Genomic DNA, 114,937 nt, shown 5'->3' with positions numbered 1-114,937 from the left:
AATTAAACATGGCAAAGACCTGGTCACCCTGCTTAAGCTTCATATCATCAAGGGCGCCGGTGCTTATCGTCGCAGTTACGGCCTGGTCGCCGACATCCATTATCACTTCACTGACCACCGGCCCGCTTTTGATCTCCATCACGCTTGCCACCAGCTTATTGGGAGCACTGATACGCAAAACAGTTCCTCCTTTTTTATTTATAGCTTGCGCGTTCGAAGAGTAAATATGTAAAAAATAAAGTCTCTAAGATCTTCCGGACCGATGCGGCGTGCAGGTTATAATTTGGGCGTGAAGAAGACGGTAAATATGAGGCTTAACTGCCGGGCCGTCTCCTCGAAAGTAAGGTTATTTTCCAGAATAAAGTCAGGGTTAAGGACATTTTGGATGACTGCCGTTAGCGCTGCCGCCAGTATCCGGGGATCAATATCCTGCAATAAAGATGGATTGGCTGCCATAAGCCGGTTCAAGACCGAGCGCAGCTGGTTTAAGCGAAAAGCATCGATCCTGTTCCAGAGCTGGGGATAGTACAGGCGCAGGTCGCTCAGGGCAGCAGGATTAATTATAAACTTACCCTGAGTGAAAAGATAATTGAGAAAGTAATTGAAAAAAATTATCGGGTTTTGTTCTCCTAGCAGCATTTGCTCAACCTTTGCTGCCGCGCCCTGCATAAAATCGTCCAGAGTGGCTTCGATAACAGCCTCCTTGCTGTCAAAATAACGGTATATGGTACGCTTGCTTACTCCCGCCTTTACAGCCAGAGCATCCATAGTAAACCGGTGCAAGCCCTGGTCCAAGGCCAGAGCCCGGCAAGCATTTATAATTCGTTCCCTGATATCCATGAGCCAATCCCTTCTATTAATTAATATTCTTCCTGAATTTCAGCACACTGATGCTCAGAACCAGTACTGAAAACACCAGGAGCGATGCCACCTGCCCCAGCAGATAATGGAACCCGATTCCCTTAAGTACAATACCACGGATGATGTCCAGGTAATAGGTAAGGGGAATCAGATAACTGAGGAAAAAGATTATTTTAGGCATGGCTGCCCGGGGGAAAAGAAATCCCGACAATAAAATGCTGGGCAGCATTACAAAAAAGGACATCTGAAAAGCCTGCATCTGGGTTTGGGCCAGGTTGGAAATCATCAGCCCCAGTCCCAGGGAGGCGGTTATAAAAAACAGGGTAAGAAGATAAAGCTGCAGCAGGCTGCCCCGTATGGGGACCTGAAAGACCAGAACCGCCACCAGCAAAGCTACGGTTATCTGCAGGTAGCCCAGAACAATATAGGGTACGATTTTGCCTATCATCAGTTCCAGGGGTTTAACCGGAGTAACCAGCAGCTGTTCCAGGGTGCCCTGTTCCCTTTCCCGTACTATGGCTACCGAGGTGATTATAACCATGGTCATGGTGACGATTATCCCCAGGATGGCAGGAACCATATAGTAAGCGGTAATGCCGTCCGGGTTATACCAGGGCCGAACCCGGATATCATAAGGAGGCCCGCCGGCCAGGGTTTTCTGGAAAAGCACCTGTTGGGATTTGAGCAGACCTATGGAGTTGGCGGTAGCAATGGCTTGGTTGGATACCATGCTGTCACTGGCATCCACGATTACCTGTACCGCTGCCGGGACGCCCCGTTTGACCTGGCGGGCGAAATCCGGCGGGAAAATAATCCCTACCCGGGCCTCTCCGCTGTCAATCCGGCGGGTCACATCGTCATAGCTGCCGGCGGCACAAGTGATATCAAAATAGCCGGAAGCGCTGAAGGCTTCCAGCATATCACGGCTGGAGCCGGACAGGGACTGGTCAAATACCACGGTGGGAATATGCTTTACCTCGGTTTGAATGGCGTAACCGAACAGCAGTAATTGCACCAGGGGGATCATAAAAATCAGAGCCAGAGTCAGGCGGTCCCTTTTCATCTGCAGAAATTCTTTTTTTATAATAGATATGGTTCTATTCATGGCAACTCCCGCCTCTCACTGTCCTGCTGGTGCAGCAGATTAATAAAGATATCCTCCAGATTGGGTACCAGCCGCACTGGTTTAACCCCGGTAATCCTTGCCAAATCACCCATACAGTCGCTACTGGTGACCAGCAGGCGGAGAGAAGGGCCATGAAAGCTGCATTCCTTAACAAAAGGAAGCGCTTCCAGAACCGGTATTTGTTTAAAGGGGTCCGGCAGATCCAGCTTTACCAGGCATCCTGGGAGGTCTTGGGCCAACTGGTCAGGACTGTCCAGAGCAAGCAGGCGGCCTTGATTGAAAAACGCTATTTTATCACAACGCTCGGCCTCGTCCATAAAATGGGTGGAGACAATGATGGTGGCTCCCCCGGCAGCCAGTTCCTGAATGATATTGAAAAACTGCCGCCGGGCAGTGGGACTTACGCCGCTGGTGGGCTCATCCAGAAATATCAGAGCCGGGCGGGCCAGGATAGCACAACCCAGGGCCAGGCGCTGTTTAAAACCCGGGCTCAAGGAGGCCGCCAGCATCTTTTCTTCATCCTTTATACCCGCCAGGGAAATCATTGCTTCAATTCGCTTGCTCCTTTCCCGGACCGGGATACCGTAGACACCGGCATAAAAATCCAGGTTTTCTCTAACCGTCAAGTCATTGTAGAGGCTAAACTTCTGCGACATATATCCAATCCGGGCCTTTATTTTCTCACTCTCCTGCTCCACATCAAACCCCAGAACCTCGGCTTTTCCTGAACTGGGCTTAAGGATTCCGCAGAGCATCCGTATGGCAGTTGATTTTCCCGCTCCGTTAGGGCCCAGAAAACCGCATACTTCCCCTGTGCCAACCTTGAGGTTAAGCTTATCCACGGCAGTAAAACCGCCGAATTTTCGACTTAGATGGAATGTTTCTACGGCATAAGTCATGCTTTAGCTCCCTGCCCGGCAAAAGCGGTTTCGGTCAGATAAACAAACAGGTCTTCCATGGATGGCTCTGCTTCTTTTAGCGAATAGTTTCCACTACCGGATGGTTGAAGAAATTTATTAATCAGGTTGCTGCTCGCTGTTGTATCCTCGACGATGAGGCGATGTTTGTAGCCGTAAAATGAACTGTAAAGCACCCCGGGAAGGCCATCAAAGAGATAGGGGTCTCTGGTTCCGCTTCTAACCTCCAGCACCTGGTGCAAAAGCCTTTCTTTCAAATGGCTTGGCGTGTCTACTGCCAGCAGCCGCCCCTGATTGATAAAGGCCAGCCGGTGGCAGAGTTCTGCTTCATCCATATAAGGGGTGGAGAGCAAAATGGTCATACCTTCATGGTTTAGCTGGTAAAGAATCTTCCAAAACTCTTTGCGCGAATCGGGGTCCACCCCGTAGGTGGGTTCATCCAGCACCAGAATAGCCGGCCGGGTAAGCAAAGCGCAGCTTAAGGCCAGTTTCTGCTTCATACCCCCGGAGAGCTGGTCCGCCAGTCTGCTTTTAAAGGGGCTAAGCCCGGTTATAGACAGAATTTCATCGGCCCGTTTAAGGATGAGGTCACGGGCAAGTCCGTATAGAGAACCCCAAAAGCAGATATTCTCCATCACGCTAAGATCCTGGTATAGACTGAAGCGCTGGGGCATATACCCTAGCTGCCCCTTACCCAGTTTATCGACGGTTACCCCATCCAGTAATACCTGCCCGCAGTCGGCTCGAATCAGGCCGCAGATTAAACGAAAAAGGGTAGTCTTGCCGGCGCCATCAGGGCCAATCAGCCCGAATATGCTTTGACCTTGTACCGCAAAGGTTACCCGGTTTAGAGCAACCTTGCCGGCAAAAGTTTTAGTCAGGCCAGTAACATCTATCATAGCGTTGGGCTCCCGGTAAAGACCACATCGGCGGGCATACCCGGCTTAAGCATATGGCTCCGGTTTTGGACCGTTACCTTAACCGCGAAAACCACGTTGGCACGTTCTTTTTTAGTTTGTATGGTTTTGGGAGTAAACTCTCCCCGGGAGGCGATGTAGCTGACCCGACCGGAAAAAATCTGAGGATTGCCGCTTACGGTAACCTTCACCGCTTGGTTTAGTTTAACCCGGGGAAGGTCGTCGGCAGGGATATAAACCTTGATCCAGAGACGGCTTAGGTCGCTTATGCTGAGCAGTGATGCCCCTAGGGGGACATACTCGCCAGTTTCATAATTTTTACTGGTAATGGTGCCATTCAGGGGGGCAACCAGCGCAAGGTCTGCCAGCATAGCCTCAGTGGTTTTAAGGACTGCTTTGCTCCGCTGCAGTTCTGCAGCCGCACCAGAGACTATTTCGGGGCGATTCCCGGATGCCAACAGTTTCAGCCGGGATTGGGCTATCTCCACCTGTTTTTCCCGGGTGGTTCTGTTTAGCTGGGCCGCTTCCAATTTATCCCGGGAAAGCGCTCCTTCGTCAAATAACTGCTGCGACCGTTTCAGATCCACATCTGCCTGTTCCCGGTTAGCCTCGGCCAGACTTAAATTAGATGAAGCTTCCTCTACCTCCTCGGCCCGGAATCCCGATGCCAGGTCATTATAGCGGGCTTCAGCCACCAGCACCCCCAGGGCATCCCTTTCCCTTTGAGCCAGCAGGTCAGTGCGGGATAATTCAGCTACCAGTTGCCCTTTTTGCACCTGGCTGCCCTCATTAACCGGCAGGTTTTGAATAGTCCCATTCAGACGGGCGCATACTTCAACCGTGGTGGCTTCGATAGTACCGCTGGCCTGCAGCAGTTGGCCGCTATTCTGGTAATAGCGGGAGTAGAGATAATATGATGCGGAACCCAGCAGTATAAGTACCAGAGCAGCACTGAGTACCTTTTTTCGATTCATGCCCAAATCACTCCTCTTAAGCCCTGCCAAGTAAACTCATATTACTAATTTAGTTTACTTAGTATCGATTTTATACTAGCACAGGGGAAATTTTTTTACCAGTACTATTTTTTCAATGCAAAAAAAGACACCACAGTCACCTGCGGTGTCGCTGCCAAACTCGGGCTATTTATGGCTGGGGTGATAGTGGGTGTGTAAAAGTTCGTGGGATTTATGCCCCAGCGGTTCTTTGAGGAAATCGGCATAGAGCAGTTTAACTTCAGGGTTGTCGTGCGATTTACGCAGTGGCAGGCTCGCATCCTCTTCGTAAATGGCCCCGATCCTTTCTTTTTTCTTGGCAACGGTGGAAGGGATGGGCTGCCCGCCGCCGCCGATGCAGCCGCCGGGACAGCACATGACTTCAATAAAATGATAGGGCGAGGTACCGGCCTTGATTTCGTCCATTATCTTGCGGGCGCAGCCCAGTGAGTTGGCCACGGCTACCTTAACCCTGGTGCCGTCCAAGTCCACTTCGGCTTCTTTCATACCCTCGAACCCACGAACCATGGTAAGATTAATGTCAGCCAGGGCCCTGCCGGTAACTACTTCATAGACGGTCCTCAAGGCTGCTTCCATAACCCCGCCGGAAGCTCCAAAGATAACGCCGGCGCCAGTATAGGCCCCCATCAATGAATCAAAGGGAGTCGGTTCGAGTTTATCCCAATTAGCCCCGCCGATACGGAAAAGCTTACCTATTTCCCTGGTGGTCAGTACCAGGTCAACGTCCCGGTAACTGCTGGAGTTCATTTCCGGGCGGGCCGCTTCGAACTTTTTAGCGGTACAGGGCATAATGGAAACCGAATATACTTTGGCTGGATCTATACCCATTTTTTCCGCCCAGTAGGTCTTTACCAGAGCTCCAAACATCTGCTGGGGAGATTTGCAGGTGGATAGGTGGTCTAGCTGGTCAGGATAGAAAGTCTCAATAAAGTTTATCCAGCCCGGACTGCAGGAGGTAAGCATGGGCAGGGTACCGCCTTCTTCAAGTCTCTGCAGCAGTTCATGGCCTTCTTCCAGTATAGTCAGGTCAGCGGTAAAATTGGTATGGAATACATAGTCGAAGCCCAGTTGCCTTAAACCAGCAGCAAACTTAAGCATATCCAGTGAACCGGTAGGCAGACCCAGTTCTTCGGCTACAGCCACACGAACGGCAGGTGCAATCTGGGTTACAACCACCTTGTCCGGGTCAGCAACTGCGGCCAGGAATTTATCCATCTCTTCCTTTTCAGTAATAGCCCCCACCGGGCAAACCAGGGCACACTGCCCGCACATGACGCATTTGGTCTCAATTAAAGGTTTGCCATCCACTGTCTGGGGGATTCCGTCCTTGATTTCGAGTGCACCAACCGTCTGGATGTCGTTGCACATTTCCACACAGCGCCCGCACAGGGTGCATTTGGAAGGGTCGCGTACCAGAGAGGGGGTGGAAGTATCGCGGGATAGATTAAAGGGCTTTACTTCAACTTCGCGATTGATAAGCAGAGCGGCCAGAGTCTGCAGTTCACAGCTCTGGTTGCGGGGACAATTAAGGCAATCCTGAGGATGAACCTTAAGGATTTTTTTAAGGCTCGCCCGTTTGGCCTCAATTACCTGCGGGGTAAAGGTCTTTACCACCATACCCGGGGCGGCGGCTTCGGAACAGGCTGTTTTTAGCTCCCCGTTGATATCAACCATGCAGACCTGGCAGTTGTCTTTAACCTTCAGGTCAGGATGGCTGCACAGGGAAGGTATAGTAAAACCTGCGGCGGCAGCAGCCTGCATGACGGTGGAACCGTCGGGAACCTGAGCTTCAATTCCGTTAATAAACAGGCTAATCATAATCCTTCTCCTCTCCCTATCTTTTTAGATTGGGCTTGTTATAAATCCATTTTATGGACTGGGCTCATTGGTTGTCAATCAGAGAATGGAGCCCGGCTTTAAGGCGTTTAGCGGGCATGTGATTCCTTAATTTGGTAAGTGCGATCAACCCCCGGCGTTAGTTTTTTGCAGAAATTCGGATGAGCAAGCTACAAGTCCGCTATAATGTAGGAAGTGAACCGGGACAGTGATGATTAAGCGGCCCGTTATACCGCTGGGCAAGTAACCCGGCAGGGATAAGAGGAGAAGCAGTATAATGCAGGTACATATATTGGCCAGTGGGAGTACTGGCAATGTAGCTTATTTTAAGTTCGGGAATACCAGATTACTGGTTGACGCCGGCATCAGCGCCCGCAGAATTGAAACTAAGCTGGCTTTAATAGGAGTAAAGGCAGGGGATATTGACGGGGTTCTGATAACCCATGAGCATGTAGACCATATAAAAGGCCTTGACGTATTTATTCGCCGTTATCATTTGCCTGTTTTTGCCCGGGCGGCAACTTGGGAGGCCATACCCTGCCGCCATAAATTGCCGCCGGAATGCTGTATTACCATAGAAGACCAATTCCAGATCGGGGGAGTGGAGGCGGAGGCCCATAATATTTCCCATGATGCTGTCGATCCGGTAGGTTTTTCTTTTCATTACCGGCGGAAGAAGTGGGTGATAGCTACCGATATGGGCATTATCACCGAAAACGTTTTAAAAGCCCTGGCGGGGGCCGACCTGGTTGTGCTGGAGTCCAACCACGACCGGGATATGCTAAAGAACGGCCCTTATCCCCGTTTTCTCAAGCAACGCATCGCGGGCCGGTACGGTCACCTATCCAATCATGATGCTGCTGCGGTTCTGGCCCGTATTTCCCGTAAAGAACAGATGCAGGTATTCCTGGCTCATCTGAGTCAGGAAAATAATCATCCTGATCTGGCCTTGAAAACGGTCAGCGATTCCCTCCTGAAACAGGGGTGCCAGCCCGGGGAAGACATAAAACTGCACCTCACCTATCCTGATACTACCATGAGCTTTACCGGATAGATAAGGTGCCTTGGCTTAATCGTCATATACTTTCCAGAACGGTTTTTCCTCTTGCCAGCCGCGGGATTCGAAGAACCCGGCTGGAGGTTTTATAACCGTGGCTTGACATTCGGCAGTGACCGTACCATCAGCCAGGCGAATCTCACCTGCAACCCGGGCCCTTCCATTACCGCCTTTAACTATCCAGCCCACCGCGGTTATCGGCTGGTTGGTGGGAGTAGGGCGGCGGTATTTAAGCTCTAGACGGGCGGTGACCATCAGCATATCGTCATCTCCCAGGAGTAAGGCTCGACCTGAGGTTTCATCCAGAATGGCGGCTACTACACCCCCGTGAACCACTCCGGGATAGCTGTTGAACTGCTCCGGTACCACCAGCTCGGACCAAACTTTTTGGGCTTTTATATCGTTATACCAGCTCATCTTTAAGCCGATGCTATTTGCCCGTCCGCATAAAAAACAACTCCGGGAGTTTGGCTGTTTACTGCTTTTTTCTAGCATTTTTCCTCCCCACCTCCAGCAATTTTCAAGCCTTTTCCACCTCAGGATAATCTATACCAAAGGTTTCCGCGCTGACCTTTTTCATCCTCTGTACCTGCTTGGGTTTATCGCTAAAATTACGCGGGGTGCTGACTATACTGTCAACTGCCTCCATGCCCGCAACAACCTTCCCGAAAGCAGCATATTCTCCGTCTAGGTGAGGAGCTTTGGCTACCATGATAAAAAATTGGGAACCAGCCGAATTGGGCCGGGCGCTCCTGGCCATGGAAAGCACCCCCCGGTCGTGTTGGAGCGGGTTGGTATAATTATTGCCGGCAAACTCGCCCTTAATACTGTACCCGGGCCCCCCAATGCCTGAGCCCTCCGGGCATCCCCCTTGAATCATAAAGCCTGGTATTACCCGGTGGAATATCAGACCATCGTAAAAGCCCTCTTTTATAAGGGAAATAAAGTTGCTGACTGTATTGGGAGCCGCTTCGGGATAGAGTTCAGCCTTGATAATATCCCCGTTTTCCATCTCTATAGTCACTTCGGGATTTTTACTCATAGTACCGCCCCTTCTTAAATTAATATGCCTATTATAGCAGAAGATGGGCCGAAGATAAAAATGTCGGGGCAAATCACAAAGGGAGCAAGGGAAGATGAGGCTGTCAGGGGGACGGGGCTGGTCCCAACTTTCTAAAGAAAAGTTGGGACCAGCCCCGTCCCCCTGACAGCGGTTGCAAACTGATGCTCACGCGCTGTTCGCCATAATGGTGCTGCTCCTCGCGCTTGGCCTGCTATTTAAGGCAGCAATCCGGTCATATAACCTGGACCCTATTGCTCATCTCGCGGGTAGCCTGCAATGCCTCTTTTGGGATTGACACCCCGGTTGGGGAAGGATTTTCATACCATAGCCGGTCGGCCACCTTGCCCCATTGCTGAGCAATCTGCTCGGTACGGCCGGTAAGTTCATCGACATCTTCCCGGTCAATCGGCTGGGTCGAATGAGCTTCGGAAATATGCACCATATCTCTTAATTTGTGGGGATTATCCAACAGCGGACAGGGGCGCAGCAGGTTGCCGTTAAAAGGCTGGTTCTGCCGGTACTGCATGAAAAGCGGTGATTGCAAAGCTTCTACCAGGCTGACATCCTTTATATTAACATTGGAATAATGGATAAAGGCACAGGGCTCCACATCTCCATTGGCATTGATATGCAGATACTTGCGTCCGCCGGCTATGCATCCCCCGGCAAAGTCCCCATCGTTCCAGAAATCCATAATGAAAATAGGTTTGGTATTACGGAACTCCCTGACCTGGTGATACATATACTCCCGTTGCTCCGGGCTGGCCATAAGATCCAGCTGGGCATCTTTACCTACCGGCATGTAGGTAAAATACCAGCCAAAGATACACCCTTTTTCTATCATATGATCGATATACTGTTCAGAACCCACGCTGTCAACATTCCGGCTGTGATAGCAGGTGGAAAAACCGAAGGGAACCCCGTGTTGGTGCAATATATCCATAGCCTGGATAACCTTTTTATAGGTACCGTGACCGCGGCGCATATCGGTCTCCTCCTCAAAACCCTCAACGCTAAGGGCCAGAGCGAAGTTTCCTGCCTCGCCCATCTCTGCAGCCAGCTCATCGTCTGCCAGGGTGCCGTTGGTAAAGGCGAGGAACATGCAGTCATTGTGTTTACGAGCCAGTTTGACCAGATCTTTTTTACGAACCAGGGGTTCTCCCCCGGAATAAATGTACATATATATCCCGAGGGCCTTACCCTCCCGGATTATCCGATCCAAGAGCTTATAATCCATGGAATCGGTCTTTTTATATTCCGCCGCCCAGCAACCGGTGCATTTCAGGTTACAGGCAGCGGTGGGATCCATTAATATGGCCCAGGGAACATTGCAGTTATATTTCCGGGCCATCTTCTCATTGGTGGGAATGCCCAGGATGCTGGCATTAACCAGGAAGTTGGTGAGCAGTTTCTTGCGCACATTGGCATCAAATTCCGTAAACAGACGATGCATATATATATTCCAGTTGCTTTCCGGCTGCTCCAGTATCTCATGGATTGAGCGGGCATAGTCCTTGTGATTATCCTTAATCAGGATTTTTTCACCCCAGTTTAAAAGCTTTCCCATATTCTCCAGGGGATTTTTTTCTACATATTTGATTCCTTCATTTAGTACGGCAGTGCTTACCAGTTGCTTAACATTCATGTTATTCTCCCTCCTTGCACTTTTGCAGTATGGTTAGCGGACTAAGTGCCGTAGTAAGAGAACGGTGGAGAATTGAGCCTAGGGTGAAAATAAACTTGTTAATAATGTCAGGTAAGATCTATATCAGTAATGCCTAGAAGTCGGCGGCGGTACTGCCGTAGTGCTTCCAAGTCCTTGATGCATTGTTCTATCTTATCGAGTTCCTTATTAAGGATTTCGTTGAGTAAAGGATATTTATGCAGCATATGCTGATTAATATGGTAGTATACCCACTGGGCACGCTTTTCGTGGGTAATTAGATCTGTACTTTTCAGCCGATTAAGGTGTCGTGATACATTGGACTGAGTTATACCCAGAATCTGCTCCAGTTCTCCTACGTTTAAATGCCCCTTCCTCAGAAGATTAAGGATTCTTAAGCGGTTTTCATCTCCCAACGCTCTCATTACTTGCACTAACTCCAAACGGGCACCTCCTTATATGATTATATTCGTTTATACTCATATACTATTACTGACAAAACGCAATGTCAATGAAGAAAGCTATGCATAGTGTCTTTTATTGCCTTAATTAGCCGTGGCCCCAGGTCGTACTTTAAAAAGGCATTGCCCTGCAGGCACAACAAACAGGCAGACGGCGCAACACGAAAACAAGGGCAGAGGCAGGCTGAGCAAGGAATATTCTTACCCCTGCTATAATAATAAACAAGAAATCAATGTAATCTATGGTTGTTTTCTTATTATCCGGGTAGGAGAACCGGCCATAATATAGAAGATATAAAGTAAAAGGTTGGCTGCAAAGGAGCAATATATGGAATCAAAGCAGATAGTTTTCAGCGGATTAGCTGCTACTGCACTGTTTACGGCGATAGCCCTGAGCGGTTGGGCAGCAGATATAGTCATGGCCTTTTTTATACTGTCGGCAGGTATTTTACTAACCTACTATATTGCTCTGAACCAAAAGCGAATTCAACAATCCGGTCACCTGTGGGATCTGATTAAAGCCTGCCAGGAGATAGGGCAGCAAAACAATATCAGGGAATCTATGGAGCAGCTGGCTGGGTGGAGTGGGCGCCTGCTGAATATCAAGCGCACTATGGTCTGGGTACCCGGAGAGGACGGCTTTAAGGCCGGAGACGCCAGCCTTTATCCGCTGGCGGAGCTTTTCCCTCAAGTAGTCAAGGAAGGTAGTTCTTTAACCGAGCTTCATAAGGGTGAAAGCGATGATCCGGCTTGGCCCCAGGGGGTTAACTGGTTGGCAGTCTATCCTCTTCCGGCAGCAAGCGGGCAGGATGAGGAGTACAGGGCGGTCTTGCTTCTGGCAGATGCCACGCCCTGTGAACCTGGCCGGCAAGCCCGAGAGGTGCTGGAGATTTTGGGGCGGCAAAGTGCTGTCCTGCTCAGCCGCTGGCAGGTTGAACAAAGCAGTCGCCATGACGAAGAGATGCTTTTCAGATCATTACTGGCGGGAATGGAGGCCGGGGACCCCGTATTTTTAGGACATAGTGAACGGGTCTATTCGATTTCCCGCTTGATAGCCGGCAAACTGGGCTTGGACAGGGAGGAAATGAAGGCCCTGGAATACTCGGCTTGGCTGCATGATATTGGCAAAATTGCTGAAGCGGCGCTAAGCAAGCACCAGCCGGATGAAGATGCAGCCCTCAGCGACCATGCCAGCCTGGGAGCAGACTTAATTCCGGCCACCGGCATTTTTAAACTGGTGAGAGAAGCGGTCAGACATCACCATGAGCGCTATGACGGCGGTGGTTATCCGCTGGGCCTGAGTCGAACCGAAATACCCTTTTTAGCTCGCATCATCGCAGTTGCTGATATCTATGATGCCTTGACCCGCTTATGCAGCGAAGAAGATAAAATTAGTCACCACATTGCCATCGGAATTATAAAAAAAGGCACCGGCACCCTTTTTGATCCCCTGGTGGTTGTGGCACTGGAAGAGGTAGAGTTACAGGTTGCCCTGCTTGCTGATGCCGACAGCGGCGACTGTAAGAGTGATCAGCAGACAGGTACGGATAACTCCAATCTGTAAGGACTTTAAGGAAAATCAAAGACAATCTGGGTTAGTCCCAGGCCGGTCTTGGTCGCCGTGTTCTTAAAAAAGCGATTTTATTTGCTTCATAAATCAAGACAGGGGAGCAGAAATACAGTATAATGCTGTAAGATATTTGATACAGGTGAGGATTGTGAGCAAGTACAGATTTTATTTGGTTGCTATAGTTATAGGCGTCTTTTGTGCCGCCTATTTTATTTATGCCGAACAAAAAGGGGACACCCTGGCGGTATCTTCCAATCTGGAAAGAGCAGGCATATTTCCCCAACCCGAGCTTACTAACTATAATATGGGTTTATATCTGGATATTAATAACCGCATCCTGCACGGAACTACCGTGATTGATACCATCAATACTTCTGGAAAAACTCTGAAGGAATTATGGTTTACGGCCTATCCCAATGCTTTCCATAGCCCGAGCCGGACTCCGGCGCCGGTCGATGCCTACTACAGCGGATTTAATGAAGGCTGGTTGAAAATTGACAGTTTTAAGGTTAATGGAACCCCGGTTGAGTACCAGGAAGAAGATATTTCGGTTCGGGCAGTTTTGCCGGCCCCGCTTCTGCCCGAAAAGGACCTGAAAATCGAGATGACCTGGAGGGGCAAGATTCCCAAACTGGCCTATCGCTATGGCTGCCAAAAAGGGGTCTATATGCTGGGCAACTTTTATCCCACTTTAAACGTGCTCAGCGGCCAGGACTGGCACAATTCTTATAATTCCGCATTTGGCGACCCCTTTTGTTTTCAGGTGGCAGACTATCAGGTCACGGTTAATCTGCCGGAAACCTATAATATGGTTTCTACCGGCAATGTCACCAATATTCTGGCCGAAGATAACGGCCGCACCGTATACTGGGTTCAGGCTGACCGGGTCAGGGATTTTTGCCTGCTGGTAATGTATGATTATCAGGAATTAAGTCAGGAAATCAAGGGACGGAATATAAAATGTTATGCTCCGAGCAATAATAGTTGTATAGTAAACAGGATAGTGGAACAAAGCGGAGAAATACTGGATTATTACTCTTCCGCTATAGGCTCCTATCCCTATCCTGATTTTAAGGTTGCCTTTGTTCCCATGAAGGGCTTTCATGGCATGGAGTATTCAGGACTGATATTTTTAAGGGAGGAGTTTCTGAACCCGGGATATGATGAGAATAAGAGACAGTTTATACTGGCTCATGAAATAGCCCATCAGTGGTGGTATGGAATGGTCGGAAATGACCAGTTTCGCGAGCCCTGGCTGGACGAAGGCCTGGCCAACTGGTCGGCTTACAAGTATCTGGAAAAATATCAGGGACAAAGTACCCCGGCCGGCTGCCGACCAGGCATCAAACTAACCAAGCAGCTTGGAGAAATGCGCTCCACCCGGGATTATTACAATACCGCCTATGACGGAGGGGAGGCCTTCTGGTTCGGATTGGAGCAAGAACTGGGTGAAGAAACGGTAATTAAGGTATTACGCAGCTACCTGGCCGATAATAAATTTAAGATTGCTACCAGCGAGGATTTGCTGGCAGCAATTAAAAAAGAAGCCGGCCAGGATATGGAGTATTATTTTAATAAATGGCTCTGAGCCTAAACCGAAGCCCCGTACTGCCTGAGCATATCAACCGCCTGAGGGTAGGTGCTTTCGTCGCAAACCAGGGTAATTACGATGGATGAGCTGGTTGATGTGTAGTCGGCTGACATACCGCTGGCGGCAGGGTGGGCAGCTATAAGGGGGCCATAGGATAGATTTTCTCCACTATTATTCATGGTCAGTGAAGAAAGGCTGGTTTTAGAACGGCGATTTACAGAAGAAGAGGCATATGGTGAAAGCCGATCTATCCGGATTTCACTGTACCCGGTCTGCTTTAGCGCATCGGCTGCCGCCCGGGCAGCGTCATCATCTGCAAAATAGGCAAAGACTGCACGTTCGCCTGGTTGAAGTTGCATTTATTATACCTCCCTGTAATAATTAGTACGGGGAATTACATAGCCCCGATTTTTATCAGTTTTACCCCCGAGGGAAGAGAATATTTATAAAAATAGTTTTTAGGAGGGCATTCATGAATCCGGTTCAGGAACTGCAAACCTTTTTGCAAAAGGTAATAGTAGATGCGGTGGAGGCTTCGCGGAAGCAAGGCTTGATTGATTACCAGTCACTGCCTGATTTCGTTATAGAAGTCCCGCGGGAAAAAGGCCACGGTGATTTTGCCTGCAATATAGCCATGCTGCTGGCCCGGGAGGCTCGCATGGCCCCCCGTAAAATCGCTGATCTTGTTGTGGACATGATTGATACGAACAATATCGAGCGTTTGGAGAAAGTTGAGGTGGCTGGGCCGGGTTTTATAAATATTTTCCTCAATAATAGCTGGCTTTATGCCATTCCCTCCCTGGTTTACACCCTGGAGGACCAATATGGCTACAATGACCGTTGCGGGCAGCGTGTGCAGGTGGAATTTGTCAGTGCCAATCCCACCGGCAACCTTCACATGGGCAATGCCCGGGGAGGCGCCATCGGGGACACTCTGGCCAACATCCTGGACCGGGCTGGTTATGAAGTGGAAAGAGAGTTTTACATAAATGATGCCGGCAATCAGATTGAAATCTTTACCGATTCCCTGGAAACCCGCTACCTGCAATTGAACGGACAGGACATACCTTTCCCGGAAAACGGCTACGCGGGGCAGGATGTAGTTGATACGGTTAAACGGATCATGACTCATTACGGCGCCAGCCTGCTGAAGCTTCCCGCCCGGGAAAGACGCCGGATCCTGGTTGATTACGCCCTGCAGGAAAAGGTTGCCTATATGCGCCGGACTCTGGAGAATTTCGGGGTTGACTATGATGTCTGGTTTAGTGAAAAGAGCCTGCATGAAGGTAAAATTGAGCAGGTAATTGATTACCTTAAAGAAAAGGGCTATATATATGAAGAGGATGATGCCCTTTGGTTCAAGTCCACCCTTTTCGGTGATGAGAAAGATGAAGTCATTATGCGGGCCAATGGCTTGCCCACCTATTTTGCGGCTGATATCGCTTACCACCAGAATAAATTCGAACGGGGCTTTGACTGGGTGATAAACATCTGGGGGGCTGACCATCATGGACATATAGCCCGCATGAAAGGAGCTATGCAGGCTCTCGGGTATGACCCGGATAAACTGGATATACTTTTAATGCAACTGGTAAGGCTCTATCGAGGGGGCAATATTGTACGCATGTCCAAACGTACCGGCACTACTGTTTCCCTGGACGAACTGGTAGAGGAAGTCGGCCGGGATGCAGCGCGGTTCTTCTTTGTCATGCGCAGTCCCGACAGCCACCTCGATTTTGATTTGGAACTGGCCAAGCAGCAGAGCCAGGAAAATCCGGTTTATTATGTCCAGTATGCCCATGCCCGTATTTGCAGTATTTTTCGCCAGGCCGAGGCGGTTGGGGTTAAGATGGCAGATATGGAAAGCATAGAGCCGTCTTTATTAAAGGAAGAAGAGGAATTGGCTATCTTGAGGAAAATTGCTGATTTTCCGGAGGAGATTTGCATAGCCGCCCGGACCATGGCTCCCCACCGCATAGCTCGTTATGTGCTGGATCTGGCCGGTCTTTTTCATAGTTGTTACAATCACCATCGGGTTTTACACCAGGATCAGGCCTTGCAGAATGCCCGCCTGCTCCTGATGCATATCACCCGCACCACTATCAAAAACTCACTTGATGTTTTGGGAGTAAGTGCACCAGAACGAATGTAGGAGGGATATACTTGATACCGAGAAAGAAAAGTGAAGCAGATTGGGCGGTAGAGATACTGGCGGAAAAGCAGGAGGCCGTTTATTATTTCGATTTAATTGAAACTATTGCCCATAAAATGGGAAAAAAGAATGATCCGGACAACCTGACTTCTATTTACACCCGCCTGAATATGGACAATCGCCTGGTTTACCAGGGTGATGGCTATTGGTATTATGACGCCAGCCGATTGAAGAGGGAGAGATAGAAGGTGATAATCAGATGGCTGGGGCATGCGTCCTTCTTATTGGAAAGCTCCGGGGTTAAGTTACTGACCGACCCTTTTAATGACCGGATCGGCTATCAACCCTGCAGTGAGAAAGTGGATATAGCTACAGTGAGTCACGAACACTGGGATCATAATGCTGTCGATATGCTCGCCGGTTCTCCCCGGGTAATTAGAGCCCCCGGTGTTTCTGAGATATCAGGCTATACCGTTCGGGGAATCCAGTCTTTTCATGACAAGAAACAGGGACAGGAGCGGGGCGTTAACACCATGTTTAAAATTACGGCCGAGGGTTTGGATATTCTTCACCTCGGTGACTTGGGCCAGGTATTGACTGCTCAGCAGATCAAGGAGATAGGGAAAGTCGACATTTTATTGGTGCCGGTTGGGGGCTGTTACACCCTGGACGCCGCCGATGCCCATAAAGTAGTAGAACAGCTGCAGCCGGGGATAATCATCCCCATGCACTTCCTGACTCCTCATGTCAGTATCCGGGAACTGGCCCCGGTAGAAGCATTTACAGCAAAATTTTCCCGGGTGGTAAAAAAACCCTGCCTGGAAATAAGCCAGACAGATATGGCAGCAGAAAGCCGGGTAATAGTTCTGGACTACCCGTACTAGTTGATTTTAAGCAGCAAAGAGGGTAAAATTCTTAAGGTTTGGTATAACACACGGGAAAGAGAGGGGCTAAGTTTTGACCAGGTATATATTCATAACCGGGGGGGTTGTTTCTTCACTGGGTAAAGGTATAACTGCTGCGTCTCTGGGCCGGCTGCTTAAGAGCCGGGGACTGAAAGTGTGCCTGCAGAAGTTCGACCCCTATATAAATGTTGACCCGGGTACCATGAGCCCATATCAGCATGGGGAAGTATACGTAACCGAAGATGGCGCCGAGACTGATTTGGATGTGGGACATTATGAACGCTTTGTGGATGAAAAGCTCAGTCGCCATGCCAATTGCACTACCGGAAGGATATACCAGTCGGTGCTGGATAAAGAAAGAAGAGGAGATTACCTGGGCCAGACGGTACAGGTAATACCGCATATAACCAATGAAATCAAGGACCGGGTAACCATGATAGAAAAAGAGGCCCACCCCGATGTGGTAATTTCGGAGATAGGCGGAACCGTAGGTGATATAGAGTCTTTGCCTTTCCTGGAAGCCATCCGCCAGTTAAAGTTTGAGGTGGGACGGGAGCGGGTTCTCTATATCCACGTTACTCTGGTACCCTACATAAGAGCTGCCGGAGAGCTTAAAACCAAACCTACCCAGCATAGTGTAAAAGAACTGCGCAGTATAGGGATACAGCCGGATATCCTGGTTTGCCGTACGGAAAAGGATCTCTCCGAAGACCTGAAGGCCAAATTGGCTCTATTCTGTGATGTGGACCGGGAAGCAGTGGTGCAATTAAAAGATGCCGATTCTATCTATGAGGTTCCCCTGATGCTGGCCCGTGAACGTTTGGACAAGGAAGTTATCCGGCGGCTGGGGTTGCAGTGCCGGGAAGCCGATCTGGCTGAATGGGAGGAACTGGTGAGCCGGGTGCATAACCTGGATAAGCAGGTTACGGTCGGACTGGTGGGCAAATATGTGGAATTGCCGGATGCTTATTTAAGTATTGCGGAATCATTGAAGCATGCCGGGTTTAAGTATAATTGCGAGATAAACATTAAATGGATTTATGCGGAACAGATAGAGAAAGAAGGCTGTGAACAGCTTTTGCAGGGCGTTGATGCCATCCTGGTCCCCGGAGGTTTTGGGGATCGGGGTATCGAAGGCAAGATCGCCACGGCTCGCTATGCCAGAGAAAACCGCATTCCTTACCTGGGTATTTGCCTGGGTATGCAGTGTGCAGTAATCGAGTTTGCCCGCAATGTTTGTGGACTAAAGGGCGCCAATAGCGTCGAATTCGACCCTGATACCGAATACCCGGTGGTTCATCTCATGCCTGACCAGGAACAGGTGGAAAACAAGGGCGGGACTATGCGATTGGGTGTTTATCCCTGTGAGTTGGTGGAGGGAACCAAAGCTGCTTTGGTTTACGGTGCCAAAAGTATAGGCGAAAGACACCGCCATCGTTATGAAATCAATAATGATTTTCGTAATTTGCTCGCGAGTAAAGGCTTGAATATAAGCGGATTATCCCCTGACAGAAGACTGGTAGAAATAGTGGAGTTAAACGACCATCCCTGGTTTGTGTCCTGCCAGTTTCACCCCGAATTTAAATCGCGGCCTAACCGGCCTCATCCCCTTTTTGTGGGGCTTATTCACAACGCTATTGAATACCGCAGGAGGAAATAGAATATAAAAAAGCCCCCGCCACCGGGGGCTTTTTTGCGCTTAAAAAGGAATACGGTTGGTTTTTGACCAGATCTTCATTTCTTTCGCTTCTTTAATCAATTCATCCCGGAAGTCGGGGTGGGCAATGCTGATAACGGCTTCCGCCTTACCCCAGATGGAGAGCGCTTTCAGGTTTACTGCACCATACTCGGTTACCAGGTATTGAACCACAGTACGGGGTACAGTTACGGCAGCGCCGGGAGTCAGCAGGGGGCGAATGCGGGAATGGATTTTGCCTTCTTTATCCTGGTAGGTGGAAGAGAACGCCAGGAACGCCTTGCCGCCTTGGGAATGGAAAGCACCGATTACGAAGTCTAATTGCCCGCCGGTTCCCGAAATCTGTCTCAGCCCGGAACTCTCGGAGCAAACCTGGGTTAGAAGGTCAACCTCCAGGATATTGTTGATGGAAATAAAGTTGTCGTGCATGGAGATTGCATTGGGGTTATTAGTGTAGTTGACTGTGCAGGAAGCACATAGCGGGTTATCATCCAGGAAATCATAAGTCTCCTGAGTACCCAGGCAGAAGGAATAAGTACTCTTATTAATATCGTAGGCCTTTTTGGCATTGGTTATTTTGCCCTTTTCATACATCTTTACATAGGCATCGCAGAACATCTCGCTCTGTACACCCAGGTCCTTGAGGTCGGAATCAGCCAGCATGGTGCCAAGCAGATTTGGCATAGCCCCAATCCCTAACTGGATACAGGCCCCATTGGGAATCTGCTCCATGATAAAACCGGCGATTTTGGTTTCTTCGGGGGTGGGGGCGGCAGAAGGTGGAGTGGCGAATATCGGGGTATTGGTTCCTTCAACTATGTAGTCAATCTCGCTGATATGAACATACTCATCATTACCTCCCAGACAACGAGGCATTTTTTCATTTACTTCGACAATTGCCAGACGCTTGCTTCCTAGAGCAACCCCGCGGTTATGGGAGTTCCCCAGGCCAAAGTTGAAACAGCCATGTTTATCCATCGGTGTTACTTGGGCTACCCAGACATCGGGCCAGAGATCATAAAAATCACGATTATAGGCCAGTATAGTCGCTTCGTGGTAATTAAAGGGATTATGGCAGGCCAGACCGAAGTCGCAAGCCTTGCGGTCAATAGCGGTGAAGAACCAATTGAAATACTGGAAAGACTTTTGTTCCGTATCGCCCTGAATAACCTGAGGAACAGGCAATACCGAACCGGTACCGCGGATGGACACATTTTCCAGACCCGGCTCCCCAGCCCTTTTGGAAAGAGCTACATCGAAATCGACTGGTTTGGTGGCAAACATACCATATTCAATGATGTCATTGGATTGGATCAGCTTTGCTGCTTGTTCAACCGTAATTAATTTTCGTTTGTACTCCTCTAAAAATGTGCTCAAGATATAAACCCCCCTATAAATTTTTATAACTCTACAACAACACTACCAGATATGCCCCTTCCACCCTAGGCAATTTTTACATTCCTAGTATATATTAGAATATTCGCACAAAAACTTGGTTTTCCTTTTTTGGAAAAATAAAATCTAAAAATTTTGACAGTTATTTCAGCCAGCAGTAACAAAACCAGCAATTAGTTTTTCACCCCATGATTTTATTCTCCATGGGTGCGGTAAAATAGTAATATTAATATAGTAAAATAAGTTGGGTTTAATAATTCTTGCTTGAAGGAGATTCTTAATGTTTACTACCAGAATTATCGATATAAAAGAGAAGGCTCGATTTAATGACTTTATCGCCGCGCATGCCAAAGGGCACTTTTCTCAGCTCTGGGAATGGGGTGAAGTCAAAAGAGGGATGGGTTGGGAACCTCTTCCCCTGGTATTGGAAGAAGACGGAGAAATCAGGGCGGCTTTGCTTATATTAAAGCGGCACCTGCCGCTGCCGCTATTAAAGAAGTCTATATTCTATGCCCCCCGGGGGCCGGTAGCCGATGTGGAGAGTGAAGAAATATGCCGGGCTCTGTTTGAGGGAGCCAGCCGGGTGGCGCAAAAGCATAAAGCCATCTTCCTGAAAATTGACCCGGATGTACCGGTAAAAAACCGGGTTTTTGCTGATATTTTGCATAAATGTTCCTTTAGAAAGAATGAAACCGGGTTGGATTTTGAAGGAGTTCAGCCGGCATTTGTGTTCCGGCTGGACATTTCGCCATCGGAACTAAACCTTCTGCAGAATATGCATTCCAAATGGAGATATAATATAAAATTAGCCGGCCGCAAAGGGGTCGCGATAAGAGAGGCCGAAAACAAAGAAGACTTAAGGGTTTTTTACCGCGTTTTGAAGGAAACCGCCGCCCGGGATAAGTTTCTCATCCGGGGTTATGAATACTACGAATGGATATGGGACTATATGGTAGAGCCGGGCTATGCTCAGATTTTCCTGGCCGAATACCAGGGACAGGTTATATCCGCCACCCTGGCTATGATACTGGGAGACAAGGCCTGGTACCTATATGGTGCTTCCAGCAATGAATACCGCAATGTTATGCCCAACTATCTTATTCAATGGGAAATGATCCGCTGGGCTCGTCAGAAGAAGTGTACCTTGTATGACTTCCGGGGTGTATCGGGAGATTTGAATGAGAGTAATCCCCTTTACGGACTTTACCGTTTTAAAAAAGGCTTCAATGGTGAATTCACTGAGTTTGTGGGGGAATGGGACCGGGTCTATTCACCGGTATTTTACTGGCTCTGGACCAGGGTTTTGCCTTTATATCTCAAGCTGACCAGGCCTCGGATTCAAAGCTGAGAAAAGCAGGAGGATAGCCAGTGCAAAATATTACCGGCGACCGGTGGCTGGAAATAGACATCGATGCCATCAGACATAACCTGGAACAAGTTAAAGCCCGGCTGGATGAATCAGTGCGGCTGATTGCCGTAATAAAGGCGGACGCCTATGGCCATGGCGCGGTGGAGACCGCGCGGATACTATATCAGAGCGGGGTCGATTTTTTCGCCGTAACCTTTCTGGATGAAGCCCTGGCTCTGCGTAAGGCAAGTATAAGGGCAAGCATTATGCTGTTAAGCCCGTTGACCAGTGAAGAACAGCTGGCTGCTGCTCTGGACAAACATATAACCGTTTCCGTAACCTCTCTTTATGAGGGGCAGCTCCTGGATCAAGTCAGCCGACGCATGAATGTGAAAGCCACAGTACATCTCAAGGCTGATACTGGCTTGGGGCGTTTTGGCATGAATCGGGAGGAATTGCTGGAAGTCTGCTCAACATTAAAAGATAATCCCTGCATATACATAGAAGGTATATATACTCATATGGCAGAAGCTGCTTCCGGGAATGCTTCCTATACCTGTAAACAATTCCGGCATTTTACCGCTATGATTGATGAAATCAACCAAGCCGGCTTAAAAATACCGGTCTGCCACTGTGCCAATAGCGCCGTTTTTTTGAAATATCCCCAGATGCATTTGGATGCAGTCCGTATAGGAACCCTGCTTTCGGGAGAAATTCCGGCGGGCAAGTTTAATGCCCCAATAGACTTGATTGACCCTTTTAAATTTAAAACCCGGGTTATTTCCTTAAGGACCCTACCTGCAGGCAGCTATCTGGGCTATGCCCGCACCGCCCGTCTGCGCCGGGAGACCAAGGTCGCAGTTATTCCGGTAGGGTTCAATCACGGATTGGCGCTGCAAGTGGCTAATCGTCCCACCAGCCTGCTGGATTTGGTTAAAATTGTGGCTAAAAAATGTCTGGCTTATTTTAATCTCCCCCGTTTTGCCCTGCAGGCCAAAATTAACGGGTATTCCTGCCCGATAAGAGGAAAGGTCTTTATGCAGATGGCCCTGGTGGAGATTCCCCTGCAGGCTACAGTTAAGATTGGGGATGAAGTAGAGGTTCCTGTGCATAAAACATTGCTGGCAAGAAGCCCGAACCGCGTATATGTGAAAGATGGAGAAGCCTGTAAAATTGAAGACGACGAGCGTACAGCGTACATAGTGGAGGGGGATAGCTGATATGGTCTGGCAGCAGGCTTAAGATATGCACTGTATGGATATAAGCTGGTTTTCGCCTGCATTTTTGGTTGTAGTCAGTATAATACCATTCCGGAAGTGTTGTGATAAATTCTGGTGGTTGGGGATGCTATGTATACCAGCCTGTTTGACCTACAGGCACAATCCCTGGCGTGGGGACAATGAAGCACCCTTCACGCGCTATTGGGGTTGCAAAGAACCGTTAATACCGAGCTGACCGCTCCCGAACCGCCTTTCCCGCTACACTTGGCATTGAACACAGATTCACCCCCGGTATCTGAGGTTTTTTATCAGCACTTCTGGTACCTGTGAAGAACCCTTGAGAAAGAGGGCAAAAATTCCGATTGCATAGAGGATATTTATAACAGGTGTAGAAATAAATGGTAGATAATTGCCGGGGAGGTAGAAACCATGAAGAAGATTTTAATCGTAGATGATCAAAAGGGAGTACGGCGCTTGTTGGAGGAGCTTTTTAAGAAGGATAATTGGGAGGTTCAGGTAGCGACTGACGGGAGGGAGGCGGTGGAAAAAGTGGATGAGTTCTTGCCTGACATAATTCTGATGGATATGAAAATGCCTAATATGAATGGCCTGGAGGCTTCCCGCCTGATCCTTGACCGGTATGGTGAGCTTGACATTATTATGATGACTGCTTATGGTGAAATGGATGTGGTCAAAGAAGCCCTGGATGTTGGGGTCAAAAGATGTATAACCAAACCTTTTGATATAATGAATCTGCGTGATGTGGTTAACCAGATGGCCAAAGAAAAGGTTTCATGAACAAATTACAAGAGGTGATATATAAATGGCATTGGTTTCAGTTAACGAACTCTTGCTTAAAGCTGAGCAAGGGGGCTATGCGGTAGGCGCTTTTAACGCCAATAATATGGAAATTGTACAGGCGATTGTACAGGCTGCGGAAAAGGAAAATTCTCCGGTCATCATGCAAGCCAGTCAGGGTGCGATTGCCTATGCCGGCCTTAATTTTATTACGGAAATGGTAAGGCTGGCAGCTGTTTCAGCATCGGTTCCGGTGGCATTGCACCTGGATCACGGGACGGATTTTGACCAGGTGGTAAAATGCATTCGCAGTGGATTTACCTCCGTAATGTATGATGGTTCCAAGCTGCCGCTGGAAGAAAATATTGCTATGACCAAAAAGGTTTTGGATATGTCGCGGCCGATTGGAGTATCGGTGGAAGCCGAACTGGGTAAAATCGGCGGTACCGAAGATAATGTCCAGGTCAGTGAAAAGGAGGCCCTGTATACTGATCCCGAAGAAGCCAGGTACTTTGCGGAACAGACCGGAGTAGACAGCTTAGCTATTGCCATCGGTACTGCCCATGGTCAGTATAAGGGAGAACCTAAACTGGATTTTGAACGCCTGCGTAAGATTAAAGCGCTGGTCAGAATTCCCATTGTTTTGCATGGTTCTTCCGGCGTTCCTGATCAATCGATACGCCGGGCTATAGAATTAGGCATTCGCAAGGTAAATATCGATACCAATATTCGGGAGGCTTTTGTAGGGGAAATGCGCCGGGTTATGGCCGAAAAGCCCGACGAGATAGATCCCCGCAAAATTCTGGGGCCCGCCCGGGAAGCGGCAGTTGCAATAATCAGGGAAAAAATAAGGATTTTTGGCAGCGCCGGCAAGGCATAATAACCTTAGAATCGACTAAAGTTTAGGGATGCAGGGGCAACAAGGAGGAAGAAGTATTGCGTATTTTTATTGATTCGGCTAATATTAACGAGATAAGAGAAATCCATGCCTTGGGGTTTCTCTCCGGGGTTACTACTAATCCTAGTCTGGTTGCCAAAGAAAAGCGCGATTACAAAGAGGTCGTCCAAGAAATATGTTCTATAGTTGACGGCCCTGTAAGTGCTGAAGTTATTGGATTGGATTACGACTCCATGCTCCGGGAAGGTGAGGAATTGGCTGCCATTCACCCTAATGTGGTGATAAAAATACCTCTTACCAGTGACGGGTTAAAGGCCATCAGCACTTTTTTCCAAAGAGGTATAGCCACTAATGCCACCCTGGTATTTTCGGCCAACCAGGCTTTACTGGCGGCCCGGGCCGGAGCCAGTTATGTCAGCCCTTTTGTTGGTAGGGTAGATGATACGGGCAATGATGGCATGACGGTTTTAAATGATATCATTACTATTTTTGACCAGTATCTGCTCGATACCGAGATTATTGCTGCCAGTATAAGACACCCTGTGCATGTAGTTGAATCCGCCAAAATGGGCTCCCATATCGCTACCATTCCTTATACAATCATTAAGCAGATGGTTAAACATCCTCTTACCGATGCAGGAATAGAGAAGTTTCTACACGATTGGAAGCAGGCGTTTTAGGAGAATTAATAGGAGGGTTTGGTCGTGGAGAGAGAATTAGCTCTTGAATTTGCAAGAGTAACTGAGGCTGCTGCTCTTGCTGCTGCCAGCTGGGTAGGAAGAGGAGACAAAATTGCTGCCGATGATGCTGCCGTAACTGCTATGAGGGTTATGTTTGATACGGTTTCGGTAGATGGGGTGGTAGTTATTGGAGAAGGGGAGATGGATGAAGCTCCCATGCTCTATATCGGGGAGAAGGTAGGTATCGGGGTTCCTCCCGAGGTGGATATTGCGGTTGATCCCTTGGAAGGAACCAATATCGTAGCCAAAGGTCTTACCGGGGCTATTGCCGTTCTGGCTGCCGCTCCCCGGGGCAGTCTGCTGCATGCTCCCGATATGTATATGGAGAAAATCGCGGTTGGTCCGGAGTGCAAGGGGAGGGTTTATCTGGAAGCCAGTGTGAAGGAGAACCTGCGCGAGGTAGCCCGGGCTCTAAATAAACTTATGAGTGAAGTAACCGTAGTTATTCTGGACCGTCCCCGTCATCAGGAAATTATCGGCCAGGTCAGAAGTGCCGGGGCCCGGATTAAACTGATAACCGACGGTGATGTTTCACCTGCGGTTGCTGCTGCTTATGATAATTCGGGGGTTGATATTCTGATGGGTATAGGCGGAGCTCCGGAAGGGGTTATTACCGCAGCTGCGCTCAAATGTTTGGGCGGGGATTTCCAGGCCCGTCTTTACCCGGAGGGAAAGGAAGCTCCGGATGAGATTCGGCGCTGCCACCAAATGGGCATCAGCGATGTTAACAAGATATTTACGATTGATGAACTGGCCAGGTCTGATGATGTTATCTTTGCTGCTACCGGTATAACTGATTCGTTTTTACTTAGAGGGGTAAGGTATCATAAAAGACGGGCTATCACCCAAACCTTGATTATGAGAAGCAAATCAGGGACGGTAAGGCATATCGAAGCCACGCATAACCTGGATAAAAAACCGCTTTTTAAAGATGAACGGATAAAATTTACCCTGGATTAAATTAAATAAGGGATTAAACAGCTTTTTTTGCTGGTATAATAAGTTATAGAAGTGTAATTATATAGTAGGAGAACTGCTTCGTTTTCCTGCCATAAAGCCTTCGTATGGCAAAATGCCTGCCTGCAGTTTAATTCATTTCCGGTCAAATCAATAATAGGTTTTTCTGCTAGCCTAAAATTCATGCCTGGAATTAGGAATCTATGTTTCTTTAGGAAGCATTATTTATACATTTAGAAAGGAGGAAGTTCTTGAACATATCGGAATTAGACAATAAAACCATGCTGGAGCTTTACCAGCTTGCCCGGGATCTTAATCTGAGCGGCTATTCCAAATTACGCAAAAAAGAGCTGGTTTTTGAAATAACCAAGGCTCTGACCCAATCGGACGAACTGCTGGAGGCTCAGGGGGTGCTGGAGATTATGCCGGATGGCTACGGTTTTTTGCGACCCTTTGCCTATCTTCCCAGTCAGGACGATATCTATGTTTCTCCTTCCCAGATCAGAAAGTTCGAATTGCGTACCGGAGACCGGGTAGGGGGGCAAGTGAGATCCCCCAAGGATAATGAGCGGTTTTTTGCCCTGTTAAAGGTGCAGAGTGTTAATGGTTTCCCGCCTGAGGATTCGGTTAAGAGGATTCATTTTGACGCCCTTACTCCCCTTTATCCGCGGGAGCGCTTGACCTTGGAGACATCTTCCCAGGAACTGTCAACCCGGATAATAGATTTGGTTGCTCCTATAGGCAAGGGTCAGCGCGGGCTCATTGTTGCGCCCCCAAAAGCGGGCAAAACCATCCTCCTGCAAAAGATCGCCCAGGGCATTACGGCCAACCACCCGGAAATGGATGTTATCATTCTATTGGTTGATGAAAGACCGGAGGAAGTAACCGATATGCAGAGATCCACCCGGGCGGAAGTGGTAGCGTCAACCTTTGACGAACCGCCGGAGAATCACGTAAAGGTTACTGATATGGTTCTGGAAAGGGCCAAACGCCTGGTGGAACACAAGAAGGACGTAGTAATACTTATGGATAGCGTTACCCGTATGGCTCGGGCCCATAACCTGGTGGTGCCCCCTAGTGGCAGAACCCTTTCCGGTGGTATTGACCCGGCTTCGCTGGATAAGCCCAAAAGATTTTTCGGAGCAGCCCGCAATATTGAAGAGGGCGGGAGCCTTACTATTATAGCTACCGCACTGGTGGAAACCGGTTCCCGGATGGATGAAGTAATATTTGAAGAGTTTAAGGGACGCGGTAATATGGAACTGGTTTTGGATCGCAAACTGGCTGAGAGACGAATCTTTCCCGCCATTGATTTGAAACGTTCCGGCACCCGTAAAGAAGAGTTGCTCCTTAATCGGGAAGAGATGGAATTAACCTGGAACTTGCGCAATACCTTCAGTGATTATACTCCGGTGGAAACCATGCAGATGATGGTTGATACCATGAAAAAGAGCAAATCCAACAAGGATCTCTTGCGCGCCGCCCCCCTGGTTTTCGGCAAGAAAGAATATGCCCGCAATGCTTATTAGACCATAAACCTGAATAAACACCTCTTTTCTGGTCAAGAATATAGAAGCAGCGAGGGTACTCGCGAAAAGAGGTGAAATAAGTGAATAAAAAGTGGATAGATTCACTGGTTTTATGTACCTTTCTGTGGTGTATGGCTTGTAGTCCGGTAATTGCCGCTTTAAGCTCGGCCAGTTTCATTCCCTGTAAAGCAGGGATAGGACAGGCTGCAGGCGGCCTATATCAGAGCTACTGCGTACGCGCGGGTGATAACCTGTGGAACATATCCCGATCCTACCATGTTGACCTGCAAACTTTGATGCTGTGCAACAATTTGGATAGCAAGAGCGTATTGAGAGTGGGACAAACACTTAAACTGCCATCCGGACAGGGACGAGTTCATACTATACGTCGAGGCGAAACTCTCTGGGATATTGCTCGCCATTACCATATTAGCCTGAACCAGCTGCAGCAATTAAATCCTGATAAGAAGGCCAGTAACCTTACGATAGGGGATCAGATCAATTTGCCCCGGGGTACGTCGCGTTTAGCGGTTGCTACCAGTTCGGTTCAGCCTTCCCGTAGCATAGCGGCACGCTTTGCCTGGCCCATCAGAGGCAGCATAACTTCCACCTATGGCTGGCGCAGTTCGGGATTCCACCACGGTTTGGACGTTGCCGGGGATTTGGGTGACCCGGTCAGAGCTTCCGCCGGCGGAGTAGTATCGTTTACGGGTAATATGGGGCTCTATGGCAACACGGTGATAATTGACCATACCGGTGGCATGCAGACTCTATACGCGCACCTGCAAACCATAAAAATAAAATCAGGCGACCGGGTCAGGGGAGGAGAGGTCATAGCCTCGGTGGGGAACACGGGACGCAGTACCGGCCCCCACCTGCATTTTGAAATCAGGCGGGACAGTGAGCGTTATGACCCGCTGGCTTACCTGCGCTAAGGCTGCCTAAAAGCTCCTTGAAAATCAGGGGGCTTTTTTTATGTCCGGAATTGAGATAGTCTATAATAATAGGAACCAAGCATTGATATGAATAGGCAGGATGTTGATTTTCCCGTAAAGGACGGTTTTAGATTTGTTTCTAACGCTTTTTGCCAATAAGCAGGGAGAGGTACTGGAGTATCCGGGTATAGGGCTCTTGGGCCGGAGCGGCTCGGGTTGGGTGGTGCCGGAGAACAATGAAATGATACCTCTGCCCCGGGGAGCTTCGCTGGTCAGCGTTCCCGGCTGTATACCGGTGGGGCTTGATGCCGGCGAGCAACTGACCTCTTTTGAATGGGCTCCGGGCAGCGAAGGTAAAATACAGGCGGTAGCTGCTTTATTGCCCCAGGGATTTACCCGCACTCTAATGCCCGCCTGTGTCAACCGAGAGCAGGATACTGCTCTCCCCCTGTTGGGATATGCTGCGGTCGGGCTCAAGGAGGATAAAATCTATGTGGCGGCAGTACAAAGCGATGCCCATCGTAAATGGCATCCGGCAAACTACAACACCGAGGGATTGCCGGGCAAAATCGAGCGCATGTTAAAAAAATACCCGGAAAACAGAATCTTGAGGCAGCTGGCCCGCTGCTCCCTGGAATATGGCTGCTTCACTGCCCAGAATATCTTTTATCGGCGCTGGGAGGGTGGAATACCAACTATGCCCCGGTGCAATGCCAACTGTATAGGCTGTATATCGGAGAGCCATCTTAAAACCGCCTCTCCCCAGCAGCGGCTGAATTTTATTCCTGAGGTCAACGAGATAGCCGCAATTGGCATCGAACACCTCACTCATGCCCGAGAAGCCATAATAAGTTTCGGCCAGGGATGCGAAGGCGAGCCATCCCTTAATGCCAAAAACCTGTCGCAGGCGATCAGGATGATGCGTCAGGCTACTCCCGCAGGAACTATAAACATAAACACCAATGCCGGTTACAGTGAAGGCATCAAACAGATGTGCAGCGCCGGTCTGGAGGCTATGCGGGTGACCATGTTCTCCTGCCATGAACCGAACTATATAGCTTATCACCGTCCCTTGAGCTATCTTTTTAAAGACGTGGAGAATTCCATTCGTTATGCTAAAGATAAAGGGGTAAAGGTCTCCCTTAACCTCTTGGTCTTTCCCGGTTTTACCGACCGGGAAGAAGAAATTGAAAGCCTGCTTTATTTTCTGGAGGGAAACGGCATAGATATGGTGCAGCTGCGTAACCTGAATATTGATCCGGATTATTTGGAAAGCAAATTTCCCGGAGAACCGGGGATAGGTATCGTTGGTTTTATCAATCTGCTGCAGAAAGAGTTACCTGGTTTAAAGATTGGGTCATACAGTCACCCCTTGCGTTAGCCGGGTGGTGCTTATTAATATAAAGGAGTCGAGGAGAGTTTTGGATAAAAAGGGACCTTTCACAATCAAGGAATTAAAAAATCTTTCTACCGGCACCCAGTTCTGGGGCAAGTTTTTAATAGTGGAAAAAACCCAGCGCAAAATAAAAGACGGCCGTGACATCATCAACCTCAAGCTGGGTGACGCTTCGGGAGAGGTTGACGCGGTGGTATGGGATAACTGCAAGGTTACCGGTGAGATTGAAAGCGGGGTAGTGATTGGGCTGCTGGCGGATGTGGGCTTATACAACAACCGTTTACAGGTTACCGCCCGGCGCATAAAAATATTGGAAGACGACCCTTTCGATTATGTAAAAAGGCCGGAAATCGATGCCGGGACAATGACGGCCAATTTTACCGGTACTCTGAATTCGGTCACCGACCCTCATTTGCAGGGGCTCCTCCGGCGCATTTTTAATCCGCAGGTGCAAAATACCTTTTTTAAGGCCCCGGCGGCCAAGAAAATCCACCACAATTATTGCGGCGGCCTGTTGGAGCATACCTTGGCGGTGGCACAGCTCTGCGCCGGAATCGCGGAAAACTACCCGGAACTGAATCGGGATCTGCTGGTTACCGGAGCCCTTCTGCATGATATCGGTAAGCTGAAAGAGTATGAGATGAAGGTGGTACCCGAATACTCCACTGAAGGGAGGCTTCTGGGGCATATTGTCATGGGCAGTGAACTTATTACCTCCCAGATCAAGGACATGCGTGCAGACGGATTGCTTTTTCCCGACAAATTGGAATGGATGTTAAAGCATATGATTTTAAGCCACCACGGCAGTCTGGAATTTGGTTCGCCGGTACTTCCCCTGTTCCCGGAGGCATTCGTTCTTTATATGATGGATAATCTGGATGCCAAGCTGTTTGTTTTTAAAAACAAAATAAATGAAAATAGCGGTGATGATGAGTTTTTTACCAATTATGACAGCTTCTTCGGCCAGAACTTTTTCACCTACCGCTATCAGGGCGACAAAGAAGGAGAATAGTGCATGCCGGTCATAAATGTGAAAATGGCCGTCGGCCGAAGTCAGGAAACCAAGCAGGAGCTGGCTGCCGCTTTAACCAGAGAAGCGGCCAGAATTCTGGAGGTTGAAGCGGAGTGGGTGACAATTATAATTGACGAATACCCCCGGGATAACTGGGCCAGCGGAGGGGAACTGCATGCGATAAAATTCGGCCCGGGTTTTGGACGGCAGGGAACCAGGGAGAAATAACGGCCCCTTTATATGCATACGCAGCTGTTATATTAGAGGGAATATAATGAAAAAATTAGACTTAAAGCAATTCATCGTGGGTATTATAGTCTTGCTGCTGGTGATAGCAGTTTATCAGAAGCTGTTTCCCAATCAGGTTGGTTTCCTGCCATCTTTAGGGCCGATTGATGCTGGTCCCGCCTGCGAAGTGCCACTCTTAATCAGTGACCAGGATCAGAACAATAATAAGATTCCTGATGCTCTGGACCTTGTAAACGGGGCCCGGCAGGAAGTGGAGCAGGGGACCCGTTATGATGCGTCTTTCTATGCAGAAGGCTACCCGCCCGAAGGGAAGGGGGCCTGTACCGATGTAATCTGGCGGGCCTTTAAGACGGCGGGCTATGATTTCAAGGCCATGCTGGACGAAGACATCAGGAACAATCCTGAAGCTTATGGTGCTACCGGCAAAAAACCTGATCCCCAGATAGATTTTCGCCGGGTAAAAAACCAGCAGATATTTTTTAAGCTTTATGGTCAGGAGCTTACCGTCGAGGTAGTGGAAAGAGACGTGAAAAACCTTAAACAATGGCAGCCGGGAGATATAGTTATCTTTGCTCCGCCTTATGAACATATCGGTATTATTTCCGATCAGCGTCTTAAAAGCGGAGTGCCGCTGGTAATACACAACGGCGGCCCCCGGGCCAGTGAAGCCAATGTTCTGCAAAACTGGCCCAGCCCAATAGCGGGCCATTACCGCTATGCCAGATAGCGTGGAAGCCGCGATTCCGTGCGCTTGGCCGGGACCCGGGATCATCCCGGGCGTTATAGATCACGAGGCTTCAGGGCAAGGACGGTTAACATGAATTTTCTGTCAATGGTCAGGGAAAATGTCACCCCTTTACCTAGATAACTCAGCAGCAGAAATGTCATCCCTGCTGCGGCTCTTAGAATAGAAGATTTCACTATATGCGAACCAAGGTGATTTGTTCTTTGGCTTGATTTTGGGCTGAGCCGGCAGGCTATTCAAGGAATTGTCCTGCTGAGGTATTTGTACTATACTTTCCTTGGGCTGAGTTTTGAGCAATTCGGGTTTAATAACGAGGCCTTTGTAAAGGACCTGCATTCCGATATGCTTACTGGTTGCTACAGTAATCGTATCATGAGGGGATGCAGGGACTTTTATATTTTCCACCTTGGCAGGCAGACGGTATTTATGGTTCTCAAAGGAAAAGGAAAGCCCTGAATCGATTTTTCTTGTTACATGCTTGGCAAAAATCAACTGCAATGCAGACATATCTTGCTTAGGCAAATAGGCCTTTTCCGGGCTGGCAGCCTGGACGGCGAATTTACGGTTGTAGTAGGGAATATAATGCTTTAGGAAATCATTAGCCTGTTCGATAGAAGAAATTCCTTTACGCTGCATATCTTTCGCCAAACGGTCCTGTAAAGTCTCCCAGAGCCTTTCAATACCACCTTTAGCCTGAGCAGACCGGGCAATGATTAACAGGATGTTGAGTTCTTTAAGGGCTCTGGCAAAGTTAGTCTGCTTTTCCACTTTGCCGGCCAATTCTTCTTCAAGGGTTAATTCCTTTTTCTTTTTGCTGTTATAAACAAAAACGGTTCTGCCATCAGTGTAGATTTCTCTTGGCAGGTGCCCATTCTGATTCATCTGAAACATCAGTTCACAATAACCTTCAAAGGTTTCTTCCTTTTCGAAATGAAGAGCCAGGATACGACCAGTGGCATCGTCAACCGCACCGTGCAGGTGCAAGTAGGAACCATTGCCAAGCCAATCAAAGCTGGAAGCATCCATCTGAATCATTTCACCCTCGCGCTCCCGGGCATTTCTGGAACGATGTTTCTTGGGTCTGCGCTTGGCCTTTGGAGAGCGAATACCACTGGCCCTAAGATACCTTGAGACAGTGCTTACCGAAACAAAAATATCTTTATCTTCAGCAAGCACATCGGTAGCATGACAAAAATTATATCCGGACAACTCCGTTTGATAAATTCGGCAGATTTTTTCAGCAACTTCAGGATCCAATGCATTAGCCGGTTTCCGTCCTCTATTCTTATGCAAAATACTTATAACCCCATTTGCGGATGCCTCCGCTTTCATCCGCTGTACTTGTCTTACACTGAGGTCTAAAAGCTCTGCAGCCTGCTTATTTGTAAACCGGCCTGCCAACAGTTCTTCGATGATAGTTATTTTTCTTGCTTCTTGTTTGCTCATTTCTAATTTCATCCTCCCATTATATCTTTTCTGGGGGATGACATTTTCCCTGAAGAGTTATACCATGACATTATCACTGATTAACGACAGGTTAACATGAATTTTCTTGTGTTTTATCATTTTTATTGATATAATCTTCTTTGCAGTTTTTAATGGGCTATCTGTAAATCTATCAGTTATCTAACCATGATAAGTGAGGTGAAAACAGCAAGTGAAGGAAAAAATACATCCCCAGTATCGTATGACCACAGCCAGGTGTGCCTGTGGCAACGAGTTCGAGGTTGGGTCTACCAAGGAGAATATAAAAGTAGAGATTTGCTCCAAGTGTCATCCCTTCTATACAGGAAACAAGAGCAGATTAGTCGATACCACCGGGAGAGTCGACAAGTTCAAGAAAAAATACGGGTTGAAGTAAGTGATAGCAGGGCATTGACTCTGCTATTTTTTTAAGCGAGGCTTTAATAATCTGTGGTTTAAAGACTTGATTTTTGTGGTATTAAATTTGCATTAAGGTGGTATAAATGAGCGATAAGGTCCAATATGGCGGTATGGCTGTCATAGAAGGCGTAATGATGCGGGGGCCGGAAAAGATAGCGGTGGCGGTTCGCAAGGCTGATGGCAGTATCGAGCTGGAGGAAGAAGTAGTATCTGACCTACCTGCACGCTACCCATTTTTAAAATGGCCTTTCCTGCGGGGGACTTATGTATTGATTGACTCAATGGTAGTCGGCATTCGCATTCTTAATAAGTCGGCTAACATGTCTCTGGATGAGGACGAAGAGGAACTTTCCGGCGGTGAAATGCTGGTTACGGGACTGCTGGCCTTTGCCCTGGCGATATTGCTGTTTGTAGTTTTACCTACTGCCATTGTACATTTTAGCAGCCGTTTTCTGGGCGGCGTTCTTACCCAGAATATTATTGAGGGTATTATAAGGATTATTTTTTTTCTGGCTTATGTATGGGTTATTGGCCGCATGCAGGAAATCGACCGGGTATTCATGTTCCATGGCGCCGAGCATAAGTCAATCTTTACTTATGAAGCCGGTGGGGAGCTTACGGTAGAAAACGCCCGCAAACATTCCACCCTGCATCCGCGCTGCGGTACCAGTTTTATTCTCATTGTTCTGGTGATTTCCATACTGGTTTTTGCTCTACTGGGTGAAGGCAGTCTTTTTTATCGGGTGTGGTCGAGGATAGCAGTTTTACCCGTGGTGGCAGGTTTGGGTTATGAGTTTCTGAAATTCAGCGGAAAATATTATCAAAACCGTTGGGCGCGGATTTTGATTGCTCCGGGGCTCTTCTTGCAGAAGCTGACCACCCGGGAGCCTGACGACAGTCAATTGGAAGTAGCCCTTATGGCTTTAAGGGCAGTTATCCCCGGGGATAAGGATGAAGGTTCCGGCGAACAGGATTTAAGCCTGACCGGCGCCAATTAGTGGAGGAGGTATGACGGATGCTGCACAAGCTGGCAAGCCTTGAAGAAAAATATGACGAATTAACCGAACAATTAAGCAAGCCAGAAGTAATATCTGATCAGAGCAAATTTCAAAAATATGCCAAAGCTCATTCGGACCTCAGTGAAATTGTATCCCTATACCGGGAATATAAATCCTTGGTTGAGCAGATTAATGACGCTCAGGAAATGCTGCGGGAAGACCATGAAGCCGATTTTGAAGAGATGCTCCAAGAGGAAATGGAGTCTCTGCAAACCAGGAAAGAGCGTGCCGAACATGAATTAAGAGTTTTGCTGCTGCCTCGCGACCCTAATGATGAAAAGAGCGTTATTATGGAAATCAGGGCCGGCACCGGTGGGGAGGAAGCGGCCCTTTTCGCCGGCGACCTGTTTCGTATGTATACCCGTTATGCTGAACTGCAGGGCTGGAAAATAGATATCATGGATTCTCACTATACTGATATTGGCGGCATCAAGGAGATTATATTCGTGGTGGACGGGCACGGTGCGTACAGCAAACTGAAATACGAGTCCGGTGTTCATCGGGTACAAAGGGTTCCCAGCACCGAATCAGGCGGCAGGATTCACACCTCGGCAGCAACGGTGGCGGTACTGCCGGAGGCCGAAGAGGTGGAGGTGGAAATAGACCCCAATGAAATCAGGGTAGATGTCTATTGCTCCAGCGGCCCTGGTGGACAGTCGGTTAATACCACCCAGTCGGCCGTACGTATTACCCATATTCCTACCGGCCTGGTGGTAACCTGCCAGGATGAAAAATCCCAGCATAAAAACAAAGCCAAAGCCCTGAGGGTACTGAGAGCCCGGCTAAAAGAAATTATGGAAGCTGAGCTCAGCGCCGAGATGGCAGGTACCCGTAAAAATCAGGTAGGCAGCGGTGACCGCAGCGAACGCATCCGCACCTACAATTTCCCCCAGGGTCGGGTCAGTGACCACCGCATCAACCTTACTCTGCACAAGCTGGACTTAATTCTTGAAGGGCAACTGCATGAAATCATTGACGCTTTGGTAGCCAATGATCAGGCGGAGCGTTTAAAACAGGTGGATTAAGGGTGCAGAATTGGACTATAAAAGAATTGCTTAAGTGGACTACGGATTACTTTAGAGACAAGGATATAAAGGATGCCCGCCTGGAGGCGGAAATACTACTGGCCCGGGTTCTGGGGAAAAGCCGGGTCTATTTGTATACCAATTATGATGCTCCGGTAAACCAGGAAGAGAGGAGCCTTTTCAAGGAATTTATAAAAAGAAGAAGCAAGAATGAACCGTCAGCTTATATTACCGGAAGCAGAGAGTTCATGTCCCTGGAATTCATGGTTAATCCGGCCGTTCTGATCCCCCGACCGGAAAGTGAATTGATAGTGGAGCGGGCCATAGGGCTGTTTCAGGGCAAAACCTGTTCAATTTGCGATATAGGCACAGGTTCGGGGGCCATAGCTGTAAGTTTGGCTTATTACTTGCCCCGGGCAAGGGTATATGCCGTTGATATATCGTCGGCGGCACTGGAAACGGCACGGGCTAATGCTGTCCGGCTGGAAGTGGAGGTTGAATTTCGGGAGGGAGATCTGCTCTCTCCCTTTTTAGATAAAGGCAACTATTTTGACCTTGTTGTCGCCAATCTGCCTTATATTACGGCAGAGGAATACCAGAGCCTGGAGCCGGGCGTAAAGGACTATGAACCTGTTCTGGCGCTGCTGGCTTCGGGCGATGGTTTGGATATTTATCGCCGTCTTCTGGCTCAGGCTCCTTTAATTATGAAAGAGGGGGCCTATATCATCTTTGAAATCGGCTGTAAACAGGGGCGGCAGGCTTTGCAGATGGTGCAGGGTATGGAAGAAGCACAGCTGATTCCTGACCTGGCCGGGCGTGACCGGCTTATCCAGGCCAGAAAGGGGCGGATATAAAGTGAATACCGCATATTGGAGAGTAAATCCCCAAAACCCTGATCCGGAAGTTATTAAAAAAGCCGCCGAGCTGTTAAGGGAGCAGAAACTGGTAGCGTTTCCTACCGAAACCGTTTATGGGCTGGGAGCACTGGCTAACTCCAGCCAGGCGGTTGCCGGCATCTTTACGGCCAAAGGCAGGCCGGCTCGGAATCCTCTGCTGGTGCATATAAGCAAAATTGCCCAACTGGAGGGTCTGGTGGAAGCAATACCGGATACCGCGCGTTTGCTGATGGACAAATTCTGGCCCGGACCGTTATCCATAATTCTGCCGGCTCGGAATAAGGTACCTGACATAGTCCGGGGAGGGAGAAATACCGTGGGGTTACGCATGCCGGCTCATCCGGTGGCCCTGGCTCTTATTGATGAGGCCGGGCCGGTGGCAGCTCCCAGTGCCAATCTCTCGGGCCGTCCCAGTCCTCTTAGCGCTGAGCATGTTAAAGCTGATTTGGACGGCAAAATAGCGGCAGTTCTGGATGCCGGCAGCACCGGAATCGGTCTGGAGTCGACCCTGCTTGATCTGAGTACGGAAAGGTATAAGGTATTGCGCCTGGGAGGGCTTCCTCTGGAAGACTTGCAGCAGTTGCTGGGGGACAGGCTGGAAACGACCGGGAATGACAGCGATAGGCTTCCCCATTATCAGACGACTTACGAGATACTCATCTGTGATGACCACGAAGATTTTATTAAGCGGCAGGAATACTGCCGGCAGCATAAAAAGAAATTTGCCATTGTTTCAAGTCACACCGGACACCAGCATATAATTAACAAGTCCGTTGCAGTTTACCAGTTAAGCCTGAACCAGAACAGCAGCAACCTCTATGCTATTCTACGCCAAGCCGAACAGGCAGGAATCGAGATTCTGTTGTTCTCTCCCTTGCCGGAGGATTTACATCAGGTAAACCCGACCCTGTTCGATCGGATCAGACGGGCAAGCGGGAAACAGTTTTGACTTCGTAAATTCTTTTTATATCGTCGTTAACTGGTCTGCGTCTGCTGCTCATATTATTTGCAGTTGAATTTATAATGTTACGGGGAGCATAAAGATGGAACAGTTTGTAACCATAGCCTTGGTGGCGGTGGTGCTTGGTTTGGATGCTTTTTCCCTTTCCCTGGGTTTGGGCCTTAGGGGACTATCCCGCAGTTATGGGCTGAAATTTGCCCTAACGGTAGGAATTCTACATATCCTGATGCCCTTGCTGGGACTTAGTCTTGGCCTGGCAGCCGGTAAATTTCTGGGGATATGGGCTTCCCGCCTGGGGGCAGTAATTCTGGCTTACATAGGCCTTGATTTTATAATCAAAGGCTATCGTGAGGCCAGGCCCCGGAGATATACCCTTAAGGAAGGCAAAGAGTTATTAAAGCAGGAAAAAGAGCCCTCCCGGGAAGATTGGGGCAGTATACTGCTGATGGGAATATCAGTAAGCATAGACGCCTTGACAGTAGGATTCAGTTTGGGTACCTTTAAAATGCCGGTGGCGGTAACGGCGATTATTATGGGCAGCGTTGCCGCCACCATGACTCTCATGGGATTCTGGGGCGGGCGCGCTTTCAGCCGTCTGGCAGGCAGTTATGCTCAGGCGGCGGGTGGTATAATTCTTTTGCTGCTTGCTGTAAAACTACTGTTTTAAGGAGGATGCGCTGTGAAAAGGCTGGTTTTTGTCTGTACCGGTAATACCTGTCGTAGTCCTATGGCGCAGGCTATTTTCACCGGACTCCTTGCTGAACGCAATATAAAAGATATAGAAGTGTCAAGTGCCGGATTGGCTGCGGTTAATGGGTTGCCGGCCAGCCCGGAGGCAATAAAGGCCATGACCGACGAAGGATTTGACCTTTCCCGGCATCAGTCCCGGCAGCTAAGCCCGGATTTAATAACTCCCGCCGATTATATACTTACCATGACTGTTGCCCAACGCGATCACCTGCGGGACAAGCACCCCGATAAGGCCCTGGCCGTCTCTGCCATCAATGATTTTGCGGGAAAGGGAAATCAGGATATAGTTGACCCTTTTGGCCGGGGAATCGCCGCTTACAAGGAATGTGCCGAACAACTAAAGAAATTGCTGCCCCAGGTGCTGGATAGGATGTCAGAATTGGAAAAACTAAAGACCGGAGACAACAAGGTAGCTATCGGCAGTGACCACGCCGGTTTTGACCTTAAGAGCGTCATTATTAAAACCTTGTCCGATGCAAACTATGAGGTTCTGGACTGTGGTACTTTTTCGGATGAATCAGTTGACTACCCCGATATTGCCGAGAATGTAGCCGCTGCAGTCCTGACCCATAAAATAAAGGGTATTATCATCTGCGGCACTGGTGTAGGCATTTCTATTGCGGCTAATAAAATACCGGGGATACGGGCTGCCCTTTGCTATAATCGAGATTGTGCCCGCCTTGCCCGGCAGCATAACGATGCCAACATTGTTGCCGTGGGGGCCCGTATGCTGGAACAGGATTTGGCAGTTGCCATAGTTAAAACCTTTCTGGCGACTGGATTTGAAGCTGGCAGGCACCAGCGCCGGATTGAAAAAATAATGGAACTTGAGAAAAAATGTTTGGGAAGGAGCAACCAGGGTGGATTATATTGAGAAGTATGTAAAACCAGTAGACCCGGAGGTGGCTAAAGCCATACGAGATGAAGAGTTACGCCAGAACCGTAAGCTGGAGCTTATTGCCTCCGAAAACTTTGTTTCCCGGGCAGTAATGGCTGCCCAGGGTGGCGTAATGACCAATAAATATGCCGAAGGCTACCCCGGCAAAAGATATTACGGCGGTTGTGAAAATGTGGATGTAGTCGAAGAACTGGCCCGGGAACGGGCGAAAAAACTCTTTGGCTGCGATCATGTAAATGTTCAACCCCATTCAGGGGCTCAGGCCAACACGGCGGTCTATTTTGCCGCGGTACAGCCGGGAGACAGCATACTGGGGATGAACCTGAGCCACGGGGGACATTTAACCCATGGAAGCCGGGTTAATATATCGGGTAAATATTTCAATTTTGCTGAATATGGAGTTAGCCCCGAAACCGAGACTATCGATTATGGAGAGGTAAGGAAAACTGCTCTTAGGGTAAAACCGAAGCTGATCGTAGCTGGCGCCAGTGCCTACCCTCGGATTATCGACTTTAAAAAATTCCGGGAGATCGCAGACGAAGCAGGTGCCTTGCTGTTTGTAGATATGGCGCACATAGCCGGGCTGGTAGCAGCCGGGTTACATCCCAGCCCGGTTCCCTATGCCGATTTTGTTACTACCACCACCCATAAAACCCTGCGGGGACCAAGGGGCGGTATGATTTTATGCAAAGAAGAATGGGCTAAAAAGATTGACAGCGCCGTATTCCCCGGTATCCAAGGAGGCCCATTGATGCACGTTATAGCGGCCAAAGCCGTCTGTCTGGGGGAAGCCCTGCAGGAGGGGTTCACTGCCTACCAGCAACAGGTAGTGCTTAATGCCCGGATCCTGGCCTCCAGTCTGGTCGAAAACGGATTGCGTCTGGTTTCCGGTGGTACCGACAACCACCTCATGCTGGTTGATGTCAGAACCAAAAACCTCAGCGGGAAAGATGCCGAGGCCATACTGGAGTCGATCAATATCACCGTTAATAAAAATGGCATTCCCTTTGACCCGGAAAAGCCTACCGTAACCAGTGGTATAAGAATTGGGACGCCGGCCCTGACCAGCCGTGGAATGAACGGTGACGACATGCGGGAGATAGGCAATGTCGTTGCCCTGGCCCTGAGCAACCCTGATAACGACAGAGTTCTGGAGGAAGCCCGGAGCAGGGTGGCAAAACTTTGTGATAAATATCCGCTTTATGAGGTATAAGAGGCAATGACCTTACTATGAAAAGCCTGGTTTGGTAAGGCAAAGGACAGGGGAAAAATCAGACAGCGCAAGGAGAACCGGAGGTATAAAAGTATTGCTTGGGGAGATTGAAATGAAGACTAAAACATTGTCATTGCCCAGACTCAACCAGCTTAACCCCACTTTGGAGTCAACCGCGCTTAAACTTATGGAAGAGGCCGGGGAACTGGCTCAGGCAATTGGGAAATTTAGAGGGCTGAGCGGGGAGAAGGTTCAGATGGATGAAAGTACAGTCGTCCAGGAAATAGCCCGGGAGCTGCTTGACGTAGCCCAGACTGCCGTAACTATGATGTTTGTAATGGAGGAACAGTTCCAGATTGATATAGAAAACCTCCTGCAGGAGCATTGCCATAAATTGGAACGGAAAGGCTATTTAGCTCCATAACGAACTATTAAACGACAAAACATGCTAATAAAAGACGCAATTCTCTAAAGGACTTTGCTTTGCCGTACTAGAAATAAATCTACTTATTGAGTAAGCTGTGCTCTGTCAGAAACCCTCAAAATGGAAACTGCAAAAGCAGGGTTGAAGGTTAAATTTTTAATGAAAATTAAAAAAGGATTTTGCCCGTTTATGACGAATAACGAAGAGGGGGGTTAAGTCGCTGCTTAGACGGGCAAGGTGTATGAAATGACGCAAAGTCAAAAAAAACACTGGGCGCGCGCTTTGAGCGACGCCATTAATATGGTCACTACCACTGCTGCCGCTATAGGCCTGTGTGGCTATGGCGGGTACTGGTTGGACAACAAACTGGGTACAGACCGCTGGTTAACGGTAATCGGGGTCTTGCTCGGAGTAGCTACCGGTATCAAGGTTATGTGGGACAAAATGTCGACCAGTCAAACCACGATTTCCAACAACAAAAGTCAGGACAAGGACAAGAGCTAATCCAGGAAATCACCCGGAGCCGGGTGGCCTGCCGGCTCTGGTTGAAGTTTTTGTGTCAGTCCCGGAAAAACTGACAAAAAACGAAAATTTAATTAGGAGGGGGGGAGAAAGATAATGATCTTTGGTATGTTTGATGGCACCCTGTTTTATTTGGGCCCAATACCGGTAGACCACCTGGTCGTTACCGAATGGGTTCTTATTGCATTAATAGGCACTATTGGCTATTTTGCCACGAGAGATATGCAGCTGGTTCCCCGCGGCCTGCAAAATGCTTTTGAAGCAATCATCCTCTGGACCTATGACTTTTTCACCCAATTGATGGACAAGGAGCATGTTGCTAAAAAGTGGGCTCCCCTGCTAACTGCATTTTTCCTGTTTATTTTATGCAGTAACTACAGCGGCCTGGTACCTGGTGCAGCAAATATTCCGGGTTATCAGCCTCCAACCAGTAACTGGAACGTGACTATGACATTGGCGCTAATCACGTTCTTTTCTGTTCACATCGCAGGCTTAAGTGAACATGGAGGTCACTACTTCAAGCATTTCGTAAGTCCTAGCCCGGCCATGTTACCGTTAAACCTGGTCGAAGAGGTGGCGCATCCGCTGTCCCTCACCGTCCGTCTATTCGGTAACATCTTTGGCGAAGAAATGGTTATAGCATTCCTGCTATTCCTGGCACCGTTTATTATCCCATCAGCCATAATGGGTCTTAGCTTGCTGCTGGGTGCTATCCAGGCCATAGTGTTTACTATCCTGTCAGCCAGTTATATAGCTGCGGCTGCAGGAGAAGGACACTGAGTATAAACTTATACATTATTTTAGGCTCAATGTATAAACCATAGAGCATGAAAGGAGGGAAAAAGATGGGCGCAGCATTAGGCGCAGGTATCGCTGTATCTATCGCTGGTATTGGTGGCGGTATAGGTATGGGTATTGCCGGCGGTAAGGCTTTCGAAGCAATCGCCAGACAGCCTGAGGTTGGAGGAGACGTCAGAACTCTTCTCTTCATTACCCTAGCATTTATTGAAACTCTGACCATTTACGGTCTGCTTATTGCATTCATGCTGGTTAGCAAAGCTTAATCCTTAATAAGGTATACACATCACTTAAGATTTGGGCGATAGAGCAAGATTGATTTTCTAAAAAAGAATATAGCTCTATCGCCCCAAATACTATTTGCTCTTAGATTGGAGGTAGCACATCCGTGAGAAGGAACAGAAGATTTTATACAGCGGTGCTCCTTTTGACCATGGTAATGGTTCTGGGATTTGCAACCTTCTGCATGGCATCCGAGGGAGGCAATATGCCAATTCCGCAACCGGCAGGACACACACCGGCATTTGGGAACTGGTTTGTAATCGGATGGACAGCAGTCAACTTCTTTGTTCTGCTGGCCCTTTTATACAAATTTGCCTACAATCCCATCAATGCGATGTTGGAGCAGCGCTCCAGCACTATTGAGAGCTCTCTGAAACATGCAGAGGAAGTAAAGATCGAAGTGGAACAGATGAGAAAAGAAACCCAGAGCAACCTGGCCGAGTCTCGTAAAGAAGCTCAGGAGATTGTAGCCCGTGCAACCAAGGCGGCTGATGATGCCAAAAATGAAATAATCAGCAAAGCCAAGGAAGATGCTACAAATATGAAGAATAAAGCCACCGCTGAAATACAGGCTGCTACTGAGCAGGCTAAGATTGAGCTCAAGGATACGGCTGCAGCTTTAGCCCTTCTGGCAGCAGAGAAGGTTCTGAACCGAGCTATTACAGATGACGATCATAAGAAAATGGTAAAACAATTTGTTAACGAGGCGGGCGATTTATTATGTTAAATAAGAGCGTTGCCAGGCGCTATGCCGAAGCGTTTTTTACCATTGCCCGGGAGAATAACAAAATAGACGAATTTCAGCAGGAACTGGAAAAGATAGTCGCAACTATTAAAGAAGTAGAGAACCTGGAGGACTACTTCGCCCACCTTCTAATCCCTGCCAAAGCCAAGAAGGAAGTTGCGGCCCAGATATTTGCCGGTCAGGTTTCTCAACTGACGCTTAATTTCCTGTTCATGATTATCGACAAACGTCGGGAAGCATACATCGGCTTTATTACTGAAGAATATAAGGAAATGGCGGATGAATCGAGAAACATCACCAAGGCAGAGCTTACCGCTGCCCGGGAAGTACCGGAGGATGAGGTTAAATCTCTTGCTGAGAAACTATCAACCTCTACGGGCAAAACCGTACAGCTCGATGTGAAGGTTGACCCCGCTCTGATAGGCGGTATCAAGATACGAGTAGGAGACCAGATCATAGACGGTACGGTGGCAAAAAGACTTGAAATGCTGAAAGAACAACTCAAACAAGTGAAGATAAGTTAAGCGATAGGGGTGAGCACATAAATGAGTATTAGACCGGAAGAGATCAGCGCTATACTCAAAGAGCAAATAGAGCGCTACCAGTCCGAGGTCGAAGTCAGCAACGTGGGCTCAGTTATCTATGTTGGTGACGGTATTGCCCGTGTATACGGACTACAGGGCGCCATGGCCGGTGAGCTGCTGGAGTTTACCGGCGGGACCTACGGAATGGTTCTCAACCTCGAAGAAGATAACGTTGGTGCGGTTTTATTGGGCGAATACAGCCACATCAAAGAAGGCGACGTGGTAAAGGCGACCGGAAGAATCATGGAGGTTCCTACCGGGAGAGCTATGCTGGGCCGGGTAGTCAATGCCCTGGGTCAGCCCATCGACGGCAAAGGACCGATTAACACCGATACCTTCCGCCCGATTGAGAAAGTGGCTCATGGCGTTGTTACCCGTGCGCCGGTTAACACACCGATGCAGACCGGACTTAAATGCATCGACTCCATGGTGCCCATCGGCCGGGGCCAGCGCGAGTTAATCATCGGCGACCGTCAGGTTGGCAAGACCGCTATTGCCCTCGATGCCATTATTAATCAGAGAGAAAAGAAAGACATGATCTGCATCTATGTCGCCATCGGACAGAAGCAGTCCTCCATAGCAGGCATAGCGGCCAAGTTCGAGGAAATGGGGGCCATGGATTATACCATCATAGTTGCGGCTACCGCTTCCGAGCCTGCACCATTGCTGTATATAGCACCCTATGCCGGTGTTGCTATGGCTGAAGAGTTTATGGAAGGGGAAAGTCTTGATGTGTTAATCATCTATGATGACCTTTCCAAACATGCGGTAGCTTACCGTGAAATGTCACTGTTGCTCCGCCGTCCTCCCGGACGTGAAGCTTATCCCGGAGACGTTTTCTATCTCCACTCCCGTCTGCTGGAAAGAGCATGCAAGCTCAATGACAACTATGGCGGGGGTTCCATAACCGCCCTGCCTATTATTGAAACCCAGGCGGGTGACGTTTCCGCTTACATTCCCACTAACGTTATATCCATAACCGATGGTCAGATCTACCTGGAAACCGACCTCTTCTATGCGGGGCAGCGTCCGGCTATAAACGCCGGTCTGTCAGTCAGCCGCGTTGGTGGTTCGGCTCAAACCAAGGCTATGAAATCCGTCGCCGGCCAGTTGCGCCTTGACCTGGCCCAGTATCGTGAGCTGGCAGCCTTTGCCCAGTTCGGTTCCGACTTGGATAAAGCCACCCTGGCCCGCCTGACTCGTGGTGAAAGGGTTACCGAAGTTTTGAAACAGGGTCAGTACCAGCCCATGAAGATGGAAGAGCAGGTTGTGGTAATATACAGCGGAGTTAACGGATACCTGGACGACCTGCCCCGGGACAGAGTTCAGGCTTTTGAGATTGACTTCCTTAAATTCATGCGCAGTGCTAATGCTGATGTACTAAACGCAATCAGAGATACGGGAAAAATAGATGATGCGACGGAAGAGAAGCTGGTCAAGGCCATCAATGAATTTAAATCCACGTTTGCGGTTTAGGTGGTGAATTAGATGGCAGGAGCAGGTGTAAGAGAATTTAAACGCAGGATCCGCAGCGTAAAAAATACGCAGCAGATTACTAAAGCCATGAAAATGGTAGCCGCGGCTAAACTGCGCAGAGCTCAGGAGGGGGCTGAAGCCTCCAGACCGTATACCGAAACTCTGCAAGGTACACTGGCCAGGCTGGCGGCCGTTTCTTACGATGTCAGACACCCTCTCCTGGATAAAAGAGAGGATGTACGCAAGGTTGGCTATGTTGTAGTTACCGCTGACCGTGGATTATGCGGAGCCTATAATACCAATATTATCCGGGCAGCCAGTCAGGCTATTGAGGATGATGAAAGAAATACTGCTGCCGGTGTAATAGCGGTAGGCAGAAAGGCTCGGGATTTTTACCGTAAGCGGGGCGGGCTTGATGCCGAATTCATAAATCTGGGCGATAATGTAAGTTATGCCGATGCCCGGGAAATTGCCCAGTATGTTATGAATGCCTATGAAAATGGCGAGTTGGATGAGGTTTATCTGGTATATGCCCGGTTTGTCAATATCATAAGGCAGATACCGACCGTAACTAAATTGCTGCCGTTGGAAACCCCGGAAGAAGAAGTGACCGAATCCACCCGAGTGATAGACTATCTCTATGAACCGAGTGCGGAGGAGATTCTTCTGACTCTGTTGCCCAAATATGTAGGGAGCCAGATTTATCACGCCATGCTGGAAGGCAAAGCCAGCGAACACGGGGCCAGAATGACAGCTATGGGCAATGCTACGGAAAACGCCGGCGAGATTATAGGAAATCTCGAATTGGCCATGAACAAAGCCAGGCAGGCGGCAATTACGGACGAGATTCTGGACATTGTCGGTGGTGCCGAAGCTCTCAATAAAGCCAAATAAGATCAGGGGCACTTACTGATAAAGCCAAAGCTCTCAATAAAGGAGGAAAGTAGAGGATGGCGAATGTAACATACGGAGAGGTAGTCCAGGTTATCGGCGCAGTTGTTGATATACGCTTTAAGCCTGGTGAACTGCCCGACCTAATGAACGCTATTACTATAAAATCAGAGGATCAGGATGCCAAAATTGTAGCTGATATTGATGTTACCCTGGAAGCGATGCAGTTATTGGGGAATGATATCGTGCGCTGTGTTGCTCTGCAGCCTACGGACGGCATCTTCCGCGGCATGAAAGCAGTCAATACGGCAGCTTCCATTAAAGTCCCCGTGGGTGAGGGATGTCTGGGTCGCATATTAAACGTACTGGGACAACCGGTTGACGAGGGCGGAGCAGTTAGTGCCTCCGACTACTGGGAAATCCATCGCAAGCCGCCCGCACTGGTAGACCAGTTGCCGGCAACTGAAATCCTGGAGACCGGTATCAAGGTGGCCGACTTGATTTGCCCTTATGCCAAGGGCGGGAAGATCGGTCTGTTCGGTGGAGCCGGAGTTGGCAAGACCGTTATTATCCAGGAACTTATCAGAAACATCGCCTATGAGCATGGCGGCTATTCAGTGTTCACCGGTGTGGGCGAGCGTACCCGTGAGGGTAACGACCTCTGGGGTGAAATGACTGAATCCGGCGTTATTGAAAAATGCGCCTTGATATTCGGTCAGATGAATGAGCCCCCGGGAGCCAGATTGAGAGTTGGTCTCACCGGATTGACCGTGGCTGAATACTTCCGCGATTTTTCCGGACTGGACGTGCTGATATTCATAGACAATATATTCCGTTTTGCTCAGGCCGGTAACGAAGTGTCGGCTCTGCTGGGCCGCATGCCGTCCGCCGTTGGTTATCAGCCTACTCTGGCAACTGACATGGGTCTCTTGCAGGAACGTATTACCTCCACGCGCAAGGGCTCAATAACTTCGGCCCAGGCGGTCTACGTCCCGGCTGACGACCTGACTGACCCGGCGCCGGCAACTACTTTTGCCCACTTGGATGCGACCACGGTTTTGTCCCGCGCCATTTCCGAGAAAGGAATATACCCGGCGGTTGACCCCCTGGATTCCACTTCTCGAATCCTGGATCCTCAACTGGTAGGTGAAAAGCATTATACAATCGCCCGCGGCGTGCAGCAGATATTGCAGAGATACAAGGAACTGCAGGACATCATCGCCATACTGGGTATGGACGAATTATCTGACGAGGATAAACTTATCGTAGCCCGGGCCAGAAAGATTGAAAGATTCCTGTCCCAGCCCTTCCACGTTGCGGAACAATTCACCGGTCAGCCGGGAATATTCGTTCCCGTCAGCGAGACGGTAGATTCCTTTGCCGAAGTTCTGGCGGGCAAACATGATGGCCTGCCGGAGGCAGCCTTCCTCATGGCAGGCAATATCGAGACTGTAGTTGCCAGAGCGAAGAGACTGGAGGCGTAGTTTTATGGCAGAAAGCACCTTCATGCTAGAAATAGTAACCCCTGAACAGATCCTCTTTCGGGATGAAGTTCAGTTTATGGTTGCTCCCGGTGCCGAAGGTGAATTGGGTATCATGAAAAACCATGCGCCGCTAGTCGCAGCTTTAAATATAGGCGTACTGCGTTACAAAAATGCTAGTGGCACCCAGAAAAAAATGGCCTTGAGTGGCGGGTTTGTAGAAGTCATAGATAATGTTGCCCGGGTTCTGGCTGAGACTGCCGAGGACGGTGAACATATTGACGTACTTCGGGCCAAGGCAGCCAAGGAAAGAGCGGAGAGGAGATTGCAAGCCCGGGAGGACAATTTGAACCTGGCTAGGGCCGAGATGGCCCTGAAGCGAGCCATTGCAAGGCTAAAGGCAGCGGAAGCAATGTAACCCTATAGAGAAGTTAATACCTGGCCGGAAGGACATAGTTCTTCCGGCCTTGGAATTACAATTAATTTACGTTAGAAACAAAATTTGTAATATGCTATATTGGTAGTAGCTAATTTATGATGGGGGAATTATGGAAAAACCAGATGGATGATTTATTAAAATATCTGATCATTATCACTCTGGCATATTATTTGGTGAAGGGTTTGCTCTACCTGCTGATGTGGCAGATGACCTTTAAGGTTCAGGAAAAAGCTTTGGCCGCCAAAAAGAAAGAGAAAGAACGCAGGCAAGCAGAGAATGAAATCTGGACGAGTAAAACTGACGATGACTCTGATTAGTTGGCGGCGGTTAATCGGCTGTAAACAGGGGGGATGATGTGCAAAAATTGTACTTCATTTTAATAGTTTCGGTTTTCATATTGAGCCTGCTTTTTGGAGTATTGATATGGCGCCAGACTATTAAGTTTGAAAAAAAGGCTCTGGCCGCCAAGCGGGCAAAAGAGGAATTTTTGAACCAATTAAAGCTTGAACGTGAGGAAGAAGAAAGAAAAATAGCGGAAGAACAACAGCGGCAAGAAGAAGAGCAACTCGAAGAACAGAACCCTGCAGACATTGTAAATCCTAACCCGGAAGATAATCTCGGCACTGATTTTGAGGATAAGCAATAAAAAAGGTAATTTTTAAAAACCTGACATAGTCAGGTTTTTTTATGCCTTTTACCAGCATAATCAGCAGTCCGGCTGGCAAGAATCTTTATAGCCTATTACTGACTGACGGGGAGGGATCATTGTTTGAAGAAAAGCCTTATTTACATATTAACATTTATATTATTATGCTCAACCAGCAATTATAGTATTGATTATGTTTTAGGTAAGCAAATTGAAAAGCAATCGCCATATTACCTATCTTTTGCATCAATCGGTGCAATTTATCTGGAATCACGTCTGGATTGCTGGGCTAAAATAAGAACAAGCTCATCCCAGCAAGAACTGCAAGATTATTTATGTCATATTCTGCAAAGCTTGGATCTTGCCCTGGATCAAAAGTGTTTAAGCCTGAACAGGACAGAATATGCGACTATCCTTAATTACAGACAGGCAAGGCCCAAGCAGGCCTTATTCGTTACTATCAAGTCTGATAACAGGCTAAATGAGAGTTACTTCTTGCTGAGTATTGTTTCCCAAGATAAAAAGTGTATCATGTCCGATTATGAACCCCGACTTAACCGGAATATAGGCTTGAAATGGCAATACTACTACCTGTACCAGGGCGAGATTCCCTATCTTATTGCCGAAAAGTCCAAACCGGAATTAATTTCAGTTGTTCTCAAAAACATGCAGGCCAGAAAAGTTGAAGGTTATGAATATAATGGCATGGCCAGCCTGACTGCGTATAGTCCCGCCCTGGAGAAAACCGTTCCGGCATTAAGTATAAACGGTAAAAAATATAATTTACAGGTAGCTATCAGCAATAACAATGATAAAGCTAAAACTGACATATACATAGGTTCCCCATTGATTCTAGGTGATATTTAAAACAGCATGCCTGCTTACAGGAGGTGATCCTAGCAAATTGGAACTATTCGTTAATAACAGAACTCGTTTGACAGGGGAAGTTACCGTCAGTTCTTCCAAAAATGCCATATTACCGATTTTAGCGGCATCGTTGCTAACGGATGAGGAGGTTCAAATAGATAGAGTGCCTTCGATTAAAGATGTTATTATCATTACAGAGCTTATTCATAATTTGGGGTCCGGTATTGAAAAGAAGGAAAATAAAATTATATTTCGAGCTGCCCAAGTTGGAACCAGCCCGGACTACGAATTGGTGAGACAGATAAGGGCCTCATTTCTGGTAGCAGGACCACTTTTGGCCCGGCATGGTGCAATAAAAATTGCCCTTCCAGGGGGATGTGCCATAGGTACCCGGCCGATCGACCTGCACTTAAAGGGATTCAGGGCTTTAGGCGCCGGTATTGGATTAAGCGGTGGAAACGTAATCGCCAGCAGTTCGGGCTTAAAAGGCAATCATATTTATCTTGATTTTCCCAGCGTTGGGGCGACCGAAAATATAATGATGGCGGCAGCCCTGGCGAAAGGTACAACTTATATTGAGAATGCTGCGCTGGAGCCGGAAGTGGTAGACCTGGCGAACTTTATCAACACCATGGGGGGAAGAATCTCCGGTGCCGGCAGAAACGTAATTAGGATTGAAGGAGTGAAGAGACTGCATGGAAGCCACTATACTGCTATAGCGGACCGCATCGAAGCCGGTACTTATATGGTGGCGGCAGCCGCTACCGGTGGGGATATAACGATAAAAAATGTTATTCCCGAACATGTAAAAGCTGTAACTGCCAAATTAATTGAAAGCGGTGCCCAGGTGGCAGAAGGTCGGGATAAAATACGGGTTAAACGCGATGGCGCCATTAAACCCTTATATTTGAAAACCCTTCCTTATCCGGGCTTCCCCACTGACATGCAGGCCCAGTTCATGGCTTATCTAAGCTGTGCGGATGGGAGCAGCGTGATAACCGAATCAGTTTTTGAAAATCGTTTTATGCATGTTCCTGAACTTAGCCGAATGGGGGCCAAAATAAAAGCGGAAAGCAGAACCGCAATCATTAAAGGAGTAAAGGAGTTAAGCGGCACCAGAGTAAAGGCTACTGATTTAAGAGCCGGAGCCGCGCTATTGATAGGTGCATTGATGGCAAAAGGAACCAGCATAATAAGCAATAGCGAGCATATTGACCGCGGCTATGAAAACATAGTCGATAAGTTAAACGGTCTGGGAGCGGATATTTACCGGCAGGAAGAAGAAAGCAGGCATTAAGGACGGTCGTTTATCATATAAATGCCATATGAAAAAGAAAAAAATAAGATTAATTAGCATAGCCTTAACGGTATTATTAATACCGGTTTTTTTTATGGTTAAACATTATAATATACAGCCCTCCCCCATCTATAAAGAACCTGATGTCAAATTATATCGCAGCGATTGCAAAAAGGTAACGGTCCTGCCCCTGGAAGACTATATTACCGGCACGGTAGCCGCGGAAATGCCGGCCTCGTTCAACAGTGAGGCCCTTAAGGCTCAAGCTGTTTGCGCCAGGACTTACGCTTTCAGAAAGCTTTTGGAGCACAAGCCTTATCCAGAACAGGCAGACTTATCTGACGACATCAATTCCTGCCAGGCCTTTATATCAGAAGAGGAATTTTACCAGCGGCAAGGTTCCAGGGCACTTTACCAAAAGGTGCAAAAGGCGGTAAAAGCAACCCGGGGAGAAATCATGCTATATCAGGGAGAGCCGATCGATGCCTTGTACCATTCCACCTGCGGGGGCAAAACGGAAAGCGCCGCTTATCTATGGGGGAAAGACGTACCTTACCTGCGTTCGGTTAAATGCCGCTATTGCAGCCAATCGCGCCATTACACCAGTGTACAGGTATTTTCCATACAGGAATTAAACCGCTCCCTGGATACGACCGGCAGCAGCCCCACTTTCAAAATAACGGATAATACGCCTAGCGGGCGTATTAAAAAGGTGCTGATAAACGGTGAGGAATTATCGGGAGAAAAACTGCGCCAGCTCCTGAGATTGCCTTCAACCTGGTGCGGCTTTAAAGTGAATGCTTCCCGGGTGGAAATTCACAGCCGCGGCTATGGTCATGGCCTGGGATTATGCCAATACGGTGCCAATGGCATGGCTGAGGAAGGTAAAGACTACCATCAGATTTTAAAGAAATATTACCATGGGGTGGAATTCGATATACTGAACTATTAGTTTTTAGAACATAACCCTCCTCCAGACCTAAAATAGTTTTAAACCGCCCTCCAGTTGAATATAAATTATTAATTGACGCGGGGGAGGGTGCAGATTGCAGAATTATATAAGAAAAAGGGCAGTGAAAATTGCTCAGCATATATTGCGTACATCCGATACGGTAAGGCAGACGGCTGAGGTTTTTGGGATCAGCAAAAGCACGGTACATAAAGATGTAGCAGAAAGACTGCCCAGAATCGACGAGCAGCTAGCCGAGGAGGTCAAGCTCATACTGGAAAAAAATAAAGCGGAGAGGCATATAAGAGGAGGAGAAGCTACCCGGCAGAAATATGCTTCCTGCCACCAGGCCCAAATTTAAAAGACCGGTCAAGTTCCGCCATGTTATCCTCAAAGGGCCTAAGCCGGGCTACAAATCTCTTTAATAAAAAATAGCCACTTCCTTCGAGCTTAAGGTATAATTAATAGCATGGAAAAAGGTAAAATTAGGTTGCAGCACAATATTGTTAGGGGGCACTACAGAGTATGTGTTTCGGTTTTGGGGAAGATATAGGCATAGATCTGGGAACAGCCAGCGTAATAGTATTTAAAAAAGGCAGCGGAATTGTATTACACGAACCATCAGTAGTGGCAATAGACAAGAATTCTGACAAGGTAATTGCCGTAGGTGAAGAAGCCCGACAGATGCTGGGCCGGACGCCCGGGCACATAGTAGCCATTCGTCCTTTGAAAGAAGGAGTTATTGCTGATTATGATACCACGGAAAAAATGCTTACCTACTTCATCCGCAAGATTATGGGAAATAAGCTCTTTTTTAAACCCCGCGTGATTGTCTGTATTCCTACCGGCGCAACCGACGTTGAGGAACGGGCCGTACGCCAGGCCACTTTATCTTCAGGTGCCAGACAGGCTTTTATCATTGAAGAGCCGCTGGCTGCGGCTCTGGGAGCGGGAATCAATATCTCGGAAGCCACCGGTAATATGGTTGTGGATATCGGTGGGGGAACTTCCGATATTGCAGTACTGTCCCTGGGAGGACTGGTATGCAATGATTCGTTAAGGATCGGCGGGGACAAGTTTGATGAAGCCATAATAAGGTATATCAGACGGGAATACAATCTTATGATAGGTGATCGCACCGCAGAAGAAGTTAAGATGCAGGTAGGAACCGCTTATGTTACCGAGGAAAATCGCTACCGTTCCATGGAGGTGCGGGGCCGTGACCTGGTGACCGGTTTGCCTAAAACCATTTCCATATCTTCGGCGGAATCATGGGAAGCATTACAGGAACCAGTGGAAGCGGTGATTGAGGGAGTTAAAAAAGTGCTGGAAATCACTCCTCCGGAACTGGCCGCTGATATTGTGAACAACGGTATAGTCATGACCGGCGGGGGCTCACTGCTGGATGGTCTGGATATACTCTTGTCCAAGCAAACCAATTTGCCGGTTCATATTGCCGAGGAGGCTATCTGCTCTGTAGCTATGGGAACAGGTAAAGCCTTGAATGAAATGTCGGTTATAAGCCGTACCCGGGTCAAAGGCCCCCGCAGGGTATTGTAAAGCGTTAAAGGATTATCTAAATAAATTCGATATAGATTATGGATTTTAAATAAAGATTTATAGGTCAAGGTTGATGTCATATTATACTTGGTTGGGGGCATTGATTTGATTAAAGGGTTATATACCGCTGGTGCAGGCATGATGCTGCAAATGGCCAAACAGGATGCAGTAGCCAATAACCTGGCCAATGTAAATACCAGCGGTTACAAAAAACAGATAGCAGTAGCGCGGGCTTTCCCGGAAATGCTTATGAGTCGGCTGGGAGAAATAGAAAAAAACAGCCAGGGAGAGTACGAGCCCGCACCGGTGGAAGTAATAGGAGGATTGGGAACCGGTGCAGCTATTGACAAGATCTACAGCGACCTTTCCCTGGGGAATATCAGAAAGACTGACAGCTATACTGATCTGGCCCTGAACAGCAACGGCTATTTTGCCGTGCAGACCGACCAGGGAGAACGATATACCCGCAATGGACAGTTCAAGATTAATAATGAAGGGGAATTAACTACCGATCAGGGTTATCCGGTACTGGATACCAGCAGCCAGCCCATTACCATAGAAGGTGAATTCCTGGTTGATGATGAAGGAAATATCACCGTGAGTGGCGAGACTATAGCACAGCTAAAAGTGGTAAGTTTTGAAAACCCACAATATCTGGTGCGGGAGGGGGATAACCTCCTGGCATCTGGGCAGCCGGGAAACAACCTGCCCCGGCCGGGTTTGCTCCAGGGGTATGTGGAGGATTCAAATGTCAATGCGGTTAAGGAAATGGTTGAACTGATCACTGTGACCAGAGCCTATGAATCCCTGCAAAAAATAGTTCAGGCCGAAGACGAAACTACCCAGGCCGCCATCGACCAGGTAGGTAGCGTAGGGTAACCGATAAAACCCGCCGCCAGGCGGGATTTTTTTTTGGCTGTCGGCAGGGTGTGAAGGAGGAAAAACCGGCTGATCAGGGGAATAAATAGAAACGGGTAAGGCTAATCCTAGGTAAAAGGAGATTTACTATTTACAATGGATTTTGAAGATATGGCAACGGTAAATATTTTAGGTTGTAAAGTACACCTGGTGGATATGCCGGCAGCCCTGGAGGTGATAACCCAAATGGTTAATCAGGAGGCCCAAGGCTGCAAACAGGTGGTTACCCTTAATGCCGAGATTATTTATCAGGCTGGCCGGCAAAAGGAACTGCGCCGGATAATTAACCAGGCTGGTCTGGTGACGGCGGATGGCATAGGAACCGTATGGGCAGCCCGGACTCTGGGTTACCCGCAAAAGGAAAGAGTAAGCGGCATTGATTTGCTGATAAATATTTGCTCCCGGGCTGCCGCCCAGGGATGGAAAATATATTTGCTGGGGGCAGCTCCGGGTGTAGCTCTAAAGGCTGGGCGGAATCTTCAACAGCTCTATCCGGGACTGACGGTATGCGGCTGTCGGGACGGCTATTTCTCGTCCCACGATGAACCCGGCATTATTGCCGACATCAATGCGCAATCACCCCATATCCTGGTTGCGGCTCTGGGAGCCCCCAAGCAGGAATACTGGCTGAACAGGAACCGGGAACTTCTAAAAGTGCCGGTGTGCATGGGGGTGGGAGGCAGTTTTGATGTCATTGCCGGTGTCAAACAGCGAGCACCACAGCTTTTTATTAAATTAAACCTGGAGTGGTTCTATCGTTTACTTACCGAACCGGCACGCTTTAGGAGGCAGTTAGCCTTGCCCGCCTTTGCCCTTAAGGTTTTAAGGCAAAAACATAGTCTGCGTCGCCCTGGCCCGGAGCAGGGATAAGGTTGTAAGGTGAGAGGGGGATTACCATGGATAAAACCCGGGTTTTTGCTTTAGATATCGGAACCAGAAAAATCATTGGTTTGGTTATGGAGAAGCTCGACCACCACTATAAGGTTGTTGATGCAGAAATGCTGGAGCATAGTACCCGAGCCATGATGGATGGGCAGATCCACGATGTGGAGGCTGTAGCCGCCACTATAAAACAGATTAAGGACACTCTGGAAGCGCGTTTGCAGATTAAACTGGAATCGGCGGCGGTAGCTGCGGCAGGGCAGGCATTAAAGACTTCCCCGGGGCAATGCCGTAAGAGCCGCTCGATTTTGACCGAGATAAGCAACGAAGAAGTAAGGGCCCTGGAGATCGAGGCGGTTCATAAAGCCCAGTATAAGCTGGCCCAAGAAGAACAGGGGGCTAGGGGCCGAAATAGTTATTTTTGTGTGGGATACAGCGTGATGGAGTATTCGCTGGAAGGCCAGGCTATCAGTAAACTGCAGGGGCAGGTGGGAAACGAAATAGCAGTTGAGGTGATTGCCACTTTTCTGCCCCGGGTGGTGGTGGACAGCCTGTTTTCCTCCCTCAAAAGGGCGGGACTTAAAATCGAAAGCCTTACTTTAGAGCCGATTGCAGCTTTAGCAGTGGCGATACCGCCTGCGATGCGCCTGTTAAATCTGGCTTTGGTGGATATCGGCGCCGGTACCTCGGACATCGCTTTGGTTAAAGAAGGCAAGGTATTTGCTTATGCCATGGTACCTACCGCTGGCGATGAATTGACCGAATACCTGGCCGCCCGCTATCTGCTTGATTTTGATACTGCCGAGAGCACCAAACGGTGCCTGACGGTGCAAGATCAGGTTGAAATAGCTGATATCCTCAATAACCGGCAGCTTATGCCCAGTCAGGAATTGTGCCGGGAACTGCAACCGCTGGTAGACGAAATGACCAGTGAGATAGCCCATGTCATTACCGGCCTTAATCAAAAGGTACCTGATGCGGTAGTCTGCGTGGGGGGAGGAAGCCTCACTCCTTCCCTGACCACCAGCTTGGCAAATAAACTCGGTATCCCTGCCAACCGGGTGGGTATAAGGACGGTACAGAATCTGGATTATATCCATACCGACAAAGGCTTTCTGAGTGGCCCCCAGGGTATCACCCCTCTTGGTATAGCTTACAACTACTTTACTATTCCCCCCATACCCTTCATCAAGGTATCGGTAAACGGAAGGGAAACCGCCCTCTGGAACATGGGTGAACTCAACGTAGCCGCAGCTCTTTTGAGCTCAGGCATATCCCTTAATAACCTCTATGGTAAGCCTGGCATGGGCAAAACCATCGAAATCAATGGCTTTGTCAAGGTAATAAAGGGAAGCATGGGAACTGCTCCCCTGATCAGGGTAAATGGCGAATCCGGTTCATTGGAAACCAGGCTCCAGGATGGGGACAGCATTGAGTTCACGCCGGGCCGGGATGGTGAAGGAGCCCGTTTGACCGGAAGAGACCTGGTACCAGGCATCAAAGGTCAGGTAAAGGTTAACGGTGAACTATATGAGCTGGAACCGGTAATAACCGTGAACGGAGAACCCTTTGATCCTGATGCTCCCATACCGGATCGGGCCAGGATTGAATTTGCCAACGTAAACAGTGTTTATAATATCCTGCGCCTGAGCGGACTAGACGACTACTGGCTGCGGGAGCAAACCTACCGCTATTATCTGGACGACCGGGAAATCACGGTTACCTGGATGCCGGTTGAGGTTCAGGTCAACGGCTTAAAGGCCGGGGTCAAGCAACAGGTGGAGCCCGGCGCCGATATAACTTACAGCCGCAAACCGCTGCGCCCCTCTATTAAAGACCTGCTGGACGGTACAGACTATTGGGGCATCAATGTTAATGTCAATGGTGAGGAAGTAAGGCTTCCCGGCAAAGGCGCCGGTATAGAAATCGATGGTCAGACAGCTGCAATCCATGATGAAATCCGTGACGGTGCCCGCATAACCTTAAACCGGGATAAAGGCGGGGCTATCTTAAGCGATATATTCAAGGTCATAGAAGTCAAACCGGCCGTCAATGCTAAACTGCTCATAAAAGTAGACGGGGAAGCGGCTGGTTTTACCACTCCTATACGAGAAGGAAGTAAAATCGAGCTTGGTTGGGAATGACCTGTTAAGACAACAGGCCCCTGGCGCTAAACCTTATAGCCAGGGGCCTGTCTTATATTCTGGTCATATTAATCTGCATATCTGGCTAAAATATATAAGGGCCTTTTAGTTAAATTTAGTCAAGGATGTTTAAACATAGCTATTTACATTTTAAAAATCAGTAGTAAAATTAAAACATATAGTCAATTAAAGTCAAAGAGGGGACGAGGTAATGAAAAAAAGCCTGGCCGACCGAATTGAACAATACCTTAAAGTATTGATTGAGCGCAGTGATGACAAACAGATTGAGATTCAAAGATCAGAGCTGGCGGAGACCTTTGGTTGCGTTCCTTCCCAGGTAACCTATGTTATCAGCACCAGATTCACCGAATTTGAGGGCTACCTTACGGAGAGCCGCCGTGGCGGCAAAGGTTTTGTCCGTATCACCAGGTATCAGCTGGAAGATGAAGAAAATGCCGGCAAAGATGAATTGATGACATTGATAGATGAACTGCTGCAGGAAAAAGCAATTACGGCGAGCCAGGGGGAAATACTTCAGCATCTTATCGCCTGTGCTTTTAAAGATATGTCACCCGAATATAGAAAGCATTTATTTAAGCAGCTTAGAGTTGTGCTGGCCGATTATACCGATACCAACTGAGTTCAGAAACAGCAAATAAAAAGTTATGAGTATAAACAAATTCGTTACTTCAAAGGAGGAATGGGCATGTATTGCGAAGAGTGCAAACAAAGACCGGCAACGGTTCATCTTACTCAGATGTATAACGGCAAAAAAGTGGAGACTCATTTATGCGAAGCATGTGCAGCCCAGAAAGGGGCTTTTATGTTTGATGTGGCCAATAATTTCTCTATACCCAATTTGTTGGGCAGTCTGTTTGGAAGCAATTTTAATCTTCCCGATGTAAAGGCGCAATTACCGGTAGGGATTTGTCCCAATTGCGGTATGAGCTTAAATGATATCAGGAATACCGGCAGGTTAGGTTGTTCCGAATGCTACACCGCTTTTGAAAAGGAGCTGGATCCTACTCTGCGCAGGGTTCATGGTAATAGTGAGCATGTTGGCAAAGTACCCGCTCGGGGAGGAGAAAAGGTCATGGTGAAGAAAAAAATTGAAACCCTGAAGCAACAACTGCAACAGGCGGTTGCGGCTGAGGATTATGAAAAGGCAGCAGAAATCAGGGATACAATCAAAGATATAGAGAAAAAGCTAGGTTAGGGGGAAGGACAATGAAAGCCGATAATTTACTGAACAGCAGTTTTGTCCGTTGGATGGCTGCTGATGAAGGTCCGGAGTCTGACATAGTAATAAGCAGCCGGGTGCGTTTAGCCAGGAATCTTGACTTGATCCCTTTTCCGCAGATACTTGACCGGGAGAGCGGGAAAAAGAGCCTGCAGACCATAGAGAATGCCTGGAAAAAAAGCACCATCCCCAATCTTAGGGAAATGGAATTGCTTACCTTTAACCAGCTTACCGCTCTGGAGCGGAAAATGCTGGTGGAAAAGCATCTGATCAGCCCCGGGCATGCAGAATCGGATGAATCGTATCGGGGTGTACTGACTAATCAGGACGGCTCTCTGGTAATAATGATAAACGAGGAAGATCACCTGCGTATCCAGTGCTTTCTGCCCGGTTTGCAACTGCAGGAGTGTTACCGCCAGGCTCAACAGATAGATGATGACCTGGAACAGCACCTGAATTTTGCCTTTGACGAAAGAAGGGGATACCTTACTTCCTGCCCCACTAATGTTGGAACCGGAATGCGGGCTTCAGTTATGCTCCACCTGCCGGCTATAGCCATCAGCGGGCAGACCAGCCAGATCTTTCACAATATCGCTCAGCTGGGTATGACCGTACGAGGCATATATGGGGAAGGGACCGAAGTTATAGGGAATTTTTTCCAGCTCTCCAATCAGGTAACCCTAGGCCAGACCGAGGAAGATATCATTAATAATCTAACGGGCATAACCGAACGGATTACCGAGCAGGAAAGATTGTTGAGAGAAAGGCTCAAGGAAGATATGCAATACCAGCTTGAGGACCGTGTAGGCAGGGCTTATGGAATACTGAGCAGTGCCCGGGTAATTAATTCCAATGAAGCGATGGCCCTCCTATCCGATGTAAGGCTGGGAGTTGACCTGGGGATACTGGCCAGAATAAAACCCTTCGCCCTCAATGAACTGGTGATTGCCATCCGCCCTGCCCACCTGCAGAAGAAGGCGGGCAAGGAAATGGATGCCTTCCATCGCGATATAAAACGCGCCGAGGTCATAAAGGAAAGACTCGCCGCCACCAGGGAGCATTGAACAAGAAGTAACCAGGCGCAGATTAGCACTGAGGCTGCATGTCTGCCGGTCATGCCTTTGGGGTACGAAATTGCGGCCGTGGTGCGTTCATCAGAATTAACCGGACGAAAAACCTTTAAAAAAATCGGTGATAATCTGTATAATCAATGGTTGGCATAAAACCGTTCGATAAACGAAAGGAGGAGTTATATATGTTTAGAAGATTTACCCAGAGGGCAAGAAATGCCGTTATTCATGCTCAGGAAGAAGCCCGGCAGCTTAATCACCCGGCTATCGGCACCGAACATATACTGCTGGGACTGCTCCGGGAAGGTGAAGGAGTAGGCGCCCGGGCGCTTTTAAATATGGGACTGGACTTGGAAAAGGTGCGTCAGGAAATCACCCGCCTGATCGGCGAAGATAATGCCAATGCGGAAAGAGCGGCCGGTGATCTGCCCATCACCCCCCGGGCCAAGAAGGTGTTTAACCTGGCTTTTGACGAGGCCCGCTTGCAGGGGGTCAATTATGTGGGCACCGAACATCTGCTGCTGGCTTTAATCCGGGAAGAGGAAGGGGTGTCAGGCCAGGTCTTGATATCCATGGGAGTAAGGCTGGAGCAGGTCAGGGAGCAGGTCATGCTGCTTTTAGGCGGAGAAGCCTCGGCCGGTTACAACAGCAATCCCTATCAGGAATCCCAGGTAAACCCAGCCGCTTCCCTCCAGGCTAAAAAGAAAAGCCGGAGCAAAACCCCGACTCTGGACTCCTTTAGCCGCGACCTAACTCAGGATGCAGGGGAGGGACGGCTGGACCCGGTGATCGGCCGGGAAAAGGAGATAGAACGGGTAGTACAGATACTTTCGCGCCGAACCAAGAACAATCCGGTTTTAATCGGTGATCCGGGCGTAGGCAAGACGGCTATTGTAGAAGGGTTGGCGCAGCGGATAAATGAAAACCATGTTCCGGAAATTCTGAGCAATAAAAGGGTAGTAGCCCTGGATATTTCCACTATGATAGCCGGAACCAAATACCGGGGGGAATTTGAGGATCGCTTAACCAAGATAGTTAATGAAATAAAATCCGCCGGAGATGTAATCATATTCATTGATGAACTGCACACCATAGTAGGAGCCGGTGCGGCCGAAGGGGCAATAGATGCGGCCAATATTCTCAAACCCTCTCTGGCCCGGGGGGAATTCCAATGTGTGGGCGCCACTACCTTAAACGAATACCGCAAGCATATTGAAAAAGATGCGGCCCTGGAAAGGCGCTTCCAGCCCATCGTGGTGGACGAACCCGGTGAGGAAGAGAGCGTAGAGATATTGAAAGGCCTGCGCGACCGTTATGAGGCTCATCATGGAGTTAAGATAAAAGACGAAGCCATCACTGCAGCCGTTAAGCTGTCGACTCGCTACATCAGTGACCGTTATCTGCCCGACAAGGCCATTGATCTTATTGATGAAGCTTCCTCCCGGGTAAGGTTGGCCAACTATGTTCTGCCCGAGGATTTGAAAGAAAAACAAAAACAAATGGAAGAAATCAGTAAAGAAAAGGAAGAAGCCATCAATGCCCAGGAATACGAAAAAGCCGCCAAATTCAGGGACGAAGAGCAGAGGCTGCGTGATGAGATAGAGAATGAGCGCAAGGAATGGGTTAATAAGCGCAGCCTGCAGGTAGGTTCAGTGGGCGAGGAAGAAATAGCTGCCATAGTATCGAGCTGGACCGGAGTACCGGTCAGCAAACTGGCTGCCGCGGAGAGCGAGCGGCTGGTACACCTGGAAGATGTTCTGCATAAGCGGGTAATAGGCCAGGAAGAGGCGGTTCAGGCGGTAGCTCGGGCTGTAAGGAGAGCCCGGGCGGGGTTGAAGAATCCGCAGCGCCCTATAGGTTCCTTCGTATTCTTGGGACCGACCGGGGTTGGAAAGACTGAGCTGGCCAGGGCCCTGGCCGAAGCCATGTTTGGCAGCGAAGAGGCCGTAATCCGGCTGGACATGTCCGAATATATGGAAAAACATGCGGTTTCCCGCATGATCGGTTCTCCGCCGGGTTATGTGGGCTATGATGAGGGAGGACAACTGACTGAAAAAATCAGGCGGAAACCCTATTCGGTTATTCTGCTGGATGAGATTGAGAAAGCCCATCCGGATGTATTCAATATCCTGCTGCAGATTCTGGAGGATGGCCGCCTGACTGACGGTCAGGGGCGTACCGTGGATTTTCGCAATAGCATAGTGATTATGACCTCCAATGTCGGGGCTGAAGCTATAAAGAATACCAAAAAAGTAGGCTTCACCAGTGCCGTTGATGAAGCCGAGAACTATAGCCGGATGAAAGAGCGGGTAATGGAGCAGCTCAAGCATACCTTCCGACCGGAGTTGATGAACCGTATTGATGAAATAATAGTTTTCTCCAACTTGAATGAAGCGGAACTGCAGCAGATTATCGACCTGCTGTTGCGGGATCTGGGCAAAAGGGTGGAGGAAAATGGATACAGTATGGAGATTAATTCTGCTGCCCGGGAAGTGATTTTAAAAGAGGGTTATGAACCTGCTTATGGCGCCCGCCCTTTAAAGCGGTCTATACAAAAACTGGTTGAAGACCGGGTTTCGGAGGAGATACTGAAAAAAACGGTAGAGCCAGGCGACAGGATAGTGGTTGATGCCCAGGATGGTGCTATTGTAATACGAAAAGGATAATTATATCAAACAGAAAGGGGGCTTTATCAGCCTCCTTTTTTATTACCATGCGTAAAGGGAAAAAATGCCTTATTAAATGAAATTAACTGGTAAAGATAACGGTATTTTATTTATAATATTTTTAAAGGAGAATACTATGGGAAAAAGTATAAGTAGGTTTTCCTGCAATAAATGTGGTTATGAAAGCAGTAAATGGCTGGGTAAATGTCCCGGCTGTGATGCCTGGAATACCATGGTGGAAGAGCCTCTGGAAAAAAAGACTGCTCCAGGCCGCAGACGGACTACAGAAGCGGTGCCCCTGAACGCTATTTCCGACCAGGATATCCGGAGATTGAGAACCGGCAGAGGGGAGCTGGATCGGGTACTGGGCGGAGGAATGGTGCCGGGTTCGGTAATATTGCTGGGGGGAGACCCTGGCATAGGCAAATCAACTTTATTACTGCAGGTGGCTGATGCGGTAGCCCGGGGCGGAAAAACTGTAATTTACCTCTCCGGCGAGGAATCATTGAAACAGGTAAGACTGCGTTCTTTACGATTAGATATAAATAATCCTGCTATTTATCTGCTCAATGAGCAAGATATAGATTTGCTGGATGGCTATATTAAAGAAATAGATCCCGAGCTGGTTATCGTGGACTCCATCCAAACCGTCTATTCCCCCGATATATCGTCTATTCCCGGAAGTGTTTCCCAGTTACGGGAGTGTACCGCCCGGATAATCAACATAGCCAAAAATAGTGACAAGGCCTTTTTTTTGGTGGGCCATGTAACCAAAGACGGTGCCTTGGCCGGGCCCCGGGTATTGGAGCACATGGTGGATGTAGTAATCTATTTTGAGGGGGAAAAAAATTACTCCTTTCGCCTGTTGCGGGGAATCAAGAACCGTTTTGGATCAACCGATGAAATAGGTTTGATGGAGATGAGCGGCCGGGGGCTGGTAGAGGTGGTAGACCCTTCCTATGTTTTTCTCAGTCCGGCACTGCCGGACAGTAATGGAACTGCTGTTACCGCCAGTTTTGAAGGCAGCCGCCCGCTGCTGATAGAGGTGCAGACCCTGGTTTCGGCCTCCGGAGCGGGATATCCCCGGCGTATGGCATCGGGCATTGACCAGAACCGCTTGGCCTTGATAATAGCGGTGCTGGAGAAGAAGACAGGGTATAACCTGGCGGCCAACGATGTTTATCTCAAGGTTACCGGGGGGGTATTTTTAAAAGACCCCTCGGTTGATTTGGGAATTGCAGCCGCAATTATATCGAGTTACCGGGAGCGGCCTTTGCCTTCGGATACGGTTTTCATAGGTGAGTTAAGCCTGACCGGGCAAATCAGGTCGGTACCATTTTTGGACCTTCGGCTCAAGGAAGTGCAAAAAATGGGCTATAAAAGAGCAGTTGTACCAGGCAGTGCCTCTAAAAACCGGGTATACCGCTCCGATCTGGAGGTACTTGAGGTAAACACCATAGAAGAATTTATAGATTTAATCATGGAGGGATGAGCGGGTGGAAGATACCTATCAGGAGCAGTTCAGAAAATCTTTGCAAATGCTCGCACCGGGCACTTTATTTCGGGTGGGTATAGAGAACATACTACTAGCCAATACCGGCGGGCTGATAGTCGTGGGAGATTCTCCGGAACTAATGGCGATTGTCAGTGGCGGTTTTCAAATTAATACCGAGTTTACCCCGGCGCGGCTCTACGAACTGGCTAAAATGGATGGGGCCATTATTACCAGTCATGATACCGGCAAGATTTTAATTGCCAACGCGCAACTGGATCCTGACCCCCATATACGCTCCAATGAAACCGGAATTCGTCATCGCACGGCCGAACGGGTAGCCCGGCAGACGGGTGAACTGGTGGTTGCCATATCCCAGCGGCGTAAAGTTATCACCCTGTATCAGGGCAATATCGTTTTCCGCCTGCGTGACCTGGCCTCTATTCTGGTTAAGGCCAACCAGGCTCTGCAGACCCTGGAAAAATACCGCAATGTAATGTTAAGGGAACTGCAACACCTGGGAGGACTGGAATTTGAAGACATGGTGACCGTATCCGAAGTATGCGAGGTGCTTAAGCGCAGCATCAAGGTTTTGCGGATAGCCAATGAAATAGAACATTATATTGCCGAGCTGGGCAGTGAAGGCCGGCTGGTAAGGATGCAGCTGGATGAGATGATTGCCAATGTGGAAGAGGAGGCATTGCTGATTATTCAGGATTATTCCAATACTACTGAAAAAAATCCGCATGAATTATTGGCTGCGATGATGCGCTCCTTTGAGGAAGACATATCTGATTTAGTGTTTATTGCCCGTTTGCTCTCTCTGGGTACGGCAACCAGCCACCTGGATCAGATGGTTTCACCTCGCGGATACCGCATGCTGCAGAAGTTGCCCCGCATTCCCACCTCTATCATCGATAATCTGGTGGAACGGTTTGGCCTGCTTACTCACATCTTGCGGGCCAGTATTGAAGAATTGGATGAAGTAGAAGGCATAGGAGAGGTAAGAGCCCGATCCATTAAGAATGGGCTTAAGCGTATGCAGGAACAACAGCTGCTGGAATATATGGTCTAAAACAGAAAAGCAAAAACCGCTTCCGTAAAAAGAAGCGGTTTTAATATTAAAAATCAAGTCAAATTAAAAATCCCCAGGGTGGATGCCTTTTTGTACTCTTTAATAAAAACATCATAAAGGCTGATATCCAGTGTGTTGCAGAGAGCGGCAGCGTAGAAGAGGAGTTTTCCCAGTTCATTGTTGATTACTTCTTCACAATTAGGGCAGATATGTCCTTTAAGATGGCTGTCCAAATACTGTTTTAACTCTTCAAAGGAATCAATTTGATCCGGCAGTTGCAGCTTATTGGCCTCAATTGACAAGCAACCGCAATCAGTTACGGATTTGGCTACTGCCCGGTTGACCCGGCAACTGGACTCGGAAAGCTTGGAAAGGATATCCAGTATGCTGCGGTGCCTTATCAGGAGATCGCCCACAACATTTTGGAACTCATCACAAATCAAGTCCTTCAAAAGGCTTGCCCCCTTAATATAAGACTTTTCTAAATTATAGCTTTTGCTTCCGGGCATTGTCAATTATACGCCACCCTTCCGGGCGTCTACAAAATTTCCTAAAATCCTTTACTACCAGCCCAATCCCGTCTTTACCTCTTTTAATCCCCCGGTGCCCACCTTCCCGGAAGGACAGCACAACCCGATTAGACCACATTACCAGTTTTTTTACAATAGTTGGTATAATTATGCAGCTCCTAAACAAAAATAGTAAATATGGAGGTGTATAATGTGCGTAGCGAAATCAGTTTTTCCGGTAGATTATTTCTCTTAGCACTTATTTTCGGTATCTGGGCGGCATATACCGTTCAGCAACTGTTGCCATTGAAACCTTTATGGAATCTGGGTTTGGGCATAATAGCCGCAGTCTTGTTTTATCTGGGCTTTGCCTTGTTAGTCCGACTGGCTCGAAAGGCTGTTGCTTACATGAATCGAACCCTGGATAGTGTGCCGAGTGATATACTGCTGGGCGGCATGGCCGGACTTTTTATGGGTATTTTGGTGGGGGTCTTGAGCACCTTTCCTCTCTCCCTGCTGGATGGAGTCGGCGACTTTTTAACCCTGGGGGTTTTCTGTCTGAGTGGTTTTCTGGGCGCAACCATAGGTGCGCGTCGAGCTCCGGATTTTATTAAACTATTCCCCCACTCCACCATCACCGAAGAAGCAAGTGAAGCTCTAATCTCTCCCAAGGTGCTTGATACCAGTGCTATAATTGACGGACGTATCTATGATGTATGTTTAAGCCATTTTCTGGAGGGGCAGCTGATTGTACCTACTTTTGTCATTGAAGAGCTGCAGCATATTGCCGATTCATCTGACAATATAAGGCGCAATAAGGGCAGGCGGGGACTGGAGCTGCTGTCGAAAATGCAGAAACACACCGGCATAAAAATTGATATAATTGAAGCAAATATACCTGAAGAAAAAGACGTGGATAATAAGCTGTTGCGTCTTTGCAAACAGATTAACGCCTGCATCATAACCAATGATTACAATCTTAATAAAGTAGCCGAACTGCAGGGTATCAAGGTTCTTAATATAAACGAACTGACCAATGCGGTGAAAGTAATTGTCTATCCGGGAGAGACCATGCACATTTCGATTATAAAAGAGGGCAAGGAAGCCGGACAGGGTGTAGGTTACCTGGAGGATGGAACCATGGTAGTGGTTGAGGATGCTCACCATGAAATCGGCAATGAGTTGGAAGTAATGGTTACCAGTGTATTTCAGACCGCAGCCGGGCGCATGATTTTCACCCGCAAGGTGCGTGAGGAAAATAGCAGCAGCGTCAATCATGTTTTTCAGGAAGTACAAGAGGTGAAATTATATGGCTAACAACCTGCGGGTTGTTATCGCGGCGGCAGGAACCGGAAGCAGAATGAAGAGCAGAATCAATAAACAGTACATGCTTCTGAAAGAAAGGCCCATCCTGAGATATTCCCTGGATGTATTCGAGCAATACGACGCGGTGGATGAAATAATCGTCGTGGCCCATCCCCGGGAAACCGAATACTGTGAAAAGGAGATTGTAAAAAGATTCGGCTATCGGAAGGTCAAAAAAGTCATCCCCGGGGGTGAACAACGCCAGGACTCAGTATGGGCTGGACTGACAGAACTTGGTGAAGATACGGACTATGTGGCTGTGCACGATGGTGCCCGGCCACTTTTAACGTTCAGCCTCTTGAGCGAACTGCTGCAGGCTGCTCAGGAATGGGGCGCCGCTATTCCCGGCATCTGTGCCCGGGATACCTTAAAGATGATTGACCGGGATGGTTTTGTGGGCAATACCCTGGATCGTTCCAGTGTGGTGTTTATCCAGACTCCTCAGATTTTTCGCTACAGTGAACTGTACCAGGCCTATGAAATGGCCTGTGAAGAAGATTTTCGGAGTACGGATGATGCCGCCCTGTTTGAAAAATACATCGGCCGGGTCAAAGTGGTTCCGGGTAATTATAATAATCTCAAGATAACCACCCCGGAAGACCTGGTCATAGCTCAGGCATTATTGAACATGTAAGGTGACGGTCTGGATGCATCCCAACAGAGCTGTTGTACTTTCAATCGCCCGGTTATGTTTTTTGACGCGGAGTTCAGGGAAATTCTTTTATTAATGAATCGGCGGTTCATCCGCGTCTATTTTCTTATTTAGGGAGGAGAAGTTTTGCGTATTGGCAACGGTTATGACGTCCATCGTTTACAGGAAGGACGAAAATTGATTTTAGGCGGAGTGGAAATCGACTATCCCCGAGGTTTGGAGGGGCATTCCGATGCCGATGTCTTGCTCCATGCCGTCTGTGACGCCCTGCTGGGAGCAGCAGGACTGGGGGACATTGGCCGGCATTTTCCCGACAGCGACCTGCGTTATAAGGATATCAGCAGTCTTTTCCTGCTGCAGGAAGTAAGGAATAAGCTTCATCAGGCAGGTTTTAAAGTGATTAATATCGACAGCACCATCATAGCTCAGCAACCGAGATTGGCGCCTTACGCAACGGCGATGGGTCGGAATATAGCCCGGGTGATGCAGATAAAAGCGGAACAGGTTAATGTAAAGGCTACCACCACCGAAGGCTTGGGATTTGAAGGCCGGGAAGAAGGCATAGCGGCGCTGGCTGTAGCTATGATAGATTAGGGGACCCTGGAAGTTCAACATGACGCTTATGGGGCTGTGCCTGTGGTATTGTTGCCGGGTTGACCATAATGGTATAATTACCAGGTATGCAAGGAGGGAACGGTATGAATAAATTAAAAGTCCGGTTTGCGCCTAGTCCTACGGGACCATTACATATAGGCGGAGCTCGTTCGGCTCTGTTCAACTATCTTTTTGCCCGGCATAACCATGGGGATTTGGTTTTAAGAAGTGAAGACACGGATTTGGAGCGTTCGCGCCCGGAGTATGAGGAGGAAATAATTGAGTCCCTGCACTGGCTGGGAATCGACTGGGATGAGGGATTGGAAGTCGGCGGGGAAAATGGCCCCTACCGGCAGACCGAGCGTTTGGATTTATATAATGAATATACCGCGCGTCTGCTGGAGTCGGATCAGGCCTATTACTGTTTTTGCAGTGAAGAAGAACTGGAGGAAGAACGCCGACAGGCCATGGCCAGCGGGCAAATGCCGGGATATTCCGGTAAATGCCGTTATCTGACGGCAGAAGAGGTTAAGGCCAGGCTGGCGCAGGGGCAAAAACCGGCGATTCGGTTCAAAGTACCATCAAACCGGTTCTATGTGGTTGATGACCTGGTAAGAGGCCGGGTCAGCTTTGACAGCAATAACATCGGGGATTTTATTATTGTCAAATCAGATGGGATACCCACCTATAATTTTGCCGTGGTGATAGATGATGTGCTGATGGGGATAAGTCATGTTATCCGGGCCGAGGAGCACTTGTCCAACACTCCCCGGCAACTGATGATTTATGATGCCCTGAATCTGAAACGGCCGGAATTTGCCCACATTTCCCTTATTCTGGGCAGCGACCGGCAGAAGATGAGCAAGCGCCACGGCGCCACTTCGCTGGTACAGTACCGGGAAATGGGCTATCTGCCTGAAGCCCTGTTTAACTTCCTGGCCTTATTGGGCTGGTCACCGGAAGGAGAAGAGCAGATTCTTTCCCCGGATGAAATAATCTCGGCCTTTACCCTGGAGCGGGTGGCTAAAAATCCGGCTGTGTTTGACCTGGATAAGCTAAACTGGATAAACCAGCAGTATATCAAACAAAAAGACCATGAAGAGTTAAAAGCACTTATTCTGCCTTACCTGCAGGAGTCTTCTTTTTCTCAAAATGTGGCTCAGCTGGATGAAGTGCAGCTGGAATTGCTGGTGGAAGTACTGCGTGACCGGATCGTTTGCCTGGCCGATATTGCCAAAGAGCTGGAAGAGTTTTTTGCTCTTCCCGAATATGATGCCGAGACTATGGAGGTTCTGCAGGCGGATGGGGCTAAACAGGTTTTAGAAGCCTTTATCGGCGGGCTGCCTGATTATAAAGAAGCAGCCGAAATTCAGCAGTTTATCAAGGCAATTACAAAAAGCTTAAAACTAAAACCTAAAAATGTGTTTATGCCCCTGCGTTGTGCCTTAAGCGGCAAAACCCATGGGCCTGACCTGCCCTATCTAGTATTCCTCTGGGGCCGGGAAGAATCACTCTACCGCGTCCGCCAGGTCCTGGAGATGATTAAGTAGTCGCCCGGGGTTGACTTTCACGATTGGTATGCATATAATTTTAGTAATTCCATATATAAATGCTGCGAATGGGAGAAGTAGGGCTGCGATCGCTGCCAGAGAAAAGAGGTCACCGGCTGAGAGCCTCTTTACAGTATGAAGCTTTTCCGAAATTGCGCCCGGGAGCAGGCATGTTGAGAATATACAGTAGGCATGCCCGGTAAATACCGTTAAACGTTATGAGTGAAATACTGCTGCGGCAGTATTTAATAAGAGTGGAACCGCGGAAAATGGCCTTTCGCCTCTTGAGGAGACGAAAGGCCTTTTATATTTTTAATAACTTTTAAGGAGGATAAAAATGTTTACCAGGCTTAAACAGGAGATTCAGGTGGTATTTGAGAGAGACCCGGCAGCCCGCAGCTTTTGGGAGGTAATTTTCTGTTACCCTGGATTTCATGCTATTATTAATCATCGGATAGCCCATTTTTTCTATGTCAGGAAATGTTTCTTCCTGGCGCGTCTGATTTCTCATATAAGCCGCTGGCTTACCGGGATTGAAATCCATCCTGGAGCTAAAGTGGGCAATGGAGTATTCATTGACCATGGCAGCGGTATAGTTATTGGCGAGACTACAGAAATAGGAGATAATGTTACCATGTACCAGGGCGTTACCTTGGGAGGAACCGGCAAGCAGAAGGGCAAGCGCCATCCCACTATCGGCAACAATGTGGTTATAAGTACGGGAGCGAAGGTGCTGGGAGCCATAACGATAGGTGACAATGCCAAAATCGGCGGCGGTTCGGTAGTATTGAAAAGTGTTCCTCCTTCATGTACAGTTGTTGGTGTTCCGGGAAGAATCGTAGTTCGTAACGGCGCCCGGGTAACCGACGGAAAAATTGAGGTTGACCTGGAGCATCATCTTTTACCCGACCCCATAGCCGACACCCTTGCCGCTATGCAGGCCCGGATTGAAGAATTGGAAAAACGCCTGCAATCTTATGAAGAGAAGGTGACCGACCATGCGAGTTTACAATACCCTCAGTGGCAAAAAAGAAGAGCTGGAAACTCTTGAACCGAATAAGATAAAAATGTACGTTTGCGGGCCCACGACCTATAATTACATTCATCTGGGCAATGCCCGGCCCCTGGTAGTCTTTGATACCCTGCGCCGTTACCTGGCCTATCGTGGCTATGAGGTGACTTATGTCCAGAATTTTACCGATGTAGATGACAAAATAATCAGGCGCGGCCGGGAGGAAGGGGAAAACGCCCTGGAACTGGCGGAGCGCTATATAAATGAGTACTTTAAGGATGCCGATGCCCTTAATATTTTGCGGGCCGGCGTACACCCGCAGGTCAGCCGGCATATAGGTGACATAGTCAACGCCATAAGTATTCTCATAGCCAAAGGTTTTGCCTATGCGGTTGATGGTGATGTTTATTACCGGGTGAAGGCCTTTAAGGATTATGGCAAGCTTTCCGGCCGCAGCCTGGAGGATATGCTGGCCGGAGCCCGGGTGGAGGTGGACGAGCGCAAAGAGGAAGCGGCTGACTTTGCCCTGTGGAAAGCGGCCAAACCGGGCGAGCCTTCCTGGGACAGCCCCTGGGGGCAGGGAAGACCGGGCTGGCATATTGAATGTTCCGTAATGGCGAACAAATACCTGGGGGATACTATAGATATTCACGGTGGCGGAAATGATTTAATTTTCCCCCATCATGAGAATGAAATAGCTCAGGCGGAAGCCCTGACCGGCAAACCGTTTGTCCGCTACTGGATGCACAATGGCTTTATCACCGTAAATAGCGAGAAGATGTCCAAATCACTGGGCAACTTTTTCCTGCTGCGCGATGTACTGGATAAGTATCCGGCGGATGTGGTGCGTTTTTATCTGATTGCTACCCATTATCGCAGTCCCCTGGACTTTGACGATGGAAAACTGGAGGAAGCCCGTAAAGCCCTGGGACGTTTGAAGACTACGCTGATACTGGTTAACGAGTTTCAGCGGGAGAACTGTCATTTAGATGAAAAAATCGAAGGTGAAGCTCTCAAACTAAGTCAAGCCGTGACCGACCTGCAGCAGGAATTTATAGCTGCCCTGGATGACGATTTCAATACTGCCCGGGCCTTGGGCTCACTTTTTGAAATATCGCACCGGATTAACAATTACCTGGCTTCGGCTCAGCCTGACAATGCCCGGGATCAGGCTGTAATTGCTAAAACAGCCTCCATCTTTAAAGAACTGGGAGAAGTGCTGGGTATTTTTATGGACCCGAGGCAGGATGAAAGCGCCGGGGTTGAGAAGATATTGAACATAATAGCCGAATTGCGCCAGTCCGCCCGTCAGGAGAAGGACTACCAACTGGCCGATGATATCCGTGATTTCTTGGGCGCAATGGGTATTGCCAGCGAAGATACACCCGACGGAACCCGTTTCCGTTACGAATCACCCCCGGGGCTGAACTTGCTCATGGAGGAGCTTATCGCCTTGAGGTCAAGTTTTAAATCCAAAAAACAATATGCCAAAGCGGATTATATCAGGGATAGTTTGCAAAAGGCCGGTATTGTGCTGGAAGATACCGGGAAAGGAGCCAGGTGGAAGATTGCTGAGGCTTGAAACAGTAGATGAGGGCATGTTGCGGGAGTACCCGGCGGTAGTCCTGGCCTATATTGGTGACGCGGTGTTCGAACTGCTGGTAAGAAGGCATATAGTCACCGCCGGCCGGCGCAAGGTCAGTGAAATTCATCATGATACGGTGGAGCTGGTCAAGGCCCAAAGCCAGGCAAGTTTGACCCGGCAGCTGTACCATGAGCTGAGTGAAGAGGAGCAGGATATAATAAAAAGGGGCCGCAATGCCAAAAGCACCCCCCCCCGCCACGCCGACCCGGGCGATTATAAATTAAGTACCGGCTTCGAGGCCCTGCTGGGCTATCTCTATCTCAAAGGTGATGAAGAACGCCTCTTGTACCTGGTCAACCAGGCGTTGGACAATAATGAGATGTAAATACCGGAGTACAATAAAGGCAGTAATAACACAGTATAAATCCTGTATAAATCCGCGTGATCCGCGTTAATTTTAAAAAAACGAGGAGGATGGGATGATGATTATTCAGCAGCCCCGGGTGCTGGTTCCCGGCAAGACCCTGGGAAAAGATATTCTCTTGCGCCTGGAACGTTATGCCCGGGTTTGTTATAAGTCGGAAGACAAAATGACTGGCGAAGGCAATCCCGATTTTTTAAAAAGCAAACTCAAGCTGGGGCATGAATCAATCATAGAACATGAAAAAGCCACAGTAATGTTTATTGTTGACCGGGGGATATCGCATGAAATAGTCCGGCACCGAATAGCTGCTTACAGTCAGGAGTCCACCCGCTACTGCCGCTATAGTCAGGATAAATTCGGCAACGAAATTGCGGTTATCGAACCGTATTTTTTCCTTGATGACGAGGCCGCCTACCAACAGTGGAAAGATGCCTGCCAGGCAGCTGAAAATGGCTACATGGCATTGCTGCAAGCCGGACGCTCAGCCCAGGAAGCTCGTTCAGTGCTGCCCAATTCGTTAAAAACGGAGATAGTGGTTACATACAACATGAGGGAATGGCGGCACTTTTTCCGCCTGCGCTGCGACCCTGCTGCCCATCCCCAGATGAGGCAGGTGGCCATACCCCTCCTGCTCTATTTTCGGGAACAAATGCCCAGCCTTTACGATGACATAGAATATGACCGTTCCTTCCCGGAAGAACATTATGCCGGGATAGTCATAACCGACGATTTATTCAACCCGTAGCCGGGAAGACCCCAGCACCTTGGGTGAAAAAGCGAGGTTACGGGATAAACCAGTGAAATTTGTGATTCATTGATAATAATCAAAAGGAGAATAGCTGCCTGCATGAAGGAAAAACTTGCCGGGGTCAATAGTGTTATGGAGGCCTTAAAAGGTCGGCGCAAGATAGACAAGATATATATGCTCAATAGCCGCCAGAATAAAAGAACCGAAGAACTGGTTCGCCTGGCTGGGAAAAAAGGTGTTTATGTTCAATATGTGGATAAACCTCAGCTGGATCGCCTGAGTGGTCTGGTTAATCACCAGGGTGTACTGGCTTTGGTGGAGAGTTATGAATATGCCGACTTGGATCAAGTATTCCAGCTGGCTGCAAAACGGGGGGAGGATCCCTTTATTCTTATCCTGGATGGTCTGGAGGATCCCCAAAATCTGGGTTCAATCATCCGTACCGCGGAATGTGCCGGGGTTCATGGTATAATCGTCCCTCGTCATGGTTCAGCCGAGATTAATCAGGGTGTGGCCCGGGCCTCTGCTGGCGCAGTTGAGCATGTCCTGCTGGTACAGGAGACTAACCTGGTAAATACCATTAAAAACCTGAAGCAGAAGGGGCTGTGGATTGCCGGGGCTGATATGGCGGCTGAAAGTGATTGCTTTTCAATATCCTTTCCCGCACCTCTGGCCCTGGTCATTGGCTCTGAGGGCAAGGGTATCCGCAGGCTGGTAAAAGAAAACTGTGATCTTCTGGTCAGGATACCCATGTGGGGCAAACTGCAATCGCTTAATGCATCAGTTTCAGCCGCCCTGTTAATCTATGAAGTATTGCGTCAGAGGGGAAAAAGTCAGATCTTGTAAAAACAATAGGATTAGCTGCGTTAATCTACCGGTATTGAAAGCAGAAATGGTCTCAGGCTTAATTGGCATAATTGTCCTGATTTGCCCTAAGGCGCTATACTATTGGCTTGACGTAGCTCAGCATGGTAGCTATAATAAATTTGGGTACACTTCAGCATATCCATTTTATACCTATAAATAACAATTATTATGGAGGCGATTGAATGCCTAATTCTATCGCTGCTGCTCAAAAAATATTTCTTGCGTATACTGAAATGACTGATGAAGAAATAGTGGATCTGGCCCAACAGGGGGATCAATTTGCGGTTGAGTTTCTGGTGGATAAATATAAAAATTTTGTCAGGGCCAAGGCAAGGTCGTACTTCCTCATAGGAGCGGATAAGGAAGACATTATCCAGGAAGGCATGATAGGCCTGTTTAAAGCTATCCGCGACTATAAGCTGGACAAGCTTACCTCATTCCGCGCCTTTGCTGAATTATGCATAACCCGGCAAATTATTACTGCGATCAAAACCGCGACCCGGCAAAAACACATTCCCCTCAATTCCTATGTTTCACTTAACAAGCCGATTTACGATGAAGAGTCAGATCGAACCCTCATAGATATACTTTCTACTACCAGGATTACCAATCCCGAAGATATAATCATCAGCCGGGAAGAATTTATATTTATTGAGAAGAAAATGGGTGAAATACTTAGCTCTCTGGAATGGAAAGTTCTTATGGCTTATCTGGAGGGAAAATCCTACCAGGAAATTGCGGCCGATCTGAAAAGGCACGTAAAATCTATCGACAATGCCCTGCAGAGGGTAAAACGCAAGCTGGAAAAATATCTGGAAGATAGAAACGATCTGTAGCGACCTGCCAAGACAGGTTTGCCTGCTCCCGGCAACATGAGCAAAGCTTTAGGCCTTACTAATCTTAAACCTGCCAGTATATTTTACAAATTAAAACCTTTGAGCAGCTATGTCAATGGTCAGGGAAAATGTCACCCCTTTACCTAGATAACTCAGCAGCAGAAATGTCATCCCTGCTGCGGCTCTTAGAATAGAAGATTTCACTATATGCGAACCAAGGTGATTTGTTCTTTGGCTTGATTTTGGGCTGAGCCGGCAGGCTATTCAAGGAATTGTCCTGCTGAGGTATTTGTACTATACTTTCCTTGGGCTGAGTTTTGAGCAATTCGGGTTTAATAACGAGGCCTTTGTAAAGGACCTGCATTCCGATATGCTTACTGGTTGCTACAGTAATCGTATCATGAGGGGATGCAGGGACTTTTATATTTTCCACCTTGGCAGGCAGACGGTATTTATGGTTCTCAAAGGAAAAGGAAAGCCCTGAATCGATTTTTCTTGTTACATGCTTGGCAAAAATCAACTGCAATGCAGACATATCTTGCTTAGGCAAATAGGCCTTTTCCGGGCTGGCAGCCTGGACGGCGAATTTACGGTTGTAGTAGGGAATATAATGCTTTAGGAAATCATTAGCCTGTTCGATAGAAGAAATTCCTTTACGCTGCATATCTTTCGCCAAACGGTCCTGTAAAGTCTCCCAGAGCCTTTCAATACCACCTTTAGCCTGAGCAGACCGGGCAATGATTAACAGGATGTTGAGTTCTTTAAGGGCTCTGGCAAAGTTAGTCTGCTTTTCCACTTTGCCGGCCAATTCTTCTTCAAGGGTTAATTCCTTTTTCTTTTTGCTGTTATAAACAAAAACGGTTCTGCCATCAGTGTAGATTTCTCTTGGCAGGTGCCCATTCTGATTCATCTGAAACATCAGTTCACAATAACCTTCAAAGGTTTCTTCCTTTTCGAAATGAAGAGCCAGGATACGACCAGTGGCATCGTCAACCGCACCGTGCAGGTGCAAGTAGGAACCATTGCCAAGCCAATCAAAGCTGGAAGCATCCATCTGAATCATTTCACCCTCGCGCTCCCGGGCATTTCTGGAACGATGTTTCTTGGGTCTGCGCTTGGCCTTTGGAGAGCGAATACCACTGGCCCTAAGATACCTTGAGACAGTGCTTACCGAAACAAAAATATCTTTATCTTCAGCAAGCACATCGGTAGCATGACAAAAATTATATCCGGACAACTCCGTTTGATAAATTCGGCAGATTTTTTCAGCAACTTCAGGATCCAATGCATTAGCCGGTTTCCGTCCTCTATTCTTATGCAAAATACTTATAACCCCATTTGCGGATGCCTCCGCTTTCATCCGCTGTACTTGTCTTACACTGAGGTCTAAAAGCTCTGCAGCCTGCTTATTTGTAAACCGGCCTGCCAACAGTTCTTCGATGATAGTTATTTTTCTTGCTTCTTGTTTGCTCATTTCTAATTTCATCCTCCCATTATATCTTTTCTGGGGGATGACATTTTCCCTGAAGAGTTATACCATGACATTATCACTGATTAACGACAAAACCTTTGAGCAGCTATTGACTTTGATTTCCGCAGAGTATACAATATTACTTGCTGAGCCGAGCTAGCTCAATCGGTAGAGCAGCTGATTTGTAATCAGCAGGTTGCGGGTTCAAGTCCTGTGCTCGGCTCCAGGTGAACGACTATGGAGGGATACCCAAGCGGCCAAAGGGGGCAGACTGTAAATCTGTTGGCGACGCCTTCGAAGGTTCGAATCCTTCTCCCTCCACCACTGATATCGCGGGATGGAGCAGTTGGTAGCTCGTCGGGCTCATAACCCGAAGGTTGCCGGTTCAAGTCCGGCTCCCGCAACCAAAAATAAAATATTCCCGCAGGGAATTGAAATAAGTGGTCCCCGACTGGGGGCAACCAAAAAACCAACGCCCTTATAGCTCAGTCGGCAGAGCGCATCCTTGGTAAGGATGAGGTCACCGGTTCAAGTCCGGTTAAGGGCTCCATCTGGCGGCGTAGCTCAGCTGGCTAGAGCATACGGTTCATACCCGTAGTGTCAGGGGTTCAAATCCCTTCGCCGCTACCATATTGACAATAAAGGAGTGGGAAATGTTCTCACTTCTTTTAATTTATTTTCGTTTTGGCTAAAATATTAATTGCAGCAAAATAAATGCTTGACGGGAAGTCCCCCCAAGGCTAGTTATTGACACCGGAACTCCAGTGTGATAGAGTATTTTAGGATTTCTGTGCACAGGATGGAGGTGTATTCAGAGTGAGAGTTGGTATAACACTGGCATGTACCGAATGCAAGCAACGCAATTATACGACTACCAAAGATAAGAAAAAACAGGCCGACAAGGTGGAACTAAAGAAATATTGCAAGTTCTGCAATTCGCACACGCTGCACAGAGAGATTAAGTAAAGTCAGGGATGTGAATAATAGTGACCAAGAGTGTTCCCGCTAAAAAAGAGTCCGATGGTTTCAAGCTGCGCTGGAACAATACCAAACAGTATTTTGTCAGCGTTTATAACGAGCTGAAAAAAGTCCACTGGCCCAATCGGCAGCAACTGGTGGCGTATACCGGGGTAGTGCTGGTTTCGGTTACCATTGTCGCTTTGATTATATGGTTATTTGATTCCGGTTTATCCTTACTGCTGGAAGCACTATTCAAGGCCTTTGCTTAAACATGGAGGAGGTGGTTCCAATCAGTAATACCGAATTGGAACAGGACATAAAGAGCGAAAATCAGAATATGGACGATACAACCGTGGAAAGCAAAGCGCAGGGTGAATGGTATGTGGTGCATACTTATTCAGGCTATGAGAATAAGATAAAAGTTGACCTGTCCAAGCGGGTAGAATCCATGAATATGCAGGACAAAATTTTCGAGGTTATCATACCCGAAGCCCAGGAAGTCGAATATAAGGGTGGGAAAAGGAAAGTTACCAGCCGCCGGGTTTTTCCGGGTTACGTTATAGTTAATATGATAATGGATGAAGACTCCTGGTATGTAGTGCGCCATACCCCTGGAGTAACTGGATTTGTTGGCAGCGGAAACAAGCCCGTGGCCCTGCAGGATGATGAGATTCAGAAAATACTCCAACAGATGGGTCTGGTTGAGAGCAAACCCCAGATTATTGATATCGAAATAGGTGAAAACGTCAGGGTAAAAACCGGGCCGTTTGCCAATTTCGAAGGCGTAGTCCGAGAGTTGTTGCCTGATCGCGGTAAAATAAGGGTTAATATATCTATGTTTGGCAGGGAAACACCTGTAGAACTGGATTATGAACAAATAGAGAAAGTGTAAGGAGGTGGAAATATGGCCAAAAGAGTGATTGGAAAAGTATCATTGCAAATAGCTGCAGGTAAAGCTACGCCAGCACCACCAGTAGGACCTGCTCTGGGTCAGTACAGTGTAAACATAATGGGATTTTGCAAGGAGTATAATGCCAAGACCGCTAACCAGACAGGTTCCATTGTTCCAGTGGAAATAACCGTTTACGAGGATCGGTCTTTCACCTTTATACTTAAGTCTCCGCCCGCTTCGGATTTGCTTAAAAAAGCCGCCAGCGTAGATAAAGGTTCCGGTGAGCCCAATAAGAAAAAGGTGGGCAAAGTTACCCGGGCCAAACTGGTAGAGATTGCCGAGATCAAAAAAGACGACCTCAATGCTGCCGATGTAGATGCGGCAGTAAAAATGATAGAAGGTACAGCCCGCAGTATGGGGCTGGAAGTTATTGATTAGTTACCCGGTTAACAAAGTGGGAGGATAAAAATCCGAAAAACCACAGGGAGGTTATATTAATATGAAAAAAAGCAAGGCTTATCAAGAAGCTTTAAAAAAACTGGATCGTAATCATTTATATGATCCGGCCGAGGCTCTGCAGCTGGTCAAAGATATGTCCAGCGCCCGTTTCGACGAAACCGTAGAAATTCATATCAAACTGGGGGTCGATCCCCGCCACGCCGACCAGCAGGTAAGAGGAACCGTCAGCCTGCCTCATGGAACTGGCAAGACCCGTAAAGTACTGGTATTCGCCAAGGGAGAAAAACAAAAAGAGGCTCAAAATGCCGGAGCCGACTATGTGGGAGCAGAAGAACTGGCTGAAAAAATTCAGGGAGGCTGGTTTGATTTTGATGTAGCCGTAGCTACCCCGGATATGATGGCGGTAGTCGGTAAATTGGGTAAAATACTGGGCCCCCGTGGTCTTATGCCGAACCCGAAAGCGGGTACTGTTACCTTCGATATTGAGCGCACCATAAATGAACTTAAAGCTGGACGTATTGAATATCGGGTAGACAAGACGGCGATAATTCATGTCCCTATCGGAAGGGTATCATTCGAGGCGGAGAAGCTTTTAGACAACCTGAATGTTTTTGCCGAAGCCTTGATAAAAGCCCGGCCTGCAGCCGCTAAAGGCCAGTATATGCGTTCAGTTAGCGTTTGCTCTACTATGGGACCCGGAGTTAAGATTAATCCGCTTGTATTAATGGCAGCCAACCGGTAAAATAAAAATATTGACAAACGAATATCCAAACTGTAGACAGTCGGTGGCCGGTGCCTTAAAGAACCAAGCGTTCGCCTGCCGAGGTTTTAAGATAGCTAACTGATTAATCAGTTTAAACCTCTGCCATCCTGTCTGCAGAGGTTTTTTAAATTGTGCAATTTATTAATAAAAGGGGGTGAAAACTACATGCCCAATTTGGAACAAAAAGAACAGATAGTCAAAGATATAGAAAAAAAGCTACAGGATGCTACTCTGGTGGTCTTTACCGACTATAGGGGACTAAATGTTGAAGAGATGACCAGCCTTAGAGAAAAACTCAGAGTCCCCGGTGTGGAATACAAAGTACTTAAAAACACCATGGTAGAGTTTGCTTTAAAAAACACCGGTCACGAGGATATCATTCCTCATACCTTTGGCCCCAACGCAGTCCTTTTCAGCAATGAAGACCCCGTTGGTCCCGTAAAGAGCATTTACGAGTTCATCAAGCAGTATAAGAAACTGGAAGTCAAGGCCGGAATCCTTGAGGGTCAGGCCATAGCCCCGGAAAAAATCAAGTCGCTGGCTGACCTGCCGCCAAGGGAGGTACTGCTGGCACAGGTCGTGGGCACCATGCAGGCGCCTATTACCAGTCTGGCCTATGTGCTTAATGCCAACCTCTCTGGTTTCGCTCGGGTAATTGACCAGATTCGGGAGCAAAAACAGGCCAGCTAATAACAATAAGCTGGGAAATGAACTCCCTCATTTTAAAAAGAAATTAAATTTAGCGCTCAGCGCTTGAGGAGGTAATTTTTAGTGAGTAAAGTACAGGAAGTTATTGACATTGTTAAAGGATTAACCGTTCTGGAGCTTTCGGAACTGGTAAAAGCTTTGGAAGAAGAATTTGGCGTTAGCGCCGCTGCCCCCATGGCAGTAGCGGCAGCCCCGGCAGCAGGTGGGGCTGCTCCCGAAGCCGCAGAAGAACAGTATGAATTTGACGTAATTCTTACTTCTGCCGGTGAAAAGAAGATTAACGTAATCAAGGTAGTCAGAGAAATAACCGGTCTGGGTCTGAAAGAAGCCAAGGCTCTGGTTGATGAAGCCCCCAATCCGGTCAAAGAAAAGGTTTCCAAGGACGAGGCCAACGAAATCAAGGCCAAGCTCGAAGAAGCCGGAGCCGGCGTAGAAGTAAAATAAATCCGTAACGCTACACATTAGAGGGCAGTTTACCTATTATAAGTAAACTGCCCTTTTTTAATTTCAGCTTTTATTTCCATCAAATCTTTCTTATTGAAATAAATGTTTTTCTGTTATAATCTAAATTTAGGGTTTAATTTCAAAACAGAAGGGAAATGATGTATATGAAGAAATATTTCCCAGTAGTCCTTCTCGTTCTGGGTTTCCTAATAGTCGGTTACTCTCCGGCACAAGCAACCGGTCAGGCAGCCTGGAATATTAAATGGAACAGTAACGGCAGTTTAGATGAAACAGTAACTATCCGGAATCACAACATTATTATACAAGATAACGAATGGCAAACCTCCCGTTCTGACCAGGGGCTGATTCTAACCCGCCACATCAATAATTGGCAGGAATACAGCAAGCTTGGCGACGGATTACCTCTTGAGCTAAGCCAGAAAGACTTCTGGCTTATTAAATCAAGTACCCTGACCATGAAGAAGCAAGCCAGGCCAGGTTCTCTTTATGAGCAGTTAACGGATTTCGGCGGGGCCCGCTTAAGCATCGAGGTACCCGGCATCATAAGAGAAAGCACAGCCCAGGAAAAGATTGACTCGACTGCGGTCTGGACCTTAGGCACTGCGGATGCCGTTACCCTTAATGCCGTAGTATTTGATGGAATAGTGCTGGGTATAGCATTTTTTGCCCTTTGTGCAATTATAATCTTAATCATCTTTTTAAGCCGCATACGCAGGGTAAACCGGTTAATAGCCCAGGAATATTCTCTGGAACGGGCAGCCGAGGAATTTGCCCGGGGAGATATGGAAGAGCAGGAAAACCAATAAAAATAAATGCTGCCTGCCCTTGACGGCAAATAATACATATGCTAACATTAATAATTGCCATTAATACTGTAGCTGGGCAAGCTATGACTTGGGGGTTACCCCATAAAAGGCTTTAACTTATGAGAGCGAGGTTTATACTTAGGCCTTGCTTTTCACTCTTTTAGGAATTAAAAAAAGGGGTGAATTATTAATGCCTCATATTGAGGAATATGGTAAAGTACAACGGCTAAGTTATTCACGGATTAAGCAACCCATCGAGTTACCCAACCTCATTCAAGTACAGCTGAGCTCTTACGACTGGTTCCTTAAGCAGGGTTTAAGGGAGGCCTTGCAGGAAGTTTTCCCCATCTCTGATTTCACCGGCAATCTGGAACTTGATTTTCTGGATTACAGCTTGGGAGAACCTAAATATCAGGTGCACGAATGTAAAGAGCGGGATGTCAGCTACCAGGCGCCGCTCAAGCTCAAGGTAAGACTTACGGATAAGGAAACCGGCGAACTCAAGGAATCAGATGTCTACATGGGGGATCTCCCTCTGATGACTGAAAAGGGAACTTTTATCATCAACGGTGCAGAGAGAGTTGTAGTCAGCCAGTTGGTCAAGTCACCCGGCGTCTACTTCAATGACCGGGTAGATGTGTCTGGCAAAACCTTGTATGGAGCTACCATTATTCCTAACCGGGGCGCTTGGTTCGAATTGGAAATGGACAGCGCCGGAGTAATATACACCCGTATAGATAAAACCAGGAAAATTCCAGTAACCGTGCTCTTGCGTTCTCTGGGCTACGAGAGTAATGAGGCTATTCTGGAACTGTATGGTGATGATGAGTCCGTCAACAAGACCCTGGAAAAGGATAGCAGTACCAACAAAAAAGAAGCCTTGATCGAATTTTACCGCCGCTTGAGACCGGGAGAAATGGCGACCGAGGATGCGGCTGAGCAACTGTTAAACAACCTCTTTTTCGATCCCCGGCGTTATGACCTGGCTGTGGTCGGGCGTTACAAAATCAATAAAAAATTGGGGCTTGATAGCCCGATTGAGGTAAGACACCTAACTCATGAAGATATAACCACAACTATTGCCTATCTCCTTAAACTTATCAAGGGCGAAGGCAAAACCGACGTAATTGACCATCTGGGCAACAGGAGATTGCGCTCCATTGGGGAACTTCTGCAGAATCAATTCCGAACCGGATTGGTGCGTATGGAAAGGGTAGTAAGGGAAAGGATGAGTATCCATGATGTTGAAACCCTTACTCCCCAGGTTTTGATTAACATACGCCCCATAACTGCTGCCGTAAAAGAATTTTTCGGCAGTTCCCAGTTGTCTCAGTTCATGGATCAGACCAATCCGCTGGCTGAACTTACCCACAAGAGGCGCCTGAGCGCTCTGGGACCGGGAGGCTTGACCAGGGAAAGAGCCGGATTCCAGGTGCGGGACGTACACCATTCCCATTATGGGCGTATCTGCCCCATAGAAACCCCGGAAGGACCCAATATCGGGTTAATAGGTTCATTGGCTACCTTTGGCCGGGTAAACGATTTTGGATTTATTGAGACCCCTTACCGCAAAGTAGACAAGGAATCGGGGCGGGTCTTAAACCAGATTGACTATCTGTCAGCCGACGAAGAAGATGAATATATGGTAGCCCAGGCCAATGCCCCCCTGGATGAAAACGGTTACTTCATTGATGACCGGGTTGAAGCCAGATATTTTGAAGAAATATTGGAGATTCCCATAAACAAGGTTGATTATATGGACGTCTCCCCTAAACAGGTGTTCAGTGTAGCGACATCGCTGATACCTTTTCTGGAGAATGATGACGCCAACCGGGCCTTGATGGGAGCCAATATGCAGAGGCAGGCGGTACCGCTCTTAAAGACAGATGCGCCTATTATCGGAACCGGCCTGGAATACAAAGCGGCCAAGGATTCCGGTTCGGTGGTAGTATGCAAAAAATCTGGAATCGTCAAAAGAGTCGGAGCTGGCCGGATAGTAATCAGTAACGATGAGGGAGGCACCGACACTTATACCCTCCTGAAATTCATTCGCTCCAACCAGGGTACCTGTTATAATCAGAGACCTATAGCCAGTGCGGGAGAAAGGGTTGAAGCCGGTGACGTTATTGCCGACGGCCCCAGTACCTCTATGGGGGAACTGGCGCTGGGACGTAATGTACTGGTAGCCTTTATGCCATGGGAAGGCTACAACTACGAAGATGCCATACTCATATCAGAAAAATTGGTAAAGGAAGATGTGTTTACTTCCATTCATATAGAAGAATACGAATGTGAAGCCCGGGATACCAAACTGGGCCCGGAGGAAATCACCCGGGATATACCCAATGTTTCCGAAGATATGCTGAAAAACCTGGATGACCAGGGGGTTATCAGGGTGGGCGCCGATGTTCGTCCCGATGACATTCTGGTAGGTAAGGTCACCCCCAAGGGGGAAACCGAACTGACTCCGGAAGAAAGGCTATTAAGAGCCATTTTTGGGGAGAAAGCCCGTGAGGTTAGGGATTCTTCCCTGCGGGTACCCCATGGCGAAGCCGGTAAAATCGTGGCGGTAAAGCGTTTTACCCGGGAAAAAGGCGATGAACTGCCCCCTGGGGTTAACCAGCTGGTTCGGGTATACATTGCCCAAAAACGAAAAATCTCAGAAGGCGACAAGATGGCCGGCCGCCATGGGAACAAGGGGGTTATATCCCGTATCCTGCCGGAAGAGGATATGCCTTTTCTGGAAGATGGCACCCCGGTGGAAATCGTTTTAAATCCCCTGGGGGTTCCCTCCCGCATGAATATTGGACAAATCCTGGAATGCCATCTGGGTTGGGCCGCCAAGACCCTGGGAGTTAATATCGCTACCCCGGTTTTTGATGGGGCCAACGAGGAAGACATATTCAACAAGCTGAGAGAAGCGGGTCTACCGGATAGCGGCAAAACCGTACTTTATGACGGCCGTACCGGCGAACCTTTTGACCATGAAATAACCGTGGGTTACGTTTACATGCTTAAACTGGCTCATTTGGTTGACGATAAGATTCATGCCCGTTCCATCGGGCCCTACTCTTTGGTAACCCAGCAGCCATTGGGTGGAAAAGCCCAATTCGGAGGACAGAGGTTTGGAGAAATGGAGGTATGGGCTCTGGAAGCTTATGGAGCCGCTTATACCCTCCAGGAAATTATAACGGTCAAGTCGGATGACGTGGTAGGCCGGCTGAAGACCTACGAGTCCATTGTTAAAGGTGATAACATACCCGAGCCCGGTGTACCGGAAGGCTTTAAAGTTCTGATAAAAGAGCTGCAGAGTCTGGCCCTGGATATTCGCATACTCTCCGGCAATGACCAGGAGATTCAGATCAAGGATATTGATTATGAGTTGAATGAGAAAGAAAAAGCCCGGGAACTGGGGGTGGAGATACCGGAGACTGTGGTAGGCGGTCCGGATGGTATTGAAAGGCTGGATGATGACGATGATGCTATTGATTTGGAAGAAGATATTGATTTAAACGTTGATGGACTGGACGACGACCTTAGTATCATGGAGGACGAATAATGGCAGGGCTAACTGTATAGTCGGCAACAGGACGTAGTTTCCTTAAGATATATTGACTGCCGGAAGCGGCTCTAATCATCTGGAAGGGAGAGACCTGTTTGTTAGATGTAAATAATTTCGACAGGATTAAAATTGCCCTGGCTTCCCCGGAACAAATCCGTTCATGGAGCAGCGGGGAAGTCAAGAAACCTGAAACCATTAATTACCGTACGTTAAGGCCGGAAAAAGAAGGGCTCTTTTGCGAAAAGATATTCGGGCCCGTAAAAGACTGGGAATGTCACTGCGGCAAATACAAACGGGTTCGGCATAAGGGAATCGTTTGCGATCGCTGCGGAGTGGAAGTAACCACCTCCAAGGTCAGAAGGGAAAGAATGGGGCATATAGAGTTGGCGGCCCCCGTCTGCCACATCTGGTATCTGAAAGGGATACCCAGCCGGATGGGATTGCTGCTGGATATGTCACCCAAAGTACTGGAAAAAGTCATATATTTCGTAAACTATATAGTCATTCACCCGGGTGATACCCCGTTGTTGAAGAAACAATTGCTGAATGAAAGAGAATACCGGGAAGCCAAAGACCGGTACGGTGATTCCTTCCAGGCGGGAATTGGCGCCGAAGCCGTAAAAATATTGCTGGCCGAAATTGACCTGGATAAGATGTCCCAGGAATTAAAAGAAGAGATCGCTACAACCACCGGCCAGAGAAAAGGCCGGGCCATTAAAAGGTTGGAAGTGGTGGAATCTTTCCGCCTCTCAACCAATGACCCTATATGGATGATACTGGACGTATTGCCGGTTATTCCGCCCGAGCTGAGGCCGATGGTGCAGTTGGATGGCGGACGCTTTGCTACCTCCGACCTTAATGACCTCTATCGCCGGGTAATCAACCGCAATAACCGTCTGAAAAGGCTCTTGGATTTAGGGGCTCCGGACATCATTGTCCGCAATGAAAAAAGGATGCTGCAGGAGGCGGTGGATGCGCTGGTGGATAACGGCAGGAGGGGCCGTCCGGTAACCGGCCCCGGCAACCGTCCTCTAAAATCCCTGAGTGATATGTTAAAGGGCAAGCAGGGACGTTTCCGTCAGAACTTGCTGGGCAAACGGGTAGACTATTCCGGACGTTCGGTTATCGTAGTGGGACCTAATCTGCATATGCATCAGTGCGGGTTGCCCAAGGAAATGGCCCTGGAACTTTTTAAGCCCTTCGTCATGAAGAAACTGGTCGACCGGAGTATTGCCTCCAATATCAAAAGTGCCAAAAAAATGGTGGAAAGAGGCCGGGAAGAGGTATGGGACATCCTGGACGATGTTATAAAAGAACATCCCGTGCTTCTAAACCGTGCCCCTACCCTGCACCGGCTGGGAATTCAAGCTTTCGAACCGGTACTGGTGGAAGGCAGGGCCCTGCAGCTCCATCCTCTGGTTTGCACCGCCTATAATGCCGACTTTGACGGTGACCAGATGGCAGTACACGTTCCCTTGTCAGCCGAGGCTCAAACTGAGGCCCGGTTGCTGATGCTGGCCAGCAACAATATCCTTAACCCCAAGGATGGCAAACCGGTAGTAACGCCGACCCAGGATATGGTTATCGGACTTTATTACCTGACCTATATGAGCCAGGAAGACTGGAACCAAGAAAAACCGAAGGCATTTCGTGACCCTGATGAAGCTCGCATGGCCTATTATATGGGGGTTATTAACCTGCATGAGAAAATCCGGGTCAAGATGCCGTTGCCCGTTATGACCGGAAAAGAACTGCTGAAGAGCCACGGGGAACAGAAATTCAAGGAAGAGATGGTGGAAACCTCGGTAGGCCGCCTGATATTTAATGATATTATTCCAAAAAGCCTGGGATTCTACAACCAGGTAATTGACAAGAAAAAACTCGGTGAACTGGTATATGAATGCTATCGCTTGGAGGGCAACGCCAAGACTGCTGCCATGCTTGACGGCATCAAACGCTTGGGTTACCAGTTTGGTACCCGGGCCGGCATCAGTGTAGGCGTTACCGATTTTGAGACCCCCAAGGCCAAAGCGGATATTCTGGCCGAGGCCGACAAAGCGGTGGATGCTATTGAAGAGGACTACCTGGTGGGGCTGATTACCGATAATGAGAGACACGCCCAGGTGGTTGAGATATGGAACCAGGCTACTGATGATGTAACGGAAGCCCTAAAACAATCATTAACCGAAGACAACCCGGTTTATATGATGGCCATCTCCGGCGCTCGCGGGAACTTCCAGCAGATACGACAGCTGGCCGGAATGCGTGGACTTATGGCTGACCCCTCCGGAAAAATAATCGACCTTCCCATTAAGGCTAATTTCCGCGAAGGTTTGACCGTATTGGAATACTTCATATCCACTCACGGAGCGCGCAAAGGCTTGGCCGATACCGCTTTGCGTACGGCTGACTCCGGTTATTTGACCCGCCGCCTGGTAGATGTCTCCCAGGATGTAATTGTAAGAGAAGATGACTGTGAATCAGTTGAAGGTATCTGGGTGGAAAAAATCATGGAAGGCTCACAGCTGATTGAGCCCCTGCATCAGAGAATAATAGGGCGGGTGTCGTTGGATACCATCCTGCACCCCCAGACCGGTGAGGTTCTGGTGGAAGAGAATGAAATGATTGATGATGATATAGGGTATGCCATCGAACGGGCTGGTATTGAAAGGGTTAAGATCAGAACCGTTCTGACCTGCAAAACCAGGCATGGAGTTTGCCAGAAATGCTACGGACGCAACCTGGCCACCGGTTATGAGGTGGAAATAGGTGAAGCCGTAGGCACATTGGCTGCCCAGTCCATCGGTGAGCCCGGGACCCAGCTTACCATGCGCACCTTCCATACCGGGGGAGTAGCCGGGGAAGACATTACCCGGGGCCTGCCCAGAGTCGAAGAATTATTTGAGGTACGCAAGCCCAAGGGGCAGGCGGTAGTAGCCGAAGTTTCCGGTACCGTAAGGTTTGGAGAAAACAAAGGCCGCCGGGAAGTGGAAGTACTGGGCGATAATGGCGAAGTTTTCGGTGCTTATCCGGTTCATTACGGTTCCCGGCTCAAAGTGAGCGAAGGAGATTATGTTGAAATTGGCGATGCTTTGACGGAAGGGCCTTTAAACCCGCATGATATATTAAAAACCAAAGGACTGCAGGACGTACAGCGCTACCTTTTACAAGAGGTGCAAAAGGTTTATCGTTCCCAGGGCGTTGACATCAGTGATAAGCATATAGAGATAATGATACGCCAGATGCTGAAAAAGGTCAGGATTGAAGATTCCGGTGACACCTCCATGCTGCCCGGCTCCTTTATGGATATTTCCGTTTTCGAGGAAGAAAACCAGTGGGTGATGCAGCACCAGGGACTGCCGGCAGTATGCAGCCCCATGCTTCTGGGTATTACCAAGGCCTCGCTCAATACCGACTCTTTCCTGTCGGCGGCTTCTTTCCAGGAGACCACCAAGGTTCTTACCGAGGCTGCTATAAAAGGCAAGGTGGATCACTTGATCGGCCTTAAGGAAAACGTTATTATCGGCAAGCTTATACCGGCCGGCACCGGTTACCCCCTGTACCGCAGCACCGGTGTGATCGAAAAGCCGGAAGCAGCATCCGGCGAAGGGGAATAACATAACCTGATGAGGTTAAAACCAAAGCTGGAAAGGAAAAGCCAATTAAATATAAGCTTTAGTTGACTGAGGCGCTTTCAGGTGCTAAAATATCTAAGTGCGCGGCAAATAAGCTGTAATGCTGCCTTATGCTCGTGATTATTTGCCGGAGGAGGATATCGCTTTTGTCACTGCAGGAAATAAAAAACAGTCCAAAAGTAATTGGTTCCAAGCAAGTAAAAAAGGCAATCAGCAAAGGGGTAGCCCAAAAAGTATTCATAGCTTTGGATGCTGAACCGCACATTATTGAACCTATAAAAGAACTGTGCCGAAAAAATCAGGTTGAAATGCAGATGGTTGAGAACATGGAAGTGTTGGGTAATGTATGCGGCATAGAGGTGGGTTCAGCAACAGTGGCGTTGATTAATAGAGAGTCTTAGGAGAGGGAAAGCCCGTTCTTAAGGTTTTCAGTAAACGAGAAGGGAGGTGCAGACATGCCGACGATAAACCAGCTGGTCAGAAAAGGACGCGAAAAAGGAGAGAAAAAATCAACCGCACCAGCCCTGAAAAGCTGTCCGCAAAAAAGAGGGGTGTGTACCCGCGTATATACCACCACCCCCAAGAAACCTAATTCAGCCCTGCGGAAAATAGCCAGGGTAAGGTTAACCAATGGTATTGAGGTAACCGCGTATATTCCTGGTATTGGCCATAACCTTCAGGAACACTCGGTTGTACTGATAAGAGGAGGCAGGGTTAAAGACCTGCCAGGGGTAAGATATCATATCATCAGAGGTACTCTGGATGCTGCCGGGGTACAGAACCGTAGCCAGGGCAGATCCAAGTACGGTACCAAGAGACCTAAAAAGAAATAGGAGGGAGGAACGATATGCCTAGAAAAGGGCCCGTCCCTAAACGAGATGTACTGCCGGATCCTATTTATAACAGCAAGCTGTTCACCAAACTGGTAAACCAGGTGATGTGGGACGGCAAAAAGAGCATAGCCGAAAATATTTGCTACGGCGCCTTTGAAATAGTAGAAAAGCGTACGGGCAAGAATGCTATGGAAGTCTTTGAAGAAGCTATGAAAAACATAACCCCTATTGTTGAAGTTAGAGCCCGACGGGTTGGCGGAGCCAACTACCAGGTTCCGGTTGAAGTCAGACCCGAAAGAAGGCAGACTCTGGCTATCAGATGGCTGATTGGATATGCCCGCAAGCGTGGCGAAAAGACCATGGCTGAACGCTTGGCCGGCGAGATAACCGATGCCTACAACAGCACCGGCGGTTCAGTTAAAAAGAAGGAAGATACCCATAAGATGGCGGAAGCCAACAAGGCTTTTGCCCACTACCGCTGGTAGAATTACGGCCCATTGGAAACCAATTCTTGATATTTAATTAAGAATTGAATCCGGAGGACGACCATGACCGATACATCAGACCTAGCTACAATCAGAAATATTGGGATAATGGCTCATATTGATGCTGGCAAGACCACCACTACGGAGAGAATATTATATTATTCCGGTAAAGTGCACCGCATGGGTGAAGTGGACAAAGGAACCGCCACCATGGATTGGATGAGCCAGGAGCAGGAAAGAGGAATAACCATAACCTCGGCTGCAACTGCATGCCGTTGGCAAAATTGTAACATTAACATTATCGATACGCCCGGGCATGTGGACTTTACGGTTGAGGTAGAACGGTCACTGCGAATCCTTGATGGGGCAATCGGCATATTCTGTGCAGTTGCCGGAGTACAACCCCAATCGGAAACGGTATGGAGGCAGGCAGATCGCTATAAAGTTCCCCGGATAGCCTATATCAACAAAATGGACCGGATAGGAGCAGATTATTTCCGGGCTGTCAAAATGATAGAGGATAATCTCGGCAGTGAAGTTGTTCTGACCCAATTGCCGATTGGGGCTGAGGATAACTTTCGGGGAATGATGGACGTCATCGCGGTTAAAGCCTATGAATACCAGGATGACTTGGGAGAAACATTCCTTACCAGAGAGCTGGATGAATTGGAGATGGCTGAAACCCAGAAATATCGAAACCAGCTTCTGGAGAAGATATCAGAATATGATGATGAAATACTTTTTAAGTACCTGGAAGGCCAGGAGATCTCGGTTGATGAGATCATAAGTTCTTTGAGAAAATTAACTATTGCCAATAAACTGGTACCGGTTTTATGCGGATCGTCCTTTAAAAACAAGGGTGTGCAGATGCTGCTGGATGCAGTGGTAAACTACCTGCCCTCCCCTCTGGATATTCCCGCTCTGACTGGAGTCAATCCATTTGACAACAGTGAGGTAGAAGTAAGGGCAGACCGGAACGGACCGCTTTGCGCCCTGGCTTTTAAAGTCGCCGGTGACCCTTATGTGGGTAAACTGACCTATTTTAGGATATATTCCGGCAGGATAAAATCCGGCGCCTATATTCTTAATAGCGGCAATAATAAGAAAGAGCGTATAACCAGAATTTTAAGGATGCATGCTAATCATCGGGAAGAGATAGACGAAGCTCTGGCAGGTGATATTGTAGCCGGTGTAGGACTAAAAGCAACCGTCACCGGAGACACCCTGTGCGAGGAGCGCCATCTGGTAGTGCTGGAGCCCATGGACTTTCCGGAACCGGTAATTGATGTGGCGATCGAGCCCCGAACTAAAGCTGATCAGGATAAAATAGGGGAAAGCCTGATGCACCTGGCTGAGGAAGATCCCAGCTTCCGAACCCGGATAGACCCGGAAACCGGCCAAACCATAATATCCGGTATGGGGGAATTGCACCTGGAAATTATAATTGACCGGCTCCTGCGGGAATACAAGGTCAATGCCAATGTGGGCAAACCCCAGGTGGCATATAAAGAAAGCATCAAGAAAACGACGCTTGCCGAGGCCACCTTTGACAGACAAAGTGGCGGTCGAGGTCAATTTGCCAGAGTTATAGTCGAGATCAGTCCCCTGAACGAAGGGGAGGGCAAGCGTTTCAGCAGCCAGGCCAGTCCGGAAGATATACCCCGGGAGTTTGTGTCAGCGGTGGAAACCGGAATACTCGAAGCTCTGCAGGCAGGTATTCTGGCCGGATATCCGGTGGATGATATTAATATATGTCTGACCGGAGGGGCTTATCATGAGGTAGACTCCAGTGAACAGGCTTTTAAAGTAGCAGGGAGTATGGCCATAAAACAAGCGTTGGCCGAAGCTAATCCGATTCTTCTGGAGCCCATAATGGATATAGAAATTGTCAGCCCGGAAGAATATGTGGGCGAAATAATATCCGACCTTAATGCGCGCCGAGGCAGGATTCTTGGTTTTGAAGAAAACCGTGACAGTAAGATTGTCAAAGGAACGGTCCCTCTGGCGGAAACCTTTGGTTATGCCACCAGTCTCAGGTCGCTGAGCCAGGGGAGAGCGAGCTTTTCTCTGCATATAAGGAACTATGGCGAAGTACCCGAATCCAAAAGCAGAGAAATAATAGCCCGCAGATATGGGTTACCAGTCTAAACGATTATAGTCAGGTGTGAGGGGTGAGGCAACAGGGATCAGAATTTCAAGAAAAGCTAATAAAACCGTGTTTACCTTAGATTCATACTTGTATTTTACAAGTGGAGCAGCTCCTTATCCTGAAAAAAATAAATTTTACTAAAAAAATGACCAAACCAAAAATCAAAAAGAAAGGTGAGAGATAGGATGGCAAAGGCAAAATACGAGAGGACTAAACCTCATCTTAACATTGGAACCATAGGTCACGTTGACCATGGCAAGACGACCCTGACCGCGGCAATCACCATGACCTTGTCCAAAACGGGTGGAGCCACGGCTACCTCTTATGAAGAAATTGATAAAGCACCGGAAGAAAAAGAAAGAGGAATAACCATTAACACTTCCCACGTGGAATATCAGACTGAGACCAGACACTATGCCCATGTAGACTGCCCGGGACATGCAGACTACATAAAGAACATGATTACCGGGGCAGCTCAGATGGATGGTTCCATACTGGTGGTATCAGCAGCCGACGGACCCATGCCTCAGACCAGGGAGCATATACTCCTGTCCAGGCAGGTGGGAGTGCATTATATCGTAGTGTTCATGAACAAAACCGACATGGTTGATGATGACGAACTTCTGGAACTGGTGGAAATGGAAATCAGAGAGCTGTTGAGCGAATATGAATTTCCTGGGGACGATATCCCGGTGATAATGGGATCGGCCTTAAAAGCTCTGGAATGCGGCTGCGGCAGCAGGGAATGCGAATGGTGCAAGCATATATGGGAACTGATGGATGCCGTTGACAGCTATATACCCCTGCCCGAGAGAGCAACTGACAAACCCTTCCTGATGCCCATCGAAGACGTATTTACCATTACCGGAAGAGGAACCGTAACCACTGGCAGGGTAGAAAGAGGCCAAGTCAAAGTTGGTGACGAAGTAGCCATAGTCGGCATGCGGGACGAAATCAGAAAGACCGTATGTACCGGAGTTGAAATGTTCAGGAAACTCCTGGATTATGCTCAGGCCGGAGATAATGTCGGCACCCTCTTAAGAGGCGTAGACCGCAAAGAAGTTGAGCGGGGCATGGTACTGGCAAAACCCGGAAGCATAAATCCCTTAACCAGCTTTAAAGCTGAAGTATACGTGCTGACCAAAGAAGAAGGCGGAAGACACACCCCGTTCTTTGGCGGGTACCGCCCTCAGTTTTATTTCCGCACCACTGACGTGACCGGGATTATCCAACTTCCAGAAGGAGTAGAGATGGTGATGCCGGGGGATAACGTGCAGATGGCCATCGAGCTGATAACTCCGATTGCTATAGAGGAGGGCTTGCGTTTTGCTATCCGCGAAGGCGGAAGAACCGTAGGCTCAGGCGTTGTTACCAGTCTGTAAAAAGAATGAAAGCCGCCGGAAGGGAGGCAATCCTCCCTTCCGGGCAAGTTGCTTACCGGAAGACAGCCGGTAAAAGCTCTTTAAAAACAAGGTTTAAAACCTGTTAATATTTATACACCCGGTAGCGTGTACTGATTAAAGCCAATTTAAGGAGGTTTAACTGCGTGAGTGGCCAGCAAAAGGTTAGAATTAGACTCAAAGCATTTGATCACAAACTATTGGATCAATCCTCGCAAAAGATAGTGGAAACGGCCAGGAAAAATGGGGCCAGTGTTTCCGGACCCATTCCCCTGCCTACGGAAAAGAGCATATATACTATTTTAAGGTCTCCCCATGTTAACAAAGACTCCCGGGAGCAGTTTGAAATGAGAACCCATAAGCGCTTAATAGACATTCTGGATCCTAACCCCAAGACCATAGATGCTCTTATGCACCTGGATCTGCCTTCAGGAGTAGACATAGAGATCAAATTATAGGTGTGAGGACCGGTGCCTAGAGGTCAGGGGCAAGGGCCTCAAAGCGGAAAAATGTCCGGGTTGATATGAAGTGAAGTTGGATGCCCCGATTCCAACCAATCGCTAAGAGAAATCACAACTAGGAGGTAGTTTAGGTGGCTGCTGATATAAACAAAGCAATCATGGGTATTAAAGTTGGCATGACCCAGATTTTCGACGAGAATGACAAAGCCGTGCCGGTAACTATTATAGAAGCCGGTCCATGTACGGTTTTACAGAAAAAAATCAGTGATACAGATGGCTATAACGCTATCCAGGTAGGCTTTTACAACCTGAAAGAAAAACAGGTAAACAAGCCGGCCAGGGGACATTTTAAGAAAGCCAATGTGAAACCCCTGCGTTATATAAAAGAATTCAGGGTTAAGGATATTGGAGCCTACGAGATTGGTCAGGAGATCAAAGCCGACCTGTTCAACCCCGGAGATATGGTAGATGTTGTGGGCACTTCCAAGGGAAAAGGTTTTGCCGGTGCGGTAAAGAGACACAACTTCGCCCGTGGTTCCATGGGTCATGGTTCCAAATACCATCGCCGCCCTGGTTCACTGGCTGCCAAAGGCCCGGCCCGAGTATTCAAAGGCAGAAAACTTCCTGGCCATTTAGGAGGAGAGAGGGTAACTGTGCAGGGCTTGAAGGTAGTAAAAGTCTATCCGGAGAGAAATCTTATCCTGATCAAAGGATCGATTCCAGGGCCCAGAAAAGGACTGGTTATAATCAAAGATTCAGTTAAGGCATAGTTAACTACGAAGGAGGTAAGAGAAGTGCCTAAAGTAGCGTTATATGATATGAGCGGGGCCCAGATTGGAGAACTGGAATTAAGTGATAAGGTTTTTGGCATAGAGCCTAATAAGGCAGTAATGTACGACTTTGTAAAAATGCAGCTGGCCAATAAAAGGGTGGGAACCTCATCAACTAAAACCCGCGCGGAAGTAAGCGGAGGCGGCAAAAAGCCCTGGAGACAAAAGGGTACCGGGAGAGCCCGGGTAGGCAGCAGCCGGAATCCGGTCTGGACGGGCGGCGGAATAGCCTTTGGCCCCAAACCCAGGGATTACTCCTATCGTTTACCCCGTAAAGTAAGAAGACTGGCTATGAAATCGGCCCTTTCCAGCAAGGTTGTTGATAACAATATTATAGTAGTTGATGAACTGAAGTTTGATGAACCCAAAACCAAACTCATGGTAGCAACCCTGCAATCTTTAAATAGCGGCAAAAAGACCCTGGTGGTAACAGCCGACGGTGACTCCAATGTAATGAAATCCGCCCGCAACATTCCCGGGGTTAAACCCTTGCGAGTGGACTTTATCAATGTCTATGACCTGTTAAAGTACGATACTCTACTTATTACCAGGGATGCCGTCGCCAGAGTAGAGGAGGTATATGCCTAAGATGAAAGACTACAGGGATATAATTATAAAACCGGTGGTGACCGAGAAGTCCATGAATCTTCTGGCGGATAATAAATACACTTTTATAGTAGACCGCAGAGCCAATAAAACCGAAATCAAGAATGCCATCGAAAATATATTCAGCGTTAGAGTTGATAACGTCCATACCATTAATATAAAAGGCAAACCAAAACGTATGGGCCGGTTTGAAGGTCGTACTCCTAACCGTAAGAAGGCAGTCGTTACCCTGAAGCCCGGACAGAAAATACGTCTTTTCGAAGGCATGTAAAACGGCTGGTTTGCGCTGTTTAAGGAGGGAAAATTTAGATGGGCATAAAAAAATATAAGCCTACAACGCCTAGCAGAAGGCAAATGACGGTGATGACTTTCGAGGAAATAACCAAGAAAGAACCGGAAAGACAGCTTACCGCCCCACTTAAAAGAACCGGCGGCAGAAACGCCAGGGGTAAATTAACCGTAAGGCATCGCGGCGGCGGGCACAAGCGGCTTTATCGCATAGTCGACTTTAAACGGATTAAGGACAATGTTCCGGCCAAGGTGGCGGCTATTGAATACGATCCCAACCGTTCAGCCAACATTGCTTTACTGCACTATGCTGACGGACACAAAGCCTATATAATCGCTCCCCATAACTTGAAAGTCGGGGACATGGTAGAATCAGGTTCCGAGGCGGATATCAAGACAGGCAACGCCTTGCCGCTGAAAGATATACCGGTAGGTACCTTGATTCATAACATTGAGTTGAGACCCGGCAAAGGCGCCCAGCTGGTACGTTCAGCCGGAACCGTAGCCCAGTTGATGGCAAAGGAAGGCGCCTATGCCCATGTACGCCTGCCATCCGGAGAAGTTCGCCTGGTTCACGTAAATTGCCGGGCCAGTATCGGGCAGGTAGGCAATCTGGAATACGAAAACCAGACCCTGGGCAAAGCGGGAAGAACCCGCTGGATGGGAATCAGGCCAACCGTAAGAGGCTCGGTTATGAACCCGACCGACCATCCGCATGGCGGCGGCGAAGGACGGGCACCGATAGGTAGAAAATACCCGGTTTCTCCCTGGGGCAAGATAGCCATTGGCGGTACCACCCGCAAGAAGAAACCGTCTGATAAAATGATCGTCCGGAAACGCAAATAAAGGAGGTCTGTAAATGAGCAGGTCATTGAAAAAAGGACCTTATTGTGAAGAAAAACTACTCGAGAAAATTGAACAGATGAACGAAAACGGCCAGAAAAAAGTAATCAAGACCTGGTCGAGGCGCTCCACCATTATGCCCCAGATGATCGGGCATACCCTGGCGGTACATGATGGCCGCAGGCATATCCCGGTATATGTAACCGAGGATATGGTGGGCATGAAACTGGGAGAATTTGCCCCTACCAGGACCTATAGAGGACACGCTGGCAAAAACGAAAAATCCAGCAGACCCAGGTAGGAAGGAGGAATTAAATATGGAAGCCAGAGCGGTAGCTCGTCACCTGAGAGTGTCTCCTTCTAAGGCTCGCCAGGTAGCTGATCTGGTAAGAGGTAAAAATGTTGATGAAGCGGTCGGCATTCTCAGATATACCAACAAAAAGTCCGCTCCCCTGATCGGTAAAGTATTAAAATCTGCTATTGCCAATGCGGAGCACAACTTTGATATGGACTCCGATGAATTATTCGTAGCCGAGATCTATGTGGATGAGGGGCCCACACTCAAGCGGATGAGGCCCAGAGCTTACGGCAGAGCAGATGTAAGGCGGCACAGAACCAGCCATATAACCGTGGTAGTCAGGGAAAGGGAGGTTAAATAGTGGGTCAAAAGGTTCATCCTAAAGGTTTTAGAATTGGGATTATCAGAGATTGGGACTCCAACTGGTATGCTGATCGTGATTACACTGATCTGCTGCATGAGGATTATAAAGTACGCCAGTACATTAAGGAGCATTTCTATGCTGCCGGTATTTCCAAAGTTGAGGTTCAGAGAACCGGCAACCGAGTGCGGATAACCATCCACACCGCCAAACCTGGAATAGTAATTGGCCGAGGCGGGACAGAAGTAGAAAAGCTCAAGGCTGAATTAATTAAAATGACGGGCAAAAACGTCAATATCAACATCCAGGAGATAAAGAAACCGGAATGGGATGCCCAGATCGTGGCTGAGAATATTGCCCAGCAACTGGAAAAGAGAATATCTTTTCGCCGGGCCATGAAGCAGACCGTGGGCAGAACCATGAGAGCCGGCGGAGTAGGTATTAAAGTTATGATATCCGGCCGCCTGGGCGGGGCTGAAATAGCCAGGACCGAGTGGTATTCGGAGGGCAAAGTCCCCCTGCACACTCTTCGCGCTGATGTTGATTACGGTTTTGCCGAAGCCAACACCACCTATGGCAAAATAGGCATAAAGGTATGGATTAACCGGGGAGAAATAATGCCCGAGGCGAAACAGAGACCGAAACAGAAAGTAGTGGAGGAGGCAGAACAATAATGCTTACCCCAAAAAGAGTTAAATACAGAAAGCAGCATCGCCCTGATCTCAAGGGTAAAGCCAACAAAGGCAATGCCGTTACCTATGGAGATTATGGGTTACAGGCCCTGGAAGCATCCTGGATCACCAACCGTCAGATAGAAGCAGCCCGTATTGCCATCAACCGCTACGTCAAGAGGGGCGGGAAACTGTGGATTAAGATTTTCCCGGATCGGCCTTTGACGGTTAAGCCGGCTGAGACTCGTATGGGTAAGGGAAAAGGTTCCCCCGAACACTGGGTAGCAGTAGTTAAACCGGGCCGGGTTATGTTTGAGCTTTCCGGAGTAACTGAAGAGGTTGCCCGTGAAGCCATGCGCCTGGCGGCACACAAACTGCCAATCAAGTGCAAGTTTGTAAAAAGAGAAGAAATGGGTGGTGAGGTTAGTGATAGCTAAGAAGATGAGAGAGCTAACCGACGATGAACTGAACAAGAAGGTTTCCGATTATAAAGAGGAGTTATTCAATCTGAGGTTTCAGCTTGCTACCGGACAATTAGACAATCCGATGAGAATAAGAGACGTTAGAAAGAACATTGCCAGGTGTAAGACAGTTTTAAGACAGAGGGAACTTTCCCAGGAAAACAATCGCTAGTCAGGTGAAAACTTATTTAAGGAGGTCTAAGGGTGGCAGATAATCGTGGAAACAGGAAAGTAAGGATGGGAACGGTACAAAGCGATAAAATGGACAAAACCATAACCGTCAGGGTTGAAACCGTTAAACAGCATCCTCTTTATAAAAAGACGATTAAAACCAGTAAGAAGTACAAAGCCCATGATGAAAACAATGAAGCTAAGACCGGTGACGTAGTCAAAATCATGGAAACCCGTCCCTTAAGCAAGGATAAGAGATGGCGGCTGATAGAGATCGTTCGCAAAGCCGAAACTTTAGAGTAGGGCCTGGAATTGGAAGGGAGGTTAAAGCCGTGATCCAACAGGAAACAATGCTTCAGGTCGGAGATAACACCGGCGCCAAAAGAATTTTATGCATAAAAATACCCGGTGGTTCCAAGAGAAGATATGCCACTGTGGGAGATGTTATTATCGCCAGTGTCAAGGAAGCGGCTCCCGGCGGAGTAGTTAAAAAAGGTGACGTGGTCAAGGCCGTAGTGGTCAGAACCAAAAAGGAAATCAGACGTCCGGATGGTTCCTATATAGCCTTTTCGGAGAACGCGGCCGTAATAATAGATGATAATCACAATCCCAAAGGCACCCGTATTTTCGGACCTGTAGCCAGAGAGCTGAGAGAAAAGAACTTTATGAAAATAGTATCCCTGGCTCCGGAAGTCCTGTAGTCGATGGAGGTGTAATTAAATGCGAATCAAGAAAGGCGATATTGTCCTGGTGACCACAGGCAAGGACGCCGGCAAAAAGGGCAAAGTACTGCGGGTTCTGCCCGGGCAGAATAAGGTTGTGGTTGAGGGTATCAACCGGGTTAAAAAGCATCAAAAGCCGAACCGGGCCATACCACAGGGGGGCATATTAAAAATAGAGACCCCCATGAACGCCTCTAACGTTATGCTGCTCTGCAATAAATGCGACAAACCCACCCGCATCGGCAGCAAAGTACTTGACAATAACGAAAAAGTAAGGGTATGCAAAAATTGTGGAGAGATATTAGACTAAAGCTCCAGGAAAGGAGGCTAGCTGGTTAATGGCCAGGTTGTATGAACAATATAAAAGTGAAATAGTGCCAAAGTTAATGGAAAAATTCCAGTATAAAAACGTTATGCAGGTTCCCCGGATTGAGCGGGTAGTGGTTAACATTGGTGTGGGAGAAGCTATACAGAATCCCAAAGCTTTGGACGGTGCGGTTAACGATTTAACCTTAATTGCCGGACAAAAACCGGTAGTTACCAAGGCCAAAAAGTCGATTGCCGGCTTTAAATTAAGGGAAGGCATGGCTATTGGCTGCAAGGTTACCCTGCGGGGAGAAAGAATGTATAACTTCCTGGATAAACTAATAAATTTGGCTCTGCCCAGGGTACGCGATTTCCGCGGGGTATCGCCGCAGGCTTTTGACGGCCGGGGAAATTATTCTTTGGGGATAAAGGAGCAGACCATATTTCCGGAGATAGAATATGACAAAATCGATAAAATCCGTGGAATGGAAGTAGTAGTGGTAACTACAGCCAAAACTGATGAAGAAGCCAGGGAACTCTTGAAACATATGGGAATGCCGTTTAGATAGGGGGTAAGAAAGATGGCCAAAAAGGCAATGATTGCCAAGCAGAAACGCGAACCCAAATACGCGGTAAGAACCTACAACCGCTGTAAAATATGTGGACGGCCCCGAGCCTATATGCGCAAATTTGGCATGTGCAGGATTTGTTTTAGGGAGCTGGCCCATAAGGGAGAGCTGCCAGGGGTTACTAAATCTAGCTGGTAGGTCGATAAAAAGGAGGTATAGAGTATGGTCATGACTGATCCCGTAGCCGATTTCTTAACCAGAATAAGAAACGGTAACATGGTCATGCATGAAACCGTTGAGGTACCCGGTTCCAGGCTGAAAATGGGGATAGCCGGAATCCTGAAGGATGAAGGGTACATCAAGGATTATGAATATATAGCAGATGGCAAACAGGGAATTATCAGGATATACCTCAAGTATGGCCCGAACCGGGAAAAGGTTATTACCGGGCTTAAGAGAATAAGCAAACCCGGCCTCAGAGTGTATGTCAAAAAAGATGAGATTCCCAAAGTTTTGGGTGGATTAGGTACAGCCGTGATATCCACCTCCCAGGGGCTGATGACCGATAAAAAGGCCAGAAAAGCCGGTTTAGGCGGCGAAGTAATATGCTATATATGGTAGCTGAAGGAGGAGAAAACAGTGTCAAGAATCGGTAGAAAACCTATCAGTCTACCTGCAGGCGTAAAGGTAACGGTAGATGGCAATATGGTAACGGTACAGGGCAGCAAGGGCACCCTGGCCCAGACGATACCAGATGACATTACTGTAACCCAGGAAGATAATCAGATCCTGGTGCAAAGAGCCAGCGAAAATAAGAAGTATCGTGCTTATCATGGGCTTTCCCGGGCATTGATTGCCAATATGGTTGAGGGAGTTACCAACGGTTTTGAGAAAAAACTGGAACTGGTAGGCGTGGGCTACAGAGCTCAGATGCAGGGTAAAAAACTGGTAATAAGCATTGGGTTCTCCCATCCGGTTGAAGTAGATGCTCCCGAGGGAATAGAATTTGAAGTTCCTGCTCCAACCAAAATCACCATAAAAGGCATTGACAAACAACTGGTTGGTAATACCGCAGCTCACATTCGCGCCATCAGGAAGCCTGAGCCCTATAAAGGCAAGGGCATAAAGTATGAAAACGAGGTTATCAGGCGCAAAGCTGGTAAAGCCGGCGGCAAATAAGGCAGGAAGGGAGCGATCAGGCTTGATTAAGAAAACTAGCAGGAATGTGTTAAGACAGGGAAAGCATAGCCGGGTGCGCAGGAAAATAGCTGGAACCGGCGATATTCCCAGACTCTGCGTATATAAAAGCCTTAATCATATATATGCCCAGGTTATAGATGATGAACAGGGAAAAACCCTGGCGGCAGCATCCACCCGGGATAAAGAACTGGGGGATTTGGCTTCCAAAACCAACACCGAGGCGGCCAAGGCGGTTGGAAACAGTATAGCTGTTCGGGCCAAGGCCAAAGGCATCGACAAAGTAGTCTTTGACCGCAGCGGATACAAATACCACGGACGCATTGCAGCTCTGGCAGAAGCAGCCAGGGAGAGCGGACTTGAATTCTAACATCAATCTACACGAGTTAGGAGGGACACGATGATTGAAAAGGAACAGGCCGGCCCGGAACTGATTGAAAAAGTTGTCAACGTAAGACGGGTGGCCAAGGTCGTAAAAGGCGGACGGAGATTCAGCTTCAGCGCTCTGGTCGTAGTCGGCGATGGCGCGGGCAAGGTTGGCACCGGCAAAGGCAAGGCGACCGAAGTACCGGAAGCTATTCGCAAAGCGGTTGAAAGTGCCAAAAAGAATATGATAGAAATACCGCTGATTGATGAAAGAACCATTCCCCACTCTATTTTAGGAAGGTTTGGCGCTGGTGAAGTACTCCTGAAACCGGCATCGGCTGGTACCGGGGTTATTGCCGGCGGGCCGGTCAGAGCAGTTCTGGAGGCGGCCGGGATAAAGGATATACTTACCAAATCACTGGGATCGGCCAATGCCAACAATATGGTGCACGCCACCATGGAAGGACTGAGGAGTCTGAAAAGGGTGGAGGATGTTGCCAGACAACGGGGCAAAAGCATAGAAGAGATTACCGGCTAGGAGGGTCTGGACTTGGCTAAACAGTTGAAGATAACATGGGTTAAAAGTTTTATCGGCTGTCCCGAAACCCAGCGAGCTACTGTCAGGAGCCTGGGATTTAAAAAACTGCAGCAAAGTGTAATTAAAAACGACTGCCCGGAAATACGCGGGCAGATTAACAAAGTTAATCACCTGTTAAAAGTTGAAGAACTAGATTAGGTGAGGGAGGTCTTAAAGTGAAACTGGAAGAACTAAAATCTCCCCCTGGCGCGAATAAACGTGTCAAGAGAGTGGGTCGGGGTATAGGCTCCGGACATGGGAAGACTTCAACCCGCGGACATAAAGGTCAGAAATCCCGCTCCGGCGGCGGCACCAGACCTGGCTTTGAAGGCGGCCAGATGCCTTTACAGAGGCGGTTGCCCAAACGCGGGTTTACCAATGTATTTAAAAAAGAATATGCTATTGTCAATATCAGGGACTTAAATAGATTTGAAGACGGCAGTGAGATAACCCCTGAAGTACTGCAAAACGCAGGATTAATCAATTCCGTTAAAGACGGTGTAAAAATCCTGGGGGATGGGGAACTGGAGAAAAAACTGACTATCCGGGTCCACAAAATAAGCAGGCAGGCAGAAGAAAAAGTAACTGCCCGGGGTGGCAGAGTTGAGGTGATTTAATGCTGGGGTCTTTTGGGCAAGCACTAAAGGTAGGAGACCTGAGATTCAAATTATTATTCACCTTGTTCATGCTGCTGGTATTTCGTATCGGAGCCCATATACCGGTGCCGGGTATAAACCCGGAGGCCTTGAATCAGCTTCTTAGCGGCCAGTTGTTCGGGTTCTTCGATATAATTTCCGGGGGGGCGTTTAAACGCTTCAGTATATTTGCCATGAGCATAACCCCTTATATTAACGCGTCAATTATAATGCAGCTATTGACGGTGGTAGTGCCGAGGCTGGAGGAACTGCAAAAAGAGGGCGATGAAGGGCGTAAAATTATTGCCCAATACACCCGTTACGGTACGGTAGTACTCGGTTTCATCCAGGCCATGGGCATGTCTGTTGCTCTGGGCAAGAGTGGCGCCATAATCAACCCGGGTTTTGGCTCTTACCTGATAATTGCCGTTTCCCTCACCGCTGGTACCGCCCTGTTGATGTGGATAGGCGAAATGATAACCGAAAAGGGTATAGGAAATGGTATTTCCCTCATTATCTTCGCCGGTATCGTATCCCGGCTGCCCAGCCAGATTGCCGGTGTGGGACAGGAGCTGTCCGGTGGGATTATCGGAGCCTTTAACATATTGCTGTTTATAGTAATAGCTCTGGCCATTATCGTAGCCATTATTTGTGTTAATGAGGGCCAGAGAAGGCTGCCGGTGCAATATGCCAAGAGAGTAGTGGGACGCAAGCTTTATGGAGGGCAAAGCACTTTTCTGCCCCTCAAGGTCAATGCGGCCGGTGTTATACCGATAATATTCGCCATGTCCCTGATGATGTTTCCGGCCACCATCGGTTCCTGGATGAGTCCGGACTCCGGTTTTAACCAGTTCTTAAAGGAATATTTTGACTTTGGCAGTGCTCTTTATAACATACTGTATGCTGCCCTAATAGTATTTTTCACTTACTTTTATGTAGCCATAATATTCAACCCTATGGACGTAGCGGATAACATCAAGAAGTATGGCGGATTTGTACCTGGAATCAGGCCCGGTCGGCCTACCGCAGAATATATCGACCGCGTATTATCACGGTTGACCCTGGCGGGAGGGGTATTTTTGGCTCTGATTGCAGTGCTGCCTAACTTTGTTATAGACTTAACCGGGGTAACCAGCCTCTGGTTCGGAGGCACTTCATTATTGATCGTGGTCGGGGTTGCGCTGGATACCATGAAACAGATTGAATCGCACCTGCTGCTGCGCAGTTACGAAGGCTTTGTAAAATAGGAGATGATTTTAGTGAACATAGTACTTATGGGTCCTCCCGGTGCCGGAAAAGGAACTCAGGCCGAGTTTATAAAAAAACAGTACCCTATCCCCCATATATCAACCGGGGATATGTTCCGGGACGCGGTCAGCCGCGGCACTGAACTGGGAAAGGAAGCCAAAAAGTACATGGACGCCGGGAAACTGGTGCCCGATGAGGTAACCATTGGAATAGTAAAAGAAAGGCTGGCTGAAAACGACTGCAAAGACGGTTTTTTATTGGACGGTTTCCCCCGCACCACTATTCAGGCCGAGGCTTTGGACCGGGTCCTGGGTGCGGCCGGCAGAAAGATCGAGGCTGCCGTCAACATAGCCGTTCCCAATGAGATTCTGATTGAACGCATGTCGGGAAGGATCAGCTGCCGGGAGTGCAAAGCGGTCTACAACCTTAAGTCCAACCCTCCTGCACACCAGGGAATCTGCGACAAATGCGGGGGCCAGTTGGTACAGCGCAGTGATGACCGGGGTGATACCGTGGCCAAAAGACTGGATGTTTATCTGGAACAGACCAATCCGCTGCTTGCTTATTACGACCAACAGGGTGTGCTGTATGAGATAGACGGCGACCGTAACAGTGCGGACGTTTTTACCGATGTCAAAAGCCTCCTGGAGAAGCTTCAATGATTATTATCAAGACCCGAGATGAAATAGAAAAAATGCGGGCGGCAGGTCAGGCCGTAGCCGAAATTCTGGAATTACTAAAAGCCGATATCAGACCGGGGGTAAGTACCGGAACCTTAAACGCCATAGCTGAAGAGGAATGCAAAAAACGCCAGGCTATACCGCTCTTTAAAAATTATCCCCATCCCCGGGAAGGAAAAAAACCTTTTCCCGCAGCCATTTGTGCTTCCATTAATGAGGAAGTGGTGCATGGCATACCTGGGGAAAGAGTACTCAGGGACGGGGATATTATAAGTATCGATTTTGGCCTGTCACTGGATGGTTATGCTGGTGACGCGGCCATAACCGTTCCGGTAGGAAACGCCAGTGAAGAAGCTTTGCGTTTAATCCGGTATACGGAGAAGGCGCTGTTCAAGGGCATTCACGAAGCTAGAGAAGGTAACCGGTTGGGCCAGGTTTCCCATGCTATTCAGAAATATGCCGAGAAACATGGTTTTTCCGTCGTCCGGGATTTTGTGGGGCATGGAATTGGCCGCCGGATGCATGAAGATCCGCCGGTACCTAATTACGGCAAGGCTGACCGAGGGCCGGTTTTGAAAGAAGGCATGACTATAGCTATCGAACCTATGCTCAATATAGGAACCTATAATGTATATACCCGAGCCGATGACTGGACGGTAGTTACCCGGGATGGCAGTCTATCAGCCCATTTTGAACACACGATTGCCATCACCGACCGCGGTCCTGAGATTCTCACCTTGAGATGATGGGGGTGACCAGAGATTTTAGAAACTATGCTGGGTAAGGTTGTGTATTCTAAAAATGGTCGCGATAAAGGGAGAATGTTTGTAATTGTTGAGGTAGTGAACGAACGTTTTGTTCTTCTGGCTGACGGTGACCTTAGAAAGATTGAAAATCCCAAGGTCAAAAACATCAAACATCTTCAAATTACCAGAATGCAGGCAGATGATGTTCTTACCTGCCTAAGCAGGGGAGAGAAGCCTGACAACCATATCATAAGGAAGAATCTGAAAAGGTTGCAGGAGGCTGGAGAATTAGATGGGAAGGAGGTCTGGTAAATGGCTAAGGATGATGTGATAGAGGTTGAGGGAAAGGTGCTCGAACCGCTGCCCAACGCCATGTTCAGGGTGGAATTGGAGAATGGCCATAAAGTCCTCGCCCATATTTCTGGCAAAATGCGTATGAACTTTATCAGAATACTACCCGGTGACCGTGTTATGGTGGAATTGTCGCCCTATGACCTGAACCGCGGCAGGATTATATACCGTTTTAAATAAGGAGTTTTTCAGTGTTATTTAAGGAGGTAAATACAGTGAAGGTAAAACCGTCGGTTAAACCCATGTGTGAAAAGTGCAAGATAATCAAGCGCAAGGGAAAAGTAATGGTTATTTGCGAGAATCCCAAGCATAAACAGGTACAAGGCTAAAAAAGCGGGAGGTGAAAAAATTTGGCAAGAATAGCGGGAGTAGACTTACCCCGGGATAAAAGAGTGGAAGTATCCCTCACTTATATTTTTGGTATCGGCCGGCCTTCTTCCCGGAAAATACTGGCAGAAGCAGGTATAAATCCGGATACGCGAGTGAAAGATTTAACAGAGGAAGAAGTAGCCAAATTAAGGGAGATAATTGAAAAGCAGTACCAGGTTGAAGGCGATCTGCGGCGGCAGGTCAGTATGGATATCAAGAGGCTTATGGACCTGGGTTGTTATAAAGGTATCAGGCATCGCCGCGGGCTGCCGGTCCGGGGTCAGAAGACCAAGACCAATGCGCGTACCCGGAAGGGGCCTAAACGTACTGTCAGCGGCAAGAAAAAATAGCCGGAAGGGGGATAAATGAGTGGCACGCAGAACTACGACCACCAGGGTTAAAAGACGCGAAAAAAAGAATATTGAACAGGGGATTGCTCATATTAAATCGACTTTCAATAATACCATGATTTCAATTACCGATAAACATGGTAATGCCATATCATGGGCCAGTGCGGGCACAGTCGGCTTTAAAGGCTCCCGTAAGAGCACTCCTTTTGCTGCCCAGCAGGCCGCCGAGAATGCAGCCCGGGCCGCGATGGAGCATGGGCTTAAAGAAGTGGAGTGTTATGTGAAGGGGCCCGGTGCCGGACGCGAAGCAGCCATTAGATCGCTGCAGGCGGCAGGTTTGGAAGTAAGCGTTATCAAGGATGTTACTCCCATTCCGCATAATGGCTGCAGGCCGCCTAAAAGAAGAAGGGTTTAAGGAGGTAATGGTATAAAGTGGGAAGATATACAGACGCAGTTTGCCGCCAGTGCCGCCGGGAAGGAGAGAAGCTGTTTCTTAAGGGAGACAGGTGTTATTCCGAAAAGTGCGCAGTGGAAAAGAAAAACTATGCACCCGGCGCCCATGGGCAAGGACGCAGGCCCAAAGTCAGTGAATATGGCCTGCAGTTGAGGGAAAAACAGAAAACCAGGAGAACCTATGGGGTTCTGGAAAAACAATTCCGTAATTATTTTGGCAAGGCTGACCGCCAGCAGGGTATAACCGGTGAAAACCTGCTTATACTGTTGGAACGGCGCCTGGATAACGTAGTTTACCGGCTGGGTTTTGCATCTTCCCGCAAAGAGGCCCGGCAGCTCGTTAACCATGGACATTTTACCATTAATGGCAAGAAGGCTACTATTCCTTCCATGCTGGTAAGGGTAGAGGATGTAATTCAAGTCAAAGACAGCAGCAAAGATATGGTTAAATTCCAGGAAATTAAAGAACAGGCTGCCTATAAGACTCCACCCGAGTGGTTAAGCGTCGATGTGGAAAACCTTACCGGCCGTGTTTTGGCTTATCCGGTGAGAGAGCAGATTGATACGCCGGTAAATGAGCAATTAATAGTAGAGCTCTACTCTAGATAAAACACCTCTAATAAAGAAGGAGGGATTAAATAATGCTAGAGATGGAAAAACCGCGTATCGAATGTGTTGAAAAAGACAGCGATACGAATTATGGAAAATTCGTGATTGAACCTCTGGAAAGAGGATATGGGACTACTCTGGGTAATTCTTTACGGCGGGTATTGCTATCATCTCTGCCGGGAGCGGCGGTAAGTTCGGTTAAGATAGACGGAGTGCTGCATGAATTTTCGACCATTCCTAATATACTTGAAGATACGACCGAGATCATCCTGAATATCAAAAAACTCATCCTCAAGTATGACGGCAATGAACGCAAGCTGATTCGCCTGGAGCAGCGCGGGAAAAAGAACGTCACTGCCGCCGACATCACCCAGGATGCCGAGGTGGAAATATTGAATCCCGAGCTGCATATTGCTACTCTGGATGAAGATGCGGTTCTGGAAATGGAAATGACCGTAGAGCGGGGCCGGGGTTATGTCAGTGCTGACCAGCAACCTTACAAAACCGAGGAAATCGTGGGTCTGATACCGATTGATTCCATTTTTACTCCGGTCAACCGGGTCAATTATACGGTTGACAATGCCCGGGTCGGAAAAAGGACTGACTATGACAGCCTTACCCTGGAGGTATGGACCAATGGCAGCATCAGTCCGGAAGAGGCTATCAGCCTGTCGGCCCAGATATTGATCGAATACTTGAAACTTTTCACCGAGATCAACGATACCTATGCCGAGGTGGAAATACTGGTAGAAAAAGAGGAAGAGAAGAAGGACAAGGTACTGGAGATTTCCATCGAAGAACTGGAGCTTTCAGTTCGTGCTTCCAACGGCTTGAAGCGGGCCAATATCAATACCGTAGGTGATTTGATTGAGAAGACCCGGGAGGAAATGAGCAAAATCAGGAATCTCGGCCAGAAATCGCTGGAAGAGATAGAAAGAAAGCTCAAAGAGTTGAACCTGTCCTTTAAGAAACCGGAAGATTAGAAAGGAGGGCCCCAGGTGGCTTATCGTAGATTAGGCTTGAGAAGTGACCATAGAAGGTCGGTACTGAGAAACTCAGTGACTTCTCTACTGGATCAGGGCAAAATAACCACCACTGAGACCAGAGCCAAAGAAATCAAAAGGCTGACTGATAAAATGATCACCCTGGGCAAGAGAGGGGATTTGCATGCCCGTCGGCAGGCTTTCTCCTACCTGACCAGTGAAGATGTAGTATCCAAATTATTTAATGATATCGCTCCTCGCTACAGCGAGCGTCAGGGCGGATATACCCGTATTATCAAGGTCGGCAATCGCAAAGGTGACGGCGCTCCCATGGCCATTCTGGAATTGGTGGAATAGACAGCAGAATGATCCGGCTTAGTGGAGTAAGCTATACTTATCCTCACAGCGAACGCCCTGCAATAGATAACATAAGCCTGGGTATCGATGAGAACGAATTCATTGCCGTAATGGGAAGGAACGGGTCCGGCAAATCAACCCTGGCCCGTTTATTGAATGGGCTTCTCCTGCCCGGGCGGGGGGATATCAGCGTCGATGGACTGAGCAGTTCCAAGCCCGAAAGCCTGTTATCCATCAGGAAAAAGGTAGGACTGCTTTTTCCTGACCCGGATAGCCAGTTGCTGGCCAATCTGGTGGAGGAAGAAGTAGCTTTTGGACCGGAAAATCTGGGACTGGAGCCTGCAGAAATAAGAAAAAGAGTGGATACCGCTCTTAAAATGGTATCAATGGAGGATTATGTGAAATATCCTCCTTATCTTTTGTCCGGCGGCCAGAAGCAGAGAATCTGTATCGCCAGCCTGCTGGCCATGCAGCCGGATTACCTGGTTCTGGATGAACCTTTTTCCATGCTGGATCCCCGGGGAAGAAGAGATTTACTGGATCTGTTGAAAAAAATGCGGGAGCAGCAGGGAATCACCCTGGTCTTGATCACCCACAGTTTGGAAGAGGCCATGCAGGCCGAGCGAATTATTATCGTTGACAGCGGGCAAATCCATACCATAGGCACTCCCGCAGATATTATGCTCATGGGTTCCAATATTGCTCGGTTGGGGATTGAGCCCTTGGAGATAAGTAACTTTATTGGCGAGCTTAATCGTAATCCGGGAGTAAGCATACCCGCTGATATTACCGACATTGAAAGCCTGGTGGATATTCTATGCCCTTCATCCTAAAGGATGTTTCCTTTACCTATCAAAAAGACATGGTTTTTGCCCAAGAGGCCTTAAAGGGCCTGGATTTTACCGTAGAGGACGGAGAGATGCTGGGGGTAATGGGAGCTGCCGGTTCCGGCAAATCCACCTTCCTGCAGCTCCTCAATGCGCTTCTGAAAGCCGAACATGGACATGTTCTTTATAACGGGCGTGATCTGGCCGGACTGAATAAGAAGCAACTGATAGGTCTAAGGCAGGAAGTGGGTATGGTTTTTCAATACCCGGAGCAGCAAATATTTGCGGACGGGGTTTACGATGAGATTGCCTTTGGCCCGAGGAATATGGGCCTTGACAGCAAAAATGCGGATAGGCGGGTCAGAGCGGCAATGCAGCAGGTAGGCCTTGATTTTTCCGAGTACAGCAACCGGCGGACTGCCGCCCTCAGCAGCGGTGAAAAGCGGAGGGTGGCCATAGCCGGAATCCTGGCCTTAAAACCCCGCCACCTGCTGCTGGATGAGCCTACTGCCGGTCTGGACGGGGAAGGCCGCCGGGCCATTCTGAACTACCTGCAGCAAATTAACCGGCAAGAGAATATAACTGTGATTATGGTTACCCATAATCTGGGCCATCTGCTGGCCGTATGCCGGCGCCTCATGGTAATCGAACGGGGCCGCATAGCTCTGGACACTTCCGTCAGCCGGATTCTGGACCACTACGACCGGCTGCAGGAATTGGGCATTGAACTGCCGCCGCATCTGGAGGCAGCTTATCGTCTGCAGCAGCGGGGCTGGGAGATTAATACCGCCGATGTCGGCGTTGCCGCCATCGCCCGGCAGATTGCAGATAAAGTTGGGAGCGTAAGGCTATAGAGCTTTCCTCCGCCTTTACCTCTTTTATTCCATATAGCGGCAACACCTTCCCGGCGTATCGGATTGTGCGGCGGGAGCGGAAGTCAGTTACAAACAGGAGTATGATCATGTTCAGGAATATAAGTCTGGGGCAATACTTGCCGGCTGATTCAATATTACATAATCTCGATCCGCGTACTAAAACCATAGCCGGTTTGTTCTTTATCCTGGCTGTCTTTGCCGCTGCCTTTCCGCTGGAGCTGTTTTTTATCTATTTGGCCGGCGGGCTGCTGCTTTATTTAAGCCGGCTCCGGATAATTGATTTTTGGCCGGTATTTAAGCCTTTTTTGATTATCATTCTGATTACGGTTATCCTCCAATTGCTCTTTATACCGGGGACGCCTTTATTTTCATTTTCCATCCTAACTATAAGCTATGAGGCGGTGGAAACGGCAGTCGCGTTTACTTCGAGATTTGTTCTGTTACTCTTTATTGTACGTCTGCTGACGGCTACCACCACTCCGGTAGCCTTAATGGATGGTCTGGAACAGATGCTGAATCCGCTGCGCAAACTGGGGCTGGCCGTGCATGAATTGATTATGATAATGACTATTAGTTTACGCTTTATACCAATGTTTATCGAGGAAGCGGAAAGGATCAGGAAGGCTCAGCTCTGCCGGGGAGCGGATTTTAGGGTGGGCAGTCTTTCCAGCCGCTTGAAAAATCTGTTTGCCTGGCTCCTGCCGCTTTTAAGGGCCTCGCTGCAAAGGGCTGAAGATTTAAGCCAGGCTATGGAAGCCCGGGCGTATCAGGGAGGAGAAGGCCGAACCCGGCTTAATGTGCTGCGCTTAAGGTTTAATGATTATGCCTATGTTTTATCTATGGCAACTCTATTTGTGGCAGTGTTATTGTTCTAAAACTCCGCACCTTGACCTCTTGTTCCCCGCCTCTGCTCTTTTATTCCATATTGCGGCTACACCTATCTGGCGACACGCGCTTTAAAATCAGGCTATATTTACCATTTGAGCAGGAAAAAGCCATAGTTCCGGCGAAGAAGTGATTAGGAAACAGATCAGCAGAGACTATAGATTTAGGTGGGGGTAGGAGTTATGAACGGGAACGGCTCAGTGGGGGCGCAAGAATATCTTAAGCTTTTGAATAATTGCAATTATGGTGAAAAAATTTCACTGGGGTTGGAGATAGAAAGGCTGGCCCGGGAGAGGACAGAACACCCGGCAATACTGTGGGAAAGTCAGGTTATAAGCTATGGGGAATTTAATCGCCGGTCCAATAAATATGCCCGCTTATTTGCCAACCTGGGCTTTAATAAGGGTGACGTGGTTGCGCTTTTAATGAACAACTGCCCGGAGTATCTTATAGCGGTCAGCGGATTGGCCAAGCTGGGGGTAATCACGGCGCTGATTAATACCGGGGTGAGGGGGGAAGTCCTGGCCCAGGGGATAAACCTGGCAGAACCCCGGGCGCTGATTGTAGGCAGCGATCTGGTCGAGCTGTACCAGAGCGTGGCTGAACGATTACGCTTCCGGTCGCCCGGCATAGTGTTGGTCGACGGCTATGAAACAGGAATGGAGTTGCCGGAACCGCTGCAGGGCCTACCCGGTTTATTAAAGAGTTGCGGTGATGCCAACCTTGAGTCCGATTCAGCCGTAGCAGGCAAAGATATTCTGGTTTATATGTATACCTCCGGGAGCACCGGTGACCGTAAAGCGGTGCCGGTCAGCCACCAGAGGTGGTGGACGGTTGGGCAGCAAGTACGGTATTTTGGCTATCTGAAGGAAGGCTCCATTCAGTACATGTGCCTGCCCCTATATTATAACAGCGGCTTCACAGTCTGTTTTGCCGGAATGGTGATGTCCGGCAGTACCATGGTTATAAAGAACGAGTTTTCGGTTAAGAAGTTCTGGTCTGATATTCGCCGCTACCGGGCCGATTATTTTGTGGGTGTGGGTGAGATGTGCCGTTATATCTATAGCCAGGAGGAACGAGCCGATGATGCCGAAAATCCCCTGGAAGTAGTTATTTGCAACGGTATGTGGGGAAATCTGATTGAACCCTTTAAAAAACGCTTCCATATCAGCCATGTTATAGAGATTTATGGAACTACTGAGAATGTGGGGAGCTTTGTAAATCATGATGAGACTCCGGGTATGTGCGGGCAGCTTAGTATAGCCGGGCTGAAACAGGGCGAAGTCGTCCGCTGCGATTTTAACAGCGGCGAGCTATGGCGCGATGGAGAGAATCGGCTGGTAAGGTGTACGCCGGGCATTATTGGGGTGCTTCTGTGCGCAATAAACGACTTGAACCCTTTTTACGGCTATGTCAATGACCCGGAAAACAGTGAGGCCAAGATAGTTCGCAATGCGTTCCGTGATGGTGATGCTTACCTTAATACCTTTGACTTGGTGGAGCTGCACGAGAACGATTATATCTCCTTTGTTGACCGCCTGGGAGATACTTACCGCTGGAAGGCGAAAACCGTATCCGCTCATCAGGTGGCCGATGTTATAATGAAGTTTTTTGGGCCTATAGAGGACGCCACTGTTTACGGGGTGAAAATTCCCGGTCACGAGGGGCGCTGCGGCATGGCTGCCCTGAGTTTTATCGAGGGAGAAAACATGGATTGGAAGCGCTTTTTGATATATATCAACAGTCGCATGCCTGAGCATGCCCGGCCTATCTTTATTCGAATTTGCAAACAGCCGGACTATTGGGATAGCCTGGAGCAGGCCAAGCAGCAATTGAAGCAGGAGTCCTTTGACATCACCCAGGTGAAGGAGCCTATCTTCTTCCTGCATCCGCAAAAAGAGGCTTATATACCCATGACCGAGAAATTATACAAGGAAATTATGGAGGGTAAATTAAGTTTTTAAATTAGAAATGGACGCCCTCCACGAGGAAGAGCATGCTCCCGCTGGCCGCAATAATAGAAGCGGATCATGCGGAATTGGTAAAGATAAGAAATACCGTAAACCGAGATGAAATTCTCACTTCCAACTTCTCACCTCATACTTTCGAACCAGGAGGGGGTATAATGACTATGCTGGAATATCAGCAGGAATACTGGAAAAAATCCATTGACTACTGGCAGCAGACCAACCCGTTTTTTAGCAGCTTCTCCCGGGCTTATCGCTACCTGGATACCCTGTACCAGTTGCAAAACCCGCGCCCGAAATGGTCAACGCCCAACAACATAATTTATGAGCATCAAACCTTACGTCTAAGGCATTTTTCCAATCAGCGCCACAACGATGCCAAAAGGCCGGTCCTGATTCTTCCTCCCCAGGCCGGGCATCATTCCAATCTGGCTGATTACTCGCCATCTCAGAGCCTGGTGCGGGTGTTTCACCGCTATGGCTACGATGTATATGTAGCCCACTGGGTTTCAGCTACCCCGGAGTTCAAGGAACTGGGTATGAACGATATTATCCGTTTGACCGATGAGGCCGTAGACCAGATACGGGAACGGACCGGCATCTATAAAATCCACCTGGTAGGTCAATGTCAGGGCGGATGGCAGGCCGGCATATATACCTCTCTTTACCAGGACAAGATATCCACTCTGGTTACGGCAGCAGCACCTATCGACGTACAGGCTGCACCTTCGGCTATTGTGGAGGATGCCGGTTTACCCATGGAATTTTTCAAGTTCCTGGTAGCTGCCAATAATGGCCTGATGTCGGGAAAATATATACTCTGGGGTTTCAAGAATATGCAGGCTGAAGAGCATTATGTAAGGAAATATTTCCGTCTCTGGCAAATGATAGAGAACGATGATGAAGATGGAATCAAGCGCTTTATCCATTTCGAGAACTGGTATGAATATACCCAGATGCTG

131 protein-coding genes, 5 tRNA genes and 2 other annotated features (2 of these 138 cut by a window edge) are annotated in these 114,937 nt (G+C 48.3%); of the genes, 120 read left to right on the top strand and 16 right to left on the bottom strand.

The features are described from left to right. The 7 genes from ACU70B_RS14455 to ACU70B_RS14425 form a co-directional block, all read right to left on the bottom strand. Positions 1–178: the 5' portion of a TOBE domain-containing protein gene (locus ACU70B_RS14455; protein ID WP_447184215.1), read on the bottom strand. Its footprint begins 110 nt before the window's first position; 178 of the gene's 288 nt are visible here — the first part of the coding sequence; the start codon lies at positions 176–178; the stop codon falls past the left edge of the window. A 98-nt stretch (positions 179–276) separates the two neighbouring features. After that, positions 277–840, bottom strand: a complete 564-nt coding sequence (locus tag ACU70B_RS14450; RefSeq protein WP_447184214.1) for a TetR/AcrR family transcriptional regulator — start codon at positions 838–840, stop codon at positions 277–279. Positions 841–856: 16 nt separating this feature from the next. After that, positions 857–1,966: an ABC transporter permease gene (locus tag ACU70B_RS14445; protein WP_447184213.1), complete on the bottom strand. Its 1,110-nt coding sequence runs from the start codon at positions 1,964–1,966 to the stop codon at positions 857–859. Then, positions 1,963–2,886 (bottom strand): ABC transporter ATP-binding protein, encoded by a 924-nt coding sequence (locus ACU70B_RS14440; protein WP_447184212.1) that lies wholly within the window; start codon positions 2,884–2,886, stop codon positions 1,963–1,965. Before ACU70B_RS14440 ends, ACU70B_RS14445 begins: the two co-directional genes overlap by 4 nt. Then, complete coding sequence (locus ACU70B_RS14435; RefSeq protein WP_447184211.1) at positions 2,883–3,803, bottom strand: ABC transporter ATP-binding protein; 921 nt, start codon at positions 3,801–3,803, stop codon at positions 2,883–2,885. Before ACU70B_RS14435 ends, ACU70B_RS14440 begins: the two co-directional genes overlap by 4 nt. Next, positions 3,800–4,795 carry an HlyD family secretion protein gene (locus tag ACU70B_RS14430; protein ID WP_447184210.1) on the bottom strand — a complete coding sequence of 332 codons (996 nt, stop codon included), beginning with the start codon at positions 4,793–4,795 and terminating at the stop codon, positions 3,800–3,802. The genes ACU70B_RS14435 and ACU70B_RS14430 overlap by 4 nt, the downstream gene beginning before the upstream one ends. Positions 4,796–4,960: 165 nt before the next feature. Then, positions 4,961–6,652: an NADH-dependent [FeFe] hydrogenase, group A6 gene (locus ACU70B_RS14425; protein WP_447184209.1), complete on the bottom strand. Its 1,692-nt coding sequence runs from the start codon at positions 6,650–6,652 to the stop codon at positions 4,961–4,963. Between the two features lie 295 nt (positions 6,653–6,947). Here ACU70B_RS14425 and ACU70B_RS14420 point away from each other — a divergent pair, with 295 nt between their 5' ends. Then, complete coding sequence (locus ACU70B_RS14420; RefSeq protein WP_447184208.1) at positions 6,948–7,724, top strand: MBL fold metallo-hydrolase; 777 nt, start codon at positions 6,948–6,950, stop codon at positions 7,722–7,724. A gap of 15 nt (positions 7,725–7,739) precedes the next feature. On the opposite strand, the gene ACU70B_RS14415 is transcribed toward ACU70B_RS14420, so the two are convergent. From ACU70B_RS14415 to ACU70B_RS14400, 4 genes are all read right to left on the bottom strand, one after another. Next, a complete protein-coding gene (locus tag ACU70B_RS14415) occupies positions 7,740–8,222 on the bottom strand; it encodes a PaaI family thioesterase (protein ID WP_447184207.1) in 483 nt (160 codons plus the stop codon). Between the two features lie 25 nt (positions 8,223–8,247). Then, positions 8,248–8,769: a peptidylprolyl isomerase gene (locus ACU70B_RS14410; RefSeq protein WP_447184206.1), complete on the bottom strand. Its 522-nt coding sequence runs from the start codon at positions 8,767–8,769 to the stop codon at positions 8,248–8,250. Between the two features lie 253 nt (positions 8,770–9,022). After that, complete coding sequence (locus ACU70B_RS14405; RefSeq protein WP_447184205.1) at positions 9,023–10,435, bottom strand: radical SAM/SPASM domain-containing protein; 1,413 nt, start codon at positions 10,433–10,435, stop codon at positions 9,023–9,025. Positions 10,436–10,542: 107 nt separating this feature from the next. Continuing rightward, positions 10,543–10,887, bottom strand: a complete 345-nt coding sequence (locus ACU70B_RS14400; protein ID WP_447185791.1) for an ArsR/SmtB family transcription factor — start codon at positions 10,885–10,887, stop codon at positions 10,543–10,545. 355 nt (positions 10,888–11,242) lie between these two features. Between ACU70B_RS14400 and ACU70B_RS14395 the strand changes: the two genes are divergently transcribed. Together ACU70B_RS14395 and ACU70B_RS14390 are read left to right on the top strand one after the other, a co-directional pair. Next, a complete protein-coding gene (locus tag ACU70B_RS14395; protein ID WP_447184204.1) occupies positions 11,243–12,478 on the top strand; it encodes an HD-GYP domain-containing protein in 1,236 nt (411 codons plus the stop codon). Between the two features lie 154 nt (positions 12,479–12,632). Further along, positions 12,633–14,072, top strand: a complete 1,440-nt coding sequence (locus tag ACU70B_RS14390) for a M1 family metallopeptidase (RefSeq protein WP_447184203.1) — start codon at positions 12,633–12,635, stop codon at positions 14,070–14,072. Positions 14,073–14,074: 2 nt separating this feature from the next. Here ACU70B_RS14390 and ACU70B_RS14385 read toward each other — a convergent pair whose 3' ends face one another. Then, entirely contained in the window at positions 14,075–14,434 is a 360-nt protein-coding gene (locus tag ACU70B_RS14385; protein WP_447184202.1) for a hypothetical protein, read from the bottom strand. Positions 14,435–14,547: 113 nt separating this feature from the next. Between ACU70B_RS14385 and argS the strand changes: the two genes are divergently transcribed. The 4 genes from argS (at position 14,548) to pyrG (ending at position 18,792) form a co-directional block, all read left to right on the top strand. After that, positions 14,548–16,227: an arginine--tRNA ligase gene (argS, locus tag ACU70B_RS14380; RefSeq protein WP_447184201.1), complete on the top strand. Its 1,680-nt coding sequence runs from the start codon at positions 14,548–14,550 to the stop codon at positions 16,225–16,227. Positions 16,228–16,238: 11 nt separating this feature from the next. Then, entirely contained in the window at positions 16,239–16,472 is a 234-nt protein-coding gene (gene rpoE, locus ACU70B_RS14375) for a DNA-directed RNA polymerase subunit delta (RefSeq protein WP_447184200.1), read from the top strand. A 3-nt stretch (positions 16,473–16,475) separates the two neighbouring features. Next, on the top strand, positions 16,476–17,111 hold the full coding sequence (locus ACU70B_RS14370; RefSeq protein WP_447184199.1) for an MBL fold metallo-hydrolase: 636 nt from the start codon (positions 16,476–16,478) through the stop codon (positions 17,109–17,111). Positions 17,112–17,184: 73 nt separating this feature from the next. Further along, positions 17,185–18,792 (top strand): CTP synthase, encoded by a 1,608-nt coding sequence (pyrG, locus tag ACU70B_RS14365; RefSeq protein ID WP_447184198.1) that lies wholly within the window; start codon positions 17,185–17,187, stop codon positions 18,790–18,792. 39 nt (positions 18,793–18,831) lie between these two features. On the opposite strand, the gene ACU70B_RS14360 is transcribed toward pyrG, so the two are convergent. Then, on the bottom strand, positions 18,832–20,205 hold the full coding sequence (locus tag ACU70B_RS14360; RefSeq protein ID WP_447184197.1) for an acetyl-CoA hydrolase/transferase family protein: 1,374 nt from the start codon (positions 20,203–20,205) through the stop codon (positions 18,832–18,834). A 298-nt stretch (positions 20,206–20,503) separates the two neighbouring features. Between ACU70B_RS14360 and ACU70B_RS14355 the strand changes: the two genes are divergently transcribed. From ACU70B_RS14355 to ACU70B_RS14300, 12 genes are all read left to right on the top strand, one after another. After that, positions 20,504–21,571: a lipid II:glycine glycyltransferase FemX gene (locus tag ACU70B_RS14355; protein WP_447184196.1), complete on the top strand. Its 1,068-nt coding sequence runs from the start codon at positions 20,504–20,506 to the stop codon at positions 21,569–21,571. A gap of 20 nt (positions 21,572–21,591) precedes the next feature. Continuing rightward, positions 21,592–22,791, top strand: a complete 1,200-nt coding sequence (gene alr / locus ACU70B_RS14350) for an alanine racemase (protein ID WP_447184195.1) — start codon at positions 21,592–21,594, stop codon at positions 22,789–22,791. A gap of 429 nt (positions 22,792–23,220) precedes the next feature. Further along, positions 23,221–23,589: a response regulator gene (locus tag ACU70B_RS14345; RefSeq protein WP_447184194.1), complete on the top strand. Its 369-nt coding sequence runs from the start codon at positions 23,221–23,223 to the stop codon at positions 23,587–23,589. 25 nt (positions 23,590–23,614) lie between these two features. Then, positions 23,615–24,469 (top strand): class II fructose-1,6-bisphosphate aldolase, encoded by an 855-nt coding sequence (locus ACU70B_RS14340; protein ID WP_447184193.1) that lies wholly within the window; start codon positions 23,615–23,617, stop codon positions 24,467–24,469. 56 nt (positions 24,470–24,525) lie between these two features. Then, complete coding sequence (fsa, locus tag ACU70B_RS14335; RefSeq protein WP_447184192.1) at positions 24,526–25,167, top strand: fructose-6-phosphate aldolase; 642 nt, start codon at positions 24,526–24,528, stop codon at positions 25,165–25,167. 24 nt (positions 25,168–25,191) lie between these two features. Next, entirely contained in the window at positions 25,192–26,187 is a 996-nt protein-coding gene (gene glpX / locus ACU70B_RS14330; protein ID WP_447184191.1) for a class II fructose-bisphosphatase, read from the top strand. Positions 26,188–26,435: 248 nt separating this feature from the next. Then, positions 26,436–27,713 carry a transcription termination factor Rho gene (rho, locus tag ACU70B_RS14325; RefSeq protein ID WP_447184190.1) on the top strand — a complete coding sequence of 426 codons (1,278 nt, stop codon included), beginning with the start codon at positions 26,436–26,438 and terminating at the stop codon, positions 27,711–27,713. An 80-nt stretch (positions 27,714–27,793) separates the two neighbouring features. Beyond that, positions 27,794–28,648 (top strand): LysM peptidoglycan-binding domain-containing M23 family metallopeptidase, encoded by an 855-nt coding sequence (locus ACU70B_RS14320; RefSeq protein WP_447184189.1) that lies wholly within the window; start codon positions 27,794–27,796, stop codon positions 28,646–28,648. 133 nt (positions 28,649–28,781) lie between these two features. After that, complete coding sequence (locus ACU70B_RS14315) at positions 28,782–30,029, top strand: radical SAM family protein (RefSeq protein WP_447184188.1); 1,248 nt, start codon at positions 28,782–28,784, stop codon at positions 30,027–30,029. Between the two features lie 40 nt (positions 30,030–30,069). Then, positions 30,070–31,056: a 3'-5' exoribonuclease YhaM family protein gene (locus ACU70B_RS14310; RefSeq protein ID WP_447184187.1), complete on the top strand. Its 987-nt coding sequence runs from the start codon at positions 30,070–30,072 to the stop codon at positions 31,054–31,056. A 3-nt stretch (positions 31,057–31,059) separates the two neighbouring features. Further along, the gene (locus tag ACU70B_RS14305; RefSeq protein ID WP_447184186.1) at positions 31,060–31,284 is read left to right on the top strand and encodes a tautomerase family protein; all 225 of its coding nucleotides are present in this window, start codon (positions 31,060–31,062) and stop codon (positions 31,282–31,284) included. Positions 31,285–31,330: 46 nt separating this feature from the next. Next, positions 31,331–32,032, top strand: coding sequence for a DUF1287 domain-containing protein (locus tag ACU70B_RS14300; RefSeq protein ID WP_447184185.1), 702 nt, complete (start codon positions 31,331–31,333; stop codon positions 32,030–32,032). 129 nt (positions 32,033–32,161) lie between these two features. Here the strand turns inward: ACU70B_RS14300 and ACU70B_RS14295 are convergent, their stop codons facing one another. Continuing rightward, the gene (locus tag ACU70B_RS14295) at positions 32,162–33,496 is read right to left on the bottom strand and encodes an ISNCY family transposase (protein WP_447183053.1); all 1,335 of its coding nucleotides are present in this window, start codon (positions 33,494–33,496) and stop codon (positions 32,162–32,164) included. Between the two features lie 211 nt (positions 33,497–33,707). Here ACU70B_RS14295 and rpmE point away from each other — a divergent pair, with 211 nt between their 5' ends. The 34 genes from rpmE to disA all read left to right on the top strand — a co-directional run bounded on the left by rpmE (position 33,708) and on the right by disA (position 65,183). Next, on the top strand, positions 33,708–33,911 hold the full coding sequence (gene rpmE / locus ACU70B_RS14290; protein WP_447184184.1) for a 50S ribosomal protein L31: 204 nt from the start codon (positions 33,708–33,710) through the stop codon (positions 33,909–33,911). 106 nt (positions 33,912–34,017) lie between these two features. Further along, the gene (locus tag ACU70B_RS14285; protein WP_447184183.1) at positions 34,018–34,932 is read left to right on the top strand and encodes a DUF1385 domain-containing protein; all 915 of its coding nucleotides are present in this window, start codon (positions 34,018–34,020) and stop codon (positions 34,930–34,932) included. A gap of 17 nt (positions 34,933–34,949) precedes the next feature. Beyond that, a complete protein-coding gene (gene prfA, locus ACU70B_RS14280; RefSeq protein WP_447184182.1) occupies positions 34,950–36,017 on the top strand; it encodes a peptide chain release factor 1 in 1,068 nt (355 codons plus the stop codon). 2 nt (positions 36,018–36,019) lie between these two features. Next, complete coding sequence (gene prmC / locus ACU70B_RS14275; protein ID WP_447184181.1) at positions 36,020–36,871, top strand: peptide chain release factor N(5)-glutamine methyltransferase; 852 nt, start codon at positions 36,020–36,022, stop codon at positions 36,869–36,871. A 1-nt stretch (position 36,872) separates the two neighbouring features. After that, a complete protein-coding gene (locus ACU70B_RS14270) occupies positions 36,873–37,862 on the top strand; it encodes an L-threonylcarbamoyladenylate synthase (protein WP_447184180.1) in 990 nt (329 codons plus the stop codon). A 94-nt stretch (positions 37,863–37,956) separates the two neighbouring features. Next, positions 37,957–38,541 carry a manganese efflux pump MntP gene (locus ACU70B_RS14265; protein ID WP_447184179.1) on the top strand — a complete coding sequence of 195 codons (585 nt, stop codon included), beginning with the start codon at positions 37,957–37,959 and terminating at the stop codon, positions 38,539–38,541. A gap of 12 nt (positions 38,542–38,553) precedes the next feature. Beyond that, positions 38,554–39,498, top strand: coding sequence for a ribose 5-phosphate isomerase B (rpiB, locus tag ACU70B_RS14260; RefSeq protein WP_447184178.1), 945 nt, complete (start codon positions 38,554–38,556; stop codon positions 39,496–39,498). Beyond that, on the top strand, positions 39,485–40,735 hold the full coding sequence (glyA, locus tag ACU70B_RS14255) for a serine hydroxymethyltransferase (protein WP_447184177.1): 1,251 nt from the start codon (positions 39,485–39,487) through the stop codon (positions 40,733–40,735). Before rpiB ends, glyA begins: the two co-directional genes overlap by 14 nt. 112 nt (positions 40,736–40,847) lie before the next feature. Then, positions 40,848–41,159 (top strand): MazG-like family protein, encoded by a 312-nt coding sequence (locus tag ACU70B_RS14250; protein WP_447184176.1) that lies wholly within the window; start codon positions 40,848–40,850, stop codon positions 41,157–41,159. A 246-nt stretch (positions 41,160–41,405) separates the two neighbouring features. Continuing rightward, complete coding sequence (locus ACU70B_RS14245; protein ID WP_447184175.1) at positions 41,406–41,663, top strand: AtpZ/AtpI family protein; 258 nt, start codon at positions 41,406–41,408, stop codon at positions 41,661–41,663. A gap of 114 nt (positions 41,664–41,777) precedes the next feature. Continuing rightward, positions 41,778–42,461: a F0F1 ATP synthase subunit A gene (gene atpB, locus ACU70B_RS14240; protein ID WP_447184174.1), complete on the top strand. Its 684-nt coding sequence runs from the start codon at positions 41,778–41,780 to the stop codon at positions 42,459–42,461. Positions 42,462–42,526: 65 nt separating this feature from the next. Then, positions 42,527–42,745, top strand: coding sequence for an ATP synthase F0 subunit C (gene atpE, locus ACU70B_RS14235; protein ID WP_447184173.1), 219 nt, complete (start codon positions 42,527–42,529; stop codon positions 42,743–42,745). A 122-nt stretch (positions 42,746–42,867) separates the two neighbouring features. Next, the gene (gene atpF / locus ACU70B_RS14230) at positions 42,868–43,488 is read left to right on the top strand and encodes a F0F1 ATP synthase subunit B (RefSeq protein WP_447184172.1); all 621 of its coding nucleotides are present in this window, start codon (positions 42,868–42,870) and stop codon (positions 43,486–43,488) included. After that, positions 43,482–44,030, top strand: a complete 549-nt coding sequence (locus ACU70B_RS14225) for a F0F1 ATP synthase subunit delta (RefSeq protein ID WP_447184171.1) — start codon at positions 43,482–43,484, stop codon at positions 44,028–44,030. The genes atpF and ACU70B_RS14225 overlap by 7 nt, the downstream gene beginning before the upstream one ends. A 21-nt stretch (positions 44,031–44,051) precedes the next feature. Then, positions 44,052–45,566 carry a F0F1 ATP synthase subunit alpha gene (gene atpA, locus ACU70B_RS14220; RefSeq protein WP_447184170.1) on the top strand — a complete coding sequence of 505 codons (1,515 nt, stop codon included), beginning with the start codon at positions 44,052–44,054 and terminating at the stop codon, positions 45,564–45,566. Positions 45,567–45,578: 12 nt separating this feature from the next. Beyond that, positions 45,579–46,460, top strand: coding sequence for an ATP synthase F1 subunit gamma (atpG, locus tag ACU70B_RS14215; protein WP_447184169.1), 882 nt, complete (start codon positions 45,579–45,581; stop codon positions 46,458–46,460). Positions 46,461–46,516: 56 nt separating this feature from the next. Then, a complete protein-coding gene (gene atpD, locus ACU70B_RS14210) occupies positions 46,517–47,941 on the top strand; it encodes a F0F1 ATP synthase subunit beta (protein ID WP_447184168.1) in 1,425 nt (474 codons plus the stop codon). Between the two features lie 4 nt (positions 47,942–47,945). Then, a complete protein-coding gene (locus tag ACU70B_RS14205; RefSeq protein ID WP_447184167.1) occupies positions 47,946–48,356 on the top strand; it encodes a F0F1 ATP synthase subunit epsilon in 411 nt (136 codons plus the stop codon). 116 nt (positions 48,357–48,472) lie between these two features. After that, complete coding sequence (locus ACU70B_RS14200) at positions 48,473–48,694, top strand: hypothetical protein (RefSeq protein ID WP_447184166.1); 222 nt, start codon at positions 48,473–48,475, stop codon at positions 48,692–48,694. A 38-nt stretch (positions 48,695–48,732) separates the two neighbouring features. Next, positions 48,733–49,023, top strand: coding sequence for a hypothetical protein (locus ACU70B_RS14195; RefSeq protein WP_447184165.1), 291 nt, complete (start codon positions 48,733–48,735; stop codon positions 49,021–49,023). A gap of 123 nt (positions 49,024–49,146) precedes the next feature. Then, positions 49,147–49,890 (top strand): YwmB family TATA-box binding protein, encoded by a 744-nt coding sequence (locus tag ACU70B_RS14190; RefSeq protein WP_447184164.1) that lies wholly within the window; start codon positions 49,147–49,149, stop codon positions 49,888–49,890. After that, a complete protein-coding gene (gene murA, locus ACU70B_RS14185) occupies positions 49,880–51,187 on the top strand; it encodes a UDP-N-acetylglucosamine 1-carboxyvinyltransferase (RefSeq protein WP_447184163.1) in 1,308 nt (435 codons plus the stop codon). Before ACU70B_RS14190 ends, murA begins: the two co-directional genes overlap by 11 nt. Before the next feature lie 94 nt (positions 51,188–51,281). Continuing rightward, positions 51,282–52,139, top strand: coding sequence for a stage II sporulation protein D (spoIID, locus tag ACU70B_RS14180; protein WP_447184162.1), 858 nt, complete (start codon positions 51,282–51,284; stop codon positions 52,137–52,139). Between the two features lie 94 nt (positions 52,140–52,233). Continuing rightward, positions 52,234–52,497, top strand: a complete 264-nt coding sequence (gene spoIIID, locus ACU70B_RS14175) for a sporulation transcriptional regulator SpoIIID (protein WP_447184161.1) — start codon at positions 52,234–52,236, stop codon at positions 52,495–52,497. Positions 52,498–52,661: 164 nt separating this feature from the next. Next, entirely contained in the window at positions 52,662–53,696 is a 1,035-nt protein-coding gene (locus ACU70B_RS14170; protein ID WP_447184160.1) for a rod shape-determining protein, read from the top strand. 105 nt (positions 53,697–53,801) lie between these two features. Continuing rightward, positions 53,802–54,575: a flagellar basal-body rod protein FlgF gene (gene flgF / locus ACU70B_RS14165; protein ID WP_447184159.1), complete on the top strand. Its 774-nt coding sequence runs from the start codon at positions 53,802–53,804 to the stop codon at positions 54,573–54,575. A 135-nt stretch (positions 54,576–54,710) separates the two neighbouring features. Next, a complete protein-coding gene (locus ACU70B_RS14160; protein ID WP_447184158.1) occupies positions 54,711–55,484 on the top strand; it encodes a WecB/TagA/CpsF family glycosyltransferase in 774 nt (257 codons plus the stop codon). Positions 55,485–55,510: 26 nt separating this feature from the next. After that, positions 55,511–57,640 (top strand): pilus assembly protein PilM, encoded by a 2,130-nt coding sequence (pilM, locus tag ACU70B_RS14155; RefSeq protein ID WP_447184157.1) that lies wholly within the window; start codon positions 55,511–55,513, stop codon positions 57,638–57,640. Positions 57,641–57,851: 211 nt separating this feature from the next. After that, on the top strand, positions 57,852–58,280 hold the full coding sequence (locus ACU70B_RS14150; protein WP_447184156.1) for a CtsR family transcriptional regulator: 429 nt from the start codon (positions 57,852–57,854) through the stop codon (positions 58,278–58,280). A 66-nt stretch (positions 58,281–58,346) separates the two neighbouring features. Continuing rightward, positions 58,347–58,856: a UvrB/UvrC motif-containing protein gene (locus tag ACU70B_RS14145; RefSeq protein WP_447184155.1), complete on the top strand. Its 510-nt coding sequence runs from the start codon at positions 58,347–58,349 to the stop codon at positions 58,854–58,856. Positions 58,857–58,867: 11 nt separating this feature from the next. Then, positions 58,868–59,944, top strand: a complete 1,077-nt coding sequence (locus ACU70B_RS14140) for a protein arginine kinase (RefSeq protein ID WP_447184154.1) — start codon at positions 58,868–58,870, stop codon at positions 59,942–59,944. Between the two features lie 191 nt (positions 59,945–60,135). Beyond that, on the top strand, positions 60,136–62,616 hold the full coding sequence (locus tag ACU70B_RS14135; RefSeq protein ID WP_447184153.1) for an ATP-dependent Clp protease ATP-binding subunit: 2,481 nt from the start codon (positions 60,136–60,138) through the stop codon (positions 62,614–62,616). Positions 62,617–62,752: 136 nt separating this feature from the next. After that, entirely contained in the window at positions 62,753–64,108 is a 1,356-nt protein-coding gene (gene radA, locus ACU70B_RS14130) for a DNA repair protein RadA (protein ID WP_447184152.1), read from the top strand. A 4-nt stretch (positions 64,109–64,112) separates the two neighbouring features. Next, on the top strand, positions 64,113–65,183 hold the full coding sequence (gene disA / locus ACU70B_RS14125) for a DNA integrity scanning diadenylate cyclase DisA (protein WP_447184151.1): 1,071 nt from the start codon (positions 64,113–64,115) through the stop codon (positions 65,181–65,183). Between the two features lie 53 nt (positions 65,184–65,236). Here the strand turns inward: disA and ACU70B_RS14120 are convergent, their stop codons facing one another. Further along, positions 65,237–65,635, bottom strand: a complete 399-nt coding sequence (locus ACU70B_RS14120; RefSeq protein ID WP_447184150.1) for a nucleoside triphosphate pyrophosphohydrolase family protein — start codon at positions 65,633–65,635, stop codon at positions 65,237–65,239. Between the two features lie 270 nt (positions 65,636–65,905). Between ACU70B_RS14120 and ACU70B_RS14115 the strand changes: the two genes are divergently transcribed. The 10 genes from ACU70B_RS14115 (at position 65,906) to sigH (ending at position 75,325) form a co-directional block, all read left to right on the top strand. Then, positions 65,906–67,009: a PIN/TRAM domain-containing protein gene (locus ACU70B_RS14115; protein WP_447184149.1), complete on the top strand. Its 1,104-nt coding sequence runs from the start codon at positions 65,906–65,908 to the stop codon at positions 67,007–67,009. Beyond that, positions 67,002–67,691 (top strand): 2-C-methyl-D-erythritol 4-phosphate cytidylyltransferase, encoded by a 690-nt coding sequence (gene ispD / locus ACU70B_RS14110; protein WP_447184148.1) that lies wholly within the window; start codon positions 67,002–67,004, stop codon positions 67,689–67,691. Before ACU70B_RS14115 ends, ispD begins: the two co-directional genes overlap by 8 nt. 144 nt (positions 67,692–67,835) lie before the next feature. After that, positions 67,836–68,303, top strand: coding sequence for a 2-C-methyl-D-erythritol 2,4-cyclodiphosphate synthase (gene ispF / locus ACU70B_RS14105; RefSeq protein ID WP_447184147.1), 468 nt, complete (start codon positions 67,836–67,838; stop codon positions 68,301–68,303). A 104-nt stretch (positions 68,304–68,407) separates the two neighbouring features. Then, positions 68,408–69,853, top strand: coding sequence for a glutamate--tRNA ligase (gene gltX, locus ACU70B_RS14100; RefSeq protein ID WP_447184146.1), 1,446 nt, complete (start codon positions 68,408–68,410; stop codon positions 69,851–69,853). A gap of 55 nt (positions 69,854–69,908) precedes the next feature. Further along, positions 69,909–70,141 (top strand) — a binding site (T-box leader). Between the two features lie 49 nt (positions 70,142–70,190). Beyond that, positions 70,191–70,904 (top strand): serine O-acetyltransferase, encoded by a 714-nt coding sequence (cysE, locus tag ACU70B_RS14095; protein WP_447184145.1) that lies wholly within the window; start codon positions 70,191–70,193, stop codon positions 70,902–70,904. Further along, complete coding sequence (gene cysS / locus ACU70B_RS14090) at positions 70,852–72,447, top strand: cysteine--tRNA ligase (RefSeq protein WP_447184144.1); 1,596 nt, start codon at positions 70,852–70,854, stop codon at positions 72,445–72,447. Before cysE ends, cysS begins: the two co-directional genes overlap by 53 nt. Then, positions 72,434–72,835: a Mini-ribonuclease 3 gene (locus ACU70B_RS14085; RefSeq protein WP_447184143.1), complete on the top strand. Its 402-nt coding sequence runs from the start codon at positions 72,434–72,436 to the stop codon at positions 72,833–72,835. Before cysS ends, ACU70B_RS14085 begins: the two co-directional genes overlap by 14 nt. A gap of 94 nt (positions 72,836–72,929) precedes the next feature. After that, positions 72,930–73,619 (top strand): FAD-dependent thymidylate synthase, encoded by a 690-nt coding sequence (gene thyX, locus ACU70B_RS14080; RefSeq protein ID WP_447184142.1) that lies wholly within the window; start codon positions 72,930–72,932, stop codon positions 73,617–73,619. 102 nt (positions 73,620–73,721) lie between these two features. Beyond that, complete coding sequence (gene rlmB / locus ACU70B_RS14075) at positions 73,722–74,468, top strand: 23S rRNA (guanosine(2251)-2'-O)-methyltransferase RlmB (protein WP_447184141.1); 747 nt, start codon at positions 73,722–73,724, stop codon at positions 74,466–74,468. 203 nt (positions 74,469–74,671) lie between these two features. Continuing rightward, the gene (sigH, locus tag ACU70B_RS14070) at positions 74,672–75,325 is read left to right on the top strand and encodes an RNA polymerase sporulation sigma factor SigH (protein WP_447184140.1); all 654 of its coding nucleotides are present in this window, start codon (positions 74,672–74,674) and stop codon (positions 75,323–75,325) included. 139 nt (positions 75,326–75,464) lie between these two features. On the opposite strand, the gene ACU70B_RS14065 is transcribed toward sigH, so the two are convergent. Then, positions 75,465–76,799 (bottom strand): ISNCY family transposase, encoded by a 1,335-nt coding sequence (locus tag ACU70B_RS14065; protein WP_447183053.1) that lies wholly within the window; start codon positions 76,797–76,799, stop codon positions 75,465–75,467. A 147-nt stretch (positions 76,800–76,946) separates the two neighbouring features. Here ACU70B_RS14065 and ACU70B_RS14060 point away from each other — a divergent pair. The 57 genes from ACU70B_RS14060 to ACU70B_RS13780 form a co-directional block, all read left to right on the top strand. Beyond that, positions 76,947–77,022, top strand: a tRNA-Thr gene (locus ACU70B_RS14060). Between the two features lie 13 nt (positions 77,023–77,035). Further along, positions 77,036–77,120, top strand: a tRNA-Tyr gene (locus ACU70B_RS14055). A 7-nt stretch (positions 77,121–77,127) separates the two neighbouring features. Continuing rightward, a tRNA-Met gene (locus ACU70B_RS14050) sits at positions 77,128–77,203 on the top strand. 67 nt (positions 77,204–77,270) lie between these two features. After that, a tRNA-Thr gene (locus ACU70B_RS14045) sits at positions 77,271–77,346 on the top strand. Positions 77,347–77,349: 3 nt separating this feature from the next. Beyond that, a tRNA-Met gene (locus tag ACU70B_RS14040) sits at positions 77,350–77,426 on the top strand. Between the two features lie 186 nt (positions 77,427–77,612). Then, positions 77,613–77,762 (top strand): 50S ribosomal protein L33, encoded by a 150-nt coding sequence (gene rpmG / locus ACU70B_RS14035; protein ID WP_447184139.1) that lies wholly within the window; start codon positions 77,613–77,615, stop codon positions 77,760–77,762. Positions 77,763–77,782: 20 nt separating this feature from the next. Beyond that, complete coding sequence (secE, locus tag ACU70B_RS14030) at positions 77,783–78,025, top strand: preprotein translocase subunit SecE (RefSeq protein ID WP_447184138.1); 243 nt, start codon at positions 77,783–77,785, stop codon at positions 78,023–78,025. 68 nt (positions 78,026–78,093) lie between these two features. Then, positions 78,094–78,648, top strand: coding sequence for a transcription termination/antitermination protein NusG (nusG, locus tag ACU70B_RS14025; RefSeq protein ID WP_447185790.1), 555 nt, complete (start codon positions 78,094–78,096; stop codon positions 78,646–78,648). 12 nt (positions 78,649–78,660) lie between these two features. Then, positions 78,661–79,086: a 50S ribosomal protein L11 gene (gene rplK, locus ACU70B_RS14020; protein ID WP_447184137.1), complete on the top strand. Its 426-nt coding sequence runs from the start codon at positions 78,661–78,663 to the stop codon at positions 79,084–79,086. Positions 79,087–79,147: 61 nt separating this feature from the next. Next, entirely contained in the window at positions 79,148–79,849 is a 702-nt protein-coding gene (gene rplA / locus ACU70B_RS14015) for a 50S ribosomal protein L1 (protein ID WP_447184136.1), read from the top strand. 12 nt (positions 79,850–79,861) lie between these two features. Next, positions 79,862–80,006, top strand: a sequence feature (ribosomal protein L10 leader region). 29 nt (positions 80,007–80,035) lie between these two features. After that, positions 80,036–80,560 (top strand): 50S ribosomal protein L10, encoded by a 525-nt coding sequence (gene rplJ, locus ACU70B_RS14010; RefSeq protein WP_447184135.1) that lies wholly within the window; start codon positions 80,036–80,038, stop codon positions 80,558–80,560. A gap of 81 nt (positions 80,561–80,641) precedes the next feature. Beyond that, positions 80,642–81,022, top strand: a complete 381-nt coding sequence (gene rplL / locus ACU70B_RS14005) for a 50S ribosomal protein L7/L12 (protein ID WP_447184134.1) — start codon at positions 80,642–80,644, stop codon at positions 81,020–81,022. Between the two features lie 164 nt (positions 81,023–81,186). Next, entirely contained in the window at positions 81,187–81,849 is a 663-nt protein-coding gene (locus tag ACU70B_RS14000; protein WP_447184133.1) for a hypothetical protein, read from the top strand. A gap of 190 nt (positions 81,850–82,039) precedes the next feature. Next, positions 82,040–85,408, top strand: a complete 3,369-nt coding sequence (gene rpoB, locus ACU70B_RS13995; protein WP_447184132.1) for a DNA-directed RNA polymerase subunit beta — start codon at positions 82,040–82,042, stop codon at positions 85,406–85,408. Positions 85,409–85,506: 98 nt separating this feature from the next. Further along, positions 85,507–89,028: a DNA-directed RNA polymerase subunit beta' gene (rpoC, locus tag ACU70B_RS13990; protein WP_447184131.1), complete on the top strand. Its 3,522-nt coding sequence runs from the start codon at positions 85,507–85,509 to the stop codon at positions 89,026–89,028. A 164-nt stretch (positions 89,029–89,192) separates the two neighbouring features. After that, entirely contained in the window at positions 89,193–89,447 is a 255-nt protein-coding gene (locus ACU70B_RS13985; protein ID WP_447184130.1) for a ribosomal L7Ae/L30e/S12e/Gadd45 family protein, read from the top strand. Between the two features lie 54 nt (positions 89,448–89,501). Next, complete coding sequence (rpsL, locus tag ACU70B_RS13980; protein ID WP_447184129.1) at positions 89,502–89,879, top strand: 30S ribosomal protein S12; 378 nt, start codon at positions 89,502–89,504, stop codon at positions 89,877–89,879. A gap of 14 nt (positions 89,880–89,893) precedes the next feature. Beyond that, positions 89,894–90,364 (top strand): 30S ribosomal protein S7, encoded by a 471-nt coding sequence (gene rpsG / locus ACU70B_RS13975; protein WP_447184128.1) that lies wholly within the window; start codon positions 89,894–89,896, stop codon positions 90,362–90,364. A gap of 63 nt (positions 90,365–90,427) precedes the next feature. Then, positions 90,428–92,512: an elongation factor G gene (gene fusA / locus ACU70B_RS13970; RefSeq protein WP_447184127.1), complete on the top strand. Its 2,085-nt coding sequence runs from the start codon at positions 90,428–90,430 to the stop codon at positions 92,510–92,512. Between the two features lie 186 nt (positions 92,513–92,698). Next, complete coding sequence (gene tuf / locus ACU70B_RS13965) at positions 92,699–93,895, top strand: elongation factor Tu (protein WP_447184126.1); 1,197 nt, start codon at positions 92,699–92,701, stop codon at positions 93,893–93,895. A gap of 164 nt (positions 93,896–94,059) precedes the next feature. Then, positions 94,060–94,371 (top strand): 30S ribosomal protein S10, encoded by a 312-nt coding sequence (gene rpsJ / locus ACU70B_RS13960; protein ID WP_447184125.1) that lies wholly within the window; start codon positions 94,060–94,062, stop codon positions 94,369–94,371. A 146-nt stretch (positions 94,372–94,517) separates the two neighbouring features. Then, a complete protein-coding gene (rplC, locus tag ACU70B_RS13955) occupies positions 94,518–95,144 on the top strand; it encodes a 50S ribosomal protein L3 (protein WP_447185789.1) in 627 nt (208 codons plus the stop codon). Positions 95,145–95,168: 24 nt separating this feature from the next. Further along, a complete protein-coding gene (gene rplD, locus ACU70B_RS13950) occupies positions 95,169–95,792 on the top strand; it encodes a 50S ribosomal protein L4 (RefSeq protein ID WP_447184124.1) in 624 nt (207 codons plus the stop codon). A 1-nt stretch (position 95,793) separates the two neighbouring features. Beyond that, positions 95,794–96,081 (top strand): 50S ribosomal protein L23, encoded by a 288-nt coding sequence (gene rplW, locus ACU70B_RS13945; protein ID WP_447184123.1) that lies wholly within the window; start codon positions 95,794–95,796, stop codon positions 96,079–96,081. Positions 96,082–96,119: 38 nt separating this feature from the next. Next, a complete protein-coding gene (gene rplB, locus ACU70B_RS13940; protein WP_447184122.1) occupies positions 96,120–96,944 on the top strand; it encodes a 50S ribosomal protein L2 in 825 nt (274 codons plus the stop codon). Between the two features lie 13 nt (positions 96,945–96,957). Then, positions 96,958–97,242: a 30S ribosomal protein S19 gene (gene rpsS / locus ACU70B_RS13935; protein WP_447184121.1), complete on the top strand. Its 285-nt coding sequence runs from the start codon at positions 96,958–96,960 to the stop codon at positions 97,240–97,242. Positions 97,243–97,258: 16 nt separating this feature from the next. Next, complete coding sequence (gene rplV / locus ACU70B_RS13930; RefSeq protein WP_447184120.1) at positions 97,259–97,600, top strand: 50S ribosomal protein L22; 342 nt, start codon at positions 97,259–97,261, stop codon at positions 97,598–97,600. Next, on the top strand, positions 97,600–98,274 hold the full coding sequence (gene rpsC / locus ACU70B_RS13925; protein ID WP_447184119.1) for a 30S ribosomal protein S3: 675 nt from the start codon (positions 97,600–97,602) through the stop codon (positions 98,272–98,274). The genes rplV and rpsC overlap by 1 nt, the downstream gene beginning before the upstream one ends. Beyond that, the gene (gene rplP / locus ACU70B_RS13920) at positions 98,274–98,708 is read left to right on the top strand and encodes a 50S ribosomal protein L16 (protein WP_447184118.1); all 435 of its coding nucleotides are present in this window, start codon (positions 98,274–98,276) and stop codon (positions 98,706–98,708) included. The genes rpsC and rplP overlap by 1 nt, the downstream gene beginning before the upstream one ends. Continuing rightward, entirely contained in the window at positions 98,698–98,904 is a 207-nt protein-coding gene (gene rpmC / locus ACU70B_RS13915) for a 50S ribosomal protein L29 (protein WP_447184117.1), read from the top strand. The genes rplP and rpmC overlap by 11 nt, the downstream gene beginning before the upstream one ends. A 65-nt stretch (positions 98,905–98,969) precedes the next feature. Further along, positions 98,970–99,206, top strand: a complete 237-nt coding sequence (gene rpsQ, locus ACU70B_RS13910; RefSeq protein WP_447185788.1) for a 30S ribosomal protein S17 — start codon at positions 98,970–98,972, stop codon at positions 99,204–99,206. Positions 99,207–99,235: 29 nt separating this feature from the next. Then, the gene (gene rplN, locus ACU70B_RS13905) at positions 99,236–99,604 is read left to right on the top strand and encodes a 50S ribosomal protein L14 (RefSeq protein ID WP_447184116.1); all 369 of its coding nucleotides are present in this window, start codon (positions 99,236–99,238) and stop codon (positions 99,602–99,604) included. A gap of 19 nt (positions 99,605–99,623) precedes the next feature. Then, positions 99,624–99,935: a 50S ribosomal protein L24 gene (gene rplX, locus ACU70B_RS13900; protein ID WP_447184115.1), complete on the top strand. Its 312-nt coding sequence runs from the start codon at positions 99,624–99,626 to the stop codon at positions 99,933–99,935. Positions 99,936–99,963: 28 nt separating this feature from the next. Beyond that, positions 99,964–100,500: a 50S ribosomal protein L5 gene (gene rplE / locus ACU70B_RS13895; RefSeq protein ID WP_447184114.1), complete on the top strand. Its 537-nt coding sequence runs from the start codon at positions 99,964–99,966 to the stop codon at positions 100,498–100,500. Between the two features lie 12 nt (positions 100,501–100,512). Then, positions 100,513–100,698, top strand: coding sequence for a type Z 30S ribosomal protein S14 (locus tag ACU70B_RS13890; protein WP_447184113.1), 186 nt, complete (start codon positions 100,513–100,515; stop codon positions 100,696–100,698). A gap of 24 nt (positions 100,699–100,722) precedes the next feature. Beyond that, entirely contained in the window at positions 100,723–101,121 is a 399-nt protein-coding gene (gene rpsH, locus ACU70B_RS13885) for a 30S ribosomal protein S8 (protein ID WP_447184112.1), read from the top strand. 18 nt (positions 101,122–101,139) lie between these two features. Further along, positions 101,140–101,679 (top strand): 50S ribosomal protein L6, encoded by a 540-nt coding sequence (gene rplF / locus ACU70B_RS13880; protein WP_447184111.1) that lies wholly within the window; start codon positions 101,140–101,142, stop codon positions 101,677–101,679. A gap of 22 nt (positions 101,680–101,701) precedes the next feature. Next, the gene (gene rplR, locus ACU70B_RS13875; protein ID WP_447184110.1) at positions 101,702–102,067 is read left to right on the top strand and encodes a 50S ribosomal protein L18; all 366 of its coding nucleotides are present in this window, start codon (positions 101,702–101,704) and stop codon (positions 102,065–102,067) included. A gap of 30 nt (positions 102,068–102,097) precedes the next feature. Next, complete coding sequence (gene rpsE / locus ACU70B_RS13870) at positions 102,098–102,601, top strand: 30S ribosomal protein S5 (protein WP_447184109.1); 504 nt, start codon at positions 102,098–102,100, stop codon at positions 102,599–102,601. Between the two features lie 12 nt (positions 102,602–102,613). Beyond that, positions 102,614–102,799 carry a 50S ribosomal protein L30 gene (rpmD, locus tag ACU70B_RS13865; RefSeq protein ID WP_447184108.1) on the top strand — a complete coding sequence of 62 codons (186 nt, stop codon included), beginning with the start codon at positions 102,614–102,616 and terminating at the stop codon, positions 102,797–102,799. Positions 102,800–102,816: 17 nt separating this feature from the next. Further along, positions 102,817–103,257: a 50S ribosomal protein L15 gene (rplO, locus tag ACU70B_RS13860; protein ID WP_447184107.1), complete on the top strand. Its 441-nt coding sequence runs from the start codon at positions 102,817–102,819 to the stop codon at positions 103,255–103,257. Then, positions 103,257–104,522, top strand: coding sequence for a preprotein translocase subunit SecY (gene secY, locus ACU70B_RS13855; RefSeq protein ID WP_447184106.1), 1,266 nt, complete (start codon positions 103,257–103,259; stop codon positions 104,520–104,522). Before rplO ends, secY begins: the two co-directional genes overlap by 1 nt. 12 nt (positions 104,523–104,534) lie before the next feature. Further along, on the top strand, positions 104,535–105,185 hold the full coding sequence (locus tag ACU70B_RS13850) for an adenylate kinase (RefSeq protein WP_447184105.1): 651 nt from the start codon (positions 104,535–104,537) through the stop codon (positions 105,183–105,185). Further along, positions 105,182–105,949 carry a type I methionyl aminopeptidase gene (gene map, locus ACU70B_RS13845; RefSeq protein ID WP_447184104.1) on the top strand — a complete coding sequence of 256 codons (768 nt, stop codon included), beginning with the start codon at positions 105,182–105,184 and terminating at the stop codon, positions 105,947–105,949. The genes ACU70B_RS13850 and map overlap by 4 nt, the downstream gene beginning before the upstream one ends. A gap of 75 nt (positions 105,950–106,024) precedes the next feature. Next, positions 106,025–106,261 carry an RNA-binding protein gene (locus ACU70B_RS13840; RefSeq protein ID WP_447184103.1) on the top strand — a complete coding sequence of 79 codons (237 nt, stop codon included), beginning with the start codon at positions 106,025–106,027 and terminating at the stop codon, positions 106,259–106,261. Beyond that, positions 106,262–106,480, top strand: coding sequence for a translation initiation factor IF-1 (gene infA, locus ACU70B_RS13835; RefSeq protein ID WP_447184102.1), 219 nt, complete (start codon positions 106,262–106,264; stop codon positions 106,478–106,480). A 35-nt stretch (positions 106,481–106,515) separates the two neighbouring features. After that, the gene (rpmJ, locus tag ACU70B_RS13830) at positions 106,516–106,629 is read left to right on the top strand and encodes a 50S ribosomal protein L36 (protein ID WP_447184101.1); all 114 of its coding nucleotides are present in this window, start codon (positions 106,516–106,518) and stop codon (positions 106,627–106,629) included. A 21-nt stretch (positions 106,630–106,650) separates the two neighbouring features. Further along, positions 106,651–107,019, top strand: coding sequence for a 30S ribosomal protein S13 (gene rpsM, locus ACU70B_RS13825; protein ID WP_447184100.1), 369 nt, complete (start codon positions 106,651–106,653; stop codon positions 107,017–107,019). A 19-nt stretch (positions 107,020–107,038) separates the two neighbouring features. Continuing rightward, complete coding sequence (rpsK, locus tag ACU70B_RS13820) at positions 107,039–107,434, top strand: 30S ribosomal protein S11 (RefSeq protein WP_447184099.1); 396 nt, start codon at positions 107,039–107,041, stop codon at positions 107,432–107,434. Positions 107,435–107,451: 17 nt separating this feature from the next. After that, positions 107,452–108,081: a 30S ribosomal protein S4 gene (rpsD, locus tag ACU70B_RS13815; protein WP_447184098.1), complete on the top strand. Its 630-nt coding sequence runs from the start codon at positions 107,452–107,454 to the stop codon at positions 108,079–108,081. A 32-nt stretch (positions 108,082–108,113) separates the two neighbouring features. Beyond that, positions 108,114–109,064, top strand: coding sequence for a DNA-directed RNA polymerase subunit alpha (locus ACU70B_RS13810; protein WP_447184097.1), 951 nt, complete (start codon positions 108,114–108,116; stop codon positions 109,062–109,064). Between the two features lie 15 nt (positions 109,065–109,079). Next, positions 109,080–109,421, top strand: a complete 342-nt coding sequence (rplQ, locus tag ACU70B_RS13805) for a 50S ribosomal protein L17 (RefSeq protein ID WP_447184096.1) — start codon at positions 109,080–109,082, stop codon at positions 109,419–109,421. An 8-nt stretch (positions 109,422–109,429) separates the two neighbouring features. After that, positions 109,430–110,254 carry an energy-coupling factor transporter ATPase gene (locus ACU70B_RS13800; RefSeq protein WP_447184095.1) on the top strand — a complete coding sequence of 275 codons (825 nt, stop codon included), beginning with the start codon at positions 109,430–109,432 and terminating at the stop codon, positions 110,252–110,254. Beyond that, positions 110,239–111,102, top strand: a complete 864-nt coding sequence (locus ACU70B_RS13795; protein WP_447184094.1) for an ATP-binding cassette domain-containing protein — start codon at positions 110,239–110,241, stop codon at positions 111,100–111,102. The genes ACU70B_RS13800 and ACU70B_RS13795 overlap by 16 nt, the downstream gene beginning before the upstream one ends. Before the next feature lie 107 nt (positions 111,103–111,209). Continuing rightward, positions 111,210–111,998 (top strand): energy-coupling factor transporter transmembrane component T family protein, encoded by a 789-nt coding sequence (locus ACU70B_RS13790; RefSeq protein WP_447184093.1) that lies wholly within the window; start codon positions 111,210–111,212, stop codon positions 111,996–111,998. Positions 111,999–112,190: 192 nt separating this feature from the next. Next, positions 112,191–113,972, top strand: a complete 1,782-nt coding sequence (locus ACU70B_RS13785; protein ID WP_447184092.1) for an AMP-binding protein — start codon at positions 112,191–112,193, stop codon at positions 113,970–113,972. Between the two features lie 161 nt (positions 113,973–114,133). After that, positions 114,134–114,937: the 5' portion of an alpha/beta fold hydrolase gene (locus ACU70B_RS13780; protein ID WP_447184091.1), read on the top strand. The gene runs 315 nt beyond the window's last position; 804 of the gene's 1,119 nt are visible here — the first part of the coding sequence; the start codon lies at positions 114,134–114,136; its stop codon lies beyond the right edge, outside the window.

It is taken from the genome of Syntrophomonas curvata (assembly GCF_052976825.1).
Note: the sequence above shows the minus strand (reverse complement) of the source record. Positions and strands in the feature narration are given on the sequence as shown.

What these genes read in the sequence shown, in the direction of transcription:
- rpoB (WP_447184132.1), top strand. Translation starts at nt 82,040, where the DNA reads ATGCCTCATATTGAGGAATATGGTAAAGTACAACGGCTAAGTTATTCA.
- ACU70B_RS14425 (WP_447184209.1), bottom strand. Translation starts at nt 6,652, where the DNA reads ATGATTAGCCTGTTTATTAACGGAATTGAAGCTCAGGTTCCCGACGGT.
- ACU70B_RS13810 (WP_447184097.1), top strand. Translation starts at nt 108,114, where the DNA reads ATGCTAGAGATGGAAAAACCGCGTATCGAATGTGTTGAAAAAGACAGC.
- rpsE (WP_447184109.1), top strand. Translation starts at nt 102,098, where the DNA reads ATGATTGAAAAGGAACAGGCCGGCCCGGAACTGATTGAAAAAGTTGTC.
- radA (WP_447184152.1), top strand. Translation starts at nt 62,753, where the DNA reads ATGGGAAAAAGTATAAGTAGGTTTTCCTGCAATAAATGTGGTTATGAA.
- cysE (WP_447184145.1), top strand. Translation starts at nt 70,191, where the DNA reads ATGTTTACCAGGCTTAAACAGGAGATTCAGGTGGTATTTGAGAGAGAC.
- rplP (WP_447184118.1), top strand. Translation starts at nt 98,274, where the DNA reads ATGCTTACCCCAAAAAGAGTTAAATACAGAAAGCAGCATCGCCCTGAT.
- fusA (WP_447184127.1), top strand. Translation starts at nt 90,428, where the DNA reads ATGACCGATACATCAGACCTAGCTACAATCAGAAATATTGGGATAATG.
- rpsL (WP_447184129.1), top strand. Translation starts at nt 89,502, where the DNA reads ATGCCGACGATAAACCAGCTGGTCAGAAAAGGACGCGAAAAAGGAGAG.
- pilM (WP_447184157.1), top strand. Translation starts at nt 55,511, where the DNA reads ATGGATAAAACCCGGGTTTTTGCTTTAGATATCGGAACCAGAAAAATC.
- nusG (WP_447185790.1), top strand. Translation starts at nt 78,094, where the DNA reads ATGGACGATACAACCGTGGAAAGCAAAGCGCAGGGTGAATGGTATGTG.
- ACU70B_RS14305 (WP_447184186.1), top strand. Translation starts at nt 31,060, where the DNA reads ATGCCGGTCATAAATGTGAAAATGGCCGTCGGCCGAAGTCAGGAAACC.
- ACU70B_RS14395 (WP_447184204.1), top strand. Translation starts at nt 11,243, where the DNA reads ATGGAATCAAAGCAGATAGTTTTCAGCGGATTAGCTGCTACTGCACTG.
- ACU70B_RS14170 (WP_447184160.1), top strand. Translation starts at nt 52,662, where the DNA reads ATGTGTTTCGGTTTTGGGGAAGATATAGGCATAGATCTGGGAACAGCC.
- ACU70B_RS14385 (WP_447184202.1), bottom strand. Translation starts at nt 14,434, where the DNA reads ATGCAACTTCAACCAGGCGAACGTGCAGTCTTTGCCTATTTTGCAGAT.
- ACU70B_RS14285 (WP_447184183.1), top strand. Translation starts at nt 34,018, where the DNA reads ATGAGCGATAAGGTCCAATATGGCGGTATGGCTGTCATAGAAGGCGTA.
- rplB (WP_447184122.1), top strand. Translation starts at nt 96,120, where the DNA reads ATGGGCATAAAAAAATATAAGCCTACAACGCCTAGCAGAAGGCAAATG.
- ACU70B_RS14435 (WP_447184211.1), bottom strand. Translation starts at nt 3,803, where the DNA reads ATGATAGATGTTACTGGCCTGACTAAAACTTTTGCCGGCAAGGTTGCT.
- prfA (WP_447184182.1), top strand. Translation starts at nt 34,950, where the DNA reads ATGCTGCACAAGCTGGCAAGCCTTGAAGAAAAATATGACGAATTAACC.
- ACU70B_RS13795 (WP_447184094.1), top strand. Translation starts at nt 110,239, where the DNA reads ATGCCCTTCATCCTAAAGGATGTTTCCTTTACCTATCAAAAAGACATG.
- ACU70B_RS14135 (WP_447184153.1), top strand. Translation starts at nt 60,136, where the DNA reads ATGTTTAGAAGATTTACCCAGAGGGCAAGAAATGCCGTTATTCATGCT.
- ACU70B_RS14150 (WP_447184156.1), top strand. Translation starts at nt 57,852, where the DNA reads ATGAAAAAAAGCCTGGCCGACCGAATTGAACAATACCTTAAAGTATTG.
- rlmB (WP_447184141.1), top strand. Translation starts at nt 73,722, where the DNA reads ATGAAGGAAAAACTTGCCGGGGTCAATAGTGTTATGGAGGCCTTAAAA.
- atpD (WP_447184168.1), top strand. Translation starts at nt 46,517, where the DNA reads ATGGCGAATGTAACATACGGAGAGGTAGTCCAGGTTATCGGCGCAGTT.
- ACU70B_RS14445 (WP_447184213.1), bottom strand. Translation starts at nt 1,966, where the DNA reads ATGAATAGAACCATATCTATTATAAAAAAAGAATTTCTGCAGATGAAA.
- ACU70B_RS14065 (WP_447183053.1), bottom strand. Translation starts at nt 76,799, where the DNA reads ATGAGCAAACAAGAAGCAAGAAAAATAACTATCATCGAAGAACTGTTG.
- rpsS (WP_447184121.1), top strand. Translation starts at nt 96,958, where the DNA reads ATGAGCAGGTCATTGAAAAAAGGACCTTATTGTGAAGAAAAACTACTC.
- ACU70B_RS13800 (WP_447184095.1), top strand. Translation starts at nt 109,430, where the DNA reads ATGATCCGGCTTAGTGGAGTAAGCTATACTTATCCTCACAGCGAACGC.
- ACU70B_RS14225 (WP_447184171.1), top strand. Translation starts at nt 43,482, where the DNA reads ATGTTAAATAAGAGCGTTGCCAGGCGCTATGCCGAAGCGTTTTTTACC.
- ACU70B_RS14265 (WP_447184179.1), top strand. Translation starts at nt 37,957, where the DNA reads ATGGAACAGTTTGTAACCATAGCCTTGGTGGCGGTGGTGCTTGGTTTG.
- cysS (WP_447184144.1), top strand. Translation starts at nt 70,852, where the DNA reads ATGCGAGTTTACAATACCCTCAGTGGCAAAAAAGAAGAGCTGGAAACT.
- argS (WP_447184201.1), top strand. Translation starts at nt 14,548, where the DNA reads ATGAATCCGGTTCAGGAACTGCAAACCTTTTTGCAAAAGGTAATAGTA.
- ACU70B_RS14405 (WP_447184205.1), bottom strand. Translation starts at nt 10,435, where the DNA reads ATGAATGTTAAGCAACTGGTAAGCACTGCCGTACTAAATGAAGGAATC.
- ACU70B_RS13840 (WP_447184103.1), top strand. Translation starts at nt 106,025, where the DNA reads ATGTTTGTAATTGTTGAGGTAGTGAACGAACGTTTTGTTCTTCTGGCT.
- rplW (WP_447184123.1), top strand. Translation starts at nt 95,794, where the DNA reads ATGAAAGACTACAGGGATATAATTATAAAACCGGTGGTGACCGAGAAG.
- ACU70B_RS14415 (WP_447184207.1), bottom strand. Translation starts at nt 8,222, where the DNA reads ATGCTAGAAAAAAGCAGTAAACAGCCAAACTCCCGGAGTTGTTTTTTA.
- ACU70B_RS14355 (WP_447184196.1), top strand. Translation starts at nt 20,504, where the DNA reads ATGTTTACTACCAGAATTATCGATATAAAAGAGAAGGCTCGATTTAAT.
- ACU70B_RS14145 (WP_447184155.1), top strand. Translation starts at nt 58,347, where the DNA reads ATGTATTGCGAAGAGTGCAAACAAAGACCGGCAACGGTTCATCTTACT.
- infA (WP_447184102.1), top strand. Translation starts at nt 106,262, where the DNA reads ATGGCTAAGGATGATGTGATAGAGGTTGAGGGAAAGGTGCTCGAACCG.
- atpB (WP_447184174.1), top strand. Translation starts at nt 41,778, where the DNA reads ATGATCTTTGGTATGTTTGATGGCACCCTGTTTTATTTGGGCCCAATA.
- ACU70B_RS14140 (WP_447184154.1), top strand. Translation starts at nt 58,868, where the DNA reads ATGAAAGCCGATAATTTACTGAACAGCAGTTTTGTCCGTTGGATGGCT.
- rplJ (WP_447184135.1), top strand. Translation starts at nt 80,036, where the DNA reads ATGCCCAATTTGGAACAAAAAGAACAGATAGTCAAAGATATAGAAAAA.
- atpE (WP_447184173.1), top strand. Translation starts at nt 42,527, where the DNA reads ATGGGCGCAGCATTAGGCGCAGGTATCGCTGTATCTATCGCTGGTATT.
- rplV (WP_447184120.1), top strand. Translation starts at nt 97,259, where the DNA reads ATGGAAGCCAGAGCGGTAGCTCGTCACCTGAGAGTGTCTCCTTCTAAG.
- ACU70B_RS14300 (WP_447184185.1), top strand. Translation starts at nt 31,331, where the DNA reads ATGAAAAAATTAGACTTAAAGCAATTCATCGTGGGTATTATAGTCTTG.
- spoIID (WP_447184162.1), top strand. Translation starts at nt 51,282, where the DNA reads ATGGTTAAACATTATAATATACAGCCCTCCCCCATCTATAAAGAACCT.
- ACU70B_RS14410 (WP_447184206.1), bottom strand. Translation starts at nt 8,769, where the DNA reads ATGAGTAAAAATCCCGAAGTGACTATAGAGATGGAAAACGGGGATATT.
- ACU70B_RS14250 (WP_447184176.1), top strand. Translation starts at nt 40,848, where the DNA reads ATGAAGACTAAAACATTGTCATTGCCCAGACTCAACCAGCTTAACCCC.
- map (WP_447184104.1), top strand. Translation starts at nt 105,182, where the DNA reads ATGATTATTATCAAGACCCGAGATGAAATAGAAAAAATGCGGGCGGCA.
- rpsG (WP_447184128.1), top strand. Translation starts at nt 89,894, where the DNA reads ATGCCTAGAAAAGGGCCCGTCCCTAAACGAGATGTACTGCCGGATCCT.
- rpsQ (WP_447185788.1), top strand. Translation starts at nt 98,970, where the DNA reads ATGGGAACGGTACAAAGCGATAAAATGGACAAAACCATAACCGTCAGG.
- rplA (WP_447184136.1), top strand. Translation starts at nt 79,148, where the DNA reads ATGAAAAAAAGCAAGGCTTATCAAGAAGCTTTAAAAAAACTGGATCGT.
- atpA (WP_447184170.1), top strand. Translation starts at nt 44,052, where the DNA reads ATGAGTATTAGACCGGAAGAGATCAGCGCTATACTCAAAGAGCAAATA.
- ACU70B_RS14420 (WP_447184208.1), top strand. Translation starts at nt 6,948, where the DNA reads ATGCAGGTACATATATTGGCCAGTGGGAGTACTGGCAATGTAGCTTAT.
- sigH (WP_447184140.1), top strand. Translation starts at nt 74,672, where the DNA reads ATGCCTAATTCTATCGCTGCTGCTCAAAAAATATTTCTTGCGTATACT.
- ACU70B_RS14205 (WP_447184167.1), top strand. Translation starts at nt 47,946, where the DNA reads ATGGCAGAAAGCACCTTCATGCTAGAAATAGTAACCCCTGAACAGATC.
- rplX (WP_447184115.1), top strand. Translation starts at nt 99,624, where the DNA reads ATGCGAATCAAGAAAGGCGATATTGTCCTGGTGACCACAGGCAAGGAC.
- ACU70B_RS14440 (WP_447184212.1), bottom strand. Translation starts at nt 2,886, where the DNA reads ATGACTTATGCCGTAGAAACATTCCATCTAAGTCGAAAATTCGGCGGT.
- rpsH (WP_447184112.1), top strand. Translation starts at nt 100,723, where the DNA reads ATGGTCATGACTGATCCCGTAGCCGATTTCTTAACCAGAATAAGAAAC.
- gltX (WP_447184146.1), top strand. Translation starts at nt 68,408, where the DNA reads ATGAATAAATTAAAAGTCCGGTTTGCGCCTAGTCCTACGGGACCATTA.
- ACU70B_RS14245 (WP_447184175.1), top strand. Translation starts at nt 41,406, where the DNA reads ATGACGCAAAGTCAAAAAAAACACTGGGCGCGCGCTTTGAGCGACGCC.
- ACU70B_RS14345 (WP_447184194.1), top strand. Translation starts at nt 23,221, where the DNA reads ATGAAGAAGATTTTAATCGTAGATGATCAAAAGGGAGTACGGCGCTTG.
- secY (WP_447184106.1), top strand. Translation starts at nt 103,257, where the DNA reads ATGCTGGGGTCTTTTGGGCAAGCACTAAAGGTAGGAGACCTGAGATTC.
- rplK (WP_447184137.1), top strand. Translation starts at nt 78,661, where the DNA reads ATGGCCAAAAGAGTGATTGGAAAAGTATCATTGCAAATAGCTGCAGGT.
- ACU70B_RS13785 (WP_447184092.1), top strand. Translation starts at nt 112,191, where the DNA reads ATGAACGGGAACGGCTCAGTGGGGGCGCAAGAATATCTTAAGCTTTTG.
- rplE (WP_447184114.1), top strand. Translation starts at nt 99,964, where the DNA reads ATGGCCAGGTTGTATGAACAATATAAAAGTGAAATAGTGCCAAAGTTA.
- ACU70B_RS14000 (WP_447184133.1), top strand. Translation starts at nt 81,187, where the DNA reads ATGAAGAAATATTTCCCAGTAGTCCTTCTCGTTCTGGGTTTCCTAATA.
- ACU70B_RS14430 (WP_447184210.1), bottom strand. Translation starts at nt 4,795, where the DNA reads ATGAATCGAAAAAAGGTACTCAGTGCTGCTCTGGTACTTATACTGCTG.
- ACU70B_RS14450 (WP_447184214.1), bottom strand. Translation starts at nt 840, where the DNA reads ATGGATATCAGGGAACGAATTATAAATGCTTGCCGGGCTCTGGCCTTG.
- ACU70B_RS14160 (WP_447184158.1), top strand. Translation starts at nt 54,711, where the DNA reads ATGGATTTTGAAGATATGGCAACGGTAAATATTTTAGGTTGTAAAGTA.
- ispD (WP_447184148.1), top strand. Translation starts at nt 67,002, where the DNA reads ATGGCTAACAACCTGCGGGTTGTTATCGCGGCGGCAGGAACCGGAAGC.
- ACU70B_RS14340 (WP_447184193.1), top strand. Translation starts at nt 23,615, where the DNA reads ATGGCATTGGTTTCAGTTAACGAACTCTTGCTTAAAGCTGAGCAAGGG.
- atpG (WP_447184169.1), top strand. Translation starts at nt 45,579, where the DNA reads ATGGCAGGAGCAGGTGTAAGAGAATTTAAACGCAGGATCCGCAGCGTA.
- ACU70B_RS14200 (WP_447184166.1), top strand. Translation starts at nt 48,473, where the DNA reads ATGATGGGGGAATTATGGAAAAACCAGATGGATGATTTATTAAAATAT.
- thyX (WP_447184142.1), top strand. Translation starts at nt 72,930, where the DNA reads ATGATGATTATTCAGCAGCCCCGGGTGCTGGTTCCCGGCAAGACCCTG.
- ACU70B_RS13790 (WP_447184093.1), top strand. Translation starts at nt 111,210, where the DNA reads ATGTTCAGGAATATAAGTCTGGGGCAATACTTGCCGGCTGATTCAATA.
- ACU70B_RS14295 (WP_447183053.1), bottom strand. Translation starts at nt 33,496, where the DNA reads ATGAGCAAACAAGAAGCAAGAAAAATAACTATCATCGAAGAACTGTTG.
- ACU70B_RS13890 (WP_447184113.1), top strand. Translation starts at nt 100,513, where the DNA reads ATGGCCAAAAAGGCAATGATTGCCAAGCAGAAACGCGAACCCAAATAC.
- tuf (WP_447184126.1), top strand. Translation starts at nt 92,699, where the DNA reads ATGGCAAAGGCAAAATACGAGAGGACTAAACCTCATCTTAACATTGGA.